The sequence below is a fragment of the Serratia sp. C2(1) genome (assembly GCF_036352655.1).
GTDB classification, from domain to species: Bacteria; Pseudomonadota; Gammaproteobacteria; order Enterobacterales; family Enterobacteriaceae; genus Serratia; species Serratia inhibens.
The window spans coordinates 3038696-3154038 of sequence record NZ_JAZFBA010000001.1; the positions used below are offsets into that span (position 1 = coordinate 3038696).

General features: G+C 57.1%; 110 protein-coding genes (2 of these 110 running past the window's edge). 45 read left to right on the forward strand and 65 right to left on the reverse strand.

Going from position 1 to position 115343, the window contains the following annotated elements:
* Together V2S86_RS14325 and V2S86_RS14330 are read right to left on the reverse strand one after the other, a co-directional pair.
* A protein-coding gene (locus V2S86_RS14325; protein ID WP_330762938.1) for a SmdA family multidrug ABC transporter permease/ATP-binding protein crosses the window boundary here: on the reverse strand, positions 1–460 show its 5' portion. It extends 1316 nt beyond the left edge of the window; only the first 460 of its 1776 coding nucleotides appear in the window; its start codon is at positions 458–460; its stop codon lies beyond the left edge, outside the window.
* Positions 461–554: 94 nt separating this feature from the next.
* Positions 555–1016 (reverse strand): Lrp/AsnC family transcriptional regulator, encoded by a 462-nt coding sequence (locus V2S86_RS14330; RefSeq protein WP_004949329.1) that lies wholly within the window; start codon positions 1014–1016, stop codon positions 555–557.
* 122 nt (positions 1017–1138) lie between these two features.
* Here V2S86_RS14330 and V2S86_RS14335 point away from each other — a divergent pair, with 122 nt between their 5' ends.
* A complete protein-coding gene (locus V2S86_RS14335) occupies positions 1139–2179 on the forward strand; it encodes a PLP-dependent cysteine synthase family protein (RefSeq protein WP_330762939.1) in 1041 nt (346 codons plus the stop codon).
* 180 nt (positions 2180–2359) lie between these two features.
* Here the strand turns inward: V2S86_RS14335 and cof are convergent, their stop codons facing one another.
* A complete protein-coding gene (gene cof, locus V2S86_RS14340; RefSeq protein WP_330762940.1) occupies positions 2360–3184 on the reverse strand; it encodes an HMP-PP phosphatase in 825 nt (274 codons plus the stop codon).
* Positions 3185–3287: 103 nt separating this feature from the next.
* Here cof and V2S86_RS14345 point away from each other — a divergent pair, with 103 nt between their 5' ends.
* Both V2S86_RS14345 and queC read left to right on the forward strand, forming a co-directional pair.
* Positions 3288–5009 carry an SgrR family transcriptional regulator gene (locus tag V2S86_RS14345; protein WP_330763207.1) on the forward strand — a complete coding sequence of 574 codons (1722 nt, stop codon included), beginning with the start codon at positions 3288–3290 and terminating at the stop codon, positions 5007–5009.
* Between the two features lie 125 nt (positions 5010–5134).
* On the forward strand, positions 5135–5833 hold the full coding sequence (queC, locus tag V2S86_RS14350) for a 7-cyano-7-deazaguanine synthase QueC (RefSeq protein ID WP_330762941.1): 699 nt from the start codon (positions 5135–5137) through the stop codon (positions 5831–5833).
* Positions 5834–5993: 160 nt separating this feature from the next.
* Here queC and V2S86_RS14355 read toward each other — a convergent pair whose 3' ends face one another.
* The 9 genes from V2S86_RS14355 to bolA all read right to left on the reverse strand — a co-directional run bounded on the left by V2S86_RS14355 (position 5994) and on the right by bolA (position 16674).
* Positions 5994–6407, reverse strand: a complete 414-nt coding sequence (locus V2S86_RS14355) for an acyl-CoA thioesterase (RefSeq protein WP_330762942.1) — start codon at positions 6405–6407, stop codon at positions 5994–5996.
* 158 nt (positions 6408–6565) lie between these two features.
* Positions 6566–6949: a ComEA family DNA-binding protein gene (locus tag V2S86_RS14360; RefSeq protein WP_330762943.1), complete on the reverse strand. Its 384-nt coding sequence runs from the start codon at positions 6947–6949 to the stop codon at positions 6566–6568.
* Between the two features lie 138 nt (positions 6950–7087).
* On the reverse strand, positions 7088–8971 hold the full coding sequence (gene ppiD / locus V2S86_RS14365) for a peptidylprolyl isomerase (protein ID WP_330762944.1): 1884 nt from the start codon (positions 8969–8971) through the stop codon (positions 7088–7090).
* A gap of 182 nt (positions 8972–9153) precedes the next feature.
* Complete coding sequence (gene hupB, locus V2S86_RS14370) at positions 9154–9426, reverse strand: nucleoid-associated protein HU-beta (RefSeq protein ID WP_006319790.1); 273 nt, start codon at positions 9424–9426, stop codon at positions 9154–9156.
* Positions 9427–9642: 216 nt separating this feature from the next.
* Complete coding sequence (lon, locus tag V2S86_RS14375; RefSeq protein WP_330762945.1) at positions 9643–11997, reverse strand: endopeptidase La; 2355 nt, start codon at positions 11995–11997, stop codon at positions 9643–9645.
* A 193-nt stretch (positions 11998–12190) separates the two neighbouring features.
* Entirely contained in the window at positions 12191–13462 is a 1272-nt protein-coding gene (gene clpX, locus V2S86_RS14380) for an ATP-dependent protease ATP-binding subunit ClpX (protein ID WP_006319788.1), read from the reverse strand.
* Positions 13463–13624: 162 nt separating this feature from the next.
* Positions 13625–14248 (reverse strand): ATP-dependent Clp endopeptidase proteolytic subunit ClpP, encoded by a 624-nt coding sequence (gene clpP, locus V2S86_RS14385; RefSeq protein WP_006319787.1) that lies wholly within the window; start codon positions 14246–14248, stop codon positions 13625–13627.
* A 440-nt stretch (positions 14249–14688) separates the two neighbouring features.
* The gene (gene tig, locus V2S86_RS14390) at positions 14689–15993 is read right to left on the reverse strand and encodes a trigger factor (protein ID WP_311993695.1); all 1305 of its coding nucleotides are present in this window, start codon (positions 15991–15993) and stop codon (positions 14689–14691) included.
* 366 nt (positions 15994–16359) lie between these two features.
* Positions 16360–16674, reverse strand: a complete 315-nt coding sequence (gene bolA, locus V2S86_RS14395) for a transcriptional regulator BolA (protein ID WP_004949296.1) — start codon at positions 16672–16674, stop codon at positions 16360–16362.
* 365 nt (positions 16675–17039) lie between these two features.
* Between bolA and V2S86_RS14400 the strand changes: the two genes are divergently transcribed.
* From V2S86_RS14400 to V2S86_RS14435, 8 genes are all read left to right on the forward strand, one after another.
* The gene (locus V2S86_RS14400) at positions 17040–17618 is read left to right on the forward strand and encodes a lipoprotein (RefSeq protein ID WP_006319785.1); all 579 of its coding nucleotides are present in this window, start codon (positions 17040–17042) and stop codon (positions 17616–17618) included.
* Positions 17619–17671: 53 nt separating this feature from the next.
* On the forward strand, positions 17672–19150 hold the full coding sequence (gene ampG, locus V2S86_RS14405; RefSeq protein WP_330762946.1) for a muropeptide MFS transporter AmpG: 1479 nt from the start codon (positions 17672–17674) through the stop codon (positions 19148–19150).
* Positions 19151–19591: 441 nt separating this feature from the next.
* Complete coding sequence (cyoA, locus tag V2S86_RS14410) at positions 19592–20539, forward strand: cytochrome o ubiquinol oxidase subunit II (RefSeq protein WP_006319783.1); 948 nt, start codon at positions 19592–19594, stop codon at positions 20537–20539.
* A 4-nt stretch (positions 20540–20543) separates the two neighbouring features.
* A complete protein-coding gene (cyoB, locus tag V2S86_RS14415; RefSeq protein ID WP_330762947.1) occupies positions 20544–22535 on the forward strand; it encodes a cytochrome o ubiquinol oxidase subunit I in 1992 nt (663 codons plus the stop codon).
* Positions 22525–23142 (forward strand): cytochrome o ubiquinol oxidase subunit III, encoded by a 618-nt coding sequence (locus V2S86_RS14420; RefSeq protein WP_006319781.1) that lies wholly within the window; start codon positions 22525–22527, stop codon positions 23140–23142. The genes cyoB and V2S86_RS14420 overlap by 11 nt, the downstream gene beginning before the upstream one ends.
* Positions 23139–23477 (forward strand): cytochrome o ubiquinol oxidase subunit IV, encoded by a 339-nt coding sequence (locus tag V2S86_RS14425; protein ID WP_004949284.1) that lies wholly within the window; start codon positions 23139–23141, stop codon positions 23475–23477. Before V2S86_RS14420 ends, V2S86_RS14425 begins: the two co-directional genes overlap by 4 nt.
* A 17-nt stretch (positions 23478–23494) precedes the next feature.
* Entirely contained in the window at positions 23495–24385 is an 891-nt protein-coding gene (gene cyoE, locus V2S86_RS14430; RefSeq protein ID WP_330762948.1) for a heme o synthase, read from the forward strand.
* Positions 24386–24583: 198 nt separating this feature from the next.
* Positions 24584–25948: an MFS transporter gene (locus V2S86_RS14435; RefSeq protein WP_330762949.1), complete on the forward strand. Its 1365-nt coding sequence runs from the start codon at positions 24584–24586 to the stop codon at positions 25946–25948.
* A 47-nt stretch (positions 25949–25995) separates the two neighbouring features.
* Here the strand turns inward: V2S86_RS14435 and V2S86_RS14440 are convergent, their stop codons facing one another.
* A complete protein-coding gene (locus V2S86_RS14440) occupies positions 25996–26487 on the reverse strand; it encodes a YajQ family cyclic di-GMP-binding protein (RefSeq protein WP_330762950.1) in 492 nt (163 codons plus the stop codon).
* A 183-nt stretch (positions 26488–26670) separates the two neighbouring features.
* Here V2S86_RS14440 and panE point away from each other — a divergent pair, with 183 nt between their 5' ends.
* Both panE and yajL read left to right on the forward strand, forming a co-directional pair.
* The gene (panE, locus tag V2S86_RS14445; protein ID WP_330762951.1) at positions 26671–27582 is read left to right on the forward strand and encodes a 2-dehydropantoate 2-reductase; all 912 of its coding nucleotides are present in this window, start codon (positions 26671–26673) and stop codon (positions 27580–27582) included.
* Positions 27545–28135 carry a protein deglycase YajL gene (yajL, locus tag V2S86_RS14450; protein WP_006319768.1) on the forward strand — a complete coding sequence of 197 codons (591 nt, stop codon included), beginning with the start codon at positions 27545–27547 and terminating at the stop codon, positions 28133–28135. The genes panE and yajL overlap by 38 nt, the downstream gene beginning before the upstream one ends.
* Before the next feature lie 154 nt (positions 28136–28289).
* Here yajL and thiI read toward each other — a convergent pair whose 3' ends face one another.
* Positions 28290–29738, reverse strand: a complete 1449-nt coding sequence (thiI, locus tag V2S86_RS14455; protein WP_330762952.1) for a tRNA uracil 4-sulfurtransferase ThiI — start codon at positions 29736–29738, stop codon at positions 28290–28292.
* Between the two features lie 232 nt (positions 29739–29970).
* Between thiI and xseB the strand changes: the two genes are divergently transcribed.
* The 4 genes from xseB (at position 29971) to V2S86_RS14475 (ending at position 34143) form a co-directional block, all read left to right on the forward strand.
* Complete coding sequence (xseB, locus tag V2S86_RS14460) at positions 29971–30234, forward strand: exodeoxyribonuclease VII small subunit (RefSeq protein WP_004949276.1); 264 nt, start codon at positions 29971–29973, stop codon at positions 30232–30234.
* 5 nt (positions 30235–30239) lie between these two features.
* On the forward strand, positions 30240–31160 hold the full coding sequence (ispA, locus tag V2S86_RS14465; protein WP_330762953.1) for a (2E,6E)-farnesyl diphosphate synthase: 921 nt from the start codon (positions 30240–30242) through the stop codon (positions 31158–31160).
* A gap of 34 nt (positions 31161–31194) precedes the next feature.
* A complete protein-coding gene (gene dxs, locus V2S86_RS14470) occupies positions 31195–33060 on the forward strand; it encodes a 1-deoxy-D-xylulose-5-phosphate synthase (RefSeq protein WP_330762954.1) in 1866 nt (621 codons plus the stop codon).
* 108 nt (positions 33061–33168) lie between these two features.
* Positions 33169–34143: an aldo/keto reductase gene (locus tag V2S86_RS14475; protein ID WP_330762955.1), complete on the forward strand. Its 975-nt coding sequence runs from the start codon at positions 33169–33171 to the stop codon at positions 34141–34143.
* A 46-nt stretch (positions 34144–34189) separates the two neighbouring features.
* Here V2S86_RS14475 and pgpA read toward each other — a convergent pair whose 3' ends face one another.
* The 6 genes from pgpA to nrdR all read right to left on the reverse strand — a co-directional run bounded on the left by pgpA (position 34190) and on the right by nrdR (position 38315).
* Positions 34190–34744, reverse strand: a complete 555-nt coding sequence (gene pgpA, locus V2S86_RS14480; RefSeq protein WP_311993704.1) for a phosphatidylglycerophosphatase A — start codon at positions 34742–34744, stop codon at positions 34190–34192.
* Positions 34686–35669 carry a thiamine-phosphate kinase gene (thiL, locus tag V2S86_RS14485; protein ID WP_330762956.1) on the reverse strand — a complete coding sequence of 328 codons (984 nt, stop codon included), beginning with the start codon at positions 35667–35669 and terminating at the stop codon, positions 34686–34688. Before thiL ends, pgpA begins: the two co-directional genes overlap by 59 nt.
* A gap of 52 nt (positions 35670–35721) precedes the next feature.
* Positions 35722–36138: a transcription antitermination factor NusB gene (gene nusB, locus V2S86_RS14490; RefSeq protein ID WP_006319758.1), complete on the reverse strand. Its 417-nt coding sequence runs from the start codon at positions 36136–36138 to the stop codon at positions 35722–35724.
* Between the two features lie 20 nt (positions 36139–36158).
* Positions 36159–36629 carry a 6,7-dimethyl-8-ribityllumazine synthase gene (gene ribH, locus V2S86_RS14495; protein ID WP_004949262.1) on the reverse strand — a complete coding sequence of 157 codons (471 nt, stop codon included), beginning with the start codon at positions 36627–36629 and terminating at the stop codon, positions 36159–36161.
* Between the two features lie 118 nt (positions 36630–36747).
* Positions 36748–37857 carry a bifunctional diaminohydroxyphosphoribosylaminopyrimidine deaminase/5-amino-6-(5-phosphoribosylamino)uracil reductase RibD gene (ribD, locus tag V2S86_RS14500; protein WP_330762957.1) on the reverse strand — a complete coding sequence of 370 codons (1110 nt, stop codon included), beginning with the start codon at positions 37855–37857 and terminating at the stop codon, positions 36748–36750.
* Between the two features lie 8 nt (positions 37858–37865).
* Positions 37866–38315, reverse strand: a complete 450-nt coding sequence (nrdR, locus tag V2S86_RS14505; RefSeq protein ID WP_004949256.1) for a transcriptional regulator NrdR — start codon at positions 38313–38315, stop codon at positions 37866–37868.
* A gap of 185 nt (positions 38316–38500) precedes the next feature.
* On the opposite strand from nrdR, the gene V2S86_RS14510 reads away from it, so the two are divergent.
* The gene (locus V2S86_RS14510; protein WP_330762958.1) at positions 38501–39061 is read left to right on the forward strand and encodes a DUF3251 domain-containing protein; all 561 of its coding nucleotides are present in this window, start codon (positions 38501–38503) and stop codon (positions 39059–39061) included.
* A gap of 78 nt (positions 39062–39139) precedes the next feature.
* Here the strand turns inward: V2S86_RS14510 and secF are convergent, their stop codons facing one another.
* The 5 genes from secF to queA all read right to left on the reverse strand — a co-directional run bounded on the left by secF (position 39140) and on the right by queA (position 44625).
* The gene (gene secF / locus V2S86_RS14515) at positions 39140–40108 is read right to left on the reverse strand and encodes a protein translocase subunit SecF (RefSeq protein ID WP_037432251.1); all 969 of its coding nucleotides are present in this window, start codon (positions 40106–40108) and stop codon (positions 39140–39142) included.
* A 10-nt stretch (positions 40109–40118) separates the two neighbouring features.
* Entirely contained in the window at positions 40119–41966 is a 1848-nt protein-coding gene (gene secD, locus V2S86_RS14520) for a protein translocase subunit SecD (RefSeq protein WP_330762959.1), read from the reverse strand.
* A 25-nt stretch (positions 41967–41991) separates the two neighbouring features.
* Positions 41992–42324: a preprotein translocase subunit YajC gene (yajC, locus tag V2S86_RS14525; protein WP_004949246.1), complete on the reverse strand. Its 333-nt coding sequence runs from the start codon at positions 42322–42324 to the stop codon at positions 41992–41994.
* A 33-nt stretch (positions 42325–42357) separates the two neighbouring features.
* The gene (gene tgt, locus V2S86_RS14530) at positions 42358–43482 is read right to left on the reverse strand and encodes a tRNA guanosine(34) transglycosylase Tgt (RefSeq protein WP_330762960.1); all 1125 of its coding nucleotides are present in this window, start codon (positions 43480–43482) and stop codon (positions 42358–42360) included.
* Between the two features lie 72 nt (positions 43483–43554).
* Positions 43555–44625: a tRNA preQ1(34) S-adenosylmethionine ribosyltransferase-isomerase QueA gene (gene queA, locus V2S86_RS14535; RefSeq protein ID WP_004949242.1), complete on the reverse strand. Its 1071-nt coding sequence runs from the start codon at positions 44623–44625 to the stop codon at positions 43555–43557.
* Between the two features lie 120 nt (positions 44626–44745).
* On the opposite strand from queA, the gene V2S86_RS14540 reads away from it, so the two are divergent.
* The 3 genes from V2S86_RS14540 (at position 44746) to ggt (ending at position 48151) form a co-directional block, all read left to right on the forward strand.
* Positions 44746–45327, forward strand: coding sequence for an ACP phosphodiesterase (locus V2S86_RS14540; protein ID WP_330762961.1), 582 nt, complete (start codon positions 44746–44748; stop codon positions 45325–45327).
* 228 nt (positions 45328–45555) lie between these two features.
* The gene (locus V2S86_RS14545; protein ID WP_004949238.1) at positions 45556–46158 is read left to right on the forward strand and encodes a peroxiredoxin C; all 603 of its coding nucleotides are present in this window, start codon (positions 45556–45558) and stop codon (positions 46156–46158) included.
* 229 nt (positions 46159–46387) lie between these two features.
* A complete protein-coding gene (ggt, locus tag V2S86_RS14550; RefSeq protein WP_330762962.1) occupies positions 46388–48151 on the forward strand; it encodes a gamma-glutamyltransferase in 1764 nt (587 codons plus the stop codon).
* A 65-nt stretch (positions 48152–48216) separates the two neighbouring features.
* On the opposite strand, the gene malZ is transcribed toward ggt, so the two are convergent.
* Entirely contained in the window at positions 48217–50040 is a 1824-nt protein-coding gene (gene malZ / locus V2S86_RS14555) for a maltodextrin glucosidase (RefSeq protein ID WP_330762963.1), read from the reverse strand.
* A gap of 249 nt (positions 50041–50289) precedes the next feature.
* Between malZ and V2S86_RS14560 the strand changes: the two genes are divergently transcribed.
* Positions 50290–51555: a mechanosensitive ion channel family protein gene (locus V2S86_RS14560; RefSeq protein ID WP_330762964.1), complete on the forward strand. Its 1266-nt coding sequence runs from the start codon at positions 50290–50292 to the stop codon at positions 51553–51555.
* A 135-nt stretch (positions 51556–51690) separates the two neighbouring features.
* Positions 51691–51954 carry a hypothetical protein gene (locus V2S86_RS14565; RefSeq protein WP_330762965.1) on the forward strand — a complete coding sequence of 88 codons (264 nt, stop codon included), beginning with the start codon at positions 51691–51693 and terminating at the stop codon, positions 51952–51954.
* Positions 51955–52558: 604 nt separating this feature from the next.
* Here V2S86_RS14565 and proY read toward each other — a convergent pair.
* From proY to phoB, 6 genes are all read right to left on the reverse strand, one after another.
* Positions 52559–53965 carry a proline-specific permease ProY gene (gene proY, locus V2S86_RS14570; RefSeq protein WP_330762966.1) on the reverse strand — a complete coding sequence of 469 codons (1407 nt, stop codon included), beginning with the start codon at positions 53963–53965 and terminating at the stop codon, positions 52559–52561.
* A gap of 70 nt (positions 53966–54035) precedes the next feature.
* On the reverse strand, positions 54036–55355 hold the full coding sequence (brnQ, locus tag V2S86_RS14575; RefSeq protein WP_330762967.1) for a branched-chain amino acid transport system II carrier protein: 1320 nt from the start codon (positions 55353–55355) through the stop codon (positions 54036–54038).
* A 448-nt stretch (positions 55356–55803) separates the two neighbouring features.
* The gene (locus V2S86_RS14580; protein ID WP_330762968.1) at positions 55804–56910 is read right to left on the reverse strand and encodes a cobalamin-independent methionine synthase II family protein; all 1107 of its coding nucleotides are present in this window, start codon (positions 56908–56910) and stop codon (positions 55804–55806) included.
* 212 nt (positions 56911–57122) lie between these two features.
* Positions 57123–58061, reverse strand: a complete 939-nt coding sequence (locus V2S86_RS14585; protein WP_330762969.1) for a PstS family phosphate ABC transporter substrate-binding protein — start codon at positions 58059–58061, stop codon at positions 57123–57125.
* Between the two features lie 16 nt (positions 58062–58077).
* Positions 58078–59394: a phosphate regulon sensor histidine kinase PhoR gene (gene phoR / locus V2S86_RS14590; RefSeq protein WP_199636584.1), complete on the reverse strand. Its 1317-nt coding sequence runs from the start codon at positions 59392–59394 to the stop codon at positions 58078–58080.
* A gap of 24 nt (positions 59395–59418) precedes the next feature.
* On the reverse strand, positions 59419–60108 hold the full coding sequence (gene phoB / locus V2S86_RS14595; protein WP_004949222.1) for a phosphate response regulator transcription factor PhoB: 690 nt from the start codon (positions 60106–60108) through the stop codon (positions 59419–59421).
* A 490-nt stretch (positions 60109–60598) separates the two neighbouring features.
* Here phoB and sbcD point away from each other — a divergent pair, with 490 nt between their 5' ends.
* The 4 genes from sbcD (at position 60599) to licT (ending at position 67820) form a co-directional block, all read left to right on the forward strand.
* Positions 60599–61831: an exonuclease subunit SbcD gene (gene sbcD, locus V2S86_RS14600; RefSeq protein WP_330762970.1), complete on the forward strand. Its 1233-nt coding sequence runs from the start codon at positions 60599–60601 to the stop codon at positions 61829–61831.
* Complete coding sequence (gene sbcC, locus V2S86_RS14605; RefSeq protein ID WP_330762971.1) at positions 61828–65082, forward strand: exonuclease subunit SbcC; 3255 nt, start codon at positions 61828–61830, stop codon at positions 65080–65082. The genes sbcD and sbcC overlap by 4 nt, the downstream gene beginning before the upstream one ends.
* A 253-nt stretch (positions 65083–65335) precedes the next feature.
* Positions 65336–66703, forward strand: a complete 1368-nt coding sequence (eat, locus tag V2S86_RS14610) for an ethanolamine permease (RefSeq protein WP_330762972.1) — start codon at positions 65336–65338, stop codon at positions 66701–66703.
* A gap of 274 nt (positions 66704–66977) precedes the next feature.
* Entirely contained in the window at positions 66978–67820 is an 843-nt protein-coding gene (gene licT, locus V2S86_RS14615) for a BglG family transcription antiterminator LicT (RefSeq protein WP_330762973.1), read from the forward strand.
* A gap of 107 nt (positions 67821–67927) precedes the next feature.
* Here the strand turns inward: licT and mak are convergent, their stop codons facing one another.
* Positions 67928–68836, reverse strand: a complete 909-nt coding sequence (gene mak, locus V2S86_RS14620; protein ID WP_330762974.1) for a fructokinase — start codon at positions 68834–68836, stop codon at positions 67928–67930.
* Positions 68837–69028: 192 nt separating this feature from the next.
* On the opposite strand from mak, the gene V2S86_RS14625 reads away from it, so the two are divergent.
* Positions 69029–69769 (forward strand): response regulator transcription factor, encoded by a 741-nt coding sequence (locus tag V2S86_RS14625; RefSeq protein ID WP_330762975.1) that lies wholly within the window; start codon positions 69029–69031, stop codon positions 69767–69769.
* Here V2S86_RS14625 and V2S86_RS14630 read toward each other — a convergent pair.
* From V2S86_RS14630 to V2S86_RS14655, 6 genes are all read right to left on the reverse strand, one after another.
* Positions 69744–70757, reverse strand: coding sequence for a carbohydrate kinase family protein (locus V2S86_RS14630; RefSeq protein WP_330762976.1), 1014 nt, complete (start codon positions 70755–70757; stop codon positions 69744–69746). The two genes, V2S86_RS14625 and V2S86_RS14630, sit on opposite strands and share 26 nt — an antisense overlap.
* Positions 70757–71617 carry a ketose 1,6-bisphosphate aldolase gene (locus V2S86_RS14635; RefSeq protein WP_330762977.1) on the reverse strand — a complete coding sequence of 287 codons (861 nt, stop codon included), beginning with the start codon at positions 71615–71617 and terminating at the stop codon, positions 70757–70759. Before V2S86_RS14635 ends, V2S86_RS14630 begins: the two co-directional genes overlap by 1 nt.
* A 12-nt stretch (positions 71618–71629) precedes the next feature.
* Positions 71630–72316, reverse strand: a complete 687-nt coding sequence (locus tag V2S86_RS14640; protein ID WP_330762978.1) for a D-lyxose/D-mannose isomerase — start codon at positions 72314–72316, stop codon at positions 71630–71632.
* A 63-nt stretch (positions 72317–72379) separates the two neighbouring features.
* Positions 72380–73321 carry an ABC transporter substrate-binding protein gene (locus tag V2S86_RS14645; protein WP_330762979.1) on the reverse strand — a complete coding sequence of 314 codons (942 nt, stop codon included), beginning with the start codon at positions 73319–73321 and terminating at the stop codon, positions 72380–72382.
* Between the two features lie 43 nt (positions 73322–73364).
* Complete coding sequence (locus V2S86_RS14650; protein WP_330762980.1) at positions 73365–74354, reverse strand: ABC transporter permease subunit; 990 nt, start codon at positions 74352–74354, stop codon at positions 73365–73367.
* 28 nt (positions 74355–74382) lie between these two features.
* Positions 74383–75903, reverse strand: coding sequence for a sugar ABC transporter ATP-binding protein (locus V2S86_RS14655; RefSeq protein WP_330762981.1), 1521 nt, complete (start codon positions 75901–75903; stop codon positions 74383–74385).
* Between the two features lie 141 nt (positions 75904–76044).
* Here V2S86_RS14655 and V2S86_RS14660 point away from each other — a divergent pair, with 141 nt between their 5' ends.
* The gene (locus V2S86_RS14660; RefSeq protein ID WP_330762982.1) at positions 76045–78657 is read left to right on the forward strand and encodes an ATP-binding protein; all 2613 of its coding nucleotides are present in this window, start codon (positions 76045–76047) and stop codon (positions 78655–78657) included.
* Positions 78658–78745: 88 nt separating this feature from the next.
* The gene (rdgC, locus tag V2S86_RS14665; RefSeq protein WP_006321205.1) at positions 78746–79657 is read left to right on the forward strand and encodes a recombination-associated protein RdgC; all 912 of its coding nucleotides are present in this window, start codon (positions 78746–78748) and stop codon (positions 79655–79657) included.
* Between the two features lie 270 nt (positions 79658–79927).
* Here the strand turns inward: rdgC and ppnP are convergent, their stop codons facing one another.
* From ppnP to V2S86_RS14680, 3 genes are all read right to left on the reverse strand, one after another.
* Entirely contained in the window at positions 79928–80215 is a 288-nt protein-coding gene (ppnP, locus tag V2S86_RS14670) for a pyrimidine/purine nucleoside phosphorylase (protein WP_212558700.1), read from the reverse strand.
* A 348-nt stretch (positions 80216–80563) separates the two neighbouring features.
* Positions 80564–80764, reverse strand: a complete 201-nt coding sequence (locus tag V2S86_RS14675) for a YaiA family protein (RefSeq protein WP_330762983.1) — start codon at positions 80762–80764, stop codon at positions 80564–80566.
* 47 nt (positions 80765–80811) lie between these two features.
* On the reverse strand, positions 80812–81216 hold the full coding sequence (locus V2S86_RS14680) for a nuclear transport factor 2 family protein (protein WP_330762984.1): 405 nt from the start codon (positions 81214–81216) through the stop codon (positions 80812–80814).
* A gap of 98 nt (positions 81217–81314) precedes the next feature.
* Here V2S86_RS14680 and V2S86_RS14685 point away from each other — a divergent pair, with 98 nt between their 5' ends.
* Positions 81315–82109, forward strand: coding sequence for a helix-turn-helix domain-containing protein (locus V2S86_RS14685; RefSeq protein WP_330762985.1), 795 nt, complete (start codon positions 81315–81317; stop codon positions 82107–82109).
* Here the strand turns inward: V2S86_RS14685 and V2S86_RS14690 are convergent.
* The 5 genes from V2S86_RS14690 to V2S86_RS14710 all read right to left on the reverse strand — a co-directional run bounded on the left by V2S86_RS14690 (position 82033) and on the right by V2S86_RS14710 (position 86281).
* The gene (locus tag V2S86_RS14690; protein ID WP_330762986.1) at positions 82033–82620 is read right to left on the reverse strand and encodes a TetR/AcrR family transcriptional regulator; all 588 of its coding nucleotides are present in this window, start codon (positions 82618–82620) and stop codon (positions 82033–82035) included. The two genes, V2S86_RS14685 and V2S86_RS14690, sit on opposite strands and share 77 nt — an antisense overlap.
* 81 nt (positions 82621–82701) lie before the next feature.
* Positions 82702–83748, reverse strand: coding sequence for an aldo/keto reductase (locus tag V2S86_RS14695; protein WP_330762987.1), 1047 nt, complete (start codon positions 83746–83748; stop codon positions 82702–82704).
* A gap of 178 nt (positions 83749–83926) precedes the next feature.
* Positions 83927–84451 carry a shikimate kinase AroL gene (aroL, locus tag V2S86_RS14700; RefSeq protein WP_330762988.1) on the reverse strand — a complete coding sequence of 175 codons (525 nt, stop codon included), beginning with the start codon at positions 84449–84451 and terminating at the stop codon, positions 83927–83929.
* 117 nt (positions 84452–84568) lie between these two features.
* A complete protein-coding gene (locus tag V2S86_RS14705) occupies positions 84569–85087 on the reverse strand; it encodes a GNAT family N-acetyltransferase (protein ID WP_330762989.1) in 519 nt (172 codons plus the stop codon).
* 78 nt (positions 85088–85165) lie between these two features.
* The gene (locus V2S86_RS14710; protein ID WP_330762990.1) at positions 85166–86281 is read right to left on the reverse strand and encodes an ABC transporter substrate-binding protein; all 1116 of its coding nucleotides are present in this window, start codon (positions 86279–86281) and stop codon (positions 85166–85168) included.
* A 203-nt stretch (positions 86282–86484) separates the two neighbouring features.
* Between V2S86_RS14710 and V2S86_RS14715 the strand changes: the two genes are divergently transcribed.
* On the forward strand, positions 86485–86946 hold the full coding sequence (locus V2S86_RS14715; protein WP_330762991.1) for a GNAT family N-acetyltransferase: 462 nt from the start codon (positions 86485–86487) through the stop codon (positions 86944–86946).
* Here V2S86_RS14715 and V2S86_RS14720 read toward each other — a convergent pair whose 3' ends face one another.
* Both V2S86_RS14720 and V2S86_RS14725 read right to left on the reverse strand, forming a co-directional pair.
* Complete coding sequence (locus V2S86_RS14720) at positions 86947–87504, reverse strand: class I SAM-dependent methyltransferase (RefSeq protein ID WP_330762992.1); 558 nt, start codon at positions 87502–87504, stop codon at positions 86947–86949.
* A 249-nt stretch (positions 87505–87753) separates the two neighbouring features.
* Positions 87754–88038, reverse strand: coding sequence for a YdgH/BhsA/McbA-like domain containing protein (locus V2S86_RS14725; RefSeq protein WP_330762993.1), 285 nt, complete (start codon positions 88036–88038; stop codon positions 87754–87756).
* A gap of 309 nt (positions 88039–88347) precedes the next feature.
* Here V2S86_RS14725 and V2S86_RS14730 point away from each other — a divergent pair, with 309 nt between their 5' ends.
* Positions 88348–89529, forward strand: coding sequence for a low temperature requirement protein A (locus V2S86_RS14730; protein WP_330762994.1), 1182 nt, complete (start codon positions 88348–88350; stop codon positions 89527–89529).
* Between the two features lie 41 nt (positions 89530–89570).
* Here the strand turns inward: V2S86_RS14730 and V2S86_RS14735 are convergent, their stop codons facing one another.
* Entirely contained in the window at positions 89571–90932 is a 1362-nt protein-coding gene (locus tag V2S86_RS14735; protein WP_330762995.1) for an esterase-like activity of phytase family protein, read from the reverse strand.
* A 447-nt stretch (positions 90933–91379) separates the two neighbouring features.
* Here V2S86_RS14735 and aqpZ point away from each other — a divergent pair, with 447 nt between their 5' ends.
* On the forward strand, positions 91380–92075 hold the full coding sequence (aqpZ, locus tag V2S86_RS14740) for an aquaporin Z (protein WP_330762996.1): 696 nt from the start codon (positions 91380–91382) through the stop codon (positions 92073–92075).
* 89 nt (positions 92076–92164) lie between these two features.
* Here the strand turns inward: aqpZ and V2S86_RS14745 are convergent, their stop codons facing one another.
* Positions 92165–92935: a class I SAM-dependent methyltransferase gene (locus V2S86_RS14745; RefSeq protein WP_330762997.1), complete on the reverse strand. Its 771-nt coding sequence runs from the start codon at positions 92933–92935 to the stop codon at positions 92165–92167.
* A 183-nt stretch (positions 92936–93118) separates the two neighbouring features.
* On the opposite strand from V2S86_RS14745, the gene V2S86_RS14750 reads away from it, so the two are divergent.
* The 3 genes from V2S86_RS14750 (at position 93119) to V2S86_RS14760 (ending at position 95473) form a co-directional block, all read left to right on the forward strand.
* Positions 93119–93904: a helix-turn-helix transcriptional regulator gene (locus V2S86_RS14750; RefSeq protein WP_330762998.1), complete on the forward strand. Its 786-nt coding sequence runs from the start codon at positions 93119–93121 to the stop codon at positions 93902–93904.
* Between the two features lie 125 nt (positions 93905–94029).
* The gene (locus V2S86_RS14755; RefSeq protein WP_330762999.1) at positions 94030–94779 is read left to right on the forward strand and encodes a DUF2076 domain-containing protein; all 750 of its coding nucleotides are present in this window, start codon (positions 94030–94032) and stop codon (positions 94777–94779) included.
* A 100-nt stretch (positions 94780–94879) separates the two neighbouring features.
* Positions 94880–95473 carry a GNAT family N-acetyltransferase gene (locus tag V2S86_RS14760; RefSeq protein WP_330763000.1) on the forward strand — a complete coding sequence of 198 codons (594 nt, stop codon included), beginning with the start codon at positions 94880–94882 and terminating at the stop codon, positions 95471–95473.
* Here V2S86_RS14760 and V2S86_RS14765 read toward each other — a convergent pair.
* The 5 genes from V2S86_RS14765 to V2S86_RS14785 form a co-directional block, all read right to left on the reverse strand.
* Positions 95428–95682 carry an ABC transporter ATP-binding protein gene (locus V2S86_RS14765; protein WP_330763001.1) on the reverse strand — a complete coding sequence of 85 codons (255 nt, stop codon included), beginning with the start codon at positions 95680–95682 and terminating at the stop codon, positions 95428–95430. The two genes, V2S86_RS14760 and V2S86_RS14765, sit on opposite strands and share 46 nt — an antisense overlap.
* Before the next feature lie 88 nt (positions 95683–95770).
* A complete protein-coding gene (locus tag V2S86_RS14770; protein ID WP_330763002.1) occupies positions 95771–96235 on the reverse strand; it encodes a thiol-disulfide oxidoreductase DCC family protein in 465 nt (154 codons plus the stop codon).
* 59 nt (positions 96236–96294) lie between these two features.
* Entirely contained in the window at positions 96295–96618 is a 324-nt protein-coding gene (locus tag V2S86_RS14775; protein ID WP_330763003.1) for a hypothetical protein, read from the reverse strand.
* A 175-nt stretch (positions 96619–96793) separates the two neighbouring features.
* On the reverse strand, positions 96794–97420 hold the full coding sequence (ycaC, locus tag V2S86_RS14780) for an isochorismate family cysteine hydrolase YcaC (RefSeq protein ID WP_119804802.1): 627 nt from the start codon (positions 97418–97420) through the stop codon (positions 96794–96796).
* Positions 97421–97544: 124 nt separating this feature from the next.
* The gene (locus V2S86_RS14785; protein ID WP_330763004.1) at positions 97545–98426 is read right to left on the reverse strand and encodes a pirin family protein; all 882 of its coding nucleotides are present in this window, start codon (positions 98424–98426) and stop codon (positions 97545–97547) included.
* A gap of 126 nt (positions 98427–98552) precedes the next feature.
* On the opposite strand from V2S86_RS14785, the gene V2S86_RS14790 reads away from it, so the two are divergent.
* Positions 98553–99461: a LysR family transcriptional regulator gene (locus tag V2S86_RS14790; RefSeq protein ID WP_330763005.1), complete on the forward strand. Its 909-nt coding sequence runs from the start codon at positions 98553–98555 to the stop codon at positions 99459–99461.
* On the opposite strand, the gene V2S86_RS14795 is transcribed toward V2S86_RS14790, so the two are convergent.
* Both V2S86_RS14795 and V2S86_RS14800 read right to left on the reverse strand, forming a co-directional pair.
* A complete protein-coding gene (locus tag V2S86_RS14795; protein WP_330763006.1) occupies positions 99462–99845 on the reverse strand; it encodes a VOC family protein in 384 nt (127 codons plus the stop codon).
* 1 nt (position 99846) lies between these two features.
* Positions 99847–100629, reverse strand: coding sequence for a DeoR/GlpR family DNA-binding transcription regulator (locus V2S86_RS14800; RefSeq protein WP_330763007.1), 783 nt, complete (start codon positions 100627–100629; stop codon positions 99847–99849).
* 174 nt (positions 100630–100803) lie between these two features.
* Between V2S86_RS14800 and V2S86_RS14805 the strand changes: the two genes are divergently transcribed.
* Entirely contained in the window at positions 100804–101436 is a 633-nt protein-coding gene (locus V2S86_RS14805; protein ID WP_330763008.1) for a hypothetical protein, read from the forward strand.
* Between the two features lie 20 nt (positions 101437–101456).
* On the opposite strand, the gene V2S86_RS14810 is transcribed toward V2S86_RS14805, so the two are convergent.
* From V2S86_RS14810 to pagP, 3 genes are all read right to left on the reverse strand, one after another.
* Entirely contained in the window at positions 101457–101720 is a 264-nt protein-coding gene (locus V2S86_RS14810) for a putative hemolysin (RefSeq protein ID WP_330763009.1), read from the reverse strand.
* A 114-nt stretch (positions 101721–101834) separates the two neighbouring features.
* Positions 101835–102320 (reverse strand): DUF2501 domain-containing protein, encoded by a 486-nt coding sequence (locus tag V2S86_RS14815; RefSeq protein ID WP_330763010.1) that lies wholly within the window; start codon positions 102318–102320, stop codon positions 101835–101837.
* A 182-nt stretch (positions 102321–102502) separates the two neighbouring features.
* Positions 102503–103096, reverse strand: a complete 594-nt coding sequence (gene pagP / locus V2S86_RS14820) for a lipid IV(A) palmitoyltransferase PagP (RefSeq protein WP_330763011.1) — start codon at positions 103094–103096, stop codon at positions 102503–102505.
* 888 nt (positions 103097–103984) lie between these two features.
* On the opposite strand from pagP, the gene V2S86_RS14825 reads away from it, so the two are divergent.
* Positions 103985–105661: an alpha-keto acid decarboxylase family protein gene (locus V2S86_RS14825; protein ID WP_330763012.1), complete on the forward strand. Its 1677-nt coding sequence runs from the start codon at positions 103985–103987 to the stop codon at positions 105659–105661.
* Positions 105662–105673: 12 nt separating this feature from the next.
* On the opposite strand, the gene V2S86_RS14830 is transcribed toward V2S86_RS14825, so the two are convergent.
* Entirely contained in the window at positions 105674–106582 is a 909-nt protein-coding gene (locus V2S86_RS14830; RefSeq protein ID WP_330763013.1) for a LysR family transcriptional regulator, read from the reverse strand.
* A 66-nt stretch (positions 106583–106648) separates the two neighbouring features.
* Between V2S86_RS14830 and V2S86_RS14835 the strand changes: the two genes are divergently transcribed.
* Together V2S86_RS14835 and V2S86_RS14840 are read left to right on the forward strand one after the other, a co-directional pair.
* Positions 106649–107494 carry an alpha/beta fold hydrolase gene (locus V2S86_RS14835; RefSeq protein ID WP_330763208.1) on the forward strand — a complete coding sequence of 282 codons (846 nt, stop codon included), beginning with the start codon at positions 106649–106651 and terminating at the stop codon, positions 107492–107494.
* 28 nt (positions 107495–107522) lie between these two features.
* On the forward strand, positions 107523–108131 hold the full coding sequence (locus V2S86_RS14840) for a glutathione S-transferase (protein WP_330763014.1): 609 nt from the start codon (positions 107523–107525) through the stop codon (positions 108129–108131).
* Here V2S86_RS14840 and V2S86_RS14845 read toward each other — a convergent pair.
* A complete protein-coding gene (locus tag V2S86_RS14845) occupies positions 108128–109243 on the reverse strand; it encodes a DUF1615 domain-containing protein (protein WP_330763015.1) in 1116 nt (371 codons plus the stop codon). The genes V2S86_RS14840 and V2S86_RS14845 overlap by 4 nt on opposite strands.
* Positions 109244–109472: 229 nt before the next feature.
* Here V2S86_RS14845 and tehB point away from each other — a divergent pair, with 229 nt between their 5' ends.
* The 3 genes from tehB to V2S86_RS14860 all read left to right on the forward strand — a co-directional run bounded on the left by tehB (position 109473) and on the right by V2S86_RS14860 (position 112800).
* Positions 109473–110333, forward strand: coding sequence for an SAM-dependent methyltransferase TehB (tehB, locus tag V2S86_RS14850; protein WP_330763016.1), 861 nt, complete (start codon positions 109473–109475; stop codon positions 110331–110333).
* A gap of 170 nt (positions 110334–110503) precedes the next feature.
* Positions 110504–111142 (forward strand): leucine efflux protein LeuE, encoded by a 639-nt coding sequence (leuE, locus tag V2S86_RS14855; RefSeq protein WP_330763017.1) that lies wholly within the window; start codon positions 110504–110506, stop codon positions 111140–111142.
* Positions 111143–111300: 158 nt separating this feature from the next.
* A complete protein-coding gene (locus V2S86_RS14860; RefSeq protein ID WP_330763018.1) occupies positions 111301–112800 on the forward strand; it encodes an aldehyde dehydrogenase family protein in 1500 nt (499 codons plus the stop codon).
* Between the two features lie 35 nt (positions 112801–112835).
* On the opposite strand, the gene feaR is transcribed toward V2S86_RS14860, so the two are convergent.
* Positions 112836–113750, reverse strand: coding sequence for a transcriptional regulator FeaR (gene feaR, locus V2S86_RS14865; protein ID WP_330763019.1), 915 nt, complete (start codon positions 113748–113750; stop codon positions 112836–112838).
* 186 nt (positions 113751–113936) lie between these two features.
* On the reverse strand, positions 113937–115343 hold the 3' portion of the coding sequence (locus V2S86_RS14870) for a hypothetical protein (RefSeq protein WP_330763020.1). 444 nt of this gene lie beyond the right edge of the window; only the last 1407 of its 1851 coding nucleotides appear in the window; the start codon falls outside the window, past its right edge; it ends in the stop codon at positions 113937–113939.

A 115343-nucleotide genomic window follows, 5' to 3' on the forward strand; every position in this document is an offset into this window, starting at 1 on the left:
TGCTCATCACCACCAGCACCGCCAACCCCATCACCAGTGAATCCACCAACGTCAGCACCCCTTCGCCGGCGGCGAAAACCACCCGATCCACATCATTGGTGGCGCGCGCCATCAGATCGCCGGTGCGGTGACGCAGATAAAAGGCCGGGTTCTGCCGGCTGAGCTGGCGATAGAAGTTCTCGCGCAGTTCAACGGCGAGTTGGTAGGAGGCACCAAACAGCAGCACCCGCCACACGTAGCGCAGCAGGTAAACAATCACGGCGGTGCCGAGCATCAGCCCCAGCCAGGCCATCAACACGCCGGCGGACATCTGTTTTTCGGTGATGCCGTCGACAATGATGCCCACCAGCTTGGGCGGCAACAGTTGCAGTATGGCGATGACGATCAGCAGCACCACCGCCCCCAGGTAGCGGCGCCACTCGCGGCGGAAATACCAGCCGATTTGAGCAAATAATCTCACGCAGTTTTATTCCAGGATAATGTAGTCGATTTTACTCTCGCTTTGACTCAGCAGAGTAGAATACCACCGTTACTTTGCCAGTTTGGTGAACATTTCACTCGGGAACCGGCAGCGCGGTGGTGTATTTGATTTTTTCCATCGCGAAGCTGGAGGTGACGTCGATCAGCCCCGGTACGCCGTTCACCAGGCGCTTGTAAAAGCTGTCGTAACTCTTCATGTCCGCCACTTCCACCTGCATCAGGTAATCGTACTCTCCTGCCATGCGATAGAACGCCAGCACCTCTGGCATCTGTTGGGTCAGTTGCACAAACTTCTGATACCACTCGCTGCTGTGCTGCTGGGTTTTGATCAGCACAAACGCCGTCAGCCCCAGGCCCAGCTTTTCGTTATCCAGCAGCGCGACACGCCCACGGATGTAGCCTTCATCTTCCAGCCGCTTCAGCCTTTTCCAGCAGGGTGTCGACGTCAGATTGACCGCGTCGGCCAGCGCCTGCAACGACTGCGTGCAGTCCTGTTGCAGCATGCACAGTAATTTACGGTCTGTTTTATCTAACATATCGCCAACCAGGAGAAAAATTTTCTCCCATTAGGCGATTAAACAGGGAAAATGGCAATCTTTTTTTCCCTGCGACAGGCTATGCTACGCGGTAAATAAGCCCCCTATTCTGAGGCCAGACGATGACAAATTCTTGGGTAAAATATGCGATCGGTGAAATAGAAGCGGATTTCCAACGCTCCGCCGACACGCACCTGATCCGCCTGAACCTGCCTGAATTTCCCGGTATCTGCCTGTACCTGAAAGATGAAAGCACTCACCCGACCGGCAGCCTGAAACACCGATTGGCCCGCTCGCTGTTCCTGTACGGTTTGTGCAATGGCTGGATCACCGAAAACACCCCTATTATCGAAGCCTCCTCCGGCAGTACGGCGGTATCCGAAGCCTACTTCGCCCGGCTGATTGGTCTGCCGTTTATCGCCGTTATGCCGTCCTGCACCGCACGCCGCAAGGTTGAGCAAATCGCCTTCTACGGCGGCCGCTGCCACTTTGTCGACCATGCTGCGCAAATTTACGCCGTCTCCGAACAGTTGGCGAAAGAGCTAAACGGCCACTACATGGATCAGTTCACCTACGCCGAGCGTGCAACGGACTGGCGCGGGAACAACAACATCGCCGACAGTATCTTCCGCCAGATGGCGCGCGAGCCCTTCCCGGTTCCCAAACATATTGTGATGAGCGCCGGCACCGGCGGCACCTCTGCAACCCTGGGGCGCTATATACGCTATCAAGGGCACGACACGCGCCTGACGGTGGTCGATCCGGAAAACTCGGTGTTCTACGATTGTTTCCACCAGCGTGATCGCACCATTATCGGCAGTTGCGGCAGCAGGATCGAAGGCATTGGCCGCCCACGCGCCGAGCCTTCGTTTATTCCGTCGGTAGTCGACGCTATGCTGCGCGTGCCGGATGCCGCCAGCGTCGCCACCATCCACTGGTTGGAAAACGTATTGGGCCGCAAAGTAGGCGCATCCACTGGTACCAACGTGTGGGGCGCGCTGCAATTGGCGAAACAAATGCGTGAAAAAGGTGAGCAAGGGTCGATCGTCACCCTGCTGTGCGACAGTGGCGAACGCTATCTGGATACCTATTACAACCCCGAGTGGGTAAGCAACAATATTGGTGACCTGACGCCCTGGCAGGCGCAACTGGACGATTTATAATCAGCAACAATCCCCAATGGATTCGAGTTGCAGCCAGGCGGCAAGGGCGAGCATACCCAGGAGCTTACTCAAGTAAGTGACTGGGTTGAACGCATGCAGCCCACAACGCTGCGGCTTGAAAGATGCAGGGGATAAAAAAAGCCGGGTAAGTCATACCCGGCCGGCTGTAAAAGTAAAACCTCATAATTCGGGGGAATAGGTGAGGTAAGGTGAACGCAGCCAATGTTGCAAATAGTGAGCCACCGCCTGCTGTTCGCAGTGGCCGATAACCTGTAGCTGGGGCAACAGCGACTTCAACTGCGGCAAGGCATTGCCCATCACCACGCCATGCCCCACCGTCGCCAGCATCTCCTTGTCGTTCATCGCATCGCCAAACGCCATGCAATCCGCCATCGTTATACCCAGGTGGCGGCTCAGCGTATCTAACGCCGTGCCCTTGTTGCAGCCTAGCGGCAGCACTTCCAGGCACTCATAGGCGGAAAAACAGAGATCGGCCGTTCCCCCCAAATGCGCCTGGAGTTGCAGCTGTAACGCCAGCAACTCCTCATGCGGTGCGATAAAACACACTTTGCTGTTGCCGAATGCCGGTAACCGGCGCAGTTCCGCCAGTTGGAAACGGAAACCGCTCAAGTGGTGCGCCCGCAGCATCTCGTCCGGCACCGCATATTCCGTCATCCAGCCTTCATCACGAAAAACGTGCATGCTGGCCTCGGTGCGCCAGTGGGTATGCAGCACCTCTTCGGCAATATCGGCAGGCAAATCGGTAGCGTGCAATTGCCGCCCCCGATTGTCATAAACCCGGGTGCCGTTGCCGGTAATCAGATAGCCCTGCAGACCGAGTTGCGCCATGATCGGCTGCGCATCAAGGTAGTGCCGCCCGGTGGCGAAGGTCACGATCATGTCCCGTTCAACCAGTTGCTTCAGTACCGTCAGGGTTTCCGGTCCGACCCGGTGATCCGGCGTCAGCAAAGTACCATCCATATCAAAAGCCGCCAGACGATACATAAAGACCTCGTGAATGTGAACGCGATTACAATCACTGCAGTATGGGATGGTATTTGCGGAAGTAATAGTGAACAATTCCGCAAAACTGTTCCGGATTTCTATCATGCGCCTGACCCACCGTCTCAGCCAATATCAACGTCTGTACCAGCAACTCGGCGGCACGCCGGTGGCGATCACCATCGGCGAGCTGGCAGCGCTGTTCTATTGCAGCGAACGCCATGCCCGCACGCTGGTGCAGCAGTTGCAGGATCAGGGCTGGCTGAGCTGGCATTCACAGGCCGGACGCGGCAAACGTGCCCACCTTCACTGCCTGAAAACGCCGGATGAACTGCGCGCCGCTCATCTGCAACGGCTGTTGCATAATGGCGATCATCGGGGGGCGCTGGAAATGGCGCAGTTGGATCCGCAGCATCTGCAAGAGTTGCTCAGCCCGCACCTCGGCGGCCAATGGCAGGCGGGCAGCCCGACGCTGCGTATTCCCTACTACCGTACGCTGGAAACCCTGGATCCGCTGACCCTCACCGGCCGCGCCGAGCAGCATCTGGTCGCCACTCTGCACGCCGGATTGACGCGCTTTATGACCGGCAACCCTGAGCCTCAACCGGATCTGGCTCATCACTGGCAAATCAGCGAGGACGGCCTGCGCTGGCAATTTTTCCTGCGCAGCCAGTTGCGTTGGCATAACGGCGAACCGCTGACCGGTCAGCAACTGCTGCAAACGCTGGAGAAATTGCTCCGGCATCCCCGCAGCCAGCCAAGCCTGGCCAGCGTTGCCGCCATCAGCCTGCCGCATGCGCTGTGCATCCAGTTTGATCTGCTGCGCCCGGACTACTGGCTGGCGCACCGGCTGGCAGAGTTGCCTTGCCTGCTGACCCACCCAGACTCGCCGGGCATTGGCGCCGGCCCCTTTAAGCTGACGTTAAACGAGCCTCATCTGGTGCGCCTGGAACAGCATTCGTTTTACCATTTGCAGCATCCTTATCTGGAAAGTATTGAGTATTGGATCACCCCGGAGCTGCATGCCGGCAGTGCTTACACCAGTTGCCAACACCCGGTGCGTATTACCATCGGCCCGCAGGAAGAGCTGGCGCTGGCCCGGCCGGTACAACGCAGCATGAGCCTGGGTTGGTGCTATCTGGCGGTTAATCTGAAGCATGGCGTGCTCAGTGAAGCGCAGGGGCAAAAACTGCTGATGCTAATCCAGCAATCCGGCCTGCTGACTACCCTGCCGGTGCCCAACAGCGTCATCACCCCCAGCCATGAGATGTTGCCCGGCTGGGCAATCCCGCTGCATCAGGCCAACGAGGATATTGCCCTGCCCGCCAGGCTGACGTTGCTCTACCGGCCGCCGGTAGAGCTGGAGACAGTCACGGTAGCGCTGCAGCAGTTGCTTGCGCGCCATGGCTGTGAGCTGGAAGTACGTTACTACGCGGGCAAACGCTGGCAAAGCGCAGAGCAAATCGAGCAAGCCGATCTCCTGCTGGCGGATAACCTGATTGGCGAGTCGCCAGAGGCCACGCTGGAAAGTTGGTTGCGGCAAGATACGCTGTGGCGTGGCATTTTGCCTGACTCACGCTGGCGAGATCAGCAACACAGGTTGCAACGGATCCAGCAACTTCCCGCGCAGCAACCGCGTTTTGAACAATTGAAAGCCTACTACCAGCAGTTAATGGCCGCGGCAATCATCACCCCCTTGTTTCACTATCAGTATCAAATCAGCGCGCCGCCGCGCATTCATGGCGTCACCCTGACCGCCTACGGCTGGTTTGATTTCTGCCAGGCCTGGCTACCGCCGCCGGTGGAGAACCCGCAGCCCACTTCTTAACGATGAGCATGTGCAACCGCTACGACATGCGGCCATTTCTGCTACCCTAGTGGCCGCACACACTTTTTATTCGGCCCCCCGAGCATGTATCGGGTCTGGCTTCAGCCATAAAACAAGGTGATTTTATGAAACGCGCGGTTGTCGTTTTCAGCGGTGGACAAGACTCCACGACCTGCTTGATTCAGGCATTGCAACAGTACGATGAAGTGCATTGCATCACGTTCGATTACGGCCAGCGTCACCGTGCCGAAATCGAAGTCGCTCAGACGCTGTCGGTGACGCTTGGCGCCAAAGCGCATAAGGTACTGGACGTGGGCTTGCTCAACGAGCTGGCTATCAGCAGCCTGACCCGTGACAACATTCCGGTGCCGGTTTATGACGGCGAGCAGGAAGGCGGGCTGCCAAGCACTTTCGTACCGGGCCGCAATATCCTGTTCCTGACGTTGGCCGCTATCTATGCCTACCAGGTGGAAGCCGAAGCCGTGATCACCGGCGTTTGTGAAACCGACTTTTCCGGTTACCCGGATTGCCGCGACGAATTTGTCAAAGCGCTGAATCACGCCGTGGTACTCGGCATCGCCCGCGATATTCGCTTCGAAACGCCGCTGATGTGGCTGAACAAGGCAGAGACCTGGGCGCTGGCGGATTACTATCAGCAGTTGGAGCGGGTGCGCCAGGATACCCTGACCTGCTACAACGGTATCCAGGGCGATGGTTGCGGCGAATGCGCTGCCTGCCATCTGCGCGCCAACGGCTTGCAGCAATATCAAATCAACAAAGCCGAAGTGATGGCGAGCCTGAAACAGAAAACCGGCCTGGCCTGAGTGTACATCCCCTAAATAACTCGCATGGCATCGCGGCGGAAAGCAAACGCATCCCGATGCGCTTACTCAAGTAAGGGATTCGGGTAAGCGCGCGCAGTCAACAAGGGTGCCGCTTGAAGTATGGCGGGTATAACGGCGGCAAAGATTGCCGCTCGTTGCTTTACTGAATTTCCGACTGCGTGAGCACCTGCAGGTGTTCGCGCAGTTGCCCCTCAATCGGCAACGCCCGTTGGGTTTTCAGATCGACACAAACGAAGGTCAGTAGCGCATCCGCAACCAACGTGCCTGTCGCATCCTGCGTCACCTTCTGGCTTAGCACACCGCTTTTGCCGTTTAGCTGCACCATTTGGCTGTCGATGCGCAGCTTGTCCCCCAGTACCGCCGGAGTGCGGTAATTGATATTGATGTTCACCACGATAAAGGCGATGTTGTTTTCCGTCATCCAACGGAAGCCTTCATGATTCTCCAGCCAATCCCAGCGCGCCTCCTCCAGGAACTCCAGATAGCGGGCATTATTAACATGTTGGTAAACATCAAGATGATAACCACGGACTTTGATAAAGGTATGATGCATAGGTGAACGGCCGCTCCAGCCTGGTGATTACAGAATAAAGCGGGGGCGGCATGCTGCCCCCGCACCCGTTTGGTCAACATGCCAAACTGGTAAGACCTGTAAAATGTAGCAGAGAGAGAAGGCTGCCATGGCACTTTGCCACGCAGCCGTGAACAGCATCACATTTTGAGTCGTGCGCGATTCCTTTCAAACAGCGCAGCCCCAATGCCCGGCACTTCCTGAAGTTGTTCTATCTGTGTAAACGGACCATTCTGCTCGCGATAGCGCACAATGCTCTCCGCTTTCTTCAGCCCGACTCCCTTCAACACACTGGCCAGTTGCTCGGCATCTGCCTGATTGATGCTGACTGACGCTTCATCATCGACGGCAACCTCACTTCCTTGCCCTGTGTTAACCGCCGGCGCAGATAATACCGGCGGCGCGGCCCCCGCTTTTTCCACGGCGGCCATAGACGGCCCCGCCAGGCAAATCAGGGCAGCCGTCAACAGCGCTTTGACGCTGAAACCATAACCATTAACCGCTTTTATTTCTGTAAGTTGCATGCTGTATCCTCCTTGTGTTTAACAGCATGGCTACCTTGCCGCAGCGGGTGACGATCGGCAATTGGCGGATTTCAGATATGGAAAAGGCCGCGAAAGCGGCCTTTGGTTATTACATTGCGTTGCACAAAAGTGCGAAGCTTACTGAGGCTGTTGCTGCTCAGCGGCGCCCATCTTGATCTTGGCTTCTTTGCGCAGGCTGGCCAGCAGAGAGTCGAAGGACACGCCGGTCGCCCCTTCTTCCATCTTGCCGATGAAAGTTTTCATTTCTTCCGCCGGCAAGGTTCCTGGGTTAACTGCATCCAGCGCAATCAGCACCACGTTGTCCTGACGATCTTGCGACATGCCGTAAACCGGTTTGCCTGCCTGCGGATGCGGCAGCGCAAACACGCTCTGCACCAGTTGGCTGTCTTCCGGCGCACGCGCCATCTTCTGCACGCTGCCAAAGCTCAGGCCGGCCGCTTTCATCGCTTCGTCGCCCTTGCCTTGTTTCAGCTCAACCAGCAGCTTCTCGCCCTGCAGTTTCGCTTCCTGTTCAGCCTTGTTGCGTTTAACCAGCTCGGCGACGCGATCTTTGACCTGGTCGAACGGCTCAATGCCTTCCGGCTTGTGGCCAGAGACGCGGATCACGAAAGCGCGATCGCCATCAACGGTGATCACGTCGGAGTTGCTGCCCGGAGCCCCCCCCTCGCCAATCAGCGAACCGTCGAAAATCGACTGAATGACAGGTTTAAAGTTCAGCGCTGCCGGAACGTTGTCGCGGGTGAACCATTCGGTTTGTGCCGCTTTCACGCCGGCGGCCTCTTCAGCTGATGCCAGAGACTCGTTATCGCTGGTAGCGGCTTCGCTCACCTTCTGCTGCAGCGCGTAATAAGCGTCTACCGCTTTCTCTTGCTTAACCTGCTTGGCGATGGCGTCGCGCACTTCGCTCAACGGCTTCACTTTCTCCGGTGCGATGTCGTTCAGGCGCACCACCAGATAACCTACGGAGGATTTCACTACCCCGGAAAGCTGACCTTTCTCGGTCAGGTTAGCCTGCTTTAGCTCATCTGCAGTAGTTTCCGGCTCCAGCCAACCCAGCTCACCGCCGGTACGGCGTGAGATGATGTCAGTGGATTTTTCTTTCGCCAGGGCGGCGAAATCGCCGCCTTTTTTCAGTTCATCCAACACCGCATTGGCTTCCGCTTCGGTTTTCAGCTGGATCACGCTGTAATTTTTGCGCTCAGGCTGGCCATAGCTGCTTTTGTGCTGGTCGTAATAGGCGCTGATATCCGCATCTGCCACCGTCACCTTGTCTTGCATCGAGGCAGCATCCATCGGGATGTAGCTCACTTTGACCTGTTCCGGCGCAATAAAGCTGTTCTTGTTTTGGCTGTAATAGTCTTTCAGCTCGTCGTCGGTCACGGTCTGTTTAGCCTGCAGCGCTTTCAGATCCAGGGTCGCAAGACGCACGTTGCGCTCCTGCAGCACCAGAGCAACCATACCCTGGGACTCGGATGGCAACACGAAGCCTGATTGGCCGAAGGCCTGGATCACCTGCTGGTTAACCAGCTGCTGGCGCATTGACTGCGCGAAGTTGTCGGCGGTGTATCCCATGCGGCTAATCAAATCGAGATATTTGGCGTTATCGAACTGGCCGTTAGTCTGGAAATAAGGCGCCTTGCGGATGGCGTCTTTCACCTGATCGTCGCTGACGCTCAGGCCTAATTTTTTGGCGTATTGGTCCAGCAGCATATTGTCGATCAACTGTGACAGTGCCTGATGGCGCATCTGCTGCATATAGCCTTCGTTGCCCGCCAGTGCGGAGAACTGGTCACCCAATTGTTGCTGCATGCGGCTGCGTTCGCTTTGGAAAGCCTGTTCCAGCTGAGCGCGCTCGATCACCTGGCCATTGACCTTCGCTGCATAATCACCGGCACTCCCCTGATAGCTGACCACCCCAGTCAAAAGAAATGACAAAATGATCAGGCCCAGGATGATTTTGAGCACGACGTGATTAGCTGCCGCGCGTAAATTGTCCATCATAGTGTGACAACACTCCGCTGTGATGTGGATTAAAAACACCCTTGTGCAGGCGCGTTCCCTGCGACAAAAATAAAAAAAGCGCATCATTCTGATGCGCCTTATATCTTACCTTACCAGCACCGTTGCGTCAGGTGATTGTTTATTACAAAACCCTGTAACGCTAATCGGTTAGACGCAAACAATCAATTTACTGCGTCTTTCAGCGCTTTCCCTGCACGGAAGGCCGGAACTTTGGCTGCCGCGATTTTGATCTCTTTACCTGTTTGCGGGTTGCGGCCAGTACGGGCCGAACGCTCACGCACTGTAAAAGAACCGAAACCAACCAGGGCCACGTCATCCCCTTCCTTCAAGGACTCGGTAACAGAAGCAATTACTGCATCTAAAGCACGTCCAGCTGCCGCTTTGGAAATATCAGCACCTGCGGCAATTTTGTCGATCAGTTGTGACTTATTCACTCTATCATCCCCTCTAGAATTCAATCGTCGCACCGAAAAATCCCTACGGTGGCGACAGCGCAGCTGTTATATCAATCCCATCGAGCCTTGGCAAGCCACCGAAAGCGTAGCAAAACGCGGGCCGACAGCTTTCTAACTTAGCGGTACAAAAAAAGACTGGCAAGTCCGAAATGACTTGCCAGCATAAGTTTTATCAATGGATTTTGCTATTCGTCACTATTTTGCCGCTACCGGCAGTGCGCCGAAGGCCGGGTTTTGCAACGCAAGGTTCAAAACTTCATCAATTCGCTGCACCGGATGAATCTCCAGATCGGCGATGACATTATCCGGGATCTCTTCCAGATCGCGCTTGTTCTCATAGGGGATCAGCACGGTTTTGATGCCGCCGCGATGCGCCGCCAACAGTTTTTCTTTCAGACCACCAATAGGTAACACCTGACCGCGCAGCGTGATCTCACCGGTCATCGCCACGTCGGCGCGAACCGGGTTGCCCGTCAGGCAGGAAACCAACGCCGTGCACATTGCAATACCGGCGCTTGGGCCATCTTTCGGCGTCGCGCCTTCCGGCACGTGCACGTGGATGTCACGCTTCTCGTAAAAATCAGCGTTGATGCCCAGTTTGTCCGCGCGCGCGCGCACCACAGTCAGCGCCGCCTGAATCGATTCCTGCATCACTTCGCCCAGAGAACCGGTGTAGGTCAGCTTGCCTTTGCCCGGCACGCAGGCGGTTTCGATGGTCAGCAGGTCACCGCCCACTTCCGTCCACGCCAGACCGGTAACCTGGCCCACGCGGTTTTCGGTGTCCGCACGCCCGTAGTCAACGCGCTGCACACCCAAATAGTCTTTCAGGTTGTCGCCGTTGATCTCGATATGCTTGATCTTCTTGTCCATCAGCAGCGCTTTCACCGCTTTACGGCACAGCTTGGAGATTTCACGCTCCAGGCTACGCACCCCGGCTTCGCGGGTGTAGTAGCGGATAATGCCGATGATGGCGCTGTCGTCGACCGTCAGCTCGCCTTTCTTCAGGGCGTTACGCTCAAGTTGCTTCGGCAACAGGTGTTGCTTGGCGATGTTGAGCTTCTCGTCCTCGGTATAGCCGGACAAACGAATCACTTCCATACGGTCCAGCAACGGCGCAGGAATGTTCATCGAGTTGGAGGTGGCGACGAACATCACGTCGGACAGATCGTAATCCACTTCCAGGTAATGATCGTTAAACGCCACGTTCTGTTCCGGATCCAGCACCTCAAGCAGTGCAGAGGCCGGATCGCCGCGCATGTCGGAAGACATCTTGTCGATCTCGTCCAGCAGGAACAGTGGGTTTTTCACCCCGACCTTGGCCATTTTCTGGATCAACTTACCCGGCATCGAACCGATATAGGTACGACGGTGACCGCGAATTTCCGCTTCATCACGCACGCCGCCCAGAGCCATACGCACATACTGGCGACCTGTCGCTTTGGCGATCGACTGCCCAAGCGAGGTTTTACCTACGCCAGGAGGCCCTACCAGACACAGGATAGGCCCTTTGATTTTGCTTACGCGGCTCTGTACTGCGAGATACTCAAGGATGCGATCTTTGACGCGCTCCAGGCCGTAGTGATCGATATCGAGCACTTCCTGCGCCTTGACCAGATCTTTTTTCACCTTGCTGCGCGCATTCCACGGTACCTGCAGCATCCAGTCGATGTAACCGCGCACCACCGTCGCTTCCGCAGACATCGGTGACATCATTTTCAGCTTTTGCAGTTCCGCTTCGGTTTTTTCACGCGCGTCTTTCGGCATTTTCGCCGCTTCGATCTTGCGTTTCAGCGCTTCATGCTCGTCCGGCGCGTCGTCCATCTCGCCCAGTTCTTTCTGAATCGCTTTCATTTGCTCATTCAGATAGTACTCGCGCTGGCTTTTTTCCATCTGTTTCTTGACGCGATTACGGATACGCTTCTCGACCTGCAGCAGGTCGATTTCCGATTCCATCATCGCCATCAGGTATTCCAGACGCTCGGTGATGTCGAACATCTCAAGTACCGACTGCTTGTCGCTGAGTTTCAGCGGCATGTGCGCAGCGATGGTATCCGCCAGGCGTGCAGCATCGTCGATGCTGTTCAATGACGTCAGCACCTCCGGTGGAATTTTCTTGTTCAGTTTGATGTAGCCTTCAAACTGATTGATTGCCGTGCGCACCAGGACTTCTTGTTCACGCTCGTCGATCGCCGGTGACTCAAGGTATTCTGCCTGGGCGGCAAAATGCTCTCCGCTATCGGAAAGCGTAGTAATACGTGCTCGCTGCAGGCCTTCCACCAGCACTTTTACCGTGCCGTCCGGCAGTTTCAACATCTGCAAGATAGACGCGACTGTGCCGACAGAGAACAAATCGTTAATGCCAGGTTCATCCGTTGAGGCCTCTTTCTGTGCCACCAGCATGATCTTTTTATCATGATCCATTGCTGCTTCGAGGCACCGAATTGATTTTTCCCGGCCAACAAATAACGGGATCACCATGTGCGGATAAACCACCACGTCGCGCAAAGGCAAGACGGGGATTTCAATGCGTTCGGAACGCTCAGGGTTCATAGAGCTCTCTCTTAGTTTAGTTTCCGCCAGGTTGAGGGGAATCTCATGAGACGCAAGCATCAAACGTTTCATAAAATCTGGTTAATGAGTATATGGGGATGAATCTCTGACATTCAACGGCCAGAACGCAGGAAAAAGAAATGGGGGATAAAATCCCCCATTTTGATATTAACTTTCTGGTTTGATTGGCTAATTATTCGCCGGAAGCCTGCGCTTCCGGTTTGCCGTAAATCAACAGAGGTTTGGACTGGCCGGCAATGACCGATTCGTCGATCACCACTTTGTCGACGCTGTCCATTGACGGCAGATCATACATGGTATCCAGCAACGCGCCTTCAACGATAGAACGCAGGCCGCGTGCACCGGTTTTGCGCGCCATGGCCTTCTTGGCGATAGCGTTCAGCGCTTCATCACGGAATTCCAGCTCCACGCCTTCCAGATTGAACAATGCCTGATACTGCTTGGTCAGAGCATTTTTCGGCTCTTTCAGGATCTGAATCAAGGCATCTTCGCTCAGTTCGCTCAGCGTCGCGACCACAGGCAGACGACCGATGAACTCAGGAATCAGGCCAAACTTGATCAGATCTTCCGGTTCGGCCTGCAGCAGCAGTTCGCCTTCGGTCGCTTTCTCGGACTCGCCCTTCACGGTCGCACCGAAGCCGATACCGGAACCGGTATTGACGCGCTGACCGATCACTTTATCCAGACCGGCAAAGGCGCCGCCACAGATAAACAGGATTTTCGAGGTATCGACCTGCAAGAATTCCTGCTGCGGATGCTTACGGCCCCCCTGCGGCGGAACGGCGGCAATGGTGCCTTCGATCAGTTTCAACAGCGCCTGCTGCACGCCCTCGCCCGACACGTCACGGGTAATCGACGGGTTGTCTGACTTACGGGAAATCTTATCGATTTCATCGATGTAGACGATACCGCGCTGCGCTTTTTGCACATCGTAGTCACACTTCTGCAACAGCTTCTGGATAATATTCTCTACGTCCTCACCCACATAACCAGCTTCGGTCAGCGTGGTGGCATCGGCCATAGTGAAAGGCACATCCAGGAAACGCGCCAGCGTTTCCGCCAGCAAGGTTTTACCGCTACCGGTCGGGCCAATCAGCAGAATATTGCTTTTCCCCAACTCGATGCCGTTGCTGCTGTCGCCATTGCGCAGGCGTTTGTAGTGGTTGTATACCGCTACCGCCAGCACTTTCTTCGCCTGCTCCTGACCGATGACATAGTCATCCAGGTGGTGACGAATCTCGTGCGGCGTCGGCAGTGCACTACGCTCACGATGCGGGGAAACTTCTTTAATCTCTTCGCGAATAATGTCGTTACACAGGTCAACACATTCATCGCAGATATACACTGACGGACCGGCAATCAGCTTACGCACTTCATGCTGGCTTTTGCCGCAGAAAGAGCAATACAGCAGCTTTCCTGAACCGTCTTTGCGCTTATCTGTCATCAGTAAACCTCTTCTTTAGTCTTTGTCCCGCAGGAAAATCACGGCGGCAGTGCGCCCAAAACTCATACCGGGAACGCCGATAATGCTCACCAGAGCGAGCCGCGCCCACTCTGATTACTATAGTCTATCGGCTCGCACATATACCTCGCCAGCCGCGTGGTTCTAGCTGCGGTGCGTCAGAATGCCGTCAACCAGACCGTATTCTACAGCTTCTTCCGCGGTCATGAAGCGATCGCGCTCGGTATCGCGTTCGATCTGCTCCAGCGTCTGGCCGGTATGTTCCGCCATCAACTCGTTCATGCGCGCCTTCACCTTCAGGATTTCACGCGCATGGATTTCGATGTCCGTCGCCTGGCCCTGATAACCGCCCAGCGGCTGGTGAATCATCACGCGCGAGTTTGGCAGGCAGAAACGTTTACCCTTGGCACCGGCGGTCAGCAGGAAAGAGCCCATCGAGCACGCCTGGCCCATACAAATGGTGCTGACGTCCGGCTTGATGAACTTCATGGTGTCATAGATTGACATGCCTGCGGTGATCACGCCACCCGGAGAGTTGATGTAGAGGAAAATGTCTTTTTCCGGGCTTTCCGCTTCCAGGAACAGCATCTGCGCCACGATCAGGTTGGCCATGTGGTCTTCTACCTGGCCGGTCAGGAAAATAATGCGCTCTTTCAGCAGGCGGGAGTAAATGTCGTAAGAACGCTCCCCGCGTGAAGTCTGCTCTACCACCATAGGCACCAGGGCCATGTTAGGTGCAAATTGATCTCGTTCGCCACTGTATGACATTACCGTCTCCTAATAGAAATTGCCTTGGCGGCCAGGGTTACACCCTATTACACCGATTCTACTTGAGAACGGTCATGATGACTATGCTCAAGCATTCGACCGCGCCACACGTACCCGACGGTTATAATCATCCCGCGCACTCTGGCAAACAGCACATATATATACATTTTACAGATTGGGGCCACTGACGGAATTTCAAGCCCGGCACAGTATTTTTACCGGCCTGGCTGGTGCGCCAAAACAACAGTGATGACCATCATGCCAGACAGCCCCAAGCGCAACAGGGTAAATATAGTGCATATTGGCACGCTTAACCTGAGATTAATCAGCAACGTGGCAAAAAGAAAAGCCCGCAACCGAAGGTTACGGGCTTTTTATTACGCAAGGGCCGGCATGCCGGCCCCGAAGGCGCAACGGGTTGCGCCTCTGCGTACAGACAATTACGCCTGTTGAGTCTGGTTCATCAACTCGCTGAAGGTAGTGGCTTTCTCAGTCACTTTCGCTTTCGCCAGCAGGGCTTCAACCGCTTGTTCTTCCAGAGCAACGTTGCGCATATTGTTCATCAGCTCTTTGTTCTTGCTGTAGAACTCAACAACTTCACTTGGATCTTCGTAAGCGGAGGCCATTTCTTCGATCAAGGTCTTAACGCGATCTTCGTCAGCTTTCAGATCGTGAGTGCTGATCACTTCGCCCAGCAGCAGGCCAACAACAACGCGACGTTTTGCCTGCTCTTCGAACAGTTCACGTGGCAGTTCCAGCGCTTGCTTCTCGTTGCCGCCGAAACGTTGTGCAGCCTGACGGCGCAGAACGTCAACTTCGCCGTCGATCAGCGCAGCAGGAACGTCGATGTCGTTAGCGCTGACCAGGCCGTCGATTGCCTGAGTCTTGATACGGTTACGCACGGCGCCTTTCAGCTCGCGCTCCATGTTTTTACGCACTTCTGCACGCAGACCTTCGATAGAACCATCAGCCACGCCGAAACGCTTGATGAATTCTTCAGTCAACTCTGGCAGCTCACGCTCTTCCACTTTCTTCAGAACGATAGCGAATTTAGCCGCTTTGCCCTTCAGGTTTTCAGCGTGGTAATCGTCCGGGAAGTTAACGTCGATGACGAATTCTTCGCCGGCTTTATGACCAACCAGACCTTCTTCGAAGCCTGGGATCATGCGGCCCTGGCCCATGGCCAGTACGAAGTCAGAGGCTTTGCCGCCTTCGAACACTTCGCCGTCGATAGAACCGGTGAAGTCAACGGTCACGCGGTCTTCAGCCTGCGCTGCGCGATCGCTGTCTTTCCAGGTCGCCTGCTGCTTACGCAGAGTGTCCAGCATGGTGTCAACGTCAGCGTCGTTAACTTCAACCACTGGCTTCTCAACTTCGATGGCATCCAGGCCTTTCAGCTCAACTTCCGGATACACTTCGAATTCAACCGCGAAAGTGAAGTCTTCACCTTCTTTATACTCGCCCGGCACGTAGTTTGGTGCGCCAGCCGGGTTAATCTTTTCTTTGATGATCGCGTCAACAAAGCTGCGCTGCATCGCGTCGCCCAGCACGTCCTGACGAACAGAAGCGCCATAACGCTGCTCAACGATGTTCATCGGCACTTTGCCTTTACGGAAGCCATCGATACGAACGCTTTTTGCTGCGTTGATCAGCTCTTTTTTAACAGCCTGATTAATAGTATCAGCGGGTACAGTAATAGAGAGACGGCGCCCAAGGCCTTGAGTGGTTTCTACAGAAACTTGCATCTTGTTACCTCAAAAAAATCACAGTGCTCGGTCAACTCCGTTCCAAGAACCAGGACGGCTACATTACAGAACCGAATTCCCTGATGACTGAAGCGTCCCGAAACCATTCCGGAAAAATAAGACGCGACATTATAGCGGCGCAAGCGGAGCGAGTCGAGGAAAGCAAGGCGGCAGCGGCGCGCTAAAACTCACACTTTTGCCGATTTGATCGCCAAAAGACCGCCGAAGCCGACCTGGCCTTAGCTGCATTGCGCATCGGCTATGTCGTCGTCAAAAACAGAAACGGCCCGCAGGCCGTTCCAAAATTCGCCAGTAGTAATACCCTAAATCGTGGTTAAAGTTCCACTGATACCGCAAATTTAGCCGTCAGGCCAAGGTTCCGGCCCCGCGACAGGGTGGAGAAGCAGGCACAGTATCCTGCAGCCCTTCCCACTCTTTCAGGGTATAAGTATGTAACGCCAGCGCATGTACGCCATCGGCCAACTCATCCGACAACACGCCGTAAATCGAGCGATGACGCGTCAGGAAACGTTCTCCGACAAAGCGATCGCTGACCAACACCACCTTGAAATGGCTTTCTGAACCCGCCGGAACGTTATGACGATAGCTTTCATCAACGACTTCCAGATACGCGGGCTCAAATGCCGCCCTTAACTTTGCTTCTATTTGCTCGCGAATCATAGGATCTCCTTACTACACCGGCAGAGGACCGTGCCCATCTATTTCAATATTAGCCGGTTTCGCCCCTTTTAGACTATTCATCACGTAAATTTCTCTTCGCCATGCGCAAAAAATGGCCAACATACGCTATCGCTTGAGCTTTATCTGATTGAGACGGTCAAAAAAGCATGTTTTTATCAACGGCAGGTAAAAATTTGTCACTCCGGTGCGTTCTGCGCTTCCCCCGGCCGGCGGCGATGCTATGATGTCGACAATTCGTTGTTGGCTATCCCGCTCTGATTATTACAGAAAGTTTACTCAAACCGGCCTCTCTATCATCAGCAGTTTGAGTCGGCTTAAAATCCATCGAGAATGAGACAGTAACTATGTTAAAAAAACTTTGCCTTCCACTGTTGGCCGCTCTGATGCTGGCCGGCTGTGCTACCAGCAGCAACACCCTGAATGTAACGCCGAAGATCGTCCTGCCTCAGCAGGATCCGACCCTGCAGGGCGTAACTATCAGCATTAACGGTGCCGATCAGCGTCAGGATCAGGCGTTGGCGAAAGTGAATCGCGACGGCCAACTGGTTACGCTTACCCCATCACGCGACCTGCGTTTCCTGCTGCAAGAAGTGCTGGAGAAACAAATGGGCGCGCGCGGTTACATGATCGGCGCCGATGGCGCGGTTGATCTGCAAATCGTGGTGAACAACCTGTATGCGGACGTATCCGAAGGCAACCTGCGTTATAACATCACCACCAAGGCCGATATTTCGATCACCGCTCAGGCGAAGAACGGTAACAAGCAGGTGAAAAATTACCGCTCCACCTATAATGTGCAAGGCGCATTCACCGCGACCAACGAGAAAATCACCAACGCGGTTAACACCGTATTGGGTGACGTTATCGCCGATATGGCGCAAGACACCAGCGTCAACGACTTTATCAAGCAGAACGCGCGTTAATCCGCGAATACTTTGTGCCGCCTGGGCAATCGGGCGGCACAGACAGGGAAATCATGTCGAAACAGTATCTGAATATTTTCACCCAGCGTAACTCCGCCATTCTCCTGCTGCTGGGCTTTGCCTCGGGTTTGCCGCTGGCGCTGACCTCCGGCACGCTGCAAGCCTGGATGACCGTCGAAAACATCGATCTGAAAACCATCGGTATTTTCTCACTGGTCGGTCAAGCCTATGTGTTCAAATTCCTGTGGTCTCCCTTTATGGACCGCTACACCCCGCCATTCCTGGGGCGACGTCGTGGCTGGCTACTGATCAGTCAGTTGCTGCTGGTGGTGTCGATTGTGGCCATGGGCTTCATGCAGCCGGCGGAGCATCTGTGGTGGCTGGCGGCGTTGGCAGTGCTGGTAGCATTCTGTTCGGCCTCGCAGGATATTGTTTTTGATGCATATAAAACCGACCTGCTGAGCACCGAAGAACGTGGTACCGGGGCGGCGATCTCCGTTCTCGGCTACCGCCTGGCGATGCTGGTCTCCGGTGGATTAGCGCTGTGGCTGGCGGATCGTTACTTCGGTTGGCAATCAACCTATTGGCTGATGGCAGGGCTGATGCTGATTGGTATCGTCGCCACCCTGCTGGCGCCAGAGCCGGACGATAGCATTCCGGCACCGCGCTCCATGGAACAGGCGGTGGTCGCCCCGCTGCGTGATTTCTTTGCGCGTAACAATGCCTGGCTGATTTTGCTGCTGATAGTCATGTACAAAATGGGCGACGCCTTTGCCGGCAGCCTGAGCACTACGTTTCTGATCCGTGGCGTGGGCTTCGACGCCGGAGAAGTCGGCCTGGTAAACAAGACGCTCGGTCTGTTCGCCACCATCGTCGGCGCGCTGTTTGGCGGCGTGCTGATGCAGCGCCTTAGCCTGTTCCGCGCCCTGATGCTGTTCGGCATCCTCCAGGCGGTGTCCAATCTCGGTTACTGGATCCTGGCGGTCACCGACAAGAATATCATGACCATGGGCAGCGCCATTTTCCTGGAAAATCTGTGCGGCGGTATGGGCACTGCGGCTTTCGTCGCGTTGCTGATGACGTTATGCAACAAGTCGTTTTCCGCCACCCAGTTCGCCCTGCTGTCGGCGCTGTCCGCCGTCGGCCGCGTCTACGTTGGCCCGATTGCCGGTTGGTTCGTGGAAGCCCACGGCTGGCCGCTGTTCTATTTATTCTCGATAGCCGCTGCTCTGCCAGGCCTGCTGCTGTTGCGCGTATGTCGTCAAACGCTGGAATATACTCAGCGCACAGACAATTTCATGCCGCGTACCGAGTTCCGTCAACTTTACCGCTGGGCGCTGCGTTTGCTGACCCTCGGCTGCTCACTGTTGGCGGTCTGGCTGATTTTACTGATTACCAACGCGCTCGACTGGAGTGCCTTGCCGACCCTGGCCGATCTCTTGCTGCAGGCAGGCGCCGCACTGAGCCTGGTGGGTATCGCGATGGGCAGCCTGCTTGACTATCTTGCGCTGCGTCGCACCCGGCTGGTCTGATATCGCCGGCCGGTCATAGCACCGGCCGGCAAAAAAGCATCAACGTGATGAGTTTATTTTTCTAAAAAAACATAATTGCCGTTAAAATTATTTTTTTATCCGAGCAAGACACGCGGAAATAAAATTACTTTCACTTTAAATACACAATTATTTTACATTGTATAAACTTTTTCTTCGTATTTAAAATACGGCAAGTGAATCGGCCAAAATCAGCATACCGTTAGTTTTCCTTAACATAGAGTCTACCCGGCACGATTCAGCGCGCCAACGCGTTGTTGCCATTGGTAAATTGTCACGCAAGGTTACATCTGTGACCCCCTTAACAGAAAGTGTCTACAAGGCGCTGACACTCCCTTAAGCATGTTTACAGTACTGCAACCTTCCCGTAAAATGCCCGCACACATGAAACGACAATAGAGCCTTTGTAATTGAGGTCGTTAGATGAGACTTAAGAAATACAATAAAAGTATTGGGATGTTGTCATTAATTGCATCCACTGTAATGCTCAGTGGTTGCAATATGGTATTGATGAACCCCAAAGGAGCAATTGGTGTTGAGCAACGGACACTGATTATCACTGCAATCGCGCTAATGTTGATCGTGGTGATACCAGTTATCTTTATGGCGTTCGCCTTTGCCTGGAAGTACCGTGCTTCCAACAAAGACGCCAAGTACAGTCCGAACTGGTCACATTCCAACAAGATCGAAGCGGTCGTCTGGACCATTCCTATCATTATCATCGCCATCCTTGGCACCATTACCTGGAAGACTACCCACGAACTTGATCCGTTCAAGCCGATTGTCACCGACAAGAAGCCGATGACGATCGAAGTGGTGTCGCTCGACTGGAAATGGCTGTTTATCTACCCGGAACAAGGTATTGCGACGGTTAATGAGCTGGCTTTCCCGAAAGATGTTCCAGTCGAATTCAAGATCACCTCTAACTCGGTAATGAACTCGTTCTTTATTCCTCAGTTAGGTGGGCAGATTTATGCGATGGCCGGGATGCAGACCAAACTGCACCTGATCGGCAATGAAGCGGGCAAATACGACGGTATTTCCAGCAGCTTCAGCGGTCGCGGGTTCTCCGGCATGAAATTCACCGCTATTGTCACCCCAACCGAAGGCGACTTCGATCAATGGGTTGCCAAGGTGAAAGAATCGTCTAATAACCTTAACGCCACCAGCGACTTTAACAAACTGGCAGAGCCGAGTGAAAACAACCCGGTCGAGTACTTCTCCAGTGTCAAACCGAATTTGTTCAAAGAAACTATTGGCAAATTCATGGGCGACATGAACATGCACAAAGGCGCAACTGCGCATGAAGGCATGGACATGAGCCAGGGTATGGACATGAGTGAGCATGCTCACGCCGGAGCCGAGGAATAATCTGATGTTGGGAAAATTAACACTTGATGCGGTTCCGTACCACGAACCGATCATCATGGTCACCGTGGCTGCAATTGTTATTGGGGGCCTGGCTCTGCTGGCTCTGATAACTTATTTCGGCAAATGGAAATGGCTGTGGAGCGATTGGCTGACTTCGGTCGATCATAAAAAAATTGGTATCATGTACATCATCGTGGCAATGGTTATGCTGCTGCGTGGTTTCGCCGATGCCATCATGATGCGTAGCCAGCAGGCGCTTGCGTCCGCCGGCGAGGCCGGATTCCTGCCACCGCACCACTACGACCAAATCTTTACCGCTCACGGCGTAATCATGATCTTCTTCATGGCGATGCCTTTCGTGGTAGGTCTGATGAACGTCGTGGTTCCGCTGCAAATCGGTGCGCGCGACGTTGCCTTCCCGTTCCTGAACTCCCTGAGCTTCTGGTTCTTCGTGGTGGGCGTAGTGCTGATCAACATCTCTCTGGGGGTGGGTGAGTTCGCGCAGACCGGTTGGCTGGCTTATCCGCCGCTGTCGGGCAAGGAATACAGTCCTGGCGTAGGGGTCGATTACTGGATCTGGAGTCTGCAGATTTCCGGTCTGGGTACCCTGTTGACCGGTGTGAACTTCTTCGCCACCATCATGAAGATGCGTGCCCCTGGCATGCCTCTGATGAAGATGCCGGTGTTCACCTGGGCGGCGCTGTGTACTAACGTCCTGATCATCGTTTCTTTCCCAATTCTGACCGTCACCATCGCGTTGCTGACCCTGGATCGCTATCTGGGCACCCATTTCTTTACCAATGATATGGGCGGCAACATGATGATGTACATCAACCTGATTTGGGCCTGGGGTCACCCAGAGGTGTATATTCTGGTTCTGCCGGTGTTCGGTGTGTTCTCCGAAGTGACCGCGACCTTCTCCAGAAAACGCCTGTTCGGCTATACCTCACTGGTATGGGCAACCATCGCGATTACCGTTCTGTCGTTCATCGTATGGCTGCACCACTTCTTTACCATGGGGTCCGGCGCGAACGTTAACGCCTTCTTCGGTATCGCCACCATGATCATTTCCATCCCTACCGGGGTGAAAATCTTCAACTGGCTGTTCACCATGTACCAGGGCCGCATTCAGCTCAACTCGGCAATGCTGTGGACCATCGGCTTTATCATCACCTTCTCTGTGGGTGGGATGACCGGCGTGCTGCTGGCAGTTCCGGGCGCGAACTTCGTGCTGCACAACAGCCTGTTCCTGATCGCTCACTTCCATAACGTTATCATCGGTGGTGTGGTGTTCGGTTGCTTCGCCGGCCTGACTTACTGGTTCCCTAAATCCTTCGGCTTCACGCTGAACGAGAAATGGGGTATCCGTGCGTTCTGGTTCTGGATCATCGGTTTCTTCGTTGCCTTTATGCCGCTGTATGCTCTGGGCTTTATGGGTATGACTCGTCGTATCAGCCAGAACATCAACCCTGAGTTCCACCCACTGCTGCTGGTCGCAGCTAGCGGTGCAGCTCTGATTGCCTGCGGTATTCTGTGCCAACTGATTCAGATCTTCGTCAGCGTGCGTGACCGCGAGCAGAACCGCGATCTGACCGGTGACCCATGGGGCGCTCGTACTCTGGAGTGGTCTACTTCGTCTCCACCGCCGTTCTATAACTTTGCCGTAGTGCCGCAGATTCATGACCGTGATGAATTCTGGGACATGAAAGAAAAAGGCGAAGCTTATAAGAAACCGGCTAAGTACGAGCCGATTCATATGCCGAAAAATACCGGCGCCGGTGTGATTATTGCTGGCTTCAGCCTGGTATTTGGTTTCGCGATGATCTGGGACATCTGGTGGATGGCGATCGCTGCCTTCGTAGGTATGATCGTGACCTGGATTGCCAAGAGCTTCGATGAAGATGTTGATTACTATGTGCAGGTTGATGAAATCGAGCGCATTGAGAACCAACACTATGAACAAATCAGCAAAGCAGGCGTGAAACATGTCAACTGATACTCTGACTAACCATAACGCAGCCCATGCAGAGCATGGGCACCATGACGCAGGAGAGACCAAAGTCTTCGGATTCTGGATCTACCTGATGAGCGACTGTATTTTGTTTGCGAGCTTGTTCGCGACTTATGCGGTACTGGTGAACGGGACCGCTGGCGGTCCCTCCGGCAAAGACATCTTCGACCTGAAGTTTGTCCTGGTTGAAACCTTCCTGCTGTTGTTCAGCTCCATCACCTACGGTATGGCGATGATCGGCATGAACAAGGGCAAGGTTGGCAGCGTTAATACCTGGCTGTTCCTGACCTTCCTGTTCGGTCTGGGCTTCGTAGCGATGGAAATCTATGAGTTCCATCATTTGATCGCCGAAGGTTTCGGTCCGGATCGCAGCGCGTTCCTGTCAGGCTTCTTCGCACTGGTTGCTACTCACGGTCTGCACGTGTCCACCGGTCTGGTTTGGATCATCATCATGATGATTCAGGTGAGCAAGCGCGGCCTGACTTCAACCAACAAAACCCGTCTGATGTGCCTGAGCCTGTTCTGGCACTTCCTGGACGTGGTCTGGATCTGCGTATTTACCGTCGTTTACCTGCTGGGGGTTATGTCATGAGCCATTCATCCCATGAAACTTCTCACGGCGGCGCAAGCCACGGTAGCGTTAAGTCATATCTGATCGGCTTTATCCTGTCGATCATCCTGACGGTGATTCCATTTGCGATGGTGATGAGCGGCACAGCCTCTCACTCAACCATCCTGGCGGTTGTAGTCGGCATGGCGGTAATTCAGGTAATTGTTCACTTGATTTACTTCCTGCACATGAATACCTCATCGGAAGAGCGCTGGAACCTGGTGGCATTGCTGTTCACCGCTATGATCATCGGTATCGTTGTTGTGGGTTCACTCTGGATTATGTACAACCTCAACATCAATATGATGGTCAGTTAAGAGTCGAGCTGCACGTGATGATTAAGCAATACCTGCAAGTAACTAAACCAGGAATTATTTTCGGCAATTTAATTTCTGTCGTAGGGGGATTCCTGCTCGCTTCCAAAGGAAGCATCGACTATCCCCTGTTTCTCGCCACCCTGGTGGGTGTCTCGTTGGTTGTCGCTTCGGGCTGTGTGTTTAACAACTACATTGACCGCGACATCGACAAGAAAATGGAGAGAACGAAGAACCGGGTGCTGGTGAAAGGCCTGATCGCGCCGAGTGTGACCCTGGTTTATGCTACCGTTCTGGGTATTGCGGGCTTTGTGTTGCTGTATATCGGTGCCAATCCGCTGGCCATGTGGCTGGCGGTGATGGGCTTCGTGGTTTATGTCGGCGTTTACAGCCTGTACATGAAACGCCACTCGGTATACGGCACGCTGATCGGCAGCCTGTCGGGCGCTGCGCCACCGGTTATCGGTTACTGCGCGGTGACCAACGAGTTTGATGCCGGTGCGTTGATCCTGCTGGCTATCTTTAGCCTGTGGCAGATGCCGCATTCCTATGCGATTGCCATCTTCCGCTTTAAAGATTACCAGGCGGCCAACATTCCGGTTCTGCCGGTAGTCAAAGGCATTTCCGTGGCGAAGAACCACATCACGGTCTACATTCTGGCGTTTATGATTGCTACGCTGATGCTGACCTTGGGCGGCTATGCCGGCTACAAATACCTGATTGTCGCTGCGGCGGTAAGCGTATGGTGGCTGGGTATGGCGTTGCGTGGTTACAAAACCGAAAATGACAGCATCTGGGCGCGCAAACTGTTTGTGTTCTCCATTGTTGCCATCACTTCGCTGAGCGTGATGATGTCTATCGACTTCAGCGCCACGGCATCGCCAGAAACGCTGATGACCTACGTCTGGTAAGCCAAATCGTCTGTAAATGGGCCGCCAAGCGGCCCATTTTATTTGTCTCGCCGAAAAGCCGTCTAACTGTAATATCTGTTAAACAACATTCGATTTACCCCCCCTGCCCTTCACACTAAAATGACGCAGTTTTTCAGAAGCTATCCCACCAGGCGTTATCGCCGATAACCTGCTGGAATGGCTTTTAATGAGGTTTTAATGAACGACAATGCAATGACCCCGCAGGAACGACGGGCGACCTGGGGATTAGGGACGGTATTTTCACTGCGCATGCTTGGCATGTTTATGGTGCTGCCGGTTTTGACCACCTACGGTATGGCGTTAAACGGCGCCAGCGAAACGCTGATCGGTATCGCCATCGGCATTTACGGCCTGGCACAAGCGGTGTTTCAGATCCCCTTCGGCCTGATTTCCGACCGCATCGGCCGCAAGCCGCTGATCGTCGGCGGGCTATTGATCTTTGCACTGGGCAGCGTTATCGCCGCAGTCACCGACTCCATTTGGGGCGTGATCCTCGGCCGGGCATTGCAAGGCTCCGGCGCTATCGCTGCGGCGGTGATGGCGTTGCTGTCGGACCTGACCCGCGAGCAAAATCGCACCAAAGCGATGGCATTTATCGGCGTCAGCTTCGGTATCACCTTTGCCATTGCCATGGTCGTCGGCCCGATCGTCACCCACGCTTTCGGTCTGCATGCGTTATTTTGGATGATTGCCGCACTGGCCCTGGCCGGTATCGTGATTACTCTCGCAGTCGTACCTTCCGCCGACAGCCATGTGCTGAACCGCGAATCGAGCATCGTGCGCGGCAGCTTCAGCAAAGTGCTGAACAACTCCCGTCTGCTGAAGCTGAATTTCGGCATCATGTGTCTGCATATCCTGCTGATGTCCAGCTTCGTTGCGCTACCGCTGGCGATGGAAAAAGCCGGCCTGGCAGCAAGCCGACATTGGATCGTCTATTTGGTCACCATGCTGGTCTCTTTCGCCGCCGTGGTACCCTTTATCGTTTATGCCGAAATGAAACGCCGCATGAAGCAGGTGTTTATGGGCTGTGTGGCGGTTCTGTTCTGCGCCGAAGTGCTGTTGTGGCTATCCGGCGCCCACCTGTGGGGCATCATTGCTGGCGTGCAGTTATTCTTCATGGCCTTTAACGTGATGGAAGCGATTCTGCCTTCGTTGATCAGCAAAGAATCCCCAGCCGGCTACAAAGGTACCGCCATGGGGGTTTACTCCACCAGCCAGTTTATCGGCGTGGCGATTGGCGGCAGTTTGGGTGGCTTGCTGTACGGTCTGCAAGGTGCCGGGTTGGTGTTTATCGCCGGTGCGGTTATCGCCGCAGTGTGGTTCCTGGTCAGCAGCACCATGCAAGAACCCCCGTACGTCAGCAGCCTGCGCATTACGTTGTCGGAACTGGCGGTGAAGGATTCTGCGCTGGAAAGTCGTCTGAAGGCCCAGCCTGGCGTGACGGAAGCGATTGTAGTGCCCGAAGAGCGCAGCGCCTACGTGAAGGTCGATACCAAACAGACCAACCGCGGCCAGCTGGAAGCACTGGTAAATTCGCTGTAATAAAAAGGGCCAGCTTGCTGGCCCTCGGTAATATCCTCGCGGAAAAGTTAATCGCGGAAGTTCTTGAACTGGAACGGTTGCCCCAGATCGGCACCGCGCACCAGCGCCATCACCCCTTGCAAATCGTCGCGTGACTTGCCGGTAACGCGGACTTCATCGCCCTGAATTTGTGCCTGGACCTTCAGCTTGCTGTCTTTGATCAGCTTGACGATTTTCTTCGCCTGCGAGCTTTCAATACCCTGCTTCAGCTTGGCTTCCACGCTGTAGGTTTTGCCGCTGTGGGTCATTTCTTCCGGGATCTCCAGCGCGCCGCCATCGATACTGCGCTTGCTCAGTTTCTCACGCAGAATATCGAGCAGTTGCTGCACCTGGAATTCAGATTCGCTGGCGACTTTGATGCTTTCATCTTTTTCGTTCAGCTCAAAACTGGCCGGTACGTTGCGGAAATCCCAACGGGTGCCGAGATCGCGCGTGGCGTTCTCAACGGCGTTACGCACTTCCTGCATATCAATTTCGGAAACAATGTCGAAAGATGGCATACTTCTTCCTCCTGAATTTAGAGCCTAAAGCGATAGGCGATTTCGATGCCGAGCATGATAACCGCTTTAGCGCTCCAGGCAAAATCTGCTGAACCTATCGGCAGATAACTCGCCCGATAGCAGAAAAGTCTATAATTATACGACGGTAAGTGAGCGGTATTCCCGTTACCCCAAGGAGACTGGATGAAAATAACTGTTCTTGGTTGCGGCGCGCTCGGACAACTGTGGCTTGCCAGGCTGTATCAGCAGGGCCACGATGTACAGGGATGGTTGCGGGTGCCGCAACCCTTCTGCGCAGTGAACGTGATTGAGCCTGAGGGCGTCTCGTTCAACCGGAATTTGCCTACCAACGATCCCGAACATCTGGCCCAAAGCGAACTGTTGCTGGTCACGCTGAAAGCCTGGCAGGTTTCCGGCGCCGTCAGCGCGCTGCTGCCCAGGTTGAACCCGCGTTGCGCCATTTTGCTGCTGCATAACGGCATGGGTACCCAGGATGAGCTGCCACCGAACCATCAACCGCTCTTACAGGGCACCACAACCCACGCGGCACGACGCGATGGCGGCACTATTATCCATGTTGCCGGCGGCACCACGCATATCGGCCCGACATCGGCGGCGGCGATACACCTTAGTCATCTGGCGGAGATGTTGCATCAGGCGCTGCCCGATGTGGCCTGGCACGACAACATTGCTTCAGCAAACTGGCGCAAGCTGGCCGTCAACTGCGTGATTAACCCACTGACGGCGCTGTATAACTGCCGTAATGGCGAGCTCCAACGCTACCCGGAGCAAATCGAAGTCCTGTGCCGCGAAGTCTCCAGCGTGATGGAAATGGAGGGCTACCACACCTCCTGCGAAGGGCTGATGCAATACGTGATGGCGGTGATTCAGAGCACGGCGGACAACGTATCGTCGATGCTGCAGGATATCCGCAGCCAGCGACACACCGAGATCGACTATATTACCGGCTACCTGCTGCGCCGCGCACGCAGCCACGGCGTCATCCTGCCGGAAAATGCGCGGCTGTTTGAACTGATTAAGCGAAAGGAAAATGAATATGAGCGTATCGGCGCTGGTCTGCCTGGCACCTGGTAGCGAAGAAACCGAAGCCGTCACCACCATCGATCTTCTGGTGCGAGCGGGGGTCAATGTTACTACCGCCAGCGTAGCCGGTGATGGCGACCTGACTATCGTCTGTTCACGCGGCGTCAGGCTGCTGGCGGATGCGCCGCTGGTGTCGATTGTCGACGATCCCTTCGATGCCATCGTGTTGCCCGGCGGCCTGAAGGGTGCCGAGTGTTTCCGCGACAGCCCGCTATTGGTAGAGAAAGTGCGTCAGATGCATCTGCAGGGCAACATCGTCGCCGCCATCTGTGCGGCGCCGGCCCTGGTATTGCAACACCACGATCTGTTCCCCATCGGCAATATGACCGGTTTCCCCGGTTTGAAAGATCAAATCCCGGCAGACAAATGGATGGAGCGGCGCGTGGTATACGATGCGCGCGTCAATCTGCTCACCAGCCAGGGGCCGGGAACATCGATGGAGTTTGCGCTGAAGTTGATCGATTTGCTGCTGGGTAAAGCAAAAGCGGCGGAAATTGCCGCACAGCTGGTGCTGATACCGGGCATGTACGACTTCCGCGATTAGTTGTTTTCTATTCTGCAAACGAAATACAAAATCCCCAAAATAATTGGAGCGGCAACAAAGCGGCCAGTACGAGGAGCCCCGGGAGCTTACTTGAGTAAGTGACCGGGGTGAGCGTACGCAGCCAACGCAGTTGCCGCTTCAGTATGAAGTGGATTTAAGGGCGATAGACTTTGATGTTGGTAAACCCCTGCTCCAGCAGGTACAGCGCCTGCAGACGGCTCATCACGCCACGATCGCAGTACAGCAGGTAGGTTTTGCTCTGATCCAGGGAGCCAAACTGCGTGCTGAGTTTGTAGAACGGCAGCGGTTTCACCTCAACCTGCTCCAGCTTCAGCGGCTTCTCTTCCTGCTCGTCGTTAGAACGGATATCCAGGATCACTTCGTCAGCGCCAAAGGCCGCCACGGTTTCTACTTCGGCAACCTGTTCCTGCGCCTGTTCGGCGATGGTACGGATATCGACATTCTTCGCTTCACTCACCACGCGATCGAGAATGGAAAAATCGAAGTGACTTTCCTCTTCTTCAATTTTTGCTTTGATCGCTTTTACCGTTGGGCTTTTCGAGATGACACCGCAGTATTCCGGCATGGTCTTGGCAAAGTCTTCGGTGCCAATCTCGCGCGCCACTTTGATGATGTGCTCTTTGTCGTGCGAAATCAGCGGACGCAGGATCAGAGTATCGGACGCATTGTCGATCAAACGCAGGTTAGTCAGCGTCTGGCTGGACACCTGGCCCAGCGCCTCGCCGGTCACCAACGCCTGAACACCATAACGTTCTGCAACTTGCGAAGCGGCGCGCACCATCATGCGTTTGAGCACCACGCCCATCTGGCCATCGTCGACCTTTTCCAGAATCTCGCCGACCACGGGTTCGAAATCGATGGCGACAAAGCGCACCTTGTGCGAGCTGGCAAAGCGGTTCCACAAATAATACGCCACCTGCTTGACGCCAATTTCATGCGCCGCACCACCCAGATTGAAGAAGCAGTAATGTACGCGGCAACCGCGACGCATCAACATATAGCTGGAAACGCCGGAGTCGAAACCACCGGAAATCAGCGACAACACGTCTTCCTGAGTGCCAACCGGGTAACCGCCGATGCCTTCGCGACGTGCTTTTACCAGCATCAGCTTATCGTCTTCGATTTCCAGGTTGACCGTCACCTGCGGGTGCGACAGCTTAACGCGCGCACTGTCGATGTGCTGGTTCAAACCGCCGCCAACGTAACGTTCCACGTCCTGCGAGTTGAAGTCCTGCTTGCCGCGGCGCTTGACGCGCACGCAGAAGGTTTTCCCCTCAAGCTGCTCGCGGTAAGCTTCCAGCGTCTGCTCGAAAATGTGGTGGATATCGGTGTAGCCGCGGTCTTCCACTTCCAGAATGTGGTGGATGCCGGGAATGCGCGTCAGCGCGTCGGCAATCACCGGCCGCTGGTTTTCATCTTTGGCGCGAACTTCGATATGATCCCAATGACGGACAACCGCCAGCGTTTCATCATACTGCTTCAGGACGTTGCGGATATTGGTCGAGAGAATCTTGATGAAGCGCAAACGCACAGATTGACTCTTGATGGTGATTTCCGGGAACAATTTAATGATAAACTTCATGGCGGTCTTTATTGTCAGAATTACGAGGGAAAAGGATTTACAATGTATATGCGATTGATAAAACCAACGGCACTGCCGAATGTTTTATCAATCGCATTTGCGGCGCGGAGTATATCACTATCTGGTGAGGCTCGGTGCACAAAACCACACATGCGCGCCATGATTTGCTAATCAAGATCCGCTAGGATAGGCTCTGGCGCCACTGTTCACATGATGATGTAAAAAGAAAATTATGCCGAAAAAACCTGCACAATCAGACAGTACAGAGCAAAGCATCAGCTTTGAAAGTTCCCTCAGCGAACTGGAAAACATCGTGACGCGTCTGGAATCGGGTGAGCTTCCGTTGGAAGATGCGCTGAATGAATTCGAACGCGGCGTACAGCTAGCGCGTCAAGGCCAACAGAAACTGCAACAGGCCGAGCAGCGCGTGCAAATTTTACTTAACGACAGCGCCGATGACGCCGCGCTGGCGCCTTTCACCCCGGATGCAGAGTAATCGTCATGTCTGAGATCGTCCAACAGGCCGCTTTTTCTGAGCAGTTACAGGCTTTTCGCCAACGGGCCGACCGCACGCTGCTGGATTTTATCGCACCGCTGCCGTTCAACGACGGCAACATGGTGGCCGCAATGCGCCATGGCGCGCTGCTGGGCGGTAAACGCCTGCGTCCGTTCCTGGTGTATACCACCGGGCAGATGTTTGGCGTTTCATTGAATAATTTGGATGTGCCGGCCGCTGCGGTAGAATGCATTCATGCCTATTCGTTGATCCATGACGATCTACCGGCAATGGACGATGACGACCTGCGTCGCGGTCAGCCGACCTGCCATATCAAATTTGGCGAAGCCAGCGCGATCCTGGCGGGCGATGCGCTGCAGACGCTGGCATTTTCCATTCTGGCCGATGCCGACATGCCCGATGTGGCGCTGCGCGATCGGCTGGCGATGGTGTCCGAACTGGCGACCGCCAGCGGCGTTGCCGGCATGTGCGGTGGCCAGTCGCTGGATCTCGAAGCTGAAGGGCGGCAAATCGATCTTCCTGCGCTGGAGCAGATCCATCGCCACAAAACCGGCGCGTTAATCCGCGCGGCGGTTCGCCTTGGGGCTCTGGCCGCCGGTGAACCTGGCCGTGCAGCGCTACCGCAGCTTGACCGTTACGCCGCGGCGATCGGCCTGGCGTTTCAGGTGCAGGATGACATTTTGGACGTTGTCGGCGAAACCGAGAAAATCGGTAAACGCCAGGGAGCGGACCAGCAACACGGAAAGAGCACCTATCCAGCTTTGCTCGGGCTTGACAGCGCGAAAGCAAAGGCGTGGGATCTCTATCAGGAAGCTTTAGCTGCATTAGACACTTTGGCAGCGCAATCTTATAACACAGCGCCATTGCGAGCGTTAGCCAGCTTCATTATTGAACGCGACAATTAACGTGTGACGTTAACTCCTCTGATATGAGTATCGAATGAGTCTTGATATAGCCAAATACCCGACCTTGGCGCTAGTGGAAAATCCCGATGAACTCCGCTCGCTGCCAAAAGAGAGCCTGCCGAAGCTGTGTGACGAACTGCGGCAATACCTGCTGGACAGCGTCAGCCGCTCCAGCGGCCACTTTGCGTCCGGGCTGGGTACCGTCGAACTGACGGTGGCATTGCACTATGTTTACAACACACCCTTCGATCATCTGGTATGGGACGTTGGTCACCAGGCCTACCCGCATAAAATTCTGACCGGCCGTCGCGACAAGATTTCCACCATTCGTCAAAAAAATGGCCTGCACCCTTTTCCCTGGCGCGCCGAGAGTGAATATGACGTGCTGTCGGTTGGCCACTCGTCTACCTCGATCAGCGCCGGCCTCGGTATGGCGGTCGCGGCGGAGCGTGAAGGAAAAAATCGCCGCACGGTCTGCGTGATTGGCGATGGCGCGATCACCGCCGGCATGGCGTTTGAAGCCATGAACCACGCTGGGGACATCAACCCGGATATGCTGGTGGTCTTGAACGACAACGAAATGTCGATCTCCGAAAACGTCGGCGCCCTGAACAATCATCTGGCGCAGCTGCTTTCCGGCAAGCTCTATTCCACCCTGCGCGAAGGCAGCAAAAAAGTGCTGTCCGGCCTGCCGCCTATCAAAGAGCTGGTCAAGCGCACCGAAGAACACCTGAAAGGCATGGTGGTACCGGGCACGCTGTTCGAAGAGCTGGGCTTTAACTACATCGGCCCGGTCGACGGCCACGATGTTCAGGCGCTGGTCGCCACGCTGAAAAACATGCGCGATCTGAAAGGCCCGCAGTTGCTGCATATCATGACCAAAAAAGGCCGTGGTTACGCGCCGGCGGAAAAAGATCCGATCAGCTTCCACGCGGTACCAAAATTCGATCCCGCCAGCGGCACCTTGCCGAAAAGCGCCGGCGGTCTGCCGACCTATTCGAAAATCTTCGGCGACTGGCTGTGTGAAACCGCCGCCAAAGACAGCTCGCTGATGGCCATTACCCCGGCGATGCGCGAAGGCTCCGGCATGGTGCAGTTCTCCCGCGATTATCCGCAGCAATACTTTGACGTTGCCATTGCCGAACAGCATGCGGTCACCTTTGCCGCCGGTCTGGCGATTGGCGGCTACAAGCCGGTGGTGGCGATTTACTCCACCTTCCTGCAGCGGGCTTACGATCAACTGATCCACGACGTGGCGATCCAAAAACTGCCGGTGATGTTTGCCATCGATCGCGGCGGCATCGTCGGTGCCGACGGCCAGACTCACCAGGGGGCGTTCGATCTGTCGTTCATGCGTTGTATCCCGACCATGGTGATCATGACGCCGAGTGACGAAAACGAGTGCCGCCAGATGCTGTACACTGGCTATCACTATAACGAAGGCCCAAGCGCCGTCCGCTATCCGCGGGGTAACGGCACCGGTGCGCCGCTGGAACCGCTTGGCGCGTTGCCGATCGGCAAAGGTGTGGTACGCCGAGAAGGCGAAAAGGTCGCGATTTTGAACTTCGGTACCCTGCTGCCGGAAGCGGCTCAGGTGGCTGAAGCCCTCAATGCCACGCTGGTGGATATGCGTTTCGTGAAACCGCTGGACGAACAGCTGGTGCTGGAACTGGCTGCCGGTCACGAGGTGCTGGTCACGCTGGAAGAGAATGCCATTATGGGCGGTGCCGGCAGCGGCGTTAACGAACTGCTGATGGCCAAACGCCGGGCAGTGCCGGTGCTGAATATCGGCCTGCCGGACAGCTTTGTGTCACAAGGCAGCCAGGAAGAGGTCCGCGTCGATCTGGGCCTGGACGCCGCCGGCATACGGCGACAGATCGAAACCTGGCTGGCGCAATAATCCCCGCGCCTGATTGTCCAACGCCTCCGCTTTGCGGGGGCGTTTTCGTCTCTGCCATCCCGATAATCCACTACAGTTATAGATCTGTGCTGACACCTGGAGGCAAGCATGAAGTATCTGAAACTGGGTAACACCGATCTGAACGTCTCGCGTATCTGCCTGGGTTGTATGACCTACGGTGAACCCAATCGCGGCAATCACGCCTGGACGCTGCCGGAAGAAAGCAGCCGCCCGCTGCTAAAACAGGCACTGGACGCAGGCATCAATTTCTTTGACACCGCCAACAGCTACTCAGACGGCAGCAGCGAGGAGATCGTCGGCCGGGCGCTGCGGGATTACGCGCGCCGTGATGACGTGGTGATCGCCACCAAAGTCTATTTCCCCCTGAGTAATCTGGAACGCGGGTTGTCGCGCGCCAAAATCATGCAGTCTATCGACAACAGCCTGAAACGATTGGGCACCGACTATGTCGATCTGCTGCAAATCCACCGTTGGGATTATGAAACGCCCATTGAAGAAACGCTGGAAGCGCTGCATGACGTGGTCAGGGCCGGTAAAGCGCGCTACATAGGCGCATCGTCGATGTATGCCTGGCAGTTCGCCAAAGCGCTGTACACCGCCGATCTGCATGGCTGGACGCGGTTTGTCAGCATGCAGGACCAGTACAACCTGATTCAGCGTGAGGAAGAGCGCGAAATGCATCCGCTGTGCGCCGCCGAAGGCATCGCGGTGCTGCCGTGGAGCCCGCTGGCACGCGGTCGTCTGACTCGCCCCTGGGGTGAAACCACCGCACGGCTGGTGTCCGATCAGGTCGGCAAAAATCTGTATGACGAAACCGAAGGTATCGATGGCATTATCGCCGAACGCGTCGCCACCCTTGCACAAGAACGCGGTGTATCGCGTGCGCAGGTTGCGCTGGCCTGGCTGTTGAGCAAGCCGGTGGTCAGTGCTCCCATTATCGGCGCGTCGCGCCACGAACACCTGGAAGATGCCGTGGCCGCCGTCGATCTGACATTAACGCCGGAAGAGATTGCCGAGCTGGAAACGGCCTATGTGCCGCATCACGTGACGGGGTTTGAATAACGCGGAGGGTTCAAGGGCGCAGCAGTGTTGCACTGCGCCCCTGCAATCAAAACAGCCCAAGCGGCCAGTGGTGACCAATCAGATAGATGATGCCGGCCGAAAGCACCCCGGCGACGATATCGTCGACCATGATGCCCATACCGCCATGCACGTTACGATCGAACCAGCGGATCGGCCAGGGTTTCCACATGTCGAGAACGCGGAAAATCACAAAGCCCAGAGCTACCCACTGCCAGTCGTTGACCGGCAGCGCCATCAGCGTGATCCACATGCCGACAAACTCGTCCCAGACGATGCTGCCGTGATCGTGTACCCGCATGTCTTTGGCCGTCTGATGGCACAAATAAACGCCGATACAGATGCTGAACATCACCAGCAACGAATAGAGCTGCCACGGCAGTTGGATCAGCAACAGCCAGAACGGAATCGCCGCCAGTGACCCCATGGTGCCCGGTATTACCGGTGACAGGCCACTGCCGAAACCGGTGGCCAGCAGGTGCCACGGATTGCTCATCCGCAGACGGCGTTTAGCTTCATCCATGTTACGCCTGCTCCGCGCTGAAATGATCGAAGCCCTTCCAGGACAGCTCCACCGCTTCATCGTTGCGGTAGAATTTAATGCCTTCGGAAAGCGGGCCAATCTGGCCAATACAGGTGTAATCCGCGCCCAAATGACTCAGCGCCACTTCCAGCGCACCGCGGTTGATTTCCGGCACCGTAAAACACAGTTCGTAATCTTCACCGCCGGTCAGCGCCCAGCGCAGCGCCTGTTCAGCATCCGCGTGGCTGCTCAATACCTGCGACAGCGGCAGCTCATCCAGATCGATGCGCGCCCCGCACTCGGAGGCTTTCAGCACGTGCTTCAGATCGGAGATCAACCCGTCGGAAATATCAATCGCCGAGCTGGCTAAATCACGCAGCGCCTGCCCCTGCAACACCCGCGGCTGCGGCCGCAGATGGCGGCCAATCAGGTAGTCTCGTGCGTCGGCATCCGCTACCTGCAGGCGATCTTGCAAGATTGCCAGGCCGGCGGCGCTGTCGCCCAACGTACCGGTAGCGTAAATCCAATCGCCGATGCGCGCACCGCTGCGGGTCAACGCCCGGCCGGCCGGGATCAAGCCATGAATGGTTAACGTCATGCTCAGTGGGCCACGCGTAGTGTCGCCGCCAATCAACTGCATGCCGTAATAATTAAGCTGTTCGAACAGGCTGTCGCTGAACGCCTTCAGCCAGGGCTCATTCACATCAGGCAAGGTTAACGCCAGTGAAAGCCAGGCCGGATCGGCGCCCATTGCCGCCAGATCGCTCAGGTTGACCGCCAGTGCTTTGTAGCCGAGATCGGCCGGATCAATATCCGGCAGGAAGTGAACGCCCGAAACCAGGGTGTCGGTACTGACGGCCAAAAGCTGTTTTTCTGCCACTGTCAGGAGTGCGCAGTCATCTCCAATGCCCAACTGTACGTCCCGGCGCAGACTCTTAAACCGGTCAAAATAGCGGGCAATGAGGTCAAATTCGCCGCATGCCATGGTTGATATTCCAATAGAAGAAATTAAGGCCGGAGATGCCGGCCTTAATTTTTTATTTTTTCTTGCGGATGCTTGGTGCTGCTTTATCCAGCACGCCATTCACAAACTTGTGGCTGTCTTCGGCGCCGAAGGTTTTCGCCAGTTCGATCGCTTCGTTGATAGCCACTTTGTAAGGCACATCCTCACGCATTTTCAGCTCAAACAGCGCAATACGCAGGACGGCTCTTTCTACCTGGCCCAGCTCTTCGAGCTGACGCGACAGGAAAGGTGCCATCAGGCCATCCAGCAGACCCGCATTCACCGCCACGCCGGACAGCAGCTCCCGAAAATAGGCGATGTCCACATCTTTGACATCTTGCTCCGTCAGGAACTGGTGTTCAACATCGGCAATGTCATTTTTAGACAACTGCCAAGAGTAAAGCGCTTGAACAGCGCACTCACGAGCGCGGCGACGAGCAGCAGGTTTCACGGAATTCCCCTTAACTAAATTCAGGCTTTAATAGCTTTGATAACATTAATCATTTCAAGTGCGGTCAGAGCAGCTTCAGCACCCTTGTTGCCCGCTTTGGTGCCGGCACGCTCGATAGCCTGTTCAATGCTCTCGGTGGTCAGCACGCCAAAGGCAACCGGGATTTCAGCGTTCAGCGAAACATTGCCGATGCCGGAGCTGGCTTCGCCCGCTACATATTCGAAGTGCGCGGTGCCCCCACGGATAACGGTGCCCAACGCGATAATCGCATCGTATTTGCCGGTGTTGGCCAACACGCGAGCCGTCAGCGGCAGCTCGTAAGCGCCCGGGACCCAGACAACGGTGATGTTGTCGTCAGCAACCTGACCTATGCGCTTCAGTGCGTCGATGGCACCTTGCAGCAGGCTGTCGTTGATGAAATTGTTAAAACGTGCAATTGCGATCGCCACACGGGCATTTGGAGTAGCAACAACACCTTCGATAACTTTCATGGGCTTTCCTTAAAAATGGGTTCAATACCCCGCAGGGGGGCGGATTCTATCACATTCTTTATCTACCTGCGCGGCGGTTTTGTAAAACGCCAATCGGGCCGGCAAGCGGACGTTATGTTCAGTATTTCGGCTTCAGCCGCAAGCGCAGATCGGGGCCGATTTGCCGCACTTCGCTGAAGACAAATTCCGGCGTATCGGCCAGGCGTTCAAGGCCCGGTAACTGGCACAGGCCGCGCCCATTATCACCCATCAGTTTTGGCGCGATGTACAAAATGAGCTCATCGACCAGCCCTGCCTGCAACAACGCGCCGGAAAGTGCAGCGCCGGCTTCTACCCAGATAGAATTCACCTGGCGTTTCGCCAGTTGCATCATCATCACGACCAGATCGACCCCGCCGCCGTGTGCCGGAAATGTCAGTTGTTCAACATCCTGCGGCCAACTCCGATCGTCCGGTTGCAACCGAGCCAACCAGGTCGCCCCTGGCGCACGCACCACCCGATGCTGCGGCGTTACGCGGTTCCGGCTGTCGAGGATGATGCGCAACGGCTGGCGCAGATTTTCACGCGGATAGAGGCTCTGAGTGGCGGCATCCAGCTCATCCCAACGCACCGTCAGTGACGGATCGTCGGCCAACACCGTGGCGCTGGTGCTCAGGATGGCGGCGCTTTGCGCTCGCAGACGCTGCACGTCCTGCCGCGCCTGCGGTGAGGTGATCCATTGGCTCTCGCCGGAGGCCATTGCCGTACGGCCATCGAGCGAGGCCCCCAGCTTTAGCTGCACGTAAGGAAAACCGGTGCGCATGCGTTTGAGAAACCCCGGATTCACCGCTTCGGCATCGCTCAGCATCAGGCCATGGCGCACGTCTATACCCGCCTGCTGCAGCTTGTACAGGCCACGACCGGCAACCTCTGGGTTGGGATCCTGCATCGCCGCAACCACGCGGGCAACGCCGGCGGCGACCAGCGCGTCAGCGCAAGGCGGCGTGCGCCCGTGATGGCTACAGGGCTCCAGCGTGACATAAGCGGTGGCACCACGCGCCCGCTCGCCCGCCATACGCAACGCATGCACTTCCGCATGGGGTTCGCCGGCGCGCAGGTGATAACCCTCACCGACGATTTCGCCGTCACGCACGATAACGCAGCCGACGTTCGGGTTAGGAGCGGTAGTGAAGCGCCCCAGTCGCGCCAACTCAAAGGCGCGCGCCATATAAAATTCGTCGTTATGCATGTAACCCCTTAATCCTGCAGCCGGGCGATTTCTTCGCCGAATTCGCGAATATCTTCAAAGCTGCGGTAAACCGAGGCAAAACGAATATAGGCCACTTTATCCAGCTTCTTCAGCGCGTCCATCACCAGGTTGCCGACCAGCTTGGTCGGCACTTCGCGTTCGCCGGTGGCGCGCAGCTGGGATTTGATGTGGTTAATCGCATTTTCCACGTCGTCGGAGCTGACCGGGCGTTTTTCCAACGCTTTCAACATGCCGCGACGCAGTTTGTCTTCGTTGAACGGCTCACGCACTTCGTCGCTTTTTATCACCCGTGGCATCACCAGCTCAGCCACTTCAAAGGTGGTGAAACGTTCATTACAAACCAAACACTGACGGCGACGGCGCACCTGCGAACCATCACCCACCAGGCGGGAATCAATGACTTTGGTATCAACGGCGGCGCAGAAAGGGCAATGCATAACACGTCCTGATAAACGTTCTCATAGTTAAGAACAGTTTAACCCGAAGTGCGGTCACAACAAAGGCCGCCGACCATTTGTTGCGAGCTGCGATACCGAACGAGGCTAAAACAGCGGTGCGCATGACTTTCCTCGCCGGGCGGGCTAAGCTGATAACAGGAGATATTGAATAGGAAATCGCCGCCATGACAACCCCTTATCCGAAAGTTTTCCTGCTCAGCGCGCTTGTTCTGCTGGCGGGCTGCGCGCAGACTCACGAGGTGCCGAAGCTCCGCCATCAGGTGGTTGAACTGAATCAGAAATTAAGCACCCTGACCAACCAGGCCACGGCGCTGGAACAGCAGAACCAGCTGAATCAGAACTCCACCAGCGGCGTCTACCTGCTACCGACGGCCAATAACGCCGCGCGCCTGCAAAGCAGCATCGGCGAACTGAGCGTGTCGCTCAGCCACGTAAAAACCGAAGCCAATGGCACCCAGGCATTGCTGCACGTTCGTACCGTCTCGCAGGCATCGCTGCCGGCATTTAAAGCGGTGGTGGAATGGGGGCAACTGGATGCCGCCACCGGCAAACCGCTAACCGCCGACTCGCTGTCACAACCGGTCGCCAGTGCAGACTCGCTGTTGCCGAAGCCCGAGCAGAACTTTGAGCTGCGCTTTAGCGGCCTGACGCCTGAGCAACTGGGCTTTGTGCGGCTGCACAGCATAGTTCCGACCGCCCAACCGGCGGTGGTTCAGCAACACTAACCCGCGCACCCTCGCCGCAGGCAAAAAAAAGGAGCGCCAAACGGCACTCCTTTTTTACTTCACTGAAAACGCAGCGTATTAAGGCAGAATCGAAGGCTGATCTGCACCCTCTTTTTCCACTTTCTGTTGCAGCATGTGTTCGCGTTTCATACCCAGTTTCAACGCCAGCGCGGACGCTACGTAGATAGAGGATACGGTACCGATAGACACGCCGATCAGCATCGCCAACGAGAAGCCCTGCAGCATGGCGCCACCGAAGATGTACAGCATCAGCACCACCATCAAGGTGGTACCGGAGGTCATCAATGTACGGCTCAGCGTTTGGGTCAACGACACGTTCATGATTTCGTAAGGCGTTCCACGACGGATCTTGCGGAAGTTCTCACGAATACGGTCGGAAACCACGATACTGTCGTTCAGCGAGTAACCGATAACCGACATCAACGATGCGACAATGGTCAGGTCAATCTCGATATGGAACAGCGACAGCACGCCCATAGTGATGATCACGTCGTGCGCCAGCGCAATAACCGCTCCCAGCGCCAGGCGCCATTCGAAGCGGAAACCGACGTAGATCAGGATACAGATCAACGCCACCAGCAGCGCCATGCCGCCGGTCTGCGCCAGTTCGCTGCCCACGCTCGGGCCGACGAACTCGATGCGCTTCACGGTGGCGTTTTTATCCACCGCGTCGTTGATCACGCCGATCACTTTATTGCCCAGTTCCTGGCCTGCCGTGCCGGTCGCCGGTGGCATACGCACCATCACGTCACGGCTGCTGCCGAAGTTCTGAATAATCGGGTCCTGGAACCCGGCTTTTTCCAGCGTATCGCGCATCAGATCGAGGTTAGCCGGTTTTTCCAGGCTGATTTCGATTACCGTACCGCCGGTAAAGTCCAGACCCCAGTTAAACCCGCGTACCGACATGGTGGCGATTGACGCGACCAGCAGCAGCAATGAGATGCCGAAGGCCACGTAATCCCAGCGCATAAAGTCATAGACTTTACGGCCGTAGTTGAGTTGTTCAACAGTATAATCCTGTGCCACAACGCACTCCTCAGATAGACAGCTTGTTAATGCGTTTGCCGCCGTAAAGCAGGTTGACGATGGCACGGGTACCGACAATCGCGGTGAACATGGACGTCGCCACACCGATTGCGGTGGTAATCGCAAAGCCCTTGATCGAACCGGTGCCCACTGCGTACAGAATGATCGCGGTGATCAGGGTCGTGATATTGGCGTCAACGATACTGGAGAACGCGCCTTTATAGCCTTCATGGATCGCCTGTTGAATGGAGCGTCCATTCTTCAGCTCTTCCTTGATACGTTCGTTTATCAGTACGTTGGCGTCGACCGCCACCGCCAGCGTCAGCACGATACCGGCAATGCCCGGCATGGTCAGCGTCGCCCCCGGCAACAGGGACATCACGCCGACAATCAGCACCAGGTTGGCAACCAGCGCCGTCGTGGCGATCATGCCGAACTTGCGGTACCAGACCACCATGAACACGATAGAAGCCACCAGGCCCCACAGACAGGCTTCCAGACCTTGGGTAATGTTCTGTTGCCCCAGGGTTGGGCCGATAGTGCGCTCTTCCACGATCTGGATAGGCGCGATCAGCGCACCGGCGCGCAGCAGCAGCGAGAGCTGACGTGCTTCGTTCGGGTTGCCGATACCGGTGATACGGAAGCTGTTGCCCAAGCGCGACTGAATGTTCGCCACGTTGATGACTTCTTCCTGTTTCACCAGAACCGCACGGCCGTTGGCGTCTTTCTTGCCGCTGTCCTTATACTCCACAAACAGGGTCGCCATCGGCTTGCCGATGTTGTCCTTGGTGAAGTTGGACATCGCAGTGCCGCCGGCGCTGTCGAGCGAGATATTAACCTGCGGCTGGTTGTATTCGTCGGTGCTGGAGGTGGAGTCGGTGATGTGGTCACCGGTCAGAATCACACGCTTGTACAGCACTACCGGCTGGCCTTCGCGCGTGTTTTTCACCTCGGAATCACCCGGTACACGGCCGTTGGCCGCGGCGGTCGTATCCGCGTTGGTGTTGACCAGACGGAATTCCAGCGTAGCGGTAGCGCCCAGGATCTCTTTGGCGCGCGCAGTATCCTGAATACCCGGCAATTCAACCACGATACGGTCAGAGCCCTGGCGCTGCACCAGTGGTTCGGCAACGCCGAGCTGGTTAACGCGGTTACGCAGGATAGTGATGTTCTGCTGCACCGCATATTCGCGCGCTTCGCTCAGACGAGCATCCGTCAGGCTGGCTTTCAGGGTGTTGATGCCATTGGCTGAAAGCACCAGGTCGCGCTGACGCGGGGTAATGTAGCTGATGGCCTGATCGCGAGCGGCATCGTCACGGAAGCGAACTTCCACGCCGTTGTTGTCCAGCTTGCGGATAGACGCATAAGGAATGCCCTTTTCACGCAATTCGCTGCGCAGGGTATCCATGGTTTGTTCCTGCAGCTTGCCCAGCGCGGTGTCCATGTCCACTTCCATCAGGAAGTGCACGCCACCACGCAGGTCCAGGCCCAGTTTCATCGGTTCGGCGCCCAGCATGGCCAACCAGGCCGGGGTGGCCGGGGCCAGGTTCAGCGCAACGACGAATTTGTCGCCCAGTTCCGCCATCAAGGCTTCACGGGCACGCAACTGAACGTCAGGATCTTTAAAGCGAGCCAGGATGGCGCCATTTTCCAGCGCAATCGATTTGCTCGCGATATTGTCTTTTTCTAATACGGTACGGACTTGGTCCAGCGTAGTTTCACTGGCGGCGACACCGCGCGCGCCAGTGATTTGTACAGCCGGATCCTCACCATAGAGGTTGGGAAGCGCATAAAGCAGACCGACGATGATCACGACGATCAGCATCAGATACTTCCACAAAGGATAACGGTTTAGCACGGCAATTCCCTTCGGGAAAACAAAATTACAGGGCCTTCATGGTACCTTTCGGCAGAACGGCCGCCACGAAGTCACGCTTGATCATCACTTCCGTGGTGTCGTTCAGCGCAATGGCGATGATGCCGGTGTCAGCCACTTTGGTCACGCGGCCAATCAGGCCACCGGTGGTCAGCACTTCATCACCCTTGCCAATCGAGTCCATCAGCTTCTTGTGCTCTTTAGCGCGTTTTTGCTGTGGGCGCAGGATCATGAAATAGAAAATCAGACCAAACACGACCAGCATAATGATCAGAGAGTACGGGCTTCCCTGAGCCGGGGCCCCTGCGGATGCGACGGCGTCAGAAATGAAAAAGCTCATTGAAATTCCCTCATTAAGTTATCAATTATTAATTCAAGCGTTTAAAGGTGGAATCGGTTTGCCGATCCGACCGTAGAAATCCGTAACAAACAGCTCTAATTTACCCTGTTCAATAGCCTGGCGTAAACCCGCCATCAGGCGTTGGTAGTGGCGCAGGTTATGGATGGTATTCAATCGGGCACCCAGTATTTCGTTGCAACGATCGAGATGATGCAAGTAGGCACGACTGTAATTGCGACACGTGTAGCAATCACAGTATTTATCCAGCGGAGAAGTATCATCCTTGTGCTTGGCATTACGGATTTTTACCACACCGTCAGTCACGAACAAGTGGCCGTTGCGGGCATTACGCGTTGGCATCACGCAGTCGAACATATCGATGCCGCGACGCACGCCTTCAACCAGATCTTCCGGCTTGCCTACGCCCATCAGGTAGCGTGGCTTATCTTCCGGAATTTGCGGGCAAACATGTTCGAGAATGCGATGCATATCCTCTTTTGGCTCGCCTACAGCCAAGCCGCCAACAGCGTAACCATCAAAGCCGATATCCACCAGCCCTTTTACTGAAACATCTCGTAAATCTTCGTAAACACCGCCCTGAATAATACCGAATAAGGCATTTTTATTATTCAGTTCGTCAAAACGTTGACGGCTGCGCTGCGCCCAGCGCAGCGACATTTCCATCGAGCTTTTGGCGTAGTCCCAGTCGGCCGGATACGGCGTGCACTCGTCGAAGATCATTACGATGTCGGAACCCAGATCATACTGAATTTCCATCGATTTTTCCGGGCTGAGGAACACTTTATCGCCGTTAATCGGATTACGGAAATAAACGCCTTCCTCTTTAATTTTGCGCATCGCACCCAGGCTGAATACCTGGAAACCGCCGGAATCGGTCAGGATCGGGCCGTGCCACTGCATGAAATCATGCAGATCGCCATGCAGTTTCATGATCTCCTGCCCTGGGCGCAGCCACAGGTGGAAAGTGTTGCCCAGCAGGATCTGCGCGCCGGTCTCTTTCACTTCTTCCGGCGTCATGCCCTTTACCGTGCCGTAGGTGCCGACAGGCATAAAGGCCGGGGTTTCCACCACGCCGCGCTCAAAAATAAGGCGGCCGCGGCGGGCGCGGCCATCGGTTGCTTGTAATTCGTACTTCACAAAACCTCCAGCATCAGAGAAACAGTCTGATGTCGTTAAAACAGGGCCGCGCCAAATGCGCAGCCCGGGGAATCAGGCGCCGACGGACTCGTGTTCCGCCTGCGGGTTACGGCTGATGAACATCGCATCGCCATAGCTGAAGAAACGGTACTGCTCGGCCACCGCCTGTTGATAAGCATGCATGGTGTTTTTATAACCGGCGAAGGCGGAAACCAGCATAATCAGCGTCGACTCCGGCAGGTGGAAATTGGTCACCAGCGCGTCGATCACCTGGTAGTGATAGCCCGGGAAGATAAAGATGCTGGTATCGCCGAAGAACGGCGCAATCAGCGCGTCCTTGCTGGCGTTGGCGGCGCTTTCCAGCGAACGCACGGAGGTGGTTCCCACCGCCACTACGCGCTTGCCGCGTGCTTTGCAAGCCAACACCGCGTCAACCACCTCTTGCGGAACTTCTGCGTATTCCGCATGCATCACGTGCTCTTCGATGGTTTCCACCCGCACCGGCTGGAAGGTGCCAGCACCCACATGCAGGGTAACGAAAGCCATCTCAATGCCCTTTGCGCGCAACGCAGCCAGCAGCGGCTCATCGAAGTGCAGCCCGGCGGTCGGTGCCGCAACGGCGCCCGGTTTCTCGCTGTAAACCGTCTGATAAAGCTCGCGGTCGGCGTCTTCATCCGGCCGATCGATATAAGGCGGCAGCGGCATATGGCCAACGGCATTGAGGATAGTGAACACATCGCGTTCATCATTGAAGCGCAATTCGAACAGCGTATCGTGGCGTGCCACCATGGTGGCGGCAACGCTTTCGTCATCGCCCAGCAGCAGTTCAGCGCCCGGCTTGGGCGCTTTTGAAGCGCGTACGTGCGCCAACACCCGATGATCGTCCAGCACGCGCTCGACCAGCACTTCAATCTTGCCGCCGCTGACCTTGCGGCCAAACATGCGCGCCGGGATCACCCGGGTATTGTTGAATACCAGCAGATCACCGGCTTCCAGATTATCCAGCAGATCGGTGAATACGCCGTGCGTCAGCGCTCCACTCGGCCCGTCCAGCTGCAGCAAACGGCAACCGCTGCGCTCAGGCTGAGGATAATGGGCAATCAGGGACTCGGGAAGTTCAAAGGAAAAATCGGCGACGCGCATCGGTATTCACTTCTTCAATATAAGACTGGTTGGTAAAAAACAAGCGGCCTAGTCTAAAGCCGCAGGCGGTCAGCAGCAAGAAATAAGGAGGATTTGCGCGACTTCGGATACAATGCCCGGATGAACTTCCTTGCACATCTCCATTTGGCTCAGTTGGCGGAAAGCTCGCTGCTGGGCAACCTGTTGGCCGACTTCGTACGCGGCAACCCCGCAGGCGAGTACAATCCCGAAGTCGTGGCCGGCATAATGATGCACCGCCGCGTCGACGTACTGACCGACAGCCTGCCGCAGGTGAAGGTCTGTCGTGACCTCTTCAGCGACGAACACCGCCGCGTGGCGCCCATCACGCTCGACGTGGTGTGGGATCATTTCCTGGCGCGCCACTGGCAACAGTTGGAGCCGTCACTCAGCCTGCACAGCTTTACCCAAGAGGCCCGCAGCCAGATCGTTCCGCATTTGCCGCTGACGCCGCCGCGCTTTCAGAACCTAAACGGGTATTTATGGCAGGAACGTTGGCTGGAACGCTACGCCGAGCTGCCGTTTATCGGCACCGTGCTGGCCGGCATGGCCAGCCGTCGTCCGCGCCTGGCAGCTCTGGCCGGCTCTTTCGCCGACGTGGAGCGCCACTATCATCAGCTTGAAACACAATTCTGGCACTTTTATCCGCAGATGATGCAGCAGGCAAAAGATAAAAAGCTTTAAGCGCCAACCAAAGCCCTTGAAAATGCGACGCTTTGCAAGAAAGTGGGTTTTAAGCCTTGCCCTTTTGCGGGAAAAGGTTATTTTAAAGCCTGCTAAATTTAATCACCGAATTTGATAGGTAAAAGCTATCTCATCGATTGGTCTTTTACCCTTTATTCACCGAGTCTTGGCCCCTATACTGGCCCTTGCTTTTACATCAACCCCTTAACACCTATTACAGGAGTAATTATGGTCCTGGTAACTCGTCAAGCCCCTGACTTCACTGCAGCTGCCGTACTGGGCAGCGGCGAAATCGTTGAAAACTTCAACTTTAAGAAGCACCTGAACGGCAAACCAGCCGTGCTGTTCTTCTGGCCGATGGACTTCACCTTCGTATGTCCTTCTGAGCTGATCGCTTTCGATCATCGCTATGAAGAGTTCCAGAAGCGTGGCGTTGAAGTGGTTGGCGTTTCATTCGACTCAGAATTCGTTCACAACGCATGGCGTAAAACCCCTGTCGAAAATGGCGGCATCGGTGAAGTGAAATACGCTATGGTTGCTGACATCAAGCGTGAAATTCAGAAAGCTTACGGTATCGAGCACCCAGAAGCCGGTGTTGCACTGCGCGGTTCTTTCCTGATCGACAAAGACGGTGTGGTTCGCGCTCAGGTTGTTAACGACCTGCCAATCGGCCGTAACATCGACGAAATGATCCGTACCGTTGACGCGCTGCAATTCCACGAAGAGCACGGCGAAGTGTGCCCGGCTCAGTGGGAAAAAGGCAAAGCAGGTATGGGCGCATCTCCAGACGGCGTAGCTAAATACCTGTCCGAGAACGCTTCCAAGCTGTAATTTCAGCCTGCAAGTGAATCAACCGGCCCTCGCGGCCGGTTTTTTTTGCTCTTTTTTAGGGCAGTCTGCCCGCAATTCGGGCTTTATTTCCCTGTTTCCGCTCACATTTCCCACCCTGAACACCGCGTATTACCTCACCTGTAGCTACTATAAATAACGCTGGCTCGCTCTTTGCAGGGCAAAACGGCAAGCCAATCACAATAAGAACACTGACAGGGTAGGAATAACTATGTTTTTACAGAAATGGAGCAAGCCGCTGACCATGGCGGCGCTGCTGGTCAGCAGCAGCCTGTACGCCGCCTCCAACCCGGCGGTCGAAGCCAAAAATGGCATGGTAGTGACATCGCAACATCTCGCCTCGCAGGTGGGCGTCGATATCCTCAAGCTCGGCGGCAACGCCATCGATGCCGCAGTGGCGGTCGGCTATGCGCAGGCGGTGGTGAACCCCTGCTGCGGCAATATCGGCGGCGGCGGTTTTATGACGGTACACCTGGCCGACGGTACCGACACCTTTATCAACTTCCGTGAAACCGCCCCGGCGGCGGCCAGCGCCAACATGTATCTGGACGCCGAAGGCAACGTGAAAAAAGGCGCCAGCCTGTATGGTTATCTGGCGGCGGGCGTGCCGGGCACCGTGCTGGGCATGGAAACCGCACGCCAGAAATACGGCAAGCTGAGCCGTGAGCAGGTGATGGGGCCGGCGATCAAACTGGCGCGTGAAGGTTTTGTGCTGACCCGTGCCGATACCGATATTCTCGACACCACCGTCGCCCGCTTCAAACAGGACCCGGAATCCGCCAAAATCTTCCTGCGCCCGGACGGCACCGCACTGCAACCGGGCGACCGTCTGGTGCAGAGCGATCTGGCCAACACCCTGGAAGCCATCGCCAAAGACGGCCCGGACGCCTTCTATAAGGGCAAAGTCCCGCAGGCCGTGGAAGCCGCAGCCAAACAAGGCGGCGGGATCCTGACGGCCGCCGATTTCGCCAGCTATAAAGTCACAGAAACGCCGCCCATTACCTGCAGCTACCGTGGTTATAAATTCGTTTCTGCACCGCCACCCAGCTCCGGCGGCGTAACGCTGTGCGAAATCCTCAACGTGGTCGAAGGTTATGATCTGAAAAGTATGGGCTTCAACTCGGCGGCGGCCATTCACACCCTGACCGAAGCAATGCGCCACGCCTATATGGACCGTAATACCTACCTCGGTGACCCGGAATTCATCAAAAACCCGATAGATCGCTTGGTCAGCAAGAGCTACGCCGAAGAGATCCGCAAGAAAATTGTTGCAGACAAGGCCACGCCGTCGGAGAACGTGCAGCCGGGCATGGAACCCCACGAGAAACCGGAAACTACCCATTATTCGATTGTCGATCATGACGGCAACGCCGTCTCCACTACCTATACCGTCAACGGCCGCTTTGGCGCGGTCGTGATAGCACCGGGTACAGGTTTCTTCCTCAACGATGAAATGGACGATTTCACCGTTAAAGTCGGCGAGAAAAACCTGTACGGACTGGTGCAGGGCACCGCCAACAGCATTGCCCCCGGTAAGCGCCCACTATCGTCGATGAGCCCGACGCTGGTGACCAAAGACAACAAAATCTTTATGGTGCTCGGCTCGCCGGGCGGATCGCGCATCATCACCATTACCCTGCAAACCGCACTGAACGTGATCGACCACGGCATGGCGCCGCAGGAAGCGGTGGATGCACCGCGTATTCACCATCAATGGCTGCCGGACGAAGTGTATTACGAGCAGCGTGGCGTCTCCGCCGATACGCTGAAACTCCTCGGCAGCATGGGTTACAAGATGGTCGAGCAAACGCCGTGGGGCGCCGCCGAGCTGATTCTGGTGGGTTTGCCGGGTGCCGCGGGCGTCAGCCCGGCCAATTCCGGCAACGACTCAGCGGTATCCGGCAAGGTACGCGAAGGTTATCTGTACGGTGCCAATGACGTGCGCCGCCCGGCGGGTTCAGCGGTAGGCTATTGATCTTATAGAAAGTGTAAACGCACACTAACTTTATCCGGGGCCGGCCCGTCGGCCCCGTCACCGCTTTACCCTATCCGACGCCACAAAGTGACCGATTCTTCGCCCAGTTGCAGCGTCATGCCGCTTTGCTCTTCTCTCAGTTCACCGAGCCCTTCCAGCCGCTGCCATTGGCCTGCGGCCAGCAGCGGGCTGTACGGCAATGTCACTTCACCGCTGCCGCCACGCTGTAACGCCACCAGCACCTGCTCCCGCTGATAAATGCGCACGAATGCCAGCGTTTCACCGACGGCATGCAGCACCTGACAACCACCGCGACGCAGCGCCAGGCTCTGTTTGCGCAGCGCCGCCATACGCCGGCACAACGACAGCAGGCTCTGATCCCACTGGTTCTCATCCCACGGGAACGGCTTGCGGCAGAACGGATCGTTGGCGCCATCCAGTCCAATCTCGTCGCCATAATATAAGCAGGGAACGCCAATCCAGCTCATCAGCCACACTGCCGCCATCTGCATGCGCGCCTGATTGCCCTGCAACAGTGTCAGGAAGCGCGCAGTATCATGGCTGTCGAGCTGGTTAAACTGAATCAGTTGACTGCCGTGCGGCAACCCGGCACGGTAGCCGTCCATCCACTGCGTACAGTCCGCAGCATCGATCTGCACCGGATGATGCGCCACGTCCAACCCGGCAAGGAATCCCCGCACCGGCAGGGCAAAGCCCATGTAGTTCATCGCCGCGTCTTCCACGCCGGCATGCAGCCAGCGGCGCGCATCGCCAAAGTGTTCGCCCAGCACGTAGGCCTGCGGATTTTCCTGTTTGACCGCCTGATAAATGCCGGCCAGATGCCGCAGGTTACCGGTAGCGCCACCGTTTTCCCCCAGCATATGCACTACGTCCAGCCGCCAACCGTCAATGCTGTACGGTGGGCGCAACCAATGACGCACCACGCTATCGTCGCCGCGATAAATCGCCTCGGCCACCTGAGGTTCGGCAAAATTGAGTTTCGGCAGGCTGGCGTTGCCTTTCCAGTCCAGCGCCCGGCCGTCAGGGTAGAAATTGAACCAACCGCGGTACGGTGAATCCGGGTGGTGACAGGCGCCGTTGTCGCCCTGCTGGTGACGATCAAACCAGGGATGGGAATCGCCGGTATGGTTAAACACCCCGTCCAGCACCAGTTTCATCCCCACCTTGTGAGTACTTACTCGCAAACGCTGCAAGGCGGCGTTGCCACCGAAATAGGGATCGACCTGGTAATAGTCTTCGGTATCGTATTTATGCACGCTCGGCGCGGTGAAAATCGGGTTCAGGTACAACGCCGTAACGCCCAGTTCCTGCAGGTAAGGCAGTTTTTGACTGATGCCATCCAAATCGCCGCCATAGAACGTGGAAGCGGCATGCCGGTCTTCCAGCGGATGCTGCCAGTCGCGACGCACCACGTCGCAACCGGCCGCCTGATGGCGATAGCTGCCGTTCTGGATACCGTGCTCGCCGCCGCTGCTGGCGAAACGATCGGGGAAAATTTGATAAAATATCTGATCCGCCACCCAGGCCGGGCTGCGGTCAGGTTCGTCGAGCGCAAACTGCGCCAGTTGGCCCGGCGGGTTCGATGCCCAGCCCTGCGGCCCGAACCATTGCTGACGATCGGCCCACACCAGCTTGAAGCAGTAGCGCCGTGTGGCCTCTCCTTCGTTCAGCGTCAGGCTGGCCTGATAGCGCCACCGGCCCTCAACGCCCTGCGCTTTCATGATCAGCAGCCATTCTTCGTTATCCGGCTCGGCGCGTAAAAACACCCTTTCAGGCAAATCATCACCCTGTAACCACAGCGTGATATCCAGGCGTTGTCCCTTCTTCACCACGAAGGGCGGGACCGGTTGATGCCAGGCGTTAAGCATACTGTTCTCCTGCTGTACAAAACGAAATCGACGACGTTATTCAATGCCACGAACAATGCCACGTTGAGTGCAAGTCCCCCTCCTCTTTGGCCGGTAAACTCGGGGAGGAGCCGGGGGGTGGAGATAGGCAGCCGACGGCAACCCTATGTAAAAAAGGGTAAACAGCCGCACATTATGGCCCGCAGCCATTAGGCTAACGTCTTTTGAGTGTATTGGATATTTTTTGCGCATTTTTTTAAAGGAGCGATAATGCAACAACAGATAACACTGTGGCTGGAGAAATTCGGGCTGGAATTCAGCGGGGTGATGTCTCTGCTGATGGTGCTGGGGCTGATCGTCCTGATTTCAGTGGTTATCCATCTGGTGCTGCATCGCGTGGTGCTGGCGCCAATCCAGCGCCGTGGCCAGCAGTCGCAGCGCGTATGGCAACAAGCGCTCACCCAGTACAAGCTGTTTCAACGCATGGCGCTGTTGCTGCAAGGGGTCATCATCAATCTGCAGGCGGTGCTGTGGTTGCACGCCGGTGGCGAGACACAGGCATTCATCGTCACCGCCGCTCAGGTCTGGATCATGGCCTTTGCCCTGCTGTCGCTGTTTTCGCTGCTGGATACGCTGCTGGCGGTGCTGCGCCAGAGCCCGCTGTCGAATCAGCTGCCGCTGCGCGGCATTTTCCAGGGGCTGAAGCTGGTAGCCGCCATTCTGATCGGCATCATGATCGTTTCATTGCTGATGGGCAAATCGCCATTGCTGCTGCTCAGCGGCCTGGGTGCGATGACCGCGGTGCTGATGCTGGTGTTCAAGGACCCCATCCTCGGGCTGGTGGCCGGCATACAGCTTTCCGCCAACGACATGCTGAAAATCGGCGACTGGCTGGAGATGCCGAAATACGGCGCAGACGGCGCGGTCACCGACATCGGCCTGACCACGGTAAAAGTACGCAACTGGGACAATACCGTTACCACTATTCCCACCTATGCGCTGATCTCAGATTCCTTCAAGAATTGGCGCTCAATGTCGGAATCCGGCGGGCGACGCATCAAGCGCAGCATCAATATCGACACCACCAGCGTGCATTTTCTGTCCCCGGAAGAGCAACAGCGCCTGAATCGCAATCCGCTGTTGCAGCGTTATCTGAACGATAAAACGCAAGAACTGAGCCAGTATAATCAGCAGAGCGCCGTGGATCTCAGCTCGCCGCTCAACGGCCGCCGCCTGACCAACCTCGGCACGCTGCGCGCCTACCTGGTGGCTTACCTGCGCGCTCACCCCAATATTCATCAGAGCATGACGCTGATGGTGCGCCAAATGGCACCGACGCCGGAGGGCTTGCCGCTGGAGATTTACGCCTTCACCAATACCACGGTATGGGCGGAATACGAGAGCATTCAGGCCGATATCTTTGATCATATTCTGGCGGTGATTAACGAGTTCGATCTGCGCGTGCATCAAACGCCCACCGGCAACGACATGCGTAGCATGCTGAGCCAAATGCGAGCGGCGACGGACGTTTCCTGACGCAGGCTGACGTAATTATGTCTGCTGGTAATAATTCCCTGCCGATTGCCAGCAGATGTCTCAAGGCGCTTTTCTTTTGTGATTAAAGCGGCATTAATGTGCCTTTCCTCCTGCCGCACAGAAGAAGAGACGCCTTTGCTGACATCGTTAAAACACCGATTGTTTACCCTGCTGGCCACCCTGATGTTTATCGGCTGCCTGCATAGCGCCTCGCTGGATGAAAGCCGCATGAGCCGCACGCTGCAACCCTCGCTAAGCGCCCTCAGCAGCAGCATGCAGGATATCCGCGAAGTGCTGGCCCGCTGCGCCGGCGAGGGCAAGGAAGAACGACTGTGCGACAGTAGTTTGCGCGTTGAAGCACGCGCCTCGGGTGATGATGAACCGGAAGATAAAAGATAAAAAAACACCGGCTCATGGCTAATGCCGGTCAGTTAAGCCTGACTGGCATTTTTTTATCCAATCTCTGTGCGCTCCGTGCAGGAGGAATTGCCCTAAATATCCCGCATTTCTCTGCTACCGCAATGAACGGCAATTGGAGGGGCCGAAGGCGCGGCCCCTCCACCCGCGCCTTCGCTTAACACCGTCTGTCCGCTGCGCGCCAGGGTCAACACCCGAATCGGCTGCCACCGGGCAACGTTGGATATTGCGTTATGAAAGACAATGAAAATAGTGAGTTGAGCAGGGTGTTGGGCGCCCTTGAAGACGTCGAACGCAGGAGCGGCGCATAGGCGAAACCGCCATGGACGGCGGTTTCAGGCGAGACAGGCAGGGACGCCTGTCGTAGCCGGCCGTGATGCGCTGTGACGGAGGGAGGGGCGTTGGCGCAGCCAACCGTCTGATAGGGCAAAGGCGCGGGTTGCAAGGGGCCGCGCCTTTGCCCCTTGCTCGGTCGAGGCGAGTGAGCTTCATGGTGCATCTCACATTTACCGACCGAAAACTTCACGAACACCTGCAAAACAACGCTAACTGACCAGCATTAGGCTCATGGCCGGTGTTTTCATTTTCAATCCTGCTGCTGCGCCAGTACCGCCCGCTTCTTCTGGCGGTTGACCTTGAAGTAATAACCCGCCAGCAACACCGCGACCCACACCAGACCGGCGTAAAGCGATACGCGGGTGGTTGGGAAGTAGCCAATCAGGCCAATGATGAACGCCAGGAAGATAATCGCGACCACAGAGGTGAACACGCCGCCGCGCAGCGGGAATGCCAGTTTTTTCACCTGCTCTTTGCTCAGGCTGCGACGGAAGGCAATTTGCGAACACAGGATCATGATCCACACCCACACGGTGGCGAAAGTAGCCAACGAGGCAATCACCAGGAACACGTTTTCCGGCATGATGTAGTTGAGATACACCGCCAGCAGCAGCGCCAGCATCATCACCAACACGGTGACCCACGGAATGCCGCGCTTCGACACCTTGCTGAACATCTTCGGCGCATGGCCCTGCTCGGCCATCCCGTGCAACATGCGGCCCACACCGAACACATCGCTGTTAATCGCCGACAGCGACGCGGTGATCACCACAAAGTTGAGGATGCCCGCAGCCACGGTAATGCCCATGTGCTGGAAGGTCAGCACAAACGGGCTGCCGTTGGTGCCCACCTGATTCCACGGATAAATCGACATGATGACGAACAGCGTACCGACATAGAACACCAGAATACGCCACGGCACCGAGTTGATGGCCTTCGGAATCGACGTTTTCGGGTCCTTGGCTTCGCCGGCGGTAATACCGATGATCTCGATGCCGCCGTAGGCAAACATCACCAGTTGCAGCGACAGGATCATGCCGATAAAGCCGTTGCTGAAGAAGCCGCCGTTGGACCACAGGTTATGAATGCCGGTCGGTTGCCCGCCGTTGCCAATCCCCCAAATGATGATGCCGATACCGGCGGCGATCATGATGATGATAGTGGCGACCTTGAAGAACGAGAACCAGAACTCCAGCTCACCGAACACCTTCACGCTCATCAGGTTGATGGCGCCGATCACCAGCACCACGCTCAGCACCCAAATCCAGTGCGGCACCTCGGGGAACCAGACGCCCATATAAATGCCGAACGCGGTCACGTCGGCGATGGCGACGATCAGGATTTCAAAACAGTAAGTCCAGCCGGTGATATACCCGGCCATCGGGCCAAGATAGTCCTGCGCATAACGGGAGAACGAGCTGGCCTGCGGGTTGTTGACCGACATCTCGCCCAGGGCGCGCATGATGATAAAGGCGACGACGCCGCCAATCAGGTACGCCAGTAAAACGCTCGGGCCGGCCATTTTAATGGCGTCCGCCGAACCGTAGAACAGGCCGGTGCCGATGGCCGAGCCGAGAGCCATAAAGCGGATATGACGCGTACTGAGACCACGCTTCAGCTTATTGGCCGCGGGGGCGGAGGGTGACTGTTGTTGCATGAAAATAACCCGTGTTTTTAAACGTAAAAAAGCCACGGACAAGTCCGTGGCCCTAGACTAAGCCGGGGGATTATTGGTGCGCGGTCACTTCAGAACGCGTACAAACCCGGTCATAAATCGCGACCAACACCAGCATCAGCAGAGAAGGCGACAGCCATGCCAGCCCCTGCGCAGCCAATGGCAGGTGATTGGTCCACTCCGGCAACAGGTGCTGGAAGGTGGATGCTTTCACCGCGTCAAGGATACCAAACAACAGACTGACCAGCATCACCGGCGCCACGATGCGCGTCGCGCTGTTCCACCAACGCAGGGTGAAGCTCAAGACCACCAGCACGATACACGGCGGGTAAATCGCGGTCAGTACCGGGATAGAGATCTGGATCAGATGGCTCAGGCCCAGGTTGGAAACCACCATCGAGAACAGGCCCAGAATAAACACCAGCGTCTTGTAAGAGAACGGCAGGTACTGAGCAAAGAACTCGGCGCAGGCACAGGTCAGGCCTACCGCAGTCACCATACAGGCGATGAAGATCAGCGCCGCCAGGAAGAAGCTGCCCAATCCACCGAAGGTGTTTTGCACATAAGCGTGCAGGATTACCGCGCCGTTGGTCGCGTCCGGCACCAGCACGCCGCTGCCGGAACCCAGCTTGAACAGGCTCAGGTAAACCAGCGTCAGGCCCACGCCGGCGATCAGGCCGGCCAAAATAGTGTAACGCGTCAGCAGGCCGGCATCTTTCACGCCGCGGGAACGCGCAGCGTTAACGATGACGATGCCGAACACCAGCGCGCCCAGCGTATCCATGGTCAGATAGCCGTTAACGAAGCCGGAAGAGAAAGGAACGTGCTGATAAATTTCGGTTGCCGGGATAGGCGTGCCCGCCGGCCAAACCAGCGCAGCGATGCCGAGTGCGCCGAGCGCAACGATTTTCAGCGGAGCCAGCACGTGGCCCACGGTATCGAGCAGGCGGCCCGGATAGAGAGAAATGCCGATGACCAGCGCGAAATACACCAGGCTGTAGATAAACAGCGGCATGGCGCCGTCACCGGTCAGGGGGGCAATGCCCACTTCAAAGGACACGGTCGCGGTACGCGGGGTGGCGAACAGCGGGCCAACCGCCAGATAGCAGACCGTCGCCAGCAGCAAACCGGCGCTGCGGCCAATCGGGGAGCTAAGGGCGTCGATACCGCCGCCGACGCGCGCCAGGGCGATCACGGTTATCACCGGCAAACCGACAGCGGTAATCAGGAAGCCGATTGCTGCGGTCCAGACGTGCTCACCGGACTGTAAACCGACCATCGGCGGGAAAATGATGTTCCCGGCGCCGACAAATAAGGCAAAGGTCATAAAACCCAGTGCCATAATATCTTTTGACGTTAAACGATGACTCATAAGATGTCGTGTTGCCTGTTCAAATGAAAAAAAGTACCCGATATCGTGGGGGCGTTACGCCACCACCCGGTTGCCGGCTTGCCCTTTCATCGCAAGATCAATAAGAGCAGAAAACGCATAACGTCCGGCGTTTTGTCCTTATTCGAAATAGACCACTCATGATGATGGGCAGAGTTTTAGGAGTTATAAATGGAGGTTTAGTCCGACAACGGGGGCTAAGTTAAACGTTTATAGCGTTGAAAGGCAAGACGTACGACAAAAACCAGAGCTATCGACCAGATAATCTTTTGTCACCAGTCGATCATAGTGGCTATCAATAAATATACACTACATGATTTGTATCATTTTTGAGCGACGCATTCACAAACCGTGAAACATCCGGCTTAAGACCGCGCGAAAACGCCAATAAAAGGTCGGTTTCCGCGTGGTCTGAACGGCTTATTGGGACTTACCAAACCTCTCGGGCAATATTCACCACGCTTTGCAGTTTATTCCACTGCTGCTGCTCGCTCAGGCTATTGCCCTCTTCGGTCGAGGCAAACCCGCACTGGGTGCTGAGGCACAGCTGACGGCGATCGACGAACTGCGCAGCCTCCTCGAGGCGCTGTTTCACCTGTTCCTGATCCTCCAGCTCACCGTTTTTGGTAGTGATCAGGCCCAGCACTACCTGCTGTTTACCGGGTTTGATAAAGCGCAGCGGCTCGAAACCACCGGAGCGCTCGTTATCGTATTCCAGGAAGAAAGCGTCGATATTCACCTGGCCGAACAGGATTTCCGCCACGGGCTCGTAACCGCCTTCGGAGATCCAGGTTGAGCGGAAATTACCGCGACACACGTGCAAGCCGATAGTCAGATCGTCCGGCTTGCCGGCGATCGCCGCGTTCAGCACGTCGGCATAGATCTTCGCCAGACGATCCGGATCTTCACCGCGCTCGCGGATCTGCCGCCGTTGATCGTCCGAGCACAGATAAGCCCAGACAGTGTCATCCAGTTGCAGATAGCGGCAGCCGGCATCATAAAACGCCTTGATCGCATCACGGTAAGTCTGCGCCAAATCGTCAAAATAGGCGTTCAGATCCGGGTAAACCTGGCTGTCGATCGCCTTGCGCCCGCCGCGGAAGTGCAACACGCTCGGGCTGGGAATGGTCATTTTCGGCACCGCATCGCCGGCCGTGGCCTTCAGGAAACGAAAATCCGCCAGCATCGGGTGCTGGGGGTTAAAACCCACTTTGCCGACCACTTTGATGCTGCGCGCCCGGGTTTGCACGCCGTTGAACTGGATCCCCTGCTCCGCATCATAGCCTTCCACGCCGTCCAGCCCTTCCAGGAAGTCGAAGTGCCACCACGCGCGACGGAATTCGCCGTCCGTCACCACCGCCAAACCAAGGTCTTTCTGTTTTGCCACCGCCAGACGAATCTGCTCGTCTTCAACCGCCCGCAATCGGGCGGCGTCGATTTCGCCTTGCTGGAATTGCTGGCGAGCGGTTTTCAGTGCCGCAGGTCGCAACAGGCTGCCGACAACGTCAGCGTGAAAGGCGTGGTGGCAATCGCACATATTTTTAACTCCCGGTGACAGGCAAAGGATCGGGCCTCTTTGCTTCAATGATTGACAGTGTGAACTATTACGCCAGGTTATTATGGACATCCGGACGTCTAAATCCCTATTGAGAAGCATCCTGTCACGCCGATTGCCGGGCGGCAACGGAAGAATTTTCATTGGTATTGAGAGAAATTCATGTTGGGCGCCACTCGGCGCCCGTTGGCAGATTATTTCAGGCCCAACGCCAGGCGGGTTTTATGCAATGTGTCGGGTGGCAGCGGCAGGTAACCGTCATGATTGACCAGCTTTTGCCCGGTATCGGACAGCACGCGATCGAGAAATGCCGCAGTCAGCGGCTCCAGCGGTTGGTTGGGGGCCTTGTTGATGTAAATGTACAGATAGCGCGACAATGGATAGCTGCCGTTGCGCACGTTGGCGTCATTGGGGGTGATGTAGTTTTCGCCCGACTCCGCCAGTGCCAACAGCCGTACGCCGCTGGCGCGAAAGCCGATGCTGGCATAGCCAATGCTGTTCAGCGAACCGGCCACTGCCTGCACCACCGAAGCCGAACCGGGCAGCTCGTTGACCCGCGGCATAAAATCGCCGCCGCACAGCGCGCGCAGTTTGAAGTAGCCGTAGGTGCCGGAGGCGGAGTTTCGCCCGAAACGCTGCAGGTCGCGCTGTTGCCAACTGCCGGTCAACCCCAGTTCCCCCCAACGCATCAGCGGCCGGCTTTCGCCACAGCGCCGGGTGGAGGAGAAAATGCGATCGAGCTGCTGCAGGTTCAGGCCACGCAACGGGTTGTCCTGATGCACCAGCACCACCAGCGCATCTACCGCGACCGGCACGGCCAGCGGCGCATAGCCATAACGGTGTTCGAACGCCGACACTTCCGCCGCCTTCATCGGCCTGCTCATTGGCCCAAGCTGCGCCGCGCCCGCCGCCAACGCGGTCGGTGCGGTTGAAGAGCCGGCGGCCTGGATCTGCAGATTGACGTTAGGATAGTGCTGACTGAAGTCCTGCGCCCACAGCGCCATCAGGTTCGCCAGCGTATCGGAGCCGACGCTCGACAGGTTGCCGGACAACATACCGTCCGGCTGCGCCAGCGCGCCGCGGCTCGCCAGCAGCGCCAGGCACAGCAACAGCCATCGGGTCATTCGGATCATGCCAGCCTCTCGCGCGTTAATTTTTCACCGCATTCTCTGATAAAGCTGCGGGAACAATCAACCGGTTAGGCAAGGTAAAAATGAAACGGGTGCCGATCCCCTGTTCGCTGAGGATCTCCAGCCGCGCATCGTGGTGGCTGAGCGCATGCTTGACGATCGCCAGCCCAAGCCCGCTGCCGCCGGTCTGGCGTGAACGGGCTTTATCGACGCGGTAGAAACGCTCGGTCAGACGCGGAATATGTTCGGCGGCGATGCCCGGCCCATTGTCGCTGACCTGGAACTGCGCGCCGTTTGGCGTCTGTTGCCAGCTCACCTCAATATTGGTGCCCTTCGGCGTGTGATTGACGGCGTTATACACCAGATTCGACACCGCGCTGCGCAGTTGGTCATCGTTGCCGAATACCTTGAGCTGCTCGTTCACCCGGAAGGTAATCTCATGGTTGCCGCCGCTCAGCGACTGCGCCTCACGCTGCAACACCCGCAACATCAGCGGAATATCGACCCGCTCGTTCATATCGACGTTAGGTGCCGCCTCAATGCGCGACAGCGTCAGCAGCTGTTTGACCAGCCCGTCCATGCGCCGGGTCTGCTCCTGCATGGTGCCCAACGCCTTACCGCGCAGCGAGCCGTCCAGTTCCTCGTCGCTCATCATCTCCAGGTAGCCCTGCAATACCGTCAGCGGGGTACGCAACTCATGGCTGACGTTGGCGAAGAAGTTGCGGCGCGCGCCTTCCAGCTGGCGCATTTGGGTGACATCGCGCGCCACCATCAACAGTTGCCCTTCCGAATAGGGCATCACGCGGAACTCGACATAGTGCTCGTTATTGAGTTGCAGCGTCAGCGGCCGGGTGAACTCCTGCTGTTGCAGATAGTGGCTGAACTCCGGGTAACGCAGCAGGTTAAGGATATGTTGACCGTTGTCTTCCGGCCAGCGGAACCCCAGCAGATGCTGCGCCAACCCGTTGCACCAGAAGATATTGCCTTCGACGGTGGTCATCACCACCGCATCGGGCAGCGATTCTGCCCCGCTGCGAAAGCGTTTGATCAACAACGCCAGTTCACGGCGGCGGCGACGGTTGCGCTGTTGCATCTGGTACAGGCCGTAAAACAGCGGTTCCCAGCTCCAGCGCCCGGGTGGCGGCGTCATGCTGCGGTCGACCCACAGCCAGTGGGAAAGTTTGAGTTGGTTGTAGAAATTCCATACCAGCGCCGCCAGCACGGCGGCCAGCAGCAGCCAGGGCAGATAGCCGAAAATCAGCCCCAGCAACAAGGCAGGTAAACAGAAAAGAGCCAGCTCCAGGGCCAGCCTCTTCCACGACAGGCGTTCTAGCACAGCATATTCTCCAGCGCGACGCGATCAGTAACGCGTTGAGAATCGGTAGCCGGTGCCCCGAACGGTTTGAACCATTTTGTCATGACCGGTGGTCTCTAACGCCTTACGGAGCCGACGGATATGCACGTCAACGGTGCGGTCTTCCACATAAACGTTAGTGCCCCAGACGTGATTAAGCAACTGTTCACGGCTATAAACACGCTCCGGATGGGTCATAAAGAAATGCAGCAGTTTGAACTCGGTCGGCCCCATGTCCAGCGCCTGCTCATTAGCCATTACGCGATGCGAGGAAGGGTCCAGGCTCAGCCCCTGCATTTCAATCACTTCTTCCACCGCCATCGGTGAAATGCGGCGCATTACCGCCTTGATGCGCGCCACCAGCTCCTTCGGTGAGAACGGCTTGGTAATGTAATCGTCCGCTCCCACTTCCAGACCGCGCACCCGGTCTTCTTCTTCACCGCGTGCGGTCAGCATCATCACCGGAATATCGCGGGTCAGCGCTTCGCGCTTCATGTGTTTGATAAACTGGATACCGGAACCGCCGGGTAACATCCAGTCGAGCAACACCAAATCAGGGAACGGCTCAGACAGGCGCGTCACGGCGCTGTCATAATCTTCGGCTTCCAACGGTTGGTAACCATTCTGTTCCAACACAAAGCACACCATCTCACGGATCGGCGCTTCGTCTTCCACCACCAGTATGCGTCTTGCCATCGTCAATCCTGCCAATGTGTTAGCGATCTATTAGGCTGTGTCCCGCCATTGCTCGTGAGCCCCGCTGGCGGTCATTTAAGCGTGAAGCAAGGCGCGAACCGAGAGGTTTGGTGGCGCCAAATAAGCGGTGAGCAACGCAGCAGCACGCTTAAATGGCCCCAACCCGGAGGGGCGCGCCCCAAAAACCCGCTGCCTGCGTTGTCGGGTTCGAACATAGTCCCGCCATGTCCTTCACCCTCCGCCTTGACAGCGTGCTTTTGGGTCTGCGCCGGCGCCACGATCAATGGCGGGGCACAGCCTCATTGCGGGCGCCATTATGCGTCAGTTTTGTGACACTTTTATGAAAAAACCAGCCTGTTATAGCCAGTAAGCATAGCGATTATTTCCAGCTTCAAAGAAAAATCATTCAGTTGTCATAATGATTGCGTCACGACAGGAGAGTCTGCCCCCTTTATAATCACCGCCATGAGTTTATCGCCCCGGGAGTGTCATGCGCCTGATCCACACCTCTGACTGGCATCTTGGCCAGTACTTTTTCACCAAAAGCCGCGCCGCCGAGCACCAGGCTTTTTTACGCTGGCTGATCGAGCAAATAGAACAGCAACGGGTGGATGCGCTGATCGTCGCCGGGGATCTGTTCGATACCGGCTCGCCGCCAAGCTACGCCCGCGAGCTGTATAACCGTTTTGTGGTCGAGTTGCAGCGCACCGGCTGCCAGTTGGTGGTGCTGGGCGGTAACCATGACTCCGTGGCAACCCTGAATGAATCGCGTGAATTGCTTTCTTGCCTGAATACCACGGTGATCGCCAACGCCCAAAGCGACATCGGGCAGCAAATCCTGGTGCTTAACCAGCGCGATGGCCGGCCGGGTGCGGTGTTGTGCGCCATCCCGTTCCTGCGCCCACGCGATCTGATCACCAGCCGCGCCGGCGAATCGGGCGGGCAAAAACAGCAGGCGTTGCAAGAGGCGATCGCGGAACACTATCAACAGCTTTACCAGGCCGCCTGCGCACGCCGCGATGAACTGGGGCTAACCTTGCCGATTGTCGCCACCGGCCACCTGACCACCGTGGGGGTTACCACCTCCGATTCGGTGCGCGACATTTACATCGGCACGCTGGATGCCTTTCCGGCGCAGGCGTTTCCGCCGGCCGATTACATTGCGTTGGGGCATATTCACCGGGCGCAAAACGTCGCCAAATCCGAACATATCCGCTACAGCGGTTCGCCTATCCCGCTCAGTTTCGATGAGCTGGGCAAACCCAAGAGCGTGTTTATGGTGGATTTCGCCGAAGGCGCCCTGCAACAGGTCACCGCACTGGAAATCCCCAGCTTCCAGCCGATGCAACTGATCAAGGGCGATTTGACGCAGATCGAACAACAATTGCAACAGTTCGCCGATTATCAGGGGGAGCTGCCGGTATGGCTGGATATCGAAGTGGCCACGCAGGATTACCTCAGCGACATTCAGCGCCGTATCCAGCAGTTGGCGGATCAACTGCCGGTGGAGGTGGTATTGCTGCGCCGCAGTAAAGAGCAGCGCCGCAAGGCCCTTGAACGGCAGGACAAGGAAACGCTCAACGAACTGAGCGTCGATGAGGTCTTCGAGCGGCGGCTGGCGCAGGAGACGGAAATCACAGAGCCCCGTCAACAGCGAATGCGCCAAATGTTCCATCAGGTGGTCGAGGCCGTAAGGCATAACGACGAGGAGCCGACCCAATGAAAATCCTGAGCCTGCGGCTGAAGAACCTCAATTCATTGCAGGGCGAGTGGAAGATCGATTTCACCGCAGAGCCTTTTGCCAGCAATGGACTGTTCGCCATCACCGGGCCAACCGGCGCGGGCAAAACCACCCTGTTGGATGCCATTTGTCTGGCGCTCTACCACCAAACGCCGCGCCTTAACGTGACGCCGAGCCAGAATGAACTGATGACGCGCCACACCGCCGAATCGTTGGCGGAGGTCGAATTCGAGGTCAAGGGCGTCGGTTACCGCGCCTTCTGGAGCCAACGCCGCGCCAAAAACGCGCCGGACGGCAACCTGCAAGCGCCAAAGGTGGAACTGGCACTGCGTGAAGACGGTAAAATCCTGGCGGATAAAGTCCGCGACAAGCTGGATCTCACCGCCGCGATCACCGGGCTGGATTTCGGCCGCTTCACCAAATCGATGATGCTGTCCCAGGGGCAATTCGCCGCCTTCCTCAATGCCGATGCCAATGACCGGGCCGAACTGCTGGAAGAGCTGACCGGCACCGAGATCTACGGCCAGCTTTCCGAACGGGTTTTCGAACAGCACAAACAGGCCAAAGCCGATCTGGACGCCTTGCATCAACGCGCCAGCGGCATTGAGCTGCTGAATGACGAACAGCGTCAGCAGTTGGAGAGCCAGTTAGCTGAGCTGAGCGTGCAGGAAACCGCCCTCAGCGGGCAGGCCCGGCAACAGCAACAGGCGTTGAACTGGCTGCAACAGTGGCAGCAAACCCAGCACCAGCAGCAGGAATACCAACGCCAGTTGATCGCCGTGCAACAAGAGCAGGCGGCGGCCGAACCCCAGTTGCAACAGTTGGCGCGCAGCGAACCGGCGGAGAAACTGCGGCCGCTGCATAACGACCGTCACCGCTGCCGCAGTGAGCAGCAGGCGCTGCAACAGCAGATCGCCCAACTGGCGCAGCAGCAGGAACATCAGCTTGCGCAGATGACGCCATTGCAGCAGGCAGTGGAAAAAGCGCGCGCCGAGCAGCAGGCGCAGGCCGAGCGCCAGCAGATCCAGCAGCGGCTGATCGACGAGCAGATCGTCCCGCTCGACCACCAGATTGCTCAGTTGCAAAAAACGCAGACGGAATTGCAGCAGGCGTGCGACAACGCCGCACGGCAGTGCCATCAGCAGAAAACGGATCTGGAGCAGCTAAACGTTCAACGCAGCCAATTGACCGCACAGGCCGGGCAGCATCAGGAAAAGCTTAACGGCCTTAGTTCAGCACTGATGGCGCAGCAGCAACAGCAAAATGCGCTGGAAGCGCAGTCACCGCTGGCGGCGCTGCGCCGGCGTCAGGCCGCGTTGGCCGAGCTGCGTCCGGTGCGCCAGCAGCTGTTCACCCTCTCTTCGCTGTTCCGCCAGACCAGCGAGCGGCTTGAGCAACAACGCAAAGAGTTCACCGCTCGTCAGGCGCAGCTTGGCGAACATGAGCAACAGCTGGAAGAAACGCGGCGGCACTACAAGCAGCAAAAAGCGCATCAGTTGGACGTGGAAAAAGCCCTTGAGCTGGAGAAACGCATCGTCAGCCTGGAAGCCGAACGCGCGCTGCTGCAAAGCGGCGAGCCCTGCCCGCTGTGCGGCTCCGCCAGCCATCCGGCCATTGAGCAATATCAGGCGATAAAACCCTCCGAGACGGCACTGCGCCTGGCGGAAATGCGCGTCAAAACCGAGGCGCTGTACACCCAGGGCACCGAACTGCGCACCCGCTGCGAAAGCCTGAAAGAGCAGCAACAGCGCCAACAACAGCAAATAGCGCAGGACGAGCAGCAACTCGCCGCCCAGCGCCAACAGTGGCAAACCCTCAGCGCGCCGCTGGCGTTTGATTTCGAGCTGCAAGATGCCGAGCGCCTGAGCCAGTGGCTGAACGCCTGTGACAACGAAGAACGCCAGGGCCAGCAATCGCTGGCGCAGCACGAACAGGCAGCACAGGCGGTGCAGCAGGCGAAAGATGCCCTGGCCGAACTGCAGGCACAGCAACAACAGGCGCAACAGCAACAGGCGCTGCTGGACGAACGCTTCACCCTGCTGGAAAAAAACCACGCCGACGCGCAGCTGCAACAACAGCGCCTGCAGCAACAGTGGCAAGAGGGCGAGAAAACCCTGGGCGAACACCGCGCGCAACGGCTGGCACTGTTTGGCGAACAACAGATTCCGCAGGTGCGCGAACAGCTGCGTGCCCAACAGGCCGCCTGCGAGCAGGCCAGCCATCAGGCGGCGGAACAATGGCAGAAAGCCCAAGAGCAGCGCGATCGCCTGGCCGGCCAGCTTGCCGGCCTGCAACAGCAGCAACAACGGCAGAGTGAACGGTTGCAACAGGCGGAACAAACCTGGCTGGAAGCGCTGGCCGCCAGCGAATTCAGCGACGAAGCCGCATTCAGCGCCGCGCTGTTGGATGACGCACAGCGCCGGCAATTGCAGCAGCATAAAGAACGGTTGCACCAGCGGCAGGTGGAGGCCAGCGCCCTGCTGGCACAGGCGGCCCAGACGCTGGAACAACAGCGGCAACAGCGCCCGGAAGGGCTGGATGAAACCCAGGCCGACGCGCAAGCCCTGAGCCAGAGCCTGGAGGCGTTGGCGCAGCAGTTGAAAGCCTTGCAACTGCGCCAGGGCGAAGTACGCAACCAATTGGAAAGCGACGCCGCACGCCGTCTCAATCAGCAATCGCTGTTTGAACAAATCGGCCAGAGCCAGCAGCAGTACGACGACTGGAGCTACCTCAATCAACTGATCGGCTCCAAAGAGGGCGATAAATTCCGTAAGTTTGCTCAGGGGCTGACGTTGGATCATCTGGTGTACCTGGCCAATAACCAGCTTGGGCGGTTGCATGGGCGATACCTGTTGCAACGCAAAACCAGCGACGCGCTGGAACTGCAGGTGGTGGATACCTGGCAAGCGGACGCGCTGCGTGATACCCGCACCCTGTCCGGCGGCGAAAGTTTCCTGGTCAGCCTGGCCTTGGCGCTGGCGTTGTCTGACCTGGTCAGCCACAAAACCAGCATCGACTCGCTGTTCCTCGACGAAGGCTTCGGCACGTTGGATGCGGAAACCCTGGATACCGCGCTGGACGCGCTCGACAGCCTGAATGCTTCCGGTAAAACCATCGGCGTGATCAGCCATGTCGAAGCGATGAAAGAACGCATTCCGGTGCAGATTAAAGTGAAAAAGGTCAACGGACTGGGTATCAGCCGGCTGGAGCCGCAGTTTCGGCAGGAAAGTTAGGCCGCCGCTGACGCGGACTGAGGCCAAACCATCGCCGCCCCTTCACGGTCAATAAATCACCAGAAAAGCGCATTCTCGCCGCCTGACTGCTCATTTTTGGTGCGCAGTCAGGCGGTAAACCTCTCGGTTTGACAAGCAGCCGTTAGCGGCTCACCCACACCGGCGGGTGGGCATCGTCATGGCATAGAACCTGCAACGTTGCGGCTGGATACCTTTTATCAGCGCAGGCGGTTTTTTCGATCGGGAGAGCGACATGACAATGCAACTTAAACCTACCCTGGGTACCCTGCATCTTTGGGGCATTGCCGTCGGGCTGGTGATTTCCGGGGAATATTTTGGCTGGAGCTACGGCTGGGGCGTGGCGGGGACGCTCGGTTTCCTGATCACCACCCTGATGGTGGCGACCATGTACGGCTGTTTTATCTTCAGCTTTACCGAGCTGACCACCGCAATCCCTCACGCAGGCGGGCCTTTCGCCTACAGCCGCCGCGCCTTTGGCGAAACCGGCGGCCTGATCGCCGGGCTGGCGACGCTGGTGGAATTCGTGTTCGCGCCCCCGGCGATTGCCATGGCGATCGGGGCTTACCTCAACGTGCAATACCCGGCGCTCAACCCCAAGTGGGCGGCGGTGGGCGCCTACGCCATCTTTATGACGCTGAATATCCTCGGTGTGAAGCTGGCGGCGCTGTTCGAACTTTGCGTCACCGTGCTGGCGGTCTTTGAGCTGCTGGTGTTTATGGGCGTAGTGGCGCCCGGCTTTAGCTTCAGCAACTTCGTGCTCAACGGCTGGGCGGGCAGCGATCATTTCGGCAGCGCGGCGCTGTCCGGTATTTTCGCCGCCATTCCGTTCGCCATCTGGTTTTTCCTGGCCATCGAGGGCGCGGCAATGGCGGCGGAAGAAGCCAAGGATCCGAAACGCACCATTCCGCGCGCCTACATTTCCGGCATTCTGACGCTGGTGGTATTGGCGCTGGGTGTGATGCTGCTGGCCGGCGGCGCAGGCGACTGGAGTAAACTGTCGAACATCAACGATCCGTTGCCGCAGGCGATGAAAATGGTGGTAGGCGAAAACTCCGGCTGGATGCACATGCTGGTGTGGATTGGCCTGTTTGGATTGGTGGCCAGCTTCCACGGCATTATTCTCGGCTATTCGCGCCAGTTCTTCGCGCTGGCACGCGCCGGTTACCTGCCGACCTCGCTGGCCAAGCTGTCGCGCTTTCAGACCCCGCACCGGGCGATCCTGGCCGGCGGCGTGATCGGCATCGCCGCGATCTTCAGCGACGGCTGGATCAACCTGCAGGGCATGAGCCTTACTGCCGCCATGATCACCATGGCCGTCTTCGGTGCCATTGTGATGTACCTGATGAGCATGCTCAGCCTGTTCAAGCTGCGCCGCATTGCGCCGGAACTGGAGCGCAGCTTCATGGCGCCCGGCTATCCGCTGGTGCCGGCCATCGCGCTGGTACTGGCATTGGTGTGCCTGATCGCCATGCTATGGTTTAACCCGGTGATCGGCGGGGTGTTTATCGCCCTGATGGTCTGCGGTTATCTCTATTTCCTGCTGACCAAAACCCAGCGCCGCAACGCACCGCAGGACCTGATGCTGTCCGGCAGCGACTGAGAAATGTGACCGCGGCGGCACTCCCCGGCGAAAAGCGTTGAGCCGCCGCTGACAAGGGTTATGATGCTGCTGATAACAGGATTGCTACTGTATACCTAAGAATTGCAAGCTGCAGCCTTGCCCGATGACTCAGACTTATGCAGGCGCAGCATGCAGCCCCCGGCCAATTCAGGGGGAGAGAAATATTCGAATACAGGCAAAACCTGACGCAGGGGATCGCTCCCGTGCGTCAGGTTTTTTCGTTTTCAGCGCGCTGAAACAGCAGGGAACAACCATGAAAATCGCAAAAATACTTAATAATAACGCGGTGATTACCTTGGACGACCGTCAGGAAGAAACGGTGGTGATGGGTCGCGGCATAGGGTTTAAAAAGAAGGCCGGCGATCTGCTGGATGAAAATTTGATCGAGAAAATCTTCACGCCGAACGGCGGTGAGATGGGCGAGCGCTACAAAGAGCTGCTGGCGGAGATCCCGCTGGCCTGCGTGACCACCGCCGACAAAATCATCACCCTTGCCCGCCAGCGCCTGCCGGGCAAGTTGCACAACATCGTCTATATCACGCTGACCGACCATATCCACTTTGCGCTGCAGCGCCACACTCAAGGGCTGGACATCAAGAACGTGCTGCTGTGGGAAATCAAAAAGCTCTATCCGGCCGAGTTTGCCGTCGGGCTGGAAGCACGGGATCTTATCGCCCAGCGGTTGGGCACCGTCTTGCCGGAGGACGAGGCCGGTTTCATCGCCCTGCATCTGGTCAACGCCCAGTTGAACGACGAGATGCACAACACCCTGCACATCACCCGCGTGATGCAGGAAATCCTTAACATCGTCAAATACCATTTCCGCTTTGATTACAATGAAGAAGCGCTGAGTTACCACCGCTTTGTCACTCACCTGAAATTCTTCGCCCAGCGCCTGCTGGGGAAAAACTACGTCGACAGCGACGATGATTCGCTCTACCAGGTAGTGAAAGAGAAATACCGCGAGTCGTTCGCCTGCGCCGGCAAGATCAATCAGCACATCGAAAAGCATTACCAACATCAGTTAACCAGCGAAGAGATGATGTTTTTGACCATTCATATCGAGCGGGTGCGCAGCGAGAGCGAGGTGAAATAGGAGCAGCGGCAGCCCCTCAGTATGCGATCGCAAGGAGCGTCGTGGTGCGGCAATTGCCCACTGCGGATGGATTAAAGCGCGAACAGGTTCGCGCTTTTTGGTAAGGGTTACCCTTGCGGCCACAACCAGGCTGCGCCGCGCACGCCGCTGGAATCGCCGTGGATCGCTTTGCGTATCGGCGTTTCGCATTCGCCGCCGAATACCCAGGATTTCACCAACTGCGGCACGTGCTGATACAAGCGGTCTACATTGCTCATGCCGCCGCCCAGCACCACCACATCCGGATCGAATATATTGATCACATGCGCCAGCGATTTCGCCAGCCGCAGTTCATAGCGGCCGATGGCCCGCTCTGCCAGGGCATCGCCTTGCGCCGCCAGCGTCATAATCTCATGGCCTTTCAGCGGGTTGCCGCTCAGGCGTGCATAGTCGGTTGCGAAACCGGTGCCGGAGATAAAGGTCTCGATGCAGCCTTGCTTGCCGCAGTAACAAGGCACCTCGGTGCGAAAACGCAGCTCGTCGTCATCCATCCAGGGCAAAGGGTTATGCCCCCATTCGCCGGAAATACCGTTGCCACCGGAGTGCGCCTGCCCGTTAATCGCCACGCCCGCGCCGCAGCCGGTGCCGATAATCACCGCAAACACGGTTTTCTGACCGGCCGCCGCGCCATCGGTGGCCTCCGACACCGCCAAACAGTTGGCGTCGTTGGCGATGCGCACTTCACGCGCCAACATCGCCGACAGATCTTTATCCATAGGTTGGCCGTTGAGCCAGACCGAGTTGGCGTTTTTCACCCGCCCGGTATAGGGCGACAGCGTACCGGGAATCCCGACGCCGACAGAGCCCTGCTGCCCGGTATTTTCTTCCGCCAGCTTCACCAGGCCGGTGATTGCATCCAGCGTTTGCTGATAGTCATGACGCGGCGTCGCGATACGATGGCGGAACAGCTCATGCCCATCGTTGGCCAGCGCGATCACTTCAATTTTGGTGCCACCCAGATCGATACCAATGCGCACGATTTTTTCTCCTCAATGCACAACAACATTGCTACAGACTACTGTAACCGGCATGCAGGATCATCCCCTTGCCGCCGAATGTGACGGCGACGGCAATTTCCGCATCAGACCCCATACCGGCTACCGCTTATTAATTAGCCATCAGGTACACTGTTTTTAAAGGGTTCCACATAATAAATCCGGAGAGCAGCGATGAAACCTGCCGTACTGATCGTCGATGACGACCCCGCTATCTGTGACGTGCTCTGCGACGTGCTCAATGAACACGTATTTACCGTTCATGCCTGCCACCGGGGCAGCGAAGCGCTGGCCTTACTCAACCAGCAGCCTGACATTGCGCTGGTGCTGCTCGATCTGATCCTGCCGGATACCAACGGTCTGTTGGTGCTGCAGCAGATCCACCGCCTGCGCCCGGATTTGCCGGTGGTGATGCTGACCGGCCTCGGCTCCGAGTCTGACGTGGTGGTCGGCCTGGAAATGGGCGCCGACGATTACATCGCCAAACCCTTCAACCCGCGTGTAGTCGTGGCCCGCGCCAAAGCGGTGCTGCGGCGTACCGGCGCGCTGGCGCTGGAGCCGGTTGCCGCCGGCCAGAGCAAGCCCGAAGGCTGGCAATTCAACGGCTGGTGCCTGGACGCCGCTCGCTGCACCTTGCACAACCCACAACGGCAACCTGTCGATCTGACCCAGGGTGAATATGGACTGCTGCTGGCGCTGGTACAGCACGCACGCAAAGTGCTGACCCGCGATCGCCTGCTGGAATTGACCCACAGCGAAACGCTGGAAGTGTTCGATCGCACCATCGACGTACTGATCATGCGGCTACGGCGCAAGATCGAGAGCAATCCGCATCAACCCGAACTGATCCGCACCATTCGCGGGCTGGGTTATGTGTTCGCCGCCGACGTCAGCCAGCCGGTCGCTGCCGCCTGATATACGCCTGCAGTTCCGATAACGGCCGTGCGCCGTCGATAGCATTGGCGCACAGCAGATTGAAACGTGCGCAGGCGTGCGCCAGTTGCAAGGTCTCCACCAAAGGCCAGTCTTCATGGCTGGCGTACAACACGCCGGCGCAAAACGCATCCCCGGCGCCGACGCTGCCGACAATCTCGCCTTCGCTCAGGTGCCATGAGGGCTGCCAGCGCGCATCACCGCCGTTTTCCAGCCCGTACGCCCCTTCCGGGCAGTGGATCACCACCCGTCGCCGCACGCCGGCCTGCAACAGCTGCTGTGCGGCCTGGGCCATCAAATGCTGCTGTAAAGCGCCGTCGGCGGCACGCAGCGCCAACCCGGTAAACTCTCCGGCCTCCAGTTCGTTGATCACCAGGTAATCCAGCCAGCGCAGCGCCGGCAAGACCAGCGGCCGGTAGCGCGGGTCGCCCTGTCGTGATACCAGATCCAGCGACGTCCGGTAACCGCGCTGCTGCATCTGCGCCAGCAGCCGTGCGCTGCGGGTGCCGAATGCCTCATCCGGGCGATCCAGGCTGTCTAGCAGCAGCAGGTAACCGAGATGGAAAATTTTGTGTTCGCTGTGCACCCCGTCGAAGGCGTCCAGATCCAGCAGCCGGTTGGCGCCCGGCGCATGGAAGAAGGTTCGCTGCCCACCCGGCTCGGTCATCACCTGCGACATGGAGGTCATCGCCCCTTCGCTGCGCTGCACCCAGCGGCCGTCGACCCGGTGCTGCGCCAGCATCTGCATGATGTAGTCGCCGTCCGCGTCGCAGCCGATCAGCCCGATCGCCGCCAGCGGCAGCCCGGTTTCCATCCGCGCCAGCGTCAGCAGTACGTTAAGCGGCGCGCCGCCGGTACCGCGCTGGCTATGTTCAATCTCCACCAGCCAACCCGGCTGCGGCCAGTGAGCGATGTGATGTACGTGATCCACCAGCATATTGCCGGCCGAGACAATGCCATGGCGAATCATTACAACCGCCCGGCACTGCCGAAAATATGCATCTGTTGCTGCACCACTTCGCTAATCGACTGCTCCACCGCCAACAGCACCTCGGCGAACTCATCGTAAATTGCGTGGCGCTGCGTCATCCGCTGCTCAATCGCGCCGAGCGCCGCCTGAGACATGCCGGTATAAAAATTGATCTTGTGAATGCCCAGACCAATCGCCCGCTTGAAGTCGGCATCGCTGATGCCGGAACCGCCATGCAATACCAGCGGAATGCCGGCCTGCTGCCGGATCGCCGCCAGCCGGTCGAAATCGAGCTTCGGCTCGCCCTTGTATTTACCGTGCGCATTGCCAATCGCCACCGCCAGCGCATCGATGCCGGTCAACCCGACAAACTCACGCGCCCGCAGCGGATCGGTGAATTTATTGCTGTCGGCCTCGCCGTACAGCGCGCCACCTTCGTCGCCGCCGACCGCGCCCAGCTCAGCCTCGACCGAAACCCCGGCCGCGTGGCACATGCGCACCACTTCCTGCGTCTGGCGCACGTTCTCTTCATAGCTCAGGCCGGAACCGTCGAACATCACCGAACTGAAGCCCAGGCGCAGCGCCTGCACCACCGCCTCGAAATGCAAACCGTGATCCAGATTCAGCACCACCGGAATAGCGTGCTGCGCCGCTTCGCTTTTAATCGCCGCCACCAGCGACTCCAGCGAGACATACTTAAAGTGCACTTCGGCAATGTTGATAATAAACGGCGATCGCGCCGCCTCCGCGGCCGCAAACAGCGCGCGCAGAAAATGGCTGTCGAGCACGTTGAACGCGCCAAGCGCATAGCCGTGATCGCGAGCGTGCGCCAACCCCTGCGCCAGTGAAATCAGTGCCATAGCTGTTCTCCTTTAATCGATAAAGCGCGAATATTCGTTGCACAGCAGCCACTGCGGCGGCTGGTCTTCCGTGATGTGGCCAAAGCGGCTGAGCGGCGTCAGAAAGCGGTTGTCGTTGTCGTCGTCGTTGACCGTCGAGACTTCGCCCACCAGCACGTCACCAAAGCCCTCCTCCCCCCAAAAGCTGTGATAAATGCCCGGCGTCAGGCAGATACTTTCTCCCGGCGCCAGCCGCAGACGCGAACCGGCGGCATGGGACTGCCGGCATCCGTCCAGGGTAACGGTCACCGCCCCGTCGGCCAGCCGTTCATCGGTATCGGCGTTGTGCAGTTCGACGATCAGATTGCCGCCGCCGCGGTTGATGATGTCCTCGCGTTTGCGCCAGTGGAAATGCATTGGCGTCACCTGCGCTTCGCGGCAGTGCATGATCTTCTCCGCATAACATTTGGCGTAGGGCTGGCCGCCGGGCGAACCGTTGCGCAGCGTGAACAACGTCAGGCCAGTGTGCGCAAAGTCATCGCCACCGAATGCGGTGACATCCCAACCGAGTTTCAGATCGAAGACCTCCTGCCACGACTGACGATCGCGCTGCCGCCAGGCCGACGGGCTAAAATGGGCGAACGGTGGCAGGTGGACGTCGAAGCGGGCAAAAAAGTGCTGGGTTTGCTGCAGGATCCGGTTCACGGCGGAACGGTTCATGGCACCTCCGGGCGTGGTGATGTATAAGGGGGCCAGACTGAGCCGGCCCCTGGCGGCAGAAGGTTATTTCACCGTCCAGCCTTTGTAACCGCCGATATTGTTTTTATCGATCATGGTCACCGGGATCAGCACCGGGCCGGTTGGCGCGGGTTTGCCCTGCAGAATGTCGTAACCGATCTCGACCGCCTTGGCTGCCATCACCTGCGGATCCTGCGCCGGCGTCGCCACAAACAGCGAGTTGTCGCGTTTGAGCGCCTCTTCACCGTCCGGCGAGCCGTCTACGCCGACGATAAAGAACTCGCTGCGCTGCGCCTGCTTGGCCGCCAGATCGGCACCGATCGCCGTCGGATCGTTAATCGCGAATACGCCGTCGATCTTCGGATTGGCCGCCAGCAACGAGGTCATGATCTCCAGACCGCCTTCGCGGCTGCCCTTGGCGTTCTGGTTATAGGACAGCAGCTTGATATCCGGGTGTTTCTTCAGCTCGGTCATGCAGCCTTCCACCCGGTTTTGCACCGCAGAAACCGGCGGCCCGTTGATGATCACCACGTTGCCTTTCTCTTTCAGGCGATCGCTGATGTATTTACAGGCCATCGCCCCCGCCTGGGTGTTATCCGAAGTGATGGTGGCATCGGCCCCTTCCGCCGCCACGTCTACCGCCACCACCACGATGCCGGCGTCCTTGGCGCGCTTGACCGCCGGACCGATACCTTTGGAATCGGCGGCGTTGAGAATGATCATATCGACCTTGGCGGCGATGAAGTTGTCGATCTGCGCCACCTGCTGGCCAAGATCGTAACCGCTCGACACCAGCGTCACATTCACCTTGTCGCCGGCCAGCTCACGCGCTTTCAGCTCGGCGCCCTTGGTGATCTGCACAAAGAACGGGTTGGCCAGATCGCCCACCGTCACCCCGATCGATTTCAATTCTTTCGCCTGGACCACAGAGGCGCTGCCGAGCGCGGCGGTAACCAACAAAGCGGTAATCAATGGCTTGAAACGCATAGTGTTTTCCTCATTATTATCCAGATGTTATGAAGCACTGCGATTAGTGTTGATAGTTTCGGGTACGGTATTTATCAATCAGCACCGCTATGATGATCACCGCCCCTTTGATCACCAATTGCCAGAAATAAGAAACCCCCATCAGCGTCATGCCGTTGTTCAGGGTCGCGATAATCAGCGCCCCCACCAGCGTGCCGGTAATGGTGCCGATGCCGCCGACAAAGCTGGTCCCGCCGAGGATCACCGCGGCGATGGCATCCAGCTCATAACCCATGCCCAGGTTGCCGTTGGCGCTGTAGAGCCGAGAGGCGCTCATCACCCCGCCCAGCCCGGACAGCAGGCCGCTCATGCCGTAGACGAACAGCAGCACCGCGCCCACCTTGATGCCGGTCAGACGCGCGGCCTGTATATTGCCGCCCACCGCGTAGATATGAACCCCGAGCGTGGTGCGGCGCAGGATGAACCAGCACAGCGCGATCACCGCAAAGGCGATAATCACCAGCCAGGGAATCGGCCCCAGATAAGCATTGCCGATCCATTCAAAACTGATATTCGAGTTGATGATGGTGGTGCCGTCCGCCAGCAGATAAGCCGCGCCGCGCAGTGCGGTATAGGTACCCAACGTAACGATAAACGGCGGCAAACCGGCGTAGGCCACCAGAAATCCATTGAACAGCCCCATCCCCAGCCCGGCCAGCAACGCCAGCGGGATCGACAGCCCGGCCATGCCCGGCATCAGGGAAACCGCCATCGCCACCACCGCCGTGGTGCCCAGCATCGAACCGACCGAGAGATCGATGCCGCCGGTAAGAATGATAAAAGTCATGCCCGCCGCCAGCACGATGTTAATCGACGCCTGACGGGCGATATTCAGCAGGTTGGCATCGGTAAAGAAATTCGGCGCGACAAAGCCGAAAACCGCGACGATCAGGATCAGGATCGGCAGAATGCCGACGGTTTGCATCATATCGCCCATAAACGCCCGTTTCAGCGTGGGATTTTTTGCGCCAGGCGGCAGCGGATTCGAAGTCATGGCAGGCTCCTTGAGCGTACGGATTGAATTATTCATGGCCGGCGATTTCCACGGCTGTTTCGACGCCGGTAGCCAGCGTCATGATGTTTTCCTGAGTTATGTCGCTGCCGCTCAGTTCACCGGCGATACTGCCTTCGTGCATGACGTAAACCCGATCGCTCATCCCGACCACCTCAGGCAGTTCGCTGGAGATCATCAGGATCGCCACCCCCTGCTGCGCCATCTGGCTCATGATGCGGTAAATTTCGCTCTTGGCGCCGACGTCGACGCCGCGCGTCGGTTCATCGAGGATCAGAATGCGCGGGCCAATCGCCACCCAGCGTGAAATCAGCAGCTTTTGCTGGTTGCCCCCGGACAAGCCACCGGCGCGCACCTGAGCATGCGGCACACGGATATTCAGCAGGCCAATAGCGTCTCTGGAAATGCTCTGCGCCTTGCGGCGATTGAGCAGGCCATAGCGGCCATCGCGCTCCAGCGTGGCCATCACGATATTTTCATGGGCCGCCAGATCGAGAAACAGCCCCTGTTCCTTGCGGTTTTCGGTGAGAAAACCGATACCCAAAGCGATGGCGTCGCGCGGCGAATGGATATTGGCCGTTTTGCCGTCGATCTCCACAGTGCCGCCGCTCGCCTTGCGCACGCCGAAAATCAGCTGCGCCAGTTCGGAGCGCCCGGCGCCCACCAGCCCGGAAAGGCCGACAATCTCGCCGGCGCGCACCTGCAGGCTGACCGGCTTGACTTTCTTGCCGTCGGTCAGCCCGTGCAACGTCAGGCGCGGTTGGCCCACCGCAATCCCCTGTTCCTTATTGAACAAATCGCTCAGCGGGCGGCCCACCATCATGCGCACCAGCTCGCCGGCAGACAGCTTGTCGCGCGTCAGGCTACCGACGTACTGACCGTCGCGCAGCACGCTGACGCGATCCGACAGTTCATACACTTCCGCCATGCGGTGGCTGATGTAAATGATCGCCATGCCCTCATCGCGCAGGCGCTTGATCAGCTCGAACAGCCGATGCGTTTCACGCGAAGAGAGCGCCGCCGTAGGTTCGTCCATCACCAGAATGCGGCTGTTGCGATGCAACGCGCGGGCGATTTCCACCTGCTGCTGCTCGGCGATGGTTAATTTCATGACCCGATCGCCGGCGCTGAACTGCGCGCCCAGCCTGTCGATCACCTTCTGCGCTTCCAGCAACATCTGCCGGCGTTTCACCAGGCCGCCGCGCTGGATCTCGCTGCCCAGAAAAATGTTCTCCGCCACCGTCAGGTTGGGGGCCAAGTTCATTTCCTGGTAAATCAGCGTGATACCTGCCGCCAGGGCGTCTTTTGGCCCTTTGATGGCGAACGGCTGCCCATCGATAAAAATTTCCCCGCTGCTGGCGATATAAGCGCCGGCCAATATTTTCATTAACGTGCTTTTACCCGCGCCGTTTTCACCCATCAGCGCGTGGATCTCACCGCGATATACCGTCAGGTCGACGCCTTTCAGCGCATAAAACTGACCAAAACTCTTGGCGATGTTGTGCATTTCCAAAATCGGGGTCACGCTCATCGTCATACCTCAGGCTGCGGTTCGAATTAGATGCAGTTAACCACGCATAAATAAATGCAAAATGTCAGCGTCCGTTCATGTTTGTCATATTGTTAATGGAACGGGGATTTATACTGCGAACAGTCAGTTACGGGAGATACGATGCGCAGACTGCCTTTCCTTGCCGGTGCGCGTGGGCGCCTGCTGATGTTCAACCTGCTGGTGGTGGCGGTGACGCTGATGGTCAGCGGCGTGGCGATCGTCGGCTTTAAGCATGCGGGCAAGCTGCAGGAACAGGTGCAGGCGCAAACGCTGAAAGAGATGAACGGCAGCATGGCGCTGAGCCGGGATACGTCGAACGTCGCCACCGCCGCCATCCGGCTTTCGCAGGTGGTTGGCGCGCTGGAGTACCAGAGCGAATCCGCCCGGTTGAAACAGACCCAGTTGGCGCTGCAAGCCTCTCTCAACCGGCTGGCGGACGCCCCGCTGGCCCACAGCGAGCCGGCACTGGTCAAGCGCATCATCAGCCGCAGCAACGCGCTGGAAACCAGCGTGACCCGCATGCTGGAGCTGGGTCACGCGCGGCACCTGCAGCGCAACATCCTGCTCAGCGGGTTGTACCAGACGCAAAGCACGCTGCGGCATATCGCCAGCCTGAGCCAACGCGATAATCTGGACCAGCCTACGCAACCGCTGCTCGGCCAGCTTGATCGGCTGTTGGCGATCGCCATTCAGACCCCAACGCCCAAAGCGGCCGCCCAGCAACTCGACAGCGTAATGGCCTACTGGCCGCAGCACAGCGCGAATGCGCTGGTGGATGAGAAAATGCGACAGTTTCGCACCAGCGAACAACGCCTGTTGCCCGAAACGCTGGAACTGGAGCAAAGCGATCTGGCACTCGCCTATTATACCTACCATATCAAAGCGTTAGTCGCGATGCTCAACGGCGACATCAATCTGTACGTGCAGAAGGTGGCGAACGAGTCGGAGCTGCGCACCCACCAGACGCACCGTGAGCTCAGCTCCATCAGCGTATTTATCGGCCTGTTCGCCCTGCTGGCGTTGGTGATTACCGGTTTCGCCGGGCTGTATATCTACCGTAACCTCGGTTCGAACCTGACGGCGATCGCCAATGCCATGACGCGGCTGGCGCGCGGTGAGCGTGACGTCAGCGTGCCGGCGCTGCAACGCCGCGATGAACTGGGCGAACTGGCGCGGGCTTTCAATGTGTTTGCCCGCAATACCGCCTCACTGGAACAAACTTCTCGCCTGTTGAAAGAAAAAAGCACCCAGTTGGAAACCACTTTTCTGGCGATGCGCGACGGTTTTGCACTGTTTGATAACGACGGGCAACTGGTGGTGTGGAACCCGCAATACCCGCTGCTGCTGGGCCTGAACGAACACCAGTTGCACCGCGGCCAACACTACCGCGAATTGCTGCAGCACGTCACGCCGCCACAGGGCCAACGCTGGGAGGCGGTGCTGGCCAATCTGTCCAGTGAATTGCCGCAGCCGCAGGAACTGCGTCTGGATGACGGCCGCACCGTCGAACTGCGTTTCAGCCCGGTGCCCAACCGCGGGGTGGTGAACGTGGTGCTGGAGCGCACCGAGCGCAAGGCGCTGGAAGAGGCGCTGCTGCACAGCCAGAAAATGAAGGCGGTCGGTCAACTTACCGGCGGCCTGGCGCACGATTTTAACAACCTGCTGGCGGTGATTATCGGCAGCCTGGAACTGACCACCGGGCAAACGCAGGACGCGCAAACCGAACAACGCATCGCCCGCGCGCTGAAAGCCGCCGAACGCGGCGCGCAACTCACCCAGCGGCTGCTGGCGTTCTCGCGCAAACAGGCGCTGCATCCTCAAGCCATCGCGCTGCGCACGCTGGTGGAAAACCTGCAGGAACTGCTGCGCCATTCGCTGCCCTCTACGCTGTCGCTGACCATTGAGGCGCAACAACCCGGCTGGCCCGCGTGGATCGATGCCAATCAGTTGGAAAATGCGCTGATCAACCTGGTAGTGAACGCGCGGGATGCGATGGAGGGCCGCAGCGGGGTGGTGAAGATCCGCATCTACAACCAACGCGTGGTGCGCAGCAGCGGCAAAAAACAGGATATGGTGGCGCTGGAAGTGATCGACACCGGCTGCGGGATGTCGGAGGAAGTCAAGGCACAGGTGTTCGAACCCTTCTTCACCACCAAGGCGGTGGGTAGCGGCAGCGGGCTTGGTCTGTCGATGGTTTACGGTTTTGTCCGCCAGTCCGGCGGACGGGTGCAGATTGAAACCGCACCGGGCAAGGGCACGCTGGTGCGCCTGCAGTTGCCCCGGGCACCCATGCAGGCGGTAACGGAAGCGCCGCTGCAACCGCTCGACGACAGTGACGGCACCGATAATCTGGTGCTGGTACTGGAAGATGAAAACGACGTGCGCCACACGCTGTGCGAACACCTGCACCAGCTCGGTTACCTGACGCTGGACAGCGCAGACAGCCAGGAAGCGCTGGCGCTGCTGCGCCAGACGCCGGACATCGCACTGCTGATCAGTGACCTGATGCTGCCGGGGGAACTGAGCGGCGCCCAGGTGATTGAGCAGGCGCGGGAGATCAATCCGCACCTCAGCGCCTTGCTGATCAGCGGTCAGGATATGCGCCGCCACTCTCAGGGAGATCTGACTGAAGTTGAGCTGCTGCGCAAGCCTTTCAGCCAGCGGCAACTGGCGCTGGCGCTGCAACGGGCGCGGAGAAGAAACGCGGCCGGCGACGCAATTCAGAGGGAATGAGGCGATTTTTCGCCTCTGATTCGTTATCATGCCGCCCTGCTTTTGATGAACAAGCGTGCCGACTGCACGCCCAGCCAGGGACAACATTATGCTGTGGTTTAAGAATTTGATGGTTTACCGTTTGAGCCGCGAAGTTGCGCTAAACGCGGATGAAATGGAAAAACAGCTCAGCGCTTTTGCTTTCACCCCTTGCGGCAGCCAGGACATGGCGAAAACCGGCTGGGTCTCCCCAATGGGTTCCCACAGCGACGCCTTGACGCACGCGGTTAACGGCCAGATCGTCATCTGTGCGCGCAAGGAAGAAAAAATCCTGCCTTCGCCGGTCATCAAGCAAGAGTTGCAGGCCAAGATTGAGCGGCTGGAAGGCGAACAGCACCGCAAACTGAAAAAAACCGAGAAAGACGCGCTGAAAGATGAGGTGCTGCATAGCCTGCTGCCGCGCGCCTTCAGCCGTTTCAACCAGACCTTTATGTGGATCGACACCGTCAATGACCTGATCATGGTTGACGCCGCCAGCGCCAAACGCGCGGAAGATACCCTGGCGCTGCTGCGTAAAAGCCTGGGTTCACTGCCGGTGGTGCCGCTGACCATGGAAAGCCCGATCGAGCTGACGCTGACCGAGTGGGTACGTTCCGGCGAGCTGCCGGCCGGTTTTATCATTCAGGATGAAGCGGAACTGAAGGCGATTCTGGAAGATGGCGGCGTGATCCGCTGCAAGAAACAGAACCTGATCAGCGACGAAATTGCGGTGCATATCGAAGCCGGCAAGCTGGTGACCAAACTGGCGGTGGACTGGCAGGAACGCATCCAACTGGTGCTGGCGGACGACGGTTCGCTCAAGCGCCTGAAGTTTGCCGATGCGCTGCGCGAGCAGAATGACGATATCGATCGTGACGACTTTGCCCAACGTTTTGACGCCGATTTTATCCTGATGACCAGCGAACTGGCGGCGTTAATCAAGAACACCATCGAAGCCCTGGGCGGCGAAGCCCAGCGTTAAACACACAAAGGCGCAAATCACTGCGCCTTGCTCTAGATACGCCGCGTTTACAAAACAAACAGCATACCCAAATTAATTGGAGTTGCAGCTAGGCGGCAAGTGCGGGAGTCCCCAGGAGCTTACTCAAGTAAGTGACTGGGGTGACAAATCTGTCGGGAACAGATTTGAACGCTGCTTGCAGCGGCGCCAAAGGGGTGAGGCCCACGGATGGGCCGAATATATGCACGCAGCCAACAACGCTGCAGCTTCAAGTAAGAAGGGTATGGACTACTAACTTAAATAACGGCACAGATAGGCGGTTGCATCAGCAACCTGCAGGTTGAACTCACTGTGCCCCGGTACGAAGAACTTCTCACCCGGCATAAACACCTGCCAGTCCGGCGAGCCCGGCAGCAACACTTTCAACGCGCCGGTAATCACGGTCATCTCTTCCGGCTGGGCGGTGCTGAAGGTGTACTCACCCTCTTCCATCACACCGACGCTGGTAAGGCCGATGCTGCTACTATCGAAACCGATAGACTTCACTTTTCCGGCAAAATACTCGTTCACTTTCAGCATAAACTGGCACCCGCGTAATCAACTTTATGAGAAATCCATATTGGGGGATTGCGGTTGATCTGTCACTGGTTTTTCACGCGAAATGCGATCGTGGCGCAGAGTAAAATTCTGCCCGGCGATCGGCCGTCAGCCAGCCGTTCTGAATCCGCAACCCAAACGACGCCGAACCACCGCCTGACGGAGGTCGTCATAATATTTTATTAGCATTTGAATCAGACAATTAACTCCGCGGCCGCTACCCGTACCCCGGTTTTGTTTACGCGTTCGGCAAGGCCAATGCGCCCCCATTGCCGTAAGCAAAACGAAGAAAAAGAAACCGGCGTGACGCCGGCTTCCGTGAGGTGCGGATTAATCTTCCAGCGCCGGATCCTCGTAGCGATGCTTGGCGTCGAGCGCTTCCTGCTCGGTTGCGTGCTCACTGAGCAGCGTATTCGGCTCAATGTCGTCGGTGCGGACCTCAAAGCGATGCATATGCAAGCTGGGGTCGCCCCGGTCAACTTCGACTATCCGAGCGGTTCGCGGATAGCCTGGTCGGTTATTTTCGCGCATGCTGTTCTCCCGTGTGAATCACACAGGGTTAAGTATAGCAGCCGTGTTTACGCCGACACGCGTGACCCCAGATCGCAATCGCCATGTTCGCCTTCCAGCAGTTGCGTCAACTCATCACAGGCACAGATCTTGCCGTCACGTACGGTGAAATGCGCCAGCACTTTGACCAGGCTGCGACCACCGTCGCGCTTTTCCAACCGCACCTGATGGTGCGTCAGTACCGCCTCCCCCTGTCCGGCGACGGCGATAATGTCCAGCGTCATGCTGCGGGTGAGTTGCTTCAACAGGGCCATATGCTGCATAAATTGCGCATAATCGAGTACCTTGCCGTCCACCTGCTGGCGGTAATCTTCGCTGAACAGTTCAGCTATCAGCGTCGGCTGGTGTTGCGAGCAGGCCACCACCCGCTGCAAGGCGTCGAGCACCACGGCTCTTGAGGGATTTTCGTTCATGGAGGATCTCCAAAAATGGAATGACACGGTGATCCTAGCGGAAGAAAGTACTGGCATAATAACCGTATCTGGACTTTTTATACCGGTAATCGGCCAACATGATGATCCTGCGCAGAGAACGGCTTTTGCATGAGAAAAAACACCTCACGCCCTGGCACCACCATGCCGAAGGGCAGATCTACCTGTTAACGCACGGCATGATGGCGCTGGAAACCGCAGGGAGGCAATGGGCAATGACCGCAGGCAGTGTCGGCTGGTTACCGCCGTACTGCGCGCACCAGGCATTGGCCTGCGGTAACGTGGCGGGCTGGATCCTGTATCTGGGGGAACAACGCGGTGCGGCGCTGCCAGAGTCTCCCCGGCTGAGCGCCGCCTCGGCGCTGATTCAGGCATTGGTCGAGCGTATCGCGCAGTTTGCCGGGCAGCCGCTGAGTGCACCGCAACAGCGGATGTTGCAGGTATTGCTGGATGAAATGCACGCACAGGAGAATCCCCCGCTGCAACTGCCGCTGCCGCAAGATACGCGGCTGCTGAAAATCGCCCGCGCGCTGCTGAACGAACCTGCAGGGGATCGCACTCAGCGTGAATGGGCCGACTGGGCCGGGCTGAGCGTCCGCACCCTGAGCCGCCGTTTTATCGGCGAAACGGGCGTGACTTTTTCACGCTGGCGCCAGCAAGCCAAAGTGCTCCGCTCGCTGGAACCGCTGTCGCGGGGGGCGCCCGTCGGCCAGGTTGCCGCTGACTGCGGTTACGACAATGTCAGTGCCTATATCGCCGCCTTCCGCGAGCGTTTCGGCACCACGCCGGGAAACTATTTTACTCAGCGCCCTTTGGCAGCAGCGCCTGACGCGCCGCGTCGAGAAACTGTTCCGACAGCGCATCGCCGCGAGTAGCCCGCGCCAACGTCACCGCCCCCACCAGCATTGCCATCTGCACCAGAGCCTGCTGATGCCGCTGCTGTTCATCTTCCGATGACGACAGCGATTCCAGCCGCGCCAGCATCGATTTTGCGCCGCTCAGGTAGGCCTGGTGTACGGGTTTATCGGCCCCTTCTCGCGCCACGTCGCCGGCCAACGCGGTGACCATGCAACCTTCGGCGGGACAGTCCCGATGTTTCACGTCCAGGTAGTTGTCAACCAGGGTTTGCAACGTATGTTTGCCGGGCTGGCCGCTCAGCGCCTCCCAACGTTGGTCTGATTCCTCCGCCGCTCTGCGGCTGGCTACCGCCGCCAGCTCATCCTTGGAGGCAAAATGACCATAGAAACCGCCGTGGGTCAGCCCCACCGCCGCCATCAGGTCATTAACGCTGACGCCGTTCAGGCCACGTTCACGAAACAGTTGTGAAGACACCCGTTCAATCGCCTCGCGATTGCGTTCCATTTGTTGCTTTGATACCCGCGCCATGGTGTTTTCTCCTTATCAATCGGGCATCATCTTAGGCCATCCGTCGGCCACGCTCAATGATGATGCCCTTCATCAAAAGATTCAGGCGCGCGGAATGCGCAGCGCGGAAAAACTGTCGCTGTCACCGCCCTGTGCCCGTGCCAGCGTATCGGCAATCTGCCGGTGAGGCGTGCCGGGATCGATAGCGCTTACCCGATCCAAACGCGCCACTTGCTCTTCGCTCAGCGTCAGGTCGAGCGCCGCCAACGTATCGTCCAGTTGCGCTAACGTGCGCGGCCCCAAAATGGGGATCAGGCTGGTGCTGGAGTGCGCGGCCCGGTTTCGCAGCCAGGCAATAGAAACATGGGACGCTTGGGCGCCGTGTTCCTGCGCTATTGCCAGCACTTCATCCAGCAGCGCGGTATCTTTCTCGCTATGCACCAGGCGCCCCAGTTCGGTCAGCCGCCCGGCGTTGCTGTGGCGATATTTGCCGGTCAACAGGCCGCCGCCCAGCGGTGACCACAGCGTCGCGGCCATTCCCAGCGCTTCGGCCATCGGCAGCAGTTCGCGCTCGGCGGTGCGCTCCACCAGGCTGTATTCCACCTGAATGCCGGCGATGCGCGCCCAGCCGCGCAGCTCGGCCAGGGTATCCGCCCGGGCGATGCGCCAGGCCGGGAAATTGGACAGCCCGGCGTACTGAATCTTGCCGGCGCGAGTCAGATCGTCAAACGCGCGCACAACCTCCTCCAGCGGGGTCAGGTTGTCGGAGAAATGCGCCCACAGCAGATCGATACGATCGGTTTTCAGGCGTTTCAGGCTGGCCTCCACCGAAGAAATCATGTTTTTACGGCTGTTGCCGGTACGCGAAATACTTGCTTGCGGCATTGCACCCAGCGTGTATTTGGTGGCGACGACGAAGCGATCGCGATCGGTGGCGATAAATTCCCCCACCATGTGCTCCGACTGGCCAAACTGATAGGCATCGGCCGTGTCAATGAAATTGCCGCCGGCGTCGACGTAACGATCGAATACCTGCCTGGCCTCTTCTTTTTCCGAGCCGTAACCCCAGCCGGTGCCAAAGGTGCCGGTGCCCAGAGCCAGTTCGGCAACGCGCAGGCCGGTGTTGCGACCAAAGGGGGTGTATTTCATGCATAGCCTCGCAATTAGCTTGAGTTGAACATTATAAATGATGGGTGACATTCATTTATATATGTCATCCATCATTTATAAAAGCAAGCGTGATTTATCGTCAGATCGGAAAAAACCAGGGGGAGAAAACAGAGTATTGGGCACAACACACTGTGCCCAAAGGAGAAACTGCGGTGGATTATTTTACCGTTTCGCGCTGCAGCGCCGAGAGGATTTGTTCGACCACCTGTTGCGGGTTGCCGGTGCCATCCATGACAAAGTGCGCGGCCTCCTGATACAGCGCTTCACGCGCCGCCAGCACTTCCAGCATTTCTTCGGCAATCGGACGGCCGGTGAGCGTTGGGCGTTGCGCGTCCTGCGGATACTCTTCCAACCGCTGCGCCAATACGCCCGCAGGCGAACGCAGATAAATCACGGTGCCGTGCTGGCGCATGAAGCGACGATTCTCTTCCGCCAGGATCACGCCGCCGCCGGTGGCAACTACAGTTGACGGCTGAGTCACCGTTTGCAGGGCAATGCTTTCACGCTGGCGAAAACCCAGCCAGCCTTCATGCGCAACCATTTCCGCCACGCTCATTTGCGCGGTCTGCTGCATAAACAGATCGGTATCGGTGAATTGATAGCCCAGTGCCTGCGCCAGCGCGCTGCCCACCGTGGTTTTACCGGCTCCGCGAGCGCCTACCATGAAAATGGTTTGTGTCATTACGGGTTGTCCCTTATACGGTGACTTGAGTGCATTTGTACGCCTGAAAACCGGCGCGCAGATCGTGCGATGGCGTGGTTGCTTGCATCATACCGCCATCAGTCTGTATTTCAATATTTACGACAGTGTAAATTCCATTGCACAGCGGCTACCGACAACAAATCCCTGCGCCGCCTCTTCGGCAAGCCGTTGACGCAGCGGCACGCTGAGCCGTTCGGCTGGGATCGGCCGGAACCCTAACCGCTGGTAGTAAGGCGCATTCCAGGGCACGTCGATAAAGGTCGTCAGCGTCAGGCGCTCCGCGCCCCGCAATTTGGCCTGTGCGGCAACCTCGGCGATCAAACGCCGGCCAATGCCCCGCCGTTGCCAGTTAGCGGCCACCGACAGCTCGGCGATGTGCCAATCCTGCTGCTGCGGCAATATGGCGATAAACCCGGCCGCTTCACCCGACGCGCTTTCAGCCAACCATTCCCGCTGATGCTGAATAAAATCAGCATGCTGTTGCCGGCTCATGACCGGGCCATCGGCAAGAAAACGCCACGTCGGTTGCTGCAGAAACAGCTGCGCCGCCGAGCGCTCAATGGCAATCAGTTGGGTGATATCCTGCGGTTGCGCTAAACGAACGGGCAAACTCATCGGGTTCTCCTTAACGGCCGGGCGGCGAGGCGATATAACCCAACGTCGGTATCGATCGCACAAGTAGCCACGTTTGCGTTATTCGTTATTCAACTGGCTCCAGTAGGTGCCTGAAAAAGGTAACGGCAAAAATTGCTGGTATAGCTGCTTAAAGGTCTGCTGCGGATTAATGTCTGCAAACAGATCCGGGTAGAAGGCTTTGGCGAACATCTCGACCGCCACGACATGATACGGGCTGAGGTAGAAGTTGTGCCAAATACTCCAGGCCTGGTGATTCTTTATCGCTTTCAGGTTGGCAAGCATCGGCTGTTTTTGCATGATCATGCGGAAGCTTTCATCAGCCTCCCGCTGGGTAACCAGCGGCCCAAGGCGCAGATCGGAAAAACGCTTGCCCTGCGGCCCGGCCATGCCGGTAGCGATGTAGATGTCGGGATTGGCAGTCAGGATGGTTTCCGGATTCAGCTCGCCGTACACGCCCTTGATGCTGGCGTTGGCGATATTGTCGCCGCCGGCAAAGGCCAGCAGATCGCCAAGATTGCCATGCGCCGCAGTGGTGCAGCAGGTCTCGCGCCGCCCGAGGTGCAGATGCAGCATCACCTTGGGTTTGGGCCCCTGGTAGCCGGCCAACCGCTGCCGGATCACCGCCATATGCTGCTGATAGAAACTGATGAACTGCTCCGCCCGCTGCTGGCGGTTGAGTACGTCGCCCAGCAGACGGACGCTCGGCACGGTATTGTTCAGCAGATCAACCCGCAAATCGACGTAGATAACCGCAATACCGGCCTTGTTCAGCGCCGTTAGCAGAAAATCACTGTCGCCCTCCTCGCGTGCGTAACGCGCCAGAATCACCAGATCCGGCTTCAGTTGGATCAAATTTTCGACGTTAACCTGGCGGAAATTGCCCTTGCTGATGGAAGGGATCGCCTTGATCTGCGGGAATTTTTGCGTATAGAGTTGCCAACTTTGCGCATCATAACGCGCCATGTCTTCCGGCCAGCCGACGACGCGCTGGGCAGGATTGCCCGGCTCCAGCAGCGCCAGGGTATACAACATGCGGCTTTCACCCAACACGATGCGCTGCGGGTTATCCGGCACGTTGACCTGTCGGCCGGTAATGTCGGTGACCATTTTCGCCTGGGCACTAAAAACGCCGAGCAACAGGGAAAGCAGCAGTAAAACGAAAGGATTGCGCATGAGTGGGCCGGAGGCAGCTAAAAGATGGGTGCATGATAATTACTCTCATTAACAGTTTCAATTGATAACGCGCGCAGGGCAGGACAAATCCGCCGAATCACGGTGTTTCGGCGCCGATAAATGCAAAACCGCGGTAAATGTGGTTTTCTACAGTAAAAATCAGCCGTTAAAAATGGCGAGATGGGGAAATCCGAGGAGCACAGATGAGCCAACGTATTGTTTCGCTAACGGAATGCCCGCAGTACAGCGATGTTTGCGCCGCATGGGCCTTTGGCCAGTGGGGCTCGCAGCGAGGCGGCTCGCTGGAGCGCACGCGCCAGCGTTTTGCCCTGTGCACTCAACCGAGCGAAGACTATGTCACCCTGTTGATACTCGATGGCGAACGCCCGCTGGGCATGGCCAGCCTGTGGCCGAGCGACGATCATCAACGAAGGGATCTGTCCCCCTGGCTGGCGGGGGTTTTTGTTCATCCCGATCACCGGCGCCAGGGCATTGCACAGCGTCTGGAAGCCGCTATCGTGCAGTTGGCCCGCCAACGCAACCATCCCGTCTTGCACCTGATCACCGACAAATCAGAGGCTTTGTATGCGGGCTGGGGCTGGCAAACTATCGAACGCCGCCGGCAATATGATGGCGAAGTGGTGGTAATGGAGAAAAAACTGTAGCTAACGCGGCGTGCAGATATATACCAATGCCGGCGGGAAGTTACGCACCACTCGCACCCGCTTCCAATGAAAATAGCGCGACAACAGCTTTTCCGACAGGTGGCTGTACTGGAACAACACCAGAGTGCCGCCACGTGCCCGCAACCGCTGCTGGGCTTGCTGCAGAATACGGATGCTGATTTTAACCGGGATCGACAGCAGCGGCAGGCAGGAGAACACCACATCATAGTCGCGGGCCATCTCTTCTGCGGAACGGTCCATAACGTGCAGACGGCGATCGTCAATCTTGCGCAGCCGATGCACGAAATTAGGCTGGATCTCAAACGCCTCGAGCGAGGCATCGGCGCGCATACGCCCCAGAATGCGTTTGGTGAGCACCCCATCCGCGGCACCCAGTTCGGCAATCGACAAGGCGCCAGTCCATTCGATCTGATTCAACATCGCCTGACACAGCCAGGGGGAAGAAGGCGCCAGAGTGCCAATGGTGCGCGGTGAAGCCATAAACTGCTGGAGATAGGAAAAGTGGTTCTTCAGTTGCAGCCGTGTCGCATTTAACATTGGGGGCCTCCTTTAGGTTGAGTAGCCACCAAATCTGCCCTCAATTTCTTAAGTATTCATTAACATGAATCCGAAAGCCACCGAAACAGTTGTAATAAAATGCGACCAGCAGGTGCCAAAAACGTGAAACGGTTGCGGCAATAATCTTAGGGTAATCAAACGACAGCATTACCGGTCAGATTATCTTCCGCAACCGTTTATTTTATCGGCCACCTGGCGGCGGCCAAATAATTATTTTCAACCCACTTTTTAACGATAAATTTCTGCATTACCGCGCCAGTTGCTGGAATCTCCCGGGGTGTCCAGGGCGATAATACGGTAATGGCTTGCGCCATCCGCCGCGGCTTTTTCTTTCAGCGCATGAACCGCGTCGCCCGGTGAACCGCTGATGCCGGAAACCGACACCACACCGATGCTCTGCAGGTTGCTTGCCTGCTCGCTGTCAATCTGTTTTACCGCTGACAGTGGCGCGGCGAAAGAGGAAAATGAAGCGGCTGCGATCAGGACTGCTGCGATACCAGGTAATAGTTTCATGATTAACTCCAGATGTTTTTGTTTATTTTCTCTATCAGTGGGGTTAATTATCCGCCTGGCTGTGCAAAGCGACGTCATTCAATGTAAAGAACATCAATCATTGTGAGGGGAATAAGGAGGAAGTGCGTACACCGATGTCCTGCAAGAATAACTCTGCGCCTGCTGAGAAAACGTTACTGCTGCCCGCCTTCAATTAAAATCCCGTTGTCCACCCTAATATAAAAATCTTCATTTTTAAGAATTTTCTCCTCTCAATTCCCCCCTGAACTACGCTGTTTTCTGAAGGTTATCACTTTAGAAGGACTCTCTATGTCGCAAACCTTACTGCGTGTGCGTGATGGTCGAGGCGCGTCGGTTTCGTTCTCGGAACTGTTGTTCGATCTGATCTACGTTTTTGCCGTTACTCAACTTTCCCACTACCTGCTGCACCACCTGACGCTGGCCGGCGCGCTGGAAACCTTGTTGCTGTGGTTTGCCGTTTGGCTGGCCTGGCAATACACCGCCTGGGTGACCAACTGGTTTAATCCGGATACCCGCCCCATTCGTATCCTGCTGTTCGCCATCATGCTGCTGGGGTTGTTCGCCGCCTCCGCGCTGCCGCAGGCGTTTGGCGAACGCGGGCTGATATTCGCATTGTTCTACGTGGCGATTCAGGTGGGCCGCTCCTGGGTGGTCCTGAACCTGCTGGAGGCCGCTCACCCGCTGAAGCAAAACTTCCGCCGTATTCTGGGCTGGATGTGCATTTCGGCGGTATTTTGGCTCCTGGGCGGGCTGGCGGAAGGCCATAGCCGGCTGCTGCTGTGGGCGCTGGCGGTGCTGTGCGAATACGTTTCACCGATGTTCGGTTTCCGCCTGCCGGTACTGGGCCGCTCCGACAGCCGCAGTGAATGGACCATAGAAGGCCATCATCTGGCGGAACGCTGCCAGCTGTTCGTGATCGTGGCGCTGGGAGAAACCATTCTGATTACCGGCTCTACCCTCAGCGAAATGGAAACCTGGACAGTGCCGGCGCTGATCGCCTCGCTGGTGGCCTTTATCGGAAGTCTGGCGATGTGGTGGGTCTATTTCGATACCAGCAGCAAAGCCGGCAGCCACGCCATCAGCCAGGCGGAAAATCCCGGCCAGTTGGGTGCCAACTTCCACTATGTGCATGTGGTGCTGGTCGGGGCAATTATCGTCTGCGCCGTCGCCAACGAACTGGTGATCGCCCATCCCGATGGCCATATCGACAACGTGATGGCGGCGGTATTGCTCCTCGGTCCGGCCATTTACCTGCTCGCCAACGCCTTGTACAAACGGCTGGTGTATCGCCGCTTCCCGCTGTCGCACCTGGTAGGCCTGATCGCGCTGGCCGTGCTGACGCCCATAGCTTACCTGACTGATTTGCTGATGGTGAACGGACTGACCACGTTGATTATGGTGGTGGTCGCGGTGTGGGAGAGCATCGCGCGGGGCAGAGCGCCACAGCAACAAAACGGCGCGTCCGTATGACAAAAGCGGACAGGGGGCGTTGTTTCCCCCTGTCACGGCAGTTACTTCAGCGGTTGCGGCAGTGTCAGCACCCACAGTTCGCTCAGTGATTCCGGCTTATCCAGCGGCCGGAGTTCGATGCTCGTCGACACGGCTTTACCGTCAAGGGTCAAACCTCCCTGCTTATCCAACTGGTAATCGCCGATTTTCTTGCCCTTGGGCTCAGCGTTCACCAGCTTGGCCTGCAGACCGAAATCGTTATCGTTAATCACCGCCAGCGTGCGCTCGTCGATCAGCGTCAGGCCTTCCACTTTTTCCTGCTGCCAACCCAACTTGCGCAGATCCACCACTTCACGCTTTTGCGCCAGTTTCACGCCGCGCTTGGCGAGCTCCTTGGCATCGTCAAACTCCAGCGCTTTGTCCTTGCCGTCGAAGGCCGTCAGATCGGTCGCCTGGCTGAGATCGACCAGGTAGATTTTGTTAATCATCTGCTTGTCTTTATCGCTGCCCTGCTCAATCAACAGGATATGCTGGTTGTCCACCGCCACGATGTCGCCGACTTTGGCATCCTTGGCCTTGTTATAGCTGTCGATATCAATCGGGTAGCCGTACATCGCCGTTTTGCCGCTGGCCGGATCAAAACTGACCAGGCGAGTAAATTGCGCTTTGTTCTTGCTCTTGCCGTCGACGTCCAGCGTGCTTTGCACCGCCGCCAAAATGCGGCCATCCGGCAGGCGGGTGATGCCCTCGAAGCCCCGATTCGGCTGGCGCCACTTGATAATGTTCGGCAAACCACCGGCCACCGCCTGCTCCCCTTTCTGCGGCGCAGGGCCGTATTTGGCGAGGATCTTGCCTTTGTTGTCGATATGGATCAGGAAGGGGCCGTATTCGTCGCATAACCAATAGCCACCGTTACCGTCGGCCGTGATGCCTTCGGTATCCAGCCCACGCCGATCGCTCGGCAAGGTTTTGAGCGTATCGCTCAGCGCCACTTCGTTGGTGGACCCAATCAGCCCGCCCGGCAGCGGCAACCCGCTGACAGGCCCCTGTTCGTCATGCAATGGGCGCTGATTGCCGGCCACGGCTTTCCCGCCACCTACGCGAATATCCATCAGCAAGGGAACAAACTCGGGGTTGGCAAAGATTTTGGCTTCCTGTTCACCGACCGCAGGCGCATCGGCGTTAGGGCCGCGATCGGTGACGGTGGTCAGCAGCAGATCCTTGCCCTCACGCTTATTGAACACCAGGCCGGAGCCGATACCCACCGGTAATCCCTGCGGAAAATGCTTGGCGAAAGCCCCCTGATAGCTTACGTGTTCACCGCCGGGAAAGCTGACGACATAGCGCTCTACCTCAACGTCGGCGGCATAAGAGATCAGAGGAAACAACGAGGTGATTAACAGCGAAACCGGTTTTATTTTCATGGTTATGGCTCAGAGTCAAGGGAGTGAAGTTCGCAGCTTGCTAAGGTATTAACCTAGCATGACATTCTGATGACAGCCCCGCTAATGTCATGAATCCTGGCACTAATTCAATATGGCAAATAGGAATCAACAATTAACCGCGGCGCATTCAATGGAAAAAACAGGTGGAAATTTAAATTTTATTACGGTCAGCCCCCACTAAAAACAGAACCAACGTTTAAGCTTAGGGTAAATTCTTATAAGAAAGATAAAAAAATAAACAAACGCACGAAAAACCGGAAAAATATAGCCGAATTCGCATAGACAAAACTAATTGACGGGGATTTAATACCCGCCGTTATTTAAGGTGCATTAAGAAAATCCTGATAGAAACCTGCATTAATTGAGAAAGGTGTTCTATAGTTTTTAGTGCTAACGATCGTTAGTATTTTCCGTAGGATGGAGTTTATGTCAAAGCGACTATTTGCTGAATTTTTTGGCACATTTTGGTTGGTGTTTGGTGGTTGTGGCAGTGCGGTATTAGCTGCAGCATTTCCACAACTGGGTATTGGTTTTGCCGGTGTGGCACTCGCTTTTGGTTTTACCGTAGTCACAATGGCGTATGCCGTTGGGCATATTTCTGGCGGGCACTTTAACCCGGCCGTTACCGTGGGATTATTTGCCGGTGGCCGTTTCCCGGCCAAAGACGTGATTCCCTATGTGATCGCTCAGGTCATCGGCGGCATCGCTGCTGCGGCCGTGCTGTATTTGGTTGCCAGCGGCAAAGCGGGCTTTGATCCAACCGGCGGCGGCTTTGCCTCCAACGGCTACGGCGAACATTCACCGGGTGGCTATTCTCTGCAATCCGCCATTGTTATCGAATTGGTCCTGACCGCATTCTTCCTGATTGTTATTCACGGCGTGACAGATAAGCGTGCGCCGGCAGGGTTTGCCCCTTTGGCTATCGGTCTGACATTAACGCTGATTCACTTAATCAGCATTCCGGTAACCAATACCTCCGTTAACCCGGCGCGCAGTACCGGCGTGGCAATATTCCAGGGCACCTGGGCATTGCAACAGCTTTGGGTATTCTGGCTGGTGCCGTTAATCGGCGGTGTCGTCGGTGGCCTGATTTATCGCTGCCTGCTGGAAGACAAAAAGTAATTGATACCCTGTCAGGGCAGCCATTATATCCACTGAATTTCAGATCGAAGTCTGAAAAACAAAGGGGATATTGGCTGCCCTGGCGTCATTTATCCTCTGACTGCTTCAAACATCATAATGTCGCTGGTGAAAGAGCCGTCAGACTGAATGGCAAAGTGCTGAAGCACGTCTTCAGAAACCCCCTGCTGCAACGCACGAATGGCGGTAACGAAGTGCTCCGGCGTACGCATACGCGCCACCCAACTGCCGAACTCCAGATACAACCGATCCGAAGTCACTTCCCGCACCACCAGCCCAGCCTCAGTCAGTAGGTTCAGCCATTCACCCGGCGCATAATTGCGCACATGCGAAGTGTCGCGCAGCACCTCAACGGTTTGCAGATAAATATCCAACAGCGGGTGCCCCGGTGACACCACATCCATAAAGATCGCCACACCGCCCGGTTTCAGCACGCGTTTCACTTCGCGCAGCGCCTGGCCCACGTCATGCCAGTGGTGTGCCGAATAACGGCTGATCACCAGGTCGAAGTCGGCATCGTCAAACGGCAGCGATTCCGCCACGCCCTGCTGTACCCGAATATTGTTCAGCCCTTTATCCGCGGCCGCCTGGCTAACGACCTCCAACATCTGCGCGGACAAATCATAGGCCACTACCTGAGCCACTTTCGCCGCCGCCGTAAAGCTGGCGTGCCCGGCCCCGCACCCCAGATCGAGCAGCCTGGCACCGGCATGGGGCTCCAGCAATGTTGCCAGACGCTGCAAATCTTTACCCTGCGCATGCACCGCGCTGGTCAGGTAGGCGGCGGCCTGCTCGCCGAACTGACGATCGACCGCATTTTTATGACTGTTGCTGATGCTCATGTTTGCTCCTGTTATTGTCAGGCTTGCGCCCGTGCCGAGTGGCTTTCTATGCGGGTGTCTCTCGTCATTGCACCTGAGCGCCGCTGGCGATCACTAACAATGACGGGATACGATCCACTATAATCAGGCTGATATACGGGTACAATATAAGCAGTTATCCTAGTATGAACAGGTACCCCCCTTATGCAATCTGAAGCCTTATCCGGCCCCAAAGCCCTCGGCGCCTTTCTGCGGGCGCATCGCGAGCGCATCACGCCAGACATGCTGGGGCTGCCCAGCGCCCCGCGCCGCCGCACCAGCGGCCTGCGCCGTGAGGAGCTAGCGCAAATCAGCGGCATCAGCGCCACCTGGTATACCTGGATAGAGCAGGGCCGCGAGGTGTCCATCTCTCCGCATACGCTGGCGCGCATCGCCAAAGCGCTACGCCTGGGGCATGCCGAACGTCACTACCTGTTTACCCTGGCGCGGGTGGCCGATCCCGAGCAGGAACAGCATCAGGACCTCGCCAACAGCGCCGTTTTGCAAAGCGTTTATCAGGTGGCAGCACCCTGCTACCTGCTGGATCTCACCTGGAACATCGTTGCCTGGAACCCGCAAGCGGAAACCCTGTTCAGCGGCTGGCTGGGCCAGGCCAAGACGCCCAATCTGCTGCACTTTATGTTTTTCCACCCGCTGGCGAAGACCCTGGTCAGCGACTGGGACGATCGTGCACGGCGCGTAGTGGCCGAGTTTCGCGCAGAAACCAGCCACCACCAGAATACCGAGGCGATGCGCGCCTTCGTGCGCAATATGACGCACAGCAGCGAAGCCTTTAATCACTGGTGGAAACAGCATGACGTGATGGCGCGCGAAGGCGGCGAACGGGCGTTTACTCATCCGTTGCAGGGGGCGCTGCGCTATCGGCAACTGACGTTTCACCCGGCGGAAAACAACACACTGAAGCTGGTCATGCTGATCCCTTTGCCGTAACTGGTAACAAATTCATAAACAGGTTTACTCACCATTTATTTATTGGTTCACACAAACGCGCTAGGGTGATAGCTACCGATGATAATCATCATCCAGCTTTGTTATTTATCTCCTGAGGTAACCCTATGCAATCTGAAGAACAACGCCTTATCGATGGTTTGTTTGGCCGCTTGAAAGAAGCCGAGACCAAGACGGGCCAGAGGGATCTCCAGGCAGAGCAGCTCATCAACCAGCATATCCGTGAACAGCCTTCTGCACCTTATTACATGGCGCAGGCGATGATCATTCAGGAAGCGGCGCTGAAGCAACTGGACCAGCGGGTAAAAGATCTGGAGAACCAGATTGCCCAACAGCAGCAAAATACCGCCAGCCAACAGAGCAGCGGCGGTTTCCTCGCCGGGTTGTTCGGCGGCGGCAATCGCAATACGCCAAGCCCGCGTGACCAGTACCAGGCGCAACAGCAGAATAATGCAGCCTGGAACAATCAGCCGCAGGCGGGTTATGCCCCGCAGCAACAGCCACAACAAGCGCCACAGCAGGCGGCTGCGCCTTCTCGGGCCGGCGGGTTCCTCGGCGGCGCATTGCAAACTGCGGCAGGCGTGGCCGGCGGTGTGGTGTTGGCCGACATGCTGACCGGCATGTTCCGCCATTCGCAGCCGCAAGAGATTGTGAACATTATCGACGAAACCCCGGCACCGCCCGTAGATGACAGCGCAATGAAAGAGTTTGACGCGTCCAACAACCTCGACACTTTTAACAACGGCGATAATCGCTTCCTGAATCAGGACAACGGCTTCCAGAACGCGGGGTATCAAACCGACGATAGCGCCGATTTCGCGGATGACGACTACAACGACGACGATTCATTTATCTGATCCTGCCCCCCTCTCCGCCCGGAGAGGGGGTTTATGTTTCCTCCGACGCGCGACTGGTCTACAGTTAAATCTGCCCAATCACAGCAGGTTACGAGAAGCCATGCCCAAGATGACCCCTACCGATCCCTATGTCAGCGCTCGCCTGTTGATGCGCCCGCCAGTGGCCGACGATCTGGCCAGGTTTTACGCCATTTTCGGCGATCCGGAAACCCAACGCTTCAACCCCGCCGGCCCCGTTGCCAGCGAAGAACAGGCGCGGCAGGTGCTGACCGAACGGATCGAGAAATGGCGGCAGCACGGCTATGGCTCTTGGGCGATTGCGCTGCGTGAACGGCCGGAGTGGATCATCGGCTTCGGGGGGCTGTCGTGGCTTCCGCTCGGCGCACAGCGCACGGTGAATCTGGGTTACCGCTTTGATACGCAGGTATGGGGAATGGGATTAGCCACGGAAATGGCACTGGCTGCGCTCGAATATGGTTTCGAACACCTGGGGCTGGACGAGATTTCCGCCACCGTGCGTGCAAACCATCAGGCCTCACGTCACGTATTGGAAAAAGCGGGGTTGCGTTTGGTGGATACGTTAAACGATGTGCCTGACGCCGAGCCAAGCCTGATTTATACCCTGATGCGCAGCGACTACCAGGGCGGTCAAACGGAAGGGTCGTCGTTGATTTCCGCCAGCACCCGGCGATAGGATTTCACTTTCTTGCGCTTCTTCAACCAGATGACGGTGGACACCATAAAGATCACCCCGGACATAGCCAGCACGCCAATCGGATGGCCATAAAACACCATCAGGGCAAAGTAAACGGCTGAAACGATCGCCACCCATTTCGCCGAATTCCCCACGGCATTCTTTTCGTGGGTTAGACGGCGGAGATGCTCTTCTTCACTGATTCCCATACGCGCTCCTTTTTTTGGCTGACCGCTCCATTATATGGAGCCAGCCTGCTGATATTTCAAGCGATTAAAGGGTAAAGAAGCGTAAAGCTCAGCGGGAACGGCGGGAGCCGAAATGCAGATAGCGCCCCGGCAGATCGACGCCGGGCAAGGCGGTGCCGTCATTGCGGCCAAATAGCCGGTAGCGATTGCTCGCCACCGCATTGTAAACCCCATCGGCCAGCCGTTGCGGCAGCAAACGCGCCAACGCCAACAGGCGAAATGGCCAACCAAGCTGGCGCAACGCCTGAAAAAAAGCCGCCGAACGCAGCCAATAGTGCTCTTGCTCAAGATAAACGATGGAGTCGACACGATCAGTAGGCAACCCCAGCCAGCTCAGGATCGCCTGCCCTTCCGCCGATTGCACCGTCGCCAACAGGATTGTGGTTCGTCGATCGGCGCGGATCAGAAATCTCACCAACCGATGGCAAAGGTTGCATTCGCCATCGAATAACAGCACCCGATCGCCAGGCCGTAGATAAGAAGAGAGATTAGGGGGGAGCGTTGGCGAATTCATCCTGCCTCCTGAGGTGATTCCCCCAGACTAGCGCGCATTTCCCCCCACAGCCAGCGCATTTAAGGGGCTGAGGAGGTATCCGGCAATGCCACGACCGAGATGCGTACTTCATAGTGCCTGGCGCTGCCGGCCGGGATCACCGAAGTCAGCTTATTGATGGTTTCGGTCGGGTTGTCGCTGGCCGAGGTGGCACAGAACAACTCCCCACCGTGACAGAAGCCAGGTTTGGGCATATGCCCGCCCGGGAAAGGCGGCAAACGGAAGTCTTGCTCTGCCGGCGGCGCATTTTTATCTGTCGGAGCCGGAGCGGAAAGCGCGCTGACGCTGAACAGCGTCGCAGCGGCCAGGAAAGGCAGCGCCAGTACTTTGCATGCATTTTTCATGATATTGACCTCATTTGCCGGGATTGGGTTTAACCTACCCCGCCCCCGGCAGAGGAGAAAGCCGCTTTTCACGACCTTTTCATACCGATGATCTTTGCTTACATCCTGGCGCCAACGTGATCAAAGCTTAAGGATCTTGTAAAGACATCTCGGTATTTGCATCCCGCTCGTCGTCTTATTTACCGCGAGTCAGCGTACTGTAGCTGGTCATCAGGTTACGGTAGTCCGGGATATGATTGGAGAACAGCGCGCCCAACCCTTCCACATCGTTACGCCAGTCGCGATGCAGCTCGCAGGCCACGCCGAACCAGGTCATCAGCTGCGCACCTTCGGCTTCCATGCGGCTCCAGGCCGACTGACGCGTCAGCTCGTTGAAAGTGCCGGAGGCGTCGGTGACCACAAACACCTCAAAACCTTCGCTGAGGGCGGACAGCGCCGGGAACGCCACGCACACCTCGGTGACCACGCCGGCGATAATCAGCTGTTTGCGACCGGTGGCTTTCACCGCTTTCACGAAGTCGTCATTATCCCAGGCGTTAATCTGCCCCGGACGTGGAATAAAAGGCGCGTCAGGGAATTGAGCCTTCAGTTCCGGCACCAGCGGGCCGTTCGGGCCATCTTCGAAACTGGTGGTCAGGATGGTTGGCAGGTTGAAATACTTCGCTAAATCACCCAGCGCCAGTACGTTGTTTTTAAAACGATCGGGATCGATATCGCGTACCAGTGAAAGCAACCCTGCCTGATGATCCACCAGCAATACGGCAGCCTGATCCTTGTCGAGGCGTTTGTAATTTGCAGTCATGGTTTACTCCTGTTGGGTTTTGATTGTTGCGGGTATATGCGTCCCCGACCGCAAAGCCAGGAACATAAGATGGTTAAGTGTAGTGTCTGACCCGGAGAACTTGTTCCGGGCCAGGAGGGAGGGCTTAGTTCGGCCCGTACTTTGTTGTCATGGTGCCGAACTTGCCGCCGTTGAAATCGCTGAAAGCCTGCTGGATTTCCGCATCGCTGTTCATCACGAACGGGCCGTAACCGACGATAGGCTCATCGATCGGTTCGCCGCTCAGCACCAGCAAGGCGACATCGTTGTTGGCTTCGATAGTGATCGAATCGCCCGCACGGTCAAACCTGACCATTTGGGTTTCACGCACCACTTCCTCGCCGTTAACATGAATGGCGCCGTGCAGCATCACCAACGCCAGCGTATGGCCTTCTTCCACCGTCAATGTGGTGGTATGGCCGGCGTTCAACTTCATGTCCCATACGTTGAGCGGGCTGAAGGTGCGAGCCGGGCCGGCGTGACCGCCAAAGTTACCGGCAATCACCCGAACCTGCCCTGCGCCGTCCGCCAGCGGAACTACCGGAATATCCGCATTCAGCAGCGTCTGGTAACCCGGCTCGGCCATTTTGTCCTTGGCCGGCAGGTTGACCCACAGCTGTACCATTTCCATGGTGCCGCCGTTGCGCGAGAAATCCCGTGAATGGAACTCTTCGTGCAAAATACCCGAAGCGGCGGTCATCCATTGCACGTCGCCGGGGCCAATCACCCCGCCGCTGCCGGTGGAATCGCGGTGTTCCACTTCGCCCTGATACACGATGGTCACCGTTTCAAACCCGCGATGCGGGTGCTGGCCAACGCCACGGGTGCCGGAGGCAGAGCGGAATTTGGTTGGCGCGGCATGATCCAGCAGCAGGAACGGGCTCATTTCCGCCCCCAGATCGTTGTAGGAGAACAGCGAATTCACCAGGAAACCGTTGCCGACCCAATGGGCTTCAGGGCTGTCGTAAATACCGAGGATTTTTTTCATCTTGCACTCCCGTTTCAGGTCTCTCGACCTTAGGTTGATGCCAGAAGTCTAATTGATCGCCATTTGCCGCAGTAGTAGGCAAGATGTACACTCAGTGTTCTATAGGTAGAACGATAAGGACGGGCGATGTTCACCGATTTGAACGATCTGTTTTATTTCGCCAGCGTGGTCGATCATCAGGGATTTGCACCTGCCGGCCGGGCGTTGGGCATCCCGAAGTCCAAGCTCAGCCGTCGCGTGGCGCTGCTGGAAGAGCGCCTGGGCGTGCGCCTGATTCAGCGTTCAACGCGGCGTTTCTCCATCACCGAAGTCGGCCAGAATTACTACGTTCACTGTAAGGCGATGCTGGTGGAAGCCGACGCCGCGCAGCAGGCCATTGAGCAAACCCGCGCAGAGCCCTGCGGCACGGTGCGCATGTCTTGCCCGGTGGCGCTCCTGCATACCCGCGTCGGCAGTATGGTGGCGGCCTTTATGGCCGATTACCCCAAAGTGACGGTCCATTTGGAAGCCACCAATCGCCGGGTGGATGTCGTGGGCGAAGGCCTGGATCTGGCGATCCGCGTGCGGCCGCCGCCGCTGGAAGACAGCGATCTGGTGCTGAAGATCCTGGCTCAGCGCATCTGGTACATCGCCGCCAGCCCCGCGCTGGTGCGGACCCTTGGCCCGGTGCAACGGCCCGAAGAATTGGATAAATACCCGACGCTCGATCTCGGGCCGGCGCGGTCGCAACACCAGTGGCAACTAACCGGGCCGGACGGTGAGAAAGTGGAATGGGAACACAGGCCACGGCTGGTTACCGACGATATGCTGATGCTGCGAACCGCAGCTATTGCCGGCGTCGGCATTGTGCAGTTGCCCTCGATGATGATGCGCGACAACATGCTGCGCGGTGAACTGGTCCCCTTGCTGCCCGACTGGCAACCGCAGGGCGGCGTAGTGCATGCGGTCTATCCGTCACGCCGTGGGCTGCTGCCTGCGGTGCGGTTGCTGCTCGACACTTTGGCCCGGCAGTTCGCGATCCTCGAAGAAGAGTGATCAGGCGGTAATTTCGATGGCGTTGCCGTCCGGATCGCGGATGATCGCCTCATAAAAACCATCGCCGGTCCAGCGCGGCGGTGCCTGCAGGATCCCCTCCTGCCGGGCGCGTTGCGCCAGCAAATCGACCTGGCCCTCATCGCCGACCGACAGCGCGATATGCGCCCAGCCTACGCGCTCATTGGCCTGTTCCGCCGGCAGCAGATCCGGCAGGCGCATAATTTCCAGCTGTGGGCCGCAGGCCAGGCTGACAAAGCGGGAAACAAAGCCCGGGCGGTTGCGGCTAACATATTCTTCCCCGGCGACGCCGTTGAAATAACGCTGCCAGAACGCCACCTGAGCATCAATATCGTGGGTCCACAATGCAACATGGGCTATTTTCATCTCAGTCTCCGTTAGATAAATCACTGTAGAGCACCTTGCCACCGCCGCGGATCACCTGTTGCTCTAGCTGCGGATGCTCGCCGCTTGCGGTAAACAGATAATCGACTCGCCCGGCGGACAGGAAGGTATAAGGGGCGTAAGTATTGAGCTTGTCGCGGGTACAGAGCACCGCTACGCTGCCGGTGCGCGTCAGCAGACGCTGCTTGAACTGGGCGTCCTGGTAATTCAGCGCCGAAAAGCCGCTGGCCGGGTCGTAGGCGCAAATGCCAATAAAGGCCATGTCAAAATGAAAGCCGTCAATTTCCTGCGCGGCTTTGGCGTCTACGCAGCCCCCCACGTCAGCATCCAGCTCACCGCCGATTAAAATCGTGCGGATCCCCGGCCGTTCCAGCATTTTACCGGCGATGGACAGCGCGTTAGTGACGACGGTCAGCCGCTGGTCGCGTGGTAGCAGATCGGCCAAATACAGATGGGTGCTGCCGGCATCAAGAAAAATAAGCTGCCCGGGTTTCACCAGATCCCGCGCGGCCAGCGCCAACGCTTGCTTCTCATCACCGTTTAAATGCAGCCGTTCACTCACCGGCCCGGATGCCGGCGTGGGCGCCAACGCGCCGCCGTAAATGCGCTTGCACAGGTTTTGCGCCGCCAACTGGCGCAGATCGCGCCGAATGGTGGCTTCGGTGGTATTCAAGCGCTCCGCCATTTCGACCGCCAGTACCCGCCCCTGGCGCTGCAGGGTGGCGAGGATCGCGTCATGGCGTTCGTTGGGTAACAGTTTTGACATTTTACGGCTCGAAGATGAATAATTGATCATGAATGTACACAAATGAACAAAACCGTACAACACATGAAGGGAAGAAAAAATGCCGGGGAGGGATTTTCGTCGGTGAGATGTTGGCTATACTGAGGCAAGCATCGTTACCGTAGAACGTAACGGCTTGGGCGCTAAGGGAAAAAGATGCTGTCGAAAATCGCGAAGTGGTTATTTCAATTACCGGGCAGGCTGCTTGGCCCCATCTTCAGGAATCGCCTGACGATTTTTATCTTCTTTATGCTGATTGCCGCTGGGGTATTCAGCGCCAAACGCTATCTGCGCGCGCATCAAAGCGATGATGAATTTGTGGCGCCCGCCCCCATCGAGTACAACCGGACTATTCAGCGCGAAATGCCGCTGCGCGAAGCGCGTGAACAGTGCGGCGGACCGCTGCACGACAATGCAGGGCAAGCCTGGCCGTCATCGGCCGGTTATCTGCATCAACCGGAACGCCTGACCGGTGCCGGCTTGCATCGTCTGACGCTGGATAATCAAGGCAACGATTTTGCGGTGTTGGTCAGGCTGGAAACGCCTGCCGCGCCGCAACAGCTGGCGGAAGTATTCATTCCCGCCGCCGGCAACTTCGATGTCAAAATCGATTCGGCTGCGGAGCATGTAATGAAAATCAAGAACATCAAGAGCGGCTGCAATTTCCGCTCCAGAGCTTTCGCCCTGGGTAAAGACAGCGATTGGCGGATGCCGCTGGAGATGCACTCGAACAGCGGCATCGAGTTCCAATCCATCAACGATCGCGAGTTCCGATACGGCGCCAGATAGATGCCCCGACGCCGTTAAGCTTACTTCTTCACCGGATGATCGCGGCGGAACAGTTCCCAACTCTCGATTTCCTGGCCGCTCGGCAAGGTGCAGGTGGAATACTGGCCGTCGGCGTTTTGCCTGGCGTTCAGCTTGCCGCCGAGCCCGGTGCAATAAACGTCTGCCGGGTTTGCCATCCCAATAGCTTTCACCTGCGGCGGTGGCGGCGCTTCGGGAGATTTCATCGCGCAACCCTGTAACAGCGTCACCCCTGCCAGCAGGGAGATCATCAGAATTTCTTTCATTTTCGCTCTTGTAAACCCCTATGAATTTCAAGACGCAGCCAACAAGGTTGCCGCCTGAAATACGACGGAGAAATAAAAACGGCGGATGGCCGTAGCCCCCCGCCGTTCAGGCTATCAGGAAATAAAGGACGCGCCCTGTTTCAGCACCAGATCGCAGGCTTTTTGCTTCACTTTGTCGGTGATTTGCGAAACGCCCAGGTTGTTCAGATCCAGGCTCTTGCCATCGCCGGTTTTCAACAGACCGCCCAGCCCTTGCTGGTAATCCTGGCTCTTGGCGTTTTCCGTGCTGCTGATACCCAATTTGCTCAACAATTTGTCTTTCACCGCTTCGGTGCCGTCGGCCGACAGTACGTTGTTTTTCACGCAGTATTGCAGGATGCCGGCGGCGTTGGTCATGCTGCCGGAACTCAGCGCCTTATCGCCGCCATTCAGCAGACCGGTCAGCGAAGACAGAGAGGTTCCGCCGGTGTTGCCCCCTGACTTGCTGAGTTCACCGGCGGCACTGCTGAGGGAATCCATCAGTCCGGCAGCCTGCGCTGCCCCGCAGGTCATAGCCGTGGTCAAGGTCAGCGCCAACAGTAAACGATGTTTGGTGTTCATGAGGGTAAAGCTCCTGTTTATTTCGCGATAGCGGCGCGCTAAGCGCAATGCGCCGGGTCACCTCTTCCGACGCCACGGCCGCCGACAAGTTCCGTTTATCTCTCGCGGCGGCCATTTTTCAGAATTCAGGTCATTTTCGGCAGGAAGCGTTGCGGGCGGCGGGCCACACGGCCCGCCGGGGATCAGAACTGCCAGCGCAACCAGGCGAAGAACACGTTGCCATTGTTGTAGGTGCCGGGAATATAGGTCGCCTGGAAGGTCAGCTGTTTATACCCGATCGACGCCAGCGGCAACGGCGCCGGGATAGGAATGTAGTTCCAGTTGTCCCGCGCGGTAATGCTGGCGGTAAACCCCAGCCCCAGGCGGAAATCCTTGTCATCCAGCGGCCGCCAGATTTTCTCGTAAGCGTAACCGCCGATGGGTTCCCACTTGTTGAACGAATCCTTGAACGCCATCAGATAGATACCGTGCCAGTCTCCGTCGCTATCGTAGCGCGAGATGCCATAACCGGCGCCCCAGGGCCGCTCATTGTACTTGTCGATGTGCTCGTCATCGTAAGTCCAGCGGTTATGCCAGGTGATGGCCGGCAGATAGATGTCTTTATTCGGCGAGTTATTCCAGGTTTCCGACACGTTATCGGTGAAACGCTGCCACAACCCCGGTTTTTCAGCCTGTACGGAATTGCTATTTCCTGCACCAACCTCAGCGTAAGAAGGTAGTGCAGGAAATATCAATGCCACCGAGCAAGCCAAAATTGTCCGTTTAAAAAACATCATAAAGCTCCTGTAAAATTAAGGCCGGGGATTCTTACCGATCACATTGGCAAGATCAAGCTGTATCTTATTTATCCAAGGTATTTTCCCTACCCTGTTGTCACTTGGTTAAGTTTTGCTATCGGCAAGGAATATGACCCCACAGGTCCTATTCCGGGCGCTCAGCCTACTGCTCGCCAAATACCCCGTCTGTCGGAAAACTCCGCAATAATGGAAGGCTCCACGGCATGGGGCGATCTTCGCCTTCACGCAAAGTGTAGCGAAATCGTTACTCCCGCTTGAAAGGGGAATGTGATGGCCCTCCCATTTGCAACGGCGGCTGAAAACCCACTTTGCAGGCCGCCCCCATTAAACCGAGGCCCGTCCGAATGCTGCATTTATGTAAACGCAATGTTACATCTATGCAACATTGCAAATAACCGTTCAGGCCGGCGTTGGGTCACCTGCAATTTAATGAGGTAACTCAGCGGAGATACTTAAAAAGAGTTATTTAGGATGGGCGGTCATGCGGGAAAAGCAAAAAAGAAACGGCAATAAAAAATGGGGACTAACCCTGCCGGCAAAAGTACCGAACTATTGCCGAGCATCCCATTATCTGCGCGCCCGCTCCGATTTTACCGCTCAATCAGATTCAATGAAAAATACCCCCTCTCGATAACCTTATTTTTAATGTTGGTTAATAGCAACGTAAACCTTCGAATACAATCCCGCCATTTCCCACACCACCGCCCCAGCTTGAACAAGCAGGGAGTTTACATAATGGTTAAAACCAGCGAGAAAAACCGTCTGCACCAGAGCGGATTATTTCATTAACGCCACACAACATCGCCGGCAATGTATTTTGCTGATTTCTGCCTGATAAAAGAAAAGAGATAAAATCCGGAGAAACACATGAAAATCACTATTGGAGCCTTTATTCTGCAACAGCTCCGTACCCTGAGCATCGATCGCATCTATGGCGTGCCCGGTGATTATAACCTGGCGCTGCTGGAATTAATTGAACAGGAGGGCGAGCTTGCGTTCATCGGTAATTGTAACGAACTTAACGCCTCCTATGCCGCCGACGGCTATGCGCGCCTAAAAGGTGCCGGAGCGCTGATCACCACCTACGGCGTGGGCGATCTGGCCGCGCTGTCCGGCATTGCCGGCGCCTATGCCGAATCTGCACCTGTGATCTGCCTGTCCGGCACCCCGCCGCTGCATGCGATGAAAAACCATGAGCTGCTGCACCACACGTTGGCGGACGGTAACTTTGATAACGTCATGAACTGTTTTAAACAGTTCACCGTCGCCCAAGCGTTAATCACACCGGAAAATGCGGCAGTGGAAATTCCGCGCGTTATTTCCCGAGCCTGGACGGAAAAGAAGCCGGTTTATTTGCAACTGCCTTCCGATATTTGCGATGTCGAAATTGAAATATCCCAAGCCGCCACCTCACCGCAATTACCGCAGAGCGATCCTTATAATGTCCAGTTAGCGGCGATGGCGCTGCTGGCGCGCATCAAACAGGCGAAAAAACCCATTATTCTGATCGACCAAATGGTGGATCGTTTTCAGCTACAGCAATTAGTTGTCGACGTCGCACATAAATTTGCGATCCCGCTCACCAATATGCCGACGGCAAAATGCATTATTCCGGAAACTACCGCCGGCTGGATGGGCGGCTACAGCGGCGACCTGTCGCGCCCCGAATTGTACGATCACATGGCGCACGCCGACTGCGTGCTGACCTTCGGCGTGCGCCTGGTCGATTCCACCACCGGGTATTTCTCGCATCACATCCCTGCCGGTACGCAGATTGATATTCAGCCTTTCTCGCTGAAGCTGGGCACCACCTCCTACCCGGCGGTGGCGGCGGCAGACCTGCTGCAAGCGCTGCTGACGCTGGATAAAGGCATGACGGCCCCGCCGCTGGCGCCGCTCCCCGAACAAAAGCACCGGCTGGCGACGCCGGGGGAAGCGGCTCTCGATCAGGCCTATTTCTGGCAAAGGATGCAGCGCTTTATTCGGGCGGATGACGTGCTGGTGGTGGAGAACGGCACCTCAGGGGCGGCAATTGGCGGCATGCGCATGCCGGAAGGCGTGAAAGTGGTTAATCAGCCGATCTGGGGGTCGATTGGTTATACCCTGCCGGCGCTGCTGGGTACCATGATGGCCGCGCCACATCGTCGGCACCTGCTGTTTATTGGCGATGGCTCCTTCCAGCTCACCGCCCAGGAGGTTTCCACCCTGCTGCGCTATGAGCAAAAGCCCATCATCTTCTTGATTAATAACGACGGTTACACCATAGAGCGTTACATTCTCGGGGAAAATTCGTCTTACAACGACATAGGACACTGGGATTACGCCAAACTGCCGGCGGTGCTCAACACCCAGGCCACACCGTTTTGCGTGGCGGTCGAAACCACTCAACAGCTGGAGTTGGCGCTGGAACAGGCTTCACGCCAGGATCGGCTGGCCTTTATCGAAGTCAAGGTGCCGATGATGGATACCCCACCGGTGATGAAAGAGTTCTGCAACCGCTGCAATAACTTCAACTTCGGCCTGACCAACCCGCGCCGCGCATAACCGCGCCGTTTCTCAGGAAGCGGCCGTTTTCCCCAGCGCCTGCACGATCCGCTGCTGTAGCCTTTGCAGCAGCGGATGATGCCGCTTGGCGCCCAGGCGCAATGCATTCACCACTTCTGGCAGCGGCATGCTGCGCTCAAACCCGGCATCGACCTGTACCCGGCGATCGAGACACTGCTGATTGAGCAGACCTATCCCCATTCCCGCAGAAATGGCCACCAACATGCCGGCTATCGAGGGGCACTCTACGCAAACCCGGTAATCGATGCCCGCCGCGCTCAGACGCTCTTCCGCCAGGCCGCGGTAAAAACAGTCCGGCCCGTAGCTCACCAGCTTCACCCTCTCGCCCGGCTGATAATGCCACCCAGGCGGGACACACCAGTGAATGCGTTCGCTTTCCAACGCCACATCCTCGGTGCTCAGGGCATCGCGGAACTGCTGATGCAGCACCAGATCAAGATCCCCCTTCGCCAACGCGCTGCGCAATACCTGGCTTTGTTCAATCACCAACTGCACGTCAACCTGCGGATGCTGATGGGTAAATGCCGTCAGCAAGGCGGCGAGTTGGGCCAGCGGCATCTGTTCCGTGGCGCCAAAACGCACCAAACCCTGCAACGACGAGGGCGAAAAGTGGGCCAGCGCCCGATCGTGAGCCTGCAGAATGCACCGTCCGTGCAGCAGCAGCGCCTCGCCATCGCTGGTGGCGGTCAACACACCGCCCTGGCGATCGATCAGAATACGGCCCAGTTGTTCCTCCAGCCGTTTGATTTTCCAGCTCACCGCCGACTGGCTGAGATTGAGCTGTTGCGCGGCGCGCGTCATGCTGCCGGTATCAATGACGCTTTGCAGCGCCCGTAATGCATCGATGGATAAACGCGGGTTCATCTGCACACCATGACAAAAATGGGATTTATTCACCATAACTTGTCATTGGCGTCATGAAAAGAGAATGAGTAGGTTGGGTACAGCCACCTCAATGGAGAGATCATCATGAATAACTTCCCTACCCTGCTCGATCGGCACATTATCGTCGGTGGTCATCGCATTGCCGCCGGCATGCACGGTGCAGGCGTTCCGTTGGTACTGGTGCACGGTACGCCCGCCCACTCGATAATCTGGCGTAACCTGCTGCCCAGGCTGACGGCAGCGGGCTTTCAGGTTCACCTCTACGATTTACTGGGCTTCGGCGCGTCAGAGCGCCCGCTGTCGGCGGACACGTCGATTGCCGCACAGGCGGAGTTGCTGATTGGCCTGCTGGATCACTGGCAACTGGATACCGCCCACGTCTTTGGTCACGATATTGGCGGCGCGCTGTCATTGCGTGCGGCGTTTAGCCATGCGGAGCGCTTTCGCTCGCTGACCATCGCGGATATTTGCAGCTACGATTCCTGGCCTTCTCCCACCTGGCGCGGCATTCGCGATAACTATCGCCAGTACGCAGTGATGGACGAACGGCAGCACGCGCAAACCCAGGAGCGGCAATTAAAAATGGCGGTATTCAACAAATCGCTGATGGAAGGTGAATTATTGCAGCGCTATCTGGCGCCGATCGTCGGCGTGGTCGGCCAACCGGCGTTCTACCAACAGCAAATAGCCCATTACAATGCCCGCTATACTGAGGATTTCGCACAGCGCCTGCCCGAACTGCGCCTGCCGGTGCAGATCCTGTGGGGCGAAAACGATGAATGGCAACCGGTCAGTTACGCTTACCGTTTGCAAGCCGACATTCCCGATGCCAGGCTGCAGGTGATCCCCCAGGCGGGGCATTTTCTCATGGAGGACGCGCCGGAGGCGGTGGCGCAGCGGCTGGTGGCATTTATACACTCACTTTAAACGGGCAATATGCCCAGGAGAAAACCTGATGCAACTGATTGGCATGCTGGATTCACCCTATGTGCGCCGGGTGGCTATTTGCCTGAAATTATTGGGCATCGAATTTGAACACCGCGCCGTGTCGGTATTTAGCGATTTTGAACGATTCAAAACCCTCAACCCGGTGGTGAAAGCCCCGACGCTGGTGCTGAGCGACGATCAAATCCTGATGGATTCTTCGCTAATTCTGGAGTACGCCGCCGGGCTGGCACCCGCCGGCCAGACCCTGCTGCCGGCGCACGGGCCTGCACGGTTGCGCGCTTTGCAACTGACAGGGCTGGCGCTGGCCGCCTGCGAAAAAACGGTGCAAATCGTTTATGAACAGCAACAGCGGCCGCAGGAGAAACAGCATCAGCCGTGGTTGGATCGCGTTCAGGGCCAATTGTTGGCGGCTTACGCCGAACTGGAGAAATCTCTGGCGCAAACCGCCGCGGTACCGCAGCCAATGGGCAGCGCGGAGGTCAGCGTGGCGGTGGCCTGGAGCTTTACTCAACTGATGCTGCCCGAACGGATCAGCGCGCAGGCGCACCCGGTACTGGCGGCGTTTACCGCTCAAGCCGAGCAACACTCCGCGTTTATCAGCACCCCTCAGGTTTAACCTGCCGATGCGCGCGCCAGGCAACGCTGGCGCCGCTCATCCACCCGCTTGGCAAACCAGGCGGTGGTGAGCTTACGGGTAATTTTCGGGCTTTCCAGCTGGATGCCCGGCAGCATTTCACGCGGCAGTTTCTTGCCGGCCGTTTTTTCCGCCAGCGCATAGACCCGCTCATAAAGACGGGTGTCGGCAAACTCGAGCAAATCCCCTTTCTCCAGCGCCCCGCGAATCGCCGAATCGCTCATATCCAAGCGTTTTCCGAGCGTGCGCACCGCCAACTCAGTGGAGCCGGGCTTATCGGTGCCGTAGTTAATCAAGTCACCGTCCAGCGCTAGCGGAATGCCGCTCGCCCGGCTGACTGCACTCTGGAACGCCGCATTGCGGCTGGCGTACCAGCCGGCATTGAAATCGGCAAAGCGGTAGATCGACTGGCTGTAGTCGGCCGGGTAACCCAACAGATGCGCGATGCCAAAGTACATACCGCCACGGCGACTGAACACTTCACGGCGGATCGAGCCGTCGATCGGGTACGGATACCCTTTGGCGTGCGCCTCGGCAAAGGCGATGCTTACCTGCATCGGCCCGGCGGTATGCACCGGGTTCAGGCTGCCGAACAGCTTTTGCCCCATCGGCACCGTATCGATCATGTCATCAAAGATGTCGCTCAGATCCTTCTCGGTGCGCACTTTATCCAACCGCTCGCTGTAACTTTTGCCGTTCGGCGATTTGATCAGCAGCGCGGTATGCACCAGAAAGTTCGGGATATGCAATTGATCGGCGCGGCGATCGATCTCTTTCCAGGCAATGCCGGGCAACCCCGCAACCGGCGGATTGGCCTGGAAGGTCGACTCTTGCTCGGTCACCGCCAGCACCGAACACAGGTTTTCGGTGTTCGGTTCTATGCCCTGTGCGGCAAAGGCGGCAGTGATATCGGTGGCCCAGCCCTGACGATCGGCAGCCTTGGCCGGCATCAGCCGCACCAGTTGCGCCTTGACGTCGGCGGGACGATGCTCCGGCGCCTTGATGGTTTTACTGGTACAGCCGGCCAATACCAGCAGCGCGGCCAGGCTCAGCGGGCCTATGGTTGTTGGGGTGATAAAACGGCGAATTGACATCTTTTCCCTGATCGTTTGGCATAATCTGCACTGACGTTAGCCCAGCCGGAGAACGCAATCCAGTTAAAAATAGTCTAATCAGACCGCCTGAGTTTCAAAGCGGTAAACCGCGCCTTTCCTCCTCGCCGGCATTTTCAAACGGCCAATAAACATGTATTTTATATGCAATATATAAAATCATTTTGTTCGCCCGCCACGCGCCGGCAACGCCCTGCCTCAGGAGAGACGCATGAACGATCTGCTTTGTTATAAAACGCTACCGCAATGGAACAGCGCAACGCTGCCGGCCACCTTCCAGCAAAAACACAATACCCAGGCCGGCACCTGGGCCAGGCTTACCCTGCTGAGCGGCACCCTGACCTTCGCGCTGATGACGCAAGAAGGTGAAACCACCGAAACCTGGCAGTTCAGCCCCGAGAGCCAACCGCCGTTTATCGAGCCGCAGCAATGGCACCGCATCGTTTCCTTCTCGGATGACATGATCTGCCAGTTGGCGTTCTACTGTTCGCCGGAAGATTACTACGCTAAAAAGTATGAGCTGACGCGCACCCACTCGGAAGTGATCGAAGCCGCGCGGCAAATCGCCCCCGGCAAGACGCTGGATCTGGGCTGCGGCGGCGGGCGCAATTCGCTTTACCTCAACCTGAAAGGCTTTGACGTCACCGCCTGGGACAAACACTTGCCGTCGATTGAGAAACTCAACGGCATCATCGACAGCGAAGCCCTGTCGCACATCCGCGCCGGCACGCTGGACCTCAACACCCACTCTTTCAGCGGCGAATACGACTTTATTCTCTCCACCGTGGTGTTCATGTTCCTGAACCGGGAGCGGATCCCCTCGCTGGTGCAAGAGATGCAAAATGGCACCCTCAGCGGCGGCCATAACCTGATCGTCGCGGCGATGGATACTCCGGATTACCCGTGCAGCCTGCCCTTTCCGTTCACCTTTAAGCCAGGCGAGTTGAAAGACCATTACCGGGGCTGGGAAATTCTCAAGTACAACGAAGACGTTGGCCAGCTGCACCGAACCGACACCGCTGGCAACCGCATTTCCCTGCGTTTCGCCACGCTGCTGGCACGAAAGCCCTAATCCTGAGCAAAAGATTGGCGTCAGCGCCGCGGATGTCGACTGACGCTATTTTCGGCAAACAACATGAAGTTTATTACGTTGCCAACCCACCTCTGCGGCGTTAGGATCGCGCACGGCTACGGGCGTAGCCAGTTTTTTTGCCTGTCAGTTCCGCGCATGGAGAGGTTATTGTGTTAGAAAGTTTTGGCGTCCTGAATCTTTGGACCTATCTGGCCGGGGTGATTTTCATCATCATCCTGCCGGGCCCGAATACGCTGTACGTACTGAAAACCGGGGTTACACGCGGCGTACGCGCCGGCTATACCGCCGCGCTGGGGGTGTTTATCGGCGATGCGGTCCTGATCTTCTGCGCCTATATCGGCGTGGCTTCGTTGATCCGTACCACGCCGTTCCTGTTTACCCTGGTGCGTTTTCTCGGTGCGATTTACCTGCTGTTCCTGGGCGCAAAAATCCTCTACACCACCTTTATCCAGAAAAACGCGGCGCAGCAACAGCAGGTTGAAGGCGGCCACAGCATCCTGCGCAAATCGCTGACGCTGAGCCTGACCAACCCGAAGGCGATTTTGTTTTACGTGTCGTTCTTCGTGCAGTTTATCGACTTCAACTATGCCCACACCGGCCTGTCGTTCACCATCCTGGCGGTGATCCTCGAGTCGGTCAGTTTTATCTACATGACGACGCTGATCTTCTCGGGCGCAATGCTGGCGCACTTCTTTAACCATAAGAAAGGGCTGGCAAAACTGGGCAACGGCCTGATTGGCCTGCTGTTCCTCGGCTTCGCCACCCGCCTGGCGACGCTCAGTTCGTAATCTTCGTTTAGCAACGGCTGAGCGTCTCAGCCGTTTCCTCCTCGCAGACTGTCACGCAGCACAAACCGAATGTCAGGCAGACAAAAGGCGATCCCGGCCGCCTGTTGTAGGCTTTTAAGGTTAACGATAACGACCTTTTTTGTCTGACAGGAGGGCGTATGCCTGACAATACCTCAGCAGTGATGGACAGCGTTTCGCGTTTTCTCGACCGTCAACACGGGCTGTATATCGACGGCCAATGGTGTGAATCCAGCGCCGATGACCGGTTGGCGGTGTATAACCCCGCCGACGGACAGCAAATCTCCTCTACCGCCGATGCCAACGCGCAGGACGTAGCCCGTGCGGTGCAATCGGCCCATAAAGCCTTCACCACCGGGGTCTGGGCACAGCGCTTGCCGGCCGAACGCGAGCGTATTTTGCTGCGCTATGCCGATCTGGTTGAGCAACACGCCGAAGAATTGGCCCAGTTGGAAACGCTGGAACAAGGCAAATCGATCAATATCGCCCGCGCCTTTGAAGTGGGCTGCACGCTGAACTGGATGCGCTATACCGCCGGGCTGACCACCAAGATTGTCGGCCAGACGCTGGATGTGTCGATCCCGATGCCGCCGGGCGCAAAGTATCAGGTCTATACCCGTAAAGAGCCGATTGGCGTGGTGGCCGGCATAGTGCCGTGGAACTTCCCGCTGATGATCGGCATGTGGAAGGTGATGCCGGCGCTGGCGGCGGGCTGTTCGATCGTGATCAAGCCGTCTGAAACCACCCCGCTGACGCTGCTGCGCATGGCCGAACTGGCCACCGAGGCCGGCGTTCCGCCGGGCGTATTCAACGTGGTGACCGGCCGTGGCACCGGTTGCGGCAAGGCGCTGACCGAACACCCGCTGATCGCCAAAGTGAGCTTTACCGGCTCCACCCCAGTCGGCAAAAGCATCGCACGCAGCGCGGCGGATCGCCTGACGCGCGTCACGCTGGAGCTGGGCGGTAAAAACCCGGCCATCGTGCTGAAAGATGCGGATCCGCAGCAGGTGATCGAAGGCCTGATGATGGGCAGTTTCCTCAACCAGGGCCAGGTGTGCGCCGCCAGCTCGCGGATTTACATCGAAGCGCCGATTTACGACAAGCTGGTGGCCGGGTTCGAGCAGGCGGTGAAGTCGCTGTCGGTCGGGCCGGGCATGGACGCCACGGCACAGATAAACCCGCTGGTCTCGCGCGATCATCGCAATAAAGTGGCGGCCTATCTGGATGATGCCAGAGCCAAGCACGCAGAGTTGATCAGCGGCGCGGCCGGGCCGGATGCGCAAGGATTCTACATCCCGCCGACGCTGGTGATTAACCCGGACGACAAGCTGAACCTGACGCGTGAAGAAGTGTTTGGCCCGGTGGTCAACCTGATCCGGGTCGCGGACGCCGAAGAGGCGCTGAGCAAAGCCAACGACACCGATTACGGCCTGACCGCCAGCCTGTGGACCACCAGCCTGCAACAGGCGATGGCTTTGACGCCGCGCATTCAGGCCGGTACGGTGTGGGTCAATACGCATACGTTGATCGACGCCAACATGCCGTTCGGCGGTTTCAAACAGTCCGGCAGCGGCCGCGACTTCGGCCCCGACTGGCTGGACGCCTATACCGAAACCAAATCGGTGTGCATTCGCTATTGAGCATCGGCTAAATCATCAGGGCGCCGCCTGCGGCGCTACTGATACTGTTTACGGTACTCGCTCGGCGAAACGCCAAAGCGGGCTTTGAAGGCAGTGGAAAAGTGGCTGTGATCGGTAAACCCCCAGTCATAGCCGATCGTGGCCAGTTTTTTCCGCCCCGGCGCGCTACGCAAGGCCTGCGCGCACAGGTCCAGACGGCGGTTCTTGATGTACTGGGCCACCACCAGCCCCTGGCGGGCGAACATCCGGTACAGGCTACGTACCGAAACGCCAAGCTCCCCGGCGATCCACTCTGGGCGCAGCTGTTCCGACTGAATATGCGTATCAATCAATGCCAGCGAGCGGGCGAAGCATTGCGGCTGCGCTTCGGATGCCACGTCAGGGTCGACAAGTGCCGGGCGCAACAAGGTAGCCACCGCGTTCAGGATCGCTTCGCTCTCTGCAGCGCTCGTCTGCGGATCTTGCATGCAGCCCAATACCAGCTGCCGGCTGAGCCGCACCACACTGTTTTCCGCCCCGATCCTTCGCGCGCACGGCAAATCGGTCATGCCCAAGGGGTGTTCGATATAGCTACGCGGCATCAGTAAGGAAATCTGGCGGGAGTCGTGCTGAAAGGTAAAGCTGCTGGGCCGGGAAGCGTCTATTAACGTGATGTCACCGGCGGACAACACGGCCTGCCGGTCGCCTTGCTCCATCAATGCGCTACCGCGCAGTTGAAAGACGGTAAAAAAGTGCGAACCGTCACTGCGGGCAATCTCCAGTGGCGTACGATACAACCGGGTTTGGGCGGCATCCACCACGCTCAGGCGCAGCGCGTGCATGCGGAACTCCTGTATCGCGCCGCTAAACCCCGGCCCCAGCGTTTTAGCGCAGAAACGGCCGCAGGCGGAATTGATTTTCCCCAACCACGCCTCAAATCCGGCGTCTCTGACCTGTGCGGAAATTGCCATGATTTTCCCCTTCAAACATCAGCGATGAAACCGCGAGCAGCACTGAACAGAAAATCAACATAACAACCCGATAACGCACAATCAACGCCGGGATGACGATCTGGCGCAGGGATCACAGATTGCCCATTTCGCCATGCATAAATGAAAAACCCGGCCGTAGCCGGGTCGGTAAGACAAGGTGGAGGGTTACAAAACGTTAAAGTTGATGTTACCGATATACAGCGACGCCCCCGTGGGCAAATTGGTCAGATCGATATAGAACAGTAGCCATTGCTGGCTGCCATCGGCAATGTTACGCGGTGCCTGCCCGCTGCCAACGTTGAAATCGCTGGCGTTACCGAACATGTTGATTGCCGTCGTTGGCGTCGTAGTCACATTGACCGAGCCGAAGTTCCAGGTGTCCTTAACGTTGGAGAAATAATAGCCCGCAGGTGCGGTGACGCTGCGGATCCCTTCACCGGAAAATGCATAACCGGCAGCGGTAGTGAACGCCACCGATCCCATAACCTGCACGCGACAGTAAGGCACCCTGCCCTCACCCATCGCCATCGGAATGGCAATGCGCTGGCTGCCCGCAGTATCGGCCGTTTTCCTGATTTCAATCACCTTGCCGGTAAATGCGGATCCGGCCGGCGGGTAAACGGTTTGCACCAGGTAGTTGGCAGCGGTAAATGCGTAGCCGTACAGGGTAGCTAAATAAGAGGTGACCTGTTCAGCCGTTTGCAGCTTAAGCATTTTATTGTTTTTCGACGTTAATGGCTGCAACACCGGGCATTGGTTCTGATTAACCATCATACAACCGTGGGTTTTTAACTGCCCCTCTCCAGACAACAATGCCGCATGCCCGAACGTATTCTCAAACTCACAGTCCTGCAGGATCACTTGGCTGTGATATTGCTGGGCATCAAAATAGGACGGTGCGGTGATTTGCGTATTGGTTGTGCCGTAAAACTTGGTGCCTACGGCACTGAAGCTGCCGTCGCCGGTAATCACTACGCGGCTGTCGGCAATATCGCTGTTACTCTCCATATGCCCACCGAGCATACATACGCGCGCATTTTTGATCAGAAAACCAAACTTTTGATAATCGACAGAACAGTTGACGAAATTATGCGCCCCACCTTCCAGGTTCAGCACGCCGCCATTGCCAAAGGTGCAGTTGGTGTAGCTGAAGTTCTCGCCCGCGTCGGCGATACCGGCAGGGTAATAAACGTCCCCCCCGCCATTTTGAGAAAAATAGCTATCATAAAAACGGACCAAATAGGCGCGAGCACCATACCGAACCGCAGGAGCCGTACGGAAGTGATAGAATTTCGCCTCGCGCACCACACAGCGACAGAAGCGGAAATCTCCCGCCACACCTTCACCTTCAAACAGCATTGCCATTACGCCCTGATTAATGCTGCCGCTGTCGATGCGGTTAGGGCTGCAAGAGTACATTTCCAGCTTTTCCAACGTACATTCAATGGTCGGTCGATTTTTCTCGTTATACAGGCGCAGCAGAGCTTTCGGGGCATTCACATCCTGGTTAAAACCTTCGTTGGCAAAGATAGCGCCGCCATTGGCATACAGGTTGATGCGCGTATTCCAGGT

Coding starts and splice junctions, on each gene's coding strand:
- V2S86_RS14330 (WP_004949329.1), bottom strand. CDS start 1,016: ATGTTAGATAAAACAGACCGTAAATTACTGTGCATGCTGCAACAGGAC.
- V2S86_RS14335 (WP_330762939.1), top strand. CDS start 1,139: ATGACAAATTCTTGGGTAAAATATGCGATCGGTGAAATAGAAGCGGAT.
- cof (WP_330762940.1), bottom strand. CDS start 3,184: ATGTATCGTCTGGCGGCTTTTGATATGGATGGTACTTTGCTGACGCCG.
- V2S86_RS14345 (WP_330763207.1), top strand. CDS start 3,288: ATGCGCCTGACCCACCGTCTCAGCCAATATCAACGTCTGTACCAGCAA.
- queC (WP_330762941.1), top strand. CDS start 5,135: ATGAAACGCGCGGTTGTCGTTTTCAGCGGTGGACAAGACTCCACGACC.
- V2S86_RS14355 (WP_330762942.1), bottom strand. CDS start 6,407: ATGCATCATACCTTTATCAAAGTCCGTGGTTATCATCTTGATGTTTAC.
- V2S86_RS14360 (WP_330762943.1), bottom strand. CDS start 6,949: ATGCAACTTACAGAAATAAAAGCGGTTAATGGTTATGGTTTCAGCGTC.
- ppiD (WP_330762944.1), bottom strand. CDS start 8,971: ATGATGGACAATTTACGCGCGGCAGCTAATCACGTCGTGCTCAAAATC.
- lon (WP_330762945.1), bottom strand. CDS start 11,997: ATGAACCCTGAGCGTTCCGAACGCATTGAAATCCCCGTCTTGCCTTTG.
- clpX (WP_006319788.1), bottom strand. CDS start 13,462: ATGACAGATAAGCGCAAAGACGGTTCAGGAAAGCTGCTGTATTGCTCT.
- clpP (WP_006319787.1), bottom strand. CDS start 14,248: ATGTCATACAGTGGCGAACGAGATCAATTTGCACCTAACATGGCCCTG.
- tig (WP_311993695.1), bottom strand. CDS start 15,993: ATGCAAGTTTCTGTAGAAACCACTCAAGGCCTTGGGCGCCGTCTCTCT.
- bolA (WP_004949296.1), bottom strand. CDS start 16,674: ATGATTCGCGAGCAAATAGAAGCAAAGTTAAGGGCGGCATTTGAGCCC.
- V2S86_RS14400 (WP_006319785.1), top strand. CDS start 17,040: ATGTTAAAAAAACTTTGCCTTCCACTGTTGGCCGCTCTGATGCTGGCC.
- ampG (WP_330762946.1), top strand. CDS start 17,672: ATGTCGAAACAGTATCTGAATATTTTCACCCAGCGTAACTCCGCCATT.
- cyoA (WP_006319783.1), top strand. CDS start 19,592: ATGAGACTTAAGAAATACAATAAAAGTATTGGGATGTTGTCATTAATT.
- cyoB (WP_330762947.1), top strand. CDS start 20,544: ATGTTGGGAAAATTAACACTTGATGCGGTTCCGTACCACGAACCGATC.
- V2S86_RS14420 (WP_006319781.1), top strand. CDS start 22,525: ATGTCAACTGATACTCTGACTAACCATAACGCAGCCCATGCAGAGCAT.
- V2S86_RS14425 (WP_004949284.1), top strand. CDS start 23,139: ATGAGCCATTCATCCCATGAAACTTCTCACGGCGGCGCAAGCCACGGT.
- cyoE (WP_330762948.1), top strand. CDS start 23,495: ATGATTAAGCAATACCTGCAAGTAACTAAACCAGGAATTATTTTCGGC.
- V2S86_RS14435 (WP_330762949.1), top strand. CDS start 24,584: ATGAACGACAATGCAATGACCCCGCAGGAACGACGGGCGACCTGGGGA.
- V2S86_RS14440 (WP_330762950.1), bottom strand. CDS start 26,487: ATGCCATCTTTCGACATTGTTTCCGAAATTGATATGCAGGAAGTGCGT.
- panE (WP_330762951.1), top strand. CDS start 26,671: ATGAAAATAACTGTTCTTGGTTGCGGCGCGCTCGGACAACTGTGGCTT.
- yajL (WP_006319768.1), top strand. CDS start 27,545: ATGAGCGTATCGGCGCTGGTCTGCCTGGCACCTGGTAGCGAAGAAACC.
- thiI (WP_330762952.1), bottom strand. CDS start 29,738: ATGAAGTTTATCATTAAATTGTTCCCGGAAATCACCATCAAGAGTCAA.
- xseB (WP_004949276.1), top strand. CDS start 29,971: ATGCCGAAAAAACCTGCACAATCAGACAGTACAGAGCAAAGCATCAGC.
- ispA (WP_330762953.1), top strand. CDS start 30,240: ATGTCTGAGATCGTCCAACAGGCCGCTTTTTCTGAGCAGTTACAGGCT.
- dxs (WP_330762954.1), top strand. CDS start 31,195: ATGAGTCTTGATATAGCCAAATACCCGACCTTGGCGCTAGTGGAAAAT.
- V2S86_RS14475 (WP_330762955.1), top strand. CDS start 33,169: ATGAAGTATCTGAAACTGGGTAACACCGATCTGAACGTCTCGCGTATC.
- pgpA (WP_311993704.1), bottom strand. CDS start 34,744: ATGAAGCGGTGGAGCTGTCCTGGAAGGGCTTCGATCATTTCAGCGCGG.
- thiL (WP_330762956.1), bottom strand. CDS start 35,669: ATGGCATGCGGCGAATTTGACCTCATTGCCCGCTATTTTGACCGGTTT.
- ribH (WP_004949262.1), bottom strand. CDS start 36,629: ATGAAAGTTATCGAAGGTGTTGTTGCTACTCCAAATGCCCGTGTGGCG.
- ribD (WP_330762957.1), bottom strand. CDS start 37,857: ATGCATAACGACGAATTTTATATGGCGCGCGCCTTTGAGTTGGCGCGA.
- nrdR (WP_004949256.1), bottom strand. CDS start 38,315: ATGCATTGCCCTTTCTGCGCCGCCGTTGATACCAAAGTCATTGATTCC.
- V2S86_RS14510 (WP_330762958.1), top strand. CDS start 38,501: ATGACAACCCCTTATCCGAAAGTTTTCCTGCTCAGCGCGCTTGTTCTG.
- yajC (WP_004949246.1), bottom strand. CDS start 42,324: ATGAGCTTTTTCATTTCTGACGCCGTCGCATCCGCAGGGGCCCCGGCT.
- queA (WP_004949242.1), bottom strand. CDS start 44,625: ATGCGCGTCGCCGATTTTTCCTTTGAACTTCCCGAGTCCCTGATTGCC.
- V2S86_RS14540 (WP_330762961.1), top strand. CDS start 44,746: ATGAACTTCCTTGCACATCTCCATTTGGCTCAGTTGGCGGAAAGCTCG.
- V2S86_RS14545 (WP_004949238.1), top strand. CDS start 45,556: ATGGTCCTGGTAACTCGTCAAGCCCCTGACTTCACTGCAGCTGCCGTA.
- ggt (WP_330762962.1), top strand. CDS start 46,388: ATGTTTTTACAGAAATGGAGCAAGCCGCTGACCATGGCGGCGCTGCTG.
- malZ (WP_330762963.1), bottom strand. CDS start 50,040: ATGCTTAACGCCTGGCATCAACCGGTCCCGCCCTTCGTGGTGAAGAAG.
- V2S86_RS14560 (WP_330762964.1), top strand. CDS start 50,290: ATGCAACAACAGATAACACTGTGGCTGGAGAAATTCGGGCTGGAATTC.
- proY (WP_330762966.1), bottom strand. CDS start 53,965: ATGCAACAACAGTCACCCTCCGCCCCCGCGGCCAATAAGCTGAAGCGT.
- brnQ (WP_330762967.1), bottom strand. CDS start 55,355: ATGAGTCATCGTTTAACGTCAAAAGATATTATGGCACTGGGTTTTATG.
- V2S86_RS14580 (WP_330762968.1), bottom strand. CDS start 56,910: ATGTGCGATTGCCACCACGCCTTTCACGCTGACGTTGTCGGCAGCCTG.
- V2S86_RS14585 (WP_330762969.1), bottom strand. CDS start 58,061: ATGATCCGAATGACCCGATGGCTGTTGCTGTGCCTGGCGCTGCTGGCG.
- phoB (WP_004949222.1), bottom strand. CDS start 60,108: ATGGCAAGACGCATACTGGTGGTGGAAGACGAAGCGCCGATCCGTGAG.
- sbcD (WP_330762970.1), top strand. CDS start 60,599: ATGCGCCTGATCCACACCTCTGACTGGCATCTTGGCCAGTACTTTTTC.
- sbcC (WP_330762971.1), top strand. CDS start 61,828: ATGAAAATCCTGAGCCTGCGGCTGAAGAACCTCAATTCATTGCAGGGC.
- eat (WP_330762972.1), top strand. CDS start 65,336: ATGACAATGCAACTTAAACCTACCCTGGGTACCCTGCATCTTTGGGGC.
- licT (WP_330762973.1), top strand. CDS start 66,978: ATGAAAATCGCAAAAATACTTAATAATAACGCGGTGATTACCTTGGAC.
- V2S86_RS14625 (WP_330762975.1), top strand. CDS start 69,029: ATGAAACCTGCCGTACTGATCGTCGATGACGACCCCGCTATCTGTGAC.
- V2S86_RS14630 (WP_330762976.1), bottom strand. CDS start 70,757: ATGATTCGCCATGGCATTGTCTCGGCCGGCAATATGCTGGTGGATCAC.
- V2S86_RS14635 (WP_330762977.1), bottom strand. CDS start 71,617: ATGGCACTGATTTCACTGGCGCAGGGGTTGGCGCACGCTCGCGATCAC.
- V2S86_RS14640 (WP_330762978.1), bottom strand. CDS start 72,316: ATGAACCGTTCCGCCGTGAACCGGATCCTGCAGCAAACCCAGCACTTT.
- V2S86_RS14645 (WP_330762979.1), bottom strand. CDS start 73,321: ATGCGTTTCAAGCCATTGATTACCGCTTTGTTGGTTACCGCCGCGCTC.
- V2S86_RS14650 (WP_330762980.1), bottom strand. CDS start 74,354: ATGACTTCGAATCCGCTGCCGCCTGGCGCAAAAAATCCCACGCTGAAA.
- V2S86_RS14655 (WP_330762981.1), bottom strand. CDS start 75,903: ATGAGCGTGACCCCGATTTTGGAAATGCACAACATCGCCAAGAGTTTT.
- V2S86_RS14660 (WP_330762982.1), top strand. CDS start 76,045: ATGCGCAGACTGCCTTTCCTTGCCGGTGCGCGTGGGCGCCTGCTGATG.
- rdgC (WP_006321205.1), top strand. CDS start 78,746: ATGCTGTGGTTTAAGAATTTGATGGTTTACCGTTTGAGCCGCGAAGTT.
- ppnP (WP_212558700.1), bottom strand. CDS start 80,215: ATGCTGAAAGTGAACGAGTATTTTGCCGGAAAAGTGAAGTCTATCGGT.
- V2S86_RS14675 (WP_330762983.1), bottom strand. CDS start 80,764: ATGCGCGAAAATAACCGACCAGGCTATCCGCGAACCGCTCGGATAGTC.
- V2S86_RS14680 (WP_330762984.1), bottom strand. CDS start 81,216: ATGAACGAAAATCCCTCAAGAGCCGTGGTGCTCGACGCCTTGCAGCGG.
- V2S86_RS14685 (WP_330762985.1), top strand. CDS start 81,315: ATGATGATCCTGCGCAGAGAACGGCTTTTGCATGAGAAAAAACACCTC.
- V2S86_RS14690 (WP_330762986.1), bottom strand. CDS start 82,620: ATGGCGCGGGTATCAAAGCAACAAATGGAACGCAATCGCGAGGCGATT.
- V2S86_RS14695 (WP_330762987.1), bottom strand. CDS start 83,748: ATGAAATACACCCCCTTTGGTCGCAACACCGGCCTGCGCGTTGCCGAA.
- aroL (WP_330762988.1), bottom strand. CDS start 84,451: ATGACACAAACCATTTTCATGGTAGGCGCTCGCGGAGCCGGTAAAACC.
- V2S86_RS14705 (WP_330762989.1), bottom strand. CDS start 85,087: ATGAGTTTGCCCGTTCGTTTAGCGCAACCGCAGGATATCACCCAACTG.
- V2S86_RS14710 (WP_330762990.1), bottom strand. CDS start 86,281: ATGCGCAATCCTTTCGTTTTACTGCTGCTTTCCCTGTTGCTCGGCGTT.
- V2S86_RS14715 (WP_330762991.1), top strand. CDS start 86,485: ATGAGCCAACGTATTGTTTCGCTAACGGAATGCCCGCAGTACAGCGAT.
- V2S86_RS14720 (WP_330762992.1), bottom strand. CDS start 87,504: ATGTTAAATGCGACACGGCTGCAACTGAAGAACCACTTTTCCTATCTC.
- V2S86_RS14725 (WP_330762993.1), bottom strand. CDS start 88,038: ATGAAACTATTACCTGGTATCGCAGCAGTCCTGATCGCAGCCGCTTCA.
- V2S86_RS14730 (WP_330762994.1), top strand. CDS start 88,348: ATGTCGCAAACCTTACTGCGTGTGCGTGATGGTCGAGGCGCGTCGGTT.
- V2S86_RS14735 (WP_330762995.1), bottom strand. CDS start 90,932: ATGAAAATAAAACCGGTTTCGCTGTTAATCACCTCGTTGTTTCCTCTG.
- aqpZ (WP_330762996.1), top strand. CDS start 91,380: ATGTCAAAGCGACTATTTGCTGAATTTTTTGGCACATTTTGGTTGGTG.
- V2S86_RS14745 (WP_330762997.1), bottom strand. CDS start 92,935: ATGAGCATCAGCAACAGTCATAAAAATGCGGTCGATCGTCAGTTCGGC.
- V2S86_RS14750 (WP_330762998.1), top strand. CDS start 93,119: ATGCAATCTGAAGCCTTATCCGGCCCCAAAGCCCTCGGCGCCTTTCTG.
- V2S86_RS14755 (WP_330762999.1), top strand. CDS start 94,030: ATGCAATCTGAAGAACAACGCCTTATCGATGGTTTGTTTGGCCGCTTG.
- V2S86_RS14760 (WP_330763000.1), top strand. CDS start 94,880: ATGCCCAAGATGACCCCTACCGATCCCTATGTCAGCGCTCGCCTGTTG.
- V2S86_RS14765 (WP_330763001.1), bottom strand. CDS start 95,682: ATGGGAATCAGTGAAGAAGAGCATCTCCGCCGTCTAACCCACGAAAAG.
- V2S86_RS14770 (WP_330763002.1), bottom strand. CDS start 96,235: ATGAATTCGCCAACGCTCCCCCCTAATCTCTCTTCTTATCTACGGCCT.
- V2S86_RS14775 (WP_330763003.1), bottom strand. CDS start 96,618: ATGAAAAATGCATGCAAAGTACTGGCGCTGCCTTTCCTGGCCGCTGCG.
- ycaC (WP_119804802.1), bottom strand. CDS start 97,420: ATGACTGCAAATTACAAACGCCTCGACAAGGATCAGGCTGCCGTATTG.
- V2S86_RS14785 (WP_330763004.1), bottom strand. CDS start 98,426: ATGAAAAAAATCCTCGGTATTTACGACAGCCCTGAAGCCCATTGGGTC.
- V2S86_RS14790 (WP_330763005.1), top strand. CDS start 98,553: ATGTTCACCGATTTGAACGATCTGTTTTATTTCGCCAGCGTGGTCGAT.
- V2S86_RS14795 (WP_330763006.1), bottom strand. CDS start 99,845: ATGAAAATAGCCCATGTTGCATTGTGGACCCACGATATTGATGCTCAG.
- V2S86_RS14800 (WP_330763007.1), bottom strand. CDS start 100,629: ATGTCAAAACTGTTACCCAACGAACGCCATGACGCGATCCTCGCCACC.
- V2S86_RS14805 (WP_330763008.1), top strand. CDS start 100,804: ATGCTGTCGAAAATCGCGAAGTGGTTATTTCAATTACCGGGCAGGCTG.
- V2S86_RS14810 (WP_330763009.1), bottom strand. CDS start 101,720: ATGAAAGAAATTCTGATGATCTCCCTGCTGGCAGGGGTGACGCTGTTA.
- V2S86_RS14815 (WP_330763010.1), bottom strand. CDS start 102,320: ATGAACACCAAACATCGTTTACTGTTGGCGCTGACCTTGACCACGGCT.
- pagP (WP_330763011.1), bottom strand. CDS start 103,096: ATGATGTTTTTTAAACGGACAATTTTGGCTTGCTCGGTGGCATTGATA.
- V2S86_RS14825 (WP_330763012.1), top strand. CDS start 103,985: ATGAAAATCACTATTGGAGCCTTTATTCTGCAACAGCTCCGTACCCTG.
- V2S86_RS14830 (WP_330763013.1), bottom strand. CDS start 106,582: ATGGTGAATAAATCCCATTTTTGTCATGGTGTGCAGATGAACCCGCGT.
- V2S86_RS14840 (WP_330763014.1), top strand. CDS start 107,523: ATGCAACTGATTGGCATGCTGGATTCACCCTATGTGCGCCGGGTGGCT.
- V2S86_RS14845 (WP_330763015.1), bottom strand. CDS start 109,243: ATGTCAATTCGCCGTTTTATCACCCCAACAACCATAGGCCCGCTGAGC.
- tehB (WP_330763016.1), top strand. CDS start 109,473: ATGAACGATCTGCTTTGTTATAAAACGCTACCGCAATGGAACAGCGCA.
- V2S86_RS14860 (WP_330763018.1), top strand. CDS start 111,301: ATGCCTGACAATACCTCAGCAGTGATGGACAGCGTTTCGCGTTTTCTC.
- feaR (WP_330763019.1), bottom strand. CDS start 113,750: ATGGCAATTTCCGCACAGGTCAGAGACGCCGGATTTGAGGCGTGGTTG.